This window comes from Pseudomonas sp. BMS12 (assembly GCF_001592875.1).
Taxonomy (GTDB): domain Bacteria; phylum Pseudomonadota; class Gammaproteobacteria; order Pseudomonadales; family Pseudomonadaceae; genus Aquipseudomonas.
This window is the reverse complement of the sequence record NZ_LSOF01000013.1, coordinates 1-82,797: the sequence shown is the minus strand read 5'-3', so window position 1 is coordinate 82,797 and position 82,797 is coordinate 1. Positions and strand designations below refer to the sequence as shown.

The 82,797-nt window shown below is 65.2% G+C and carries 96 protein-coding genes, 1 pseudogene and 2 riboswitches; of the genes and pseudogenes, 37 read left to right on the top strand and 60 right to left on the bottom strand.

From position 1 onward, the window contains the following. Positions 1 to 1,038: putative hydroxymethylpyrimidine transporter CytX (gene cytX, locus AYB31_RS12875; RefSeq protein WP_236715553.1), on the top strand; the 1,038-nt coding region annotated here is incomplete at its 5' end. A gap of 56 nt (positions 1,039 to 1,094) precedes the next feature. On the opposite strand, the gene AYB31_RS12870 is transcribed toward cytX, so the two are convergent. Then, positions 1,095 to 1,844, bottom strand: coding sequence for an RsiV family protein (locus AYB31_RS12870; protein ID WP_068829093.1), 750 nt, complete (start codon positions 1,842 to 1,844; stop codon positions 1,095 to 1,097). Positions 1,845 to 2,208: 364 nt separating this feature from the next. Here AYB31_RS12870 and AYB31_RS12865 point away from each other — a divergent pair, with 364 nt between their 5' ends. The 21 genes from AYB31_RS12865 (at position 2,209) to AYB31_RS12765 (ending at position 25,889) form a co-directional block, all read left to right on the top strand. Continuing rightward, positions 2,209 to 2,808, top strand: coding sequence for an NUDIX domain-containing protein (locus AYB31_RS12865; protein WP_068829092.1), 600 nt, complete (start codon positions 2,209 to 2,211; stop codon positions 2,806 to 2,808). Continuing rightward, entirely contained in the window at positions 2,799 to 3,251 is a 453-nt protein-coding gene (locus tag AYB31_RS12860) for a DUF1249 domain-containing protein (RefSeq protein WP_068829091.1), read from the top strand. The genes AYB31_RS12865 and AYB31_RS12860 overlap by 10 nt, the downstream gene beginning before the upstream one ends. 134 nt (positions 3,252 to 3,385) lie before the next feature. After that, positions 3,386 to 4,201, top strand: a complete 816-nt coding sequence (gene cpdA, locus AYB31_RS12855; protein WP_068829090.1) for a 3',5'-cyclic-AMP phosphodiesterase — start codon at positions 3,386 to 3,388, stop codon at positions 4,199 to 4,201. Positions 4,202 to 4,276: 75 nt separating this feature from the next. Continuing rightward, positions 4,277 to 4,885, top strand: coding sequence for a YqiA/YcfP family alpha/beta fold hydrolase (locus AYB31_RS12850; protein ID WP_068829089.1), 609 nt, complete (start codon positions 4,277 to 4,279; stop codon positions 4,883 to 4,885). 18 nt (positions 4,886 to 4,903) lie between these two features. Continuing rightward, entirely contained in the window at positions 4,904 to 6,802 is a 1,899-nt protein-coding gene (gene parE / locus AYB31_RS12845) for a DNA topoisomerase IV subunit B (RefSeq protein WP_068829088.1), read from the top strand. Continuing rightward, entirely contained in the window at positions 6,799 to 7,782 is a 984-nt protein-coding gene (locus AYB31_RS12840; protein WP_068829087.1) for an esterase-like activity of phytase family protein, read from the top strand. Before parE ends, AYB31_RS12840 begins: the two co-directional genes overlap by 4 nt. Next, a complete protein-coding gene (locus AYB31_RS12835) occupies positions 7,779 to 8,300 on the top strand; it encodes a retropepsin-like aspartic protease family protein (RefSeq protein ID WP_068829086.1) in 522 nt (173 codons plus the stop codon). Before AYB31_RS12840 ends, AYB31_RS12835 begins: the two co-directional genes overlap by 4 nt. Before the next feature lie 10 nt (positions 8,301 to 8,310). After that, positions 8,311 to 10,569 (top strand): DNA topoisomerase IV subunit A, encoded by a 2,259-nt coding sequence (gene parC / locus AYB31_RS12830; protein WP_068829085.1) that lies wholly within the window; start codon positions 8,311 to 8,313, stop codon positions 10,567 to 10,569. Positions 10,570 to 10,585: 16 nt separating this feature from the next. Further along, entirely contained in the window at positions 10,586 to 11,707 is a 1,122-nt protein-coding gene (locus tag AYB31_RS12825) for an MlaE family ABC transporter permease (RefSeq protein WP_068829084.1), read from the top strand. Between the two features lies 1 nt (position 11,708). Beyond that, positions 11,709 to 12,476, top strand: coding sequence for an ABC transporter ATP-binding protein (locus AYB31_RS12820; protein WP_068829083.1), 768 nt, complete (start codon positions 11,709 to 11,711; stop codon positions 12,474 to 12,476). Further along, complete coding sequence (locus AYB31_RS12815; RefSeq protein WP_068829082.1) at positions 12,473 to 13,423, top strand: MlaD family protein; 951 nt, start codon at positions 12,473 to 12,475, stop codon at positions 13,421 to 13,423. The genes AYB31_RS12820 and AYB31_RS12815 overlap by 4 nt, the downstream gene beginning before the upstream one ends. Continuing rightward, positions 13,420 to 14,007: a PqiC family protein gene (locus AYB31_RS12810; RefSeq protein ID WP_068829081.1), complete on the top strand. Its 588-nt coding sequence runs from the start codon at positions 13,420 to 13,422 to the stop codon at positions 14,005 to 14,007. The genes AYB31_RS12815 and AYB31_RS12810 overlap by 4 nt, the downstream gene beginning before the upstream one ends. A 93-nt stretch (positions 14,008 to 14,100) precedes the next feature. Next, positions 14,101 to 14,808, top strand: a complete 708-nt coding sequence (locus AYB31_RS12805; RefSeq protein WP_068829080.1) for a PqiC family protein — start codon at positions 14,101 to 14,103, stop codon at positions 14,806 to 14,808. A 55-nt stretch (positions 14,809 to 14,863) separates the two neighbouring features. Continuing rightward, positions 14,864 to 15,637, top strand: coding sequence for a sulfite exporter TauE/SafE family protein (locus AYB31_RS12800; protein ID WP_068829079.1), 774 nt, complete (start codon positions 14,864 to 14,866; stop codon positions 15,635 to 15,637). Between the two features lie 67 nt (positions 15,638 to 15,704). Next, positions 15,705 to 15,947 carry an exodeoxyribonuclease VII small subunit gene (locus AYB31_RS12795; protein WP_068829078.1) on the top strand — a complete coding sequence of 81 codons (243 nt, stop codon included), beginning with the start codon at positions 15,705 to 15,707 and terminating at the stop codon, positions 15,945 to 15,947. After that, positions 15,944 to 16,831 (top strand): (2E,6E)-farnesyl diphosphate synthase, encoded by an 888-nt coding sequence (ispA, locus tag AYB31_RS12790; RefSeq protein WP_068829077.1) that lies wholly within the window; start codon positions 15,944 to 15,946, stop codon positions 16,829 to 16,831. Before AYB31_RS12795 ends, ispA begins: the two co-directional genes overlap by 4 nt. A gap of 159 nt (positions 16,832 to 16,990) precedes the next feature. Continuing rightward, complete coding sequence (locus AYB31_RS12785) at positions 16,991 to 17,437, top strand: globin domain-containing protein (RefSeq protein ID WP_068829076.1); 447 nt, start codon at positions 16,991 to 16,993, stop codon at positions 17,435 to 17,437. 4 nt (positions 17,438 to 17,441) lie between these two features. Continuing rightward, positions 17,442 to 20,714, top strand: coding sequence for a carboxyl transferase domain-containing protein (locus AYB31_RS12780; protein WP_068829075.1), 3,273 nt, complete (start codon positions 17,442 to 17,444; stop codon positions 20,712 to 20,714). A gap of 10 nt (positions 20,715 to 20,724) precedes the next feature. Further along, on the top strand, positions 20,725 to 21,678 hold the full coding sequence (locus AYB31_RS12775; protein ID WP_068829074.1) for an alpha/beta fold hydrolase: 954 nt from the start codon (positions 20,725 to 20,727) through the stop codon (positions 21,676 to 21,678). Positions 21,679 to 21,760: 82 nt separating this feature from the next. Beyond that, positions 21,761 to 23,668 carry a 1-deoxy-D-xylulose-5-phosphate synthase gene (gene dxs, locus AYB31_RS12770; protein ID WP_068829073.1) on the top strand — a complete coding sequence of 636 codons (1,908 nt, stop codon included), beginning with the start codon at positions 21,761 to 21,763 and terminating at the stop codon, positions 23,666 to 23,668. Positions 23,669 to 23,718: 50 nt separating this feature from the next. Next, positions 23,719 to 23,926, top strand: a riboswitch (cobalamin riboswitch). A gap of 85 nt (positions 23,927 to 24,011) precedes the next feature. Then, positions 24,012 to 25,889, top strand: coding sequence for a TonB-dependent receptor domain-containing protein (locus tag AYB31_RS12765; protein WP_068829072.1), 1,878 nt, complete (start codon positions 24,012 to 24,014; stop codon positions 25,887 to 25,889). Between the two features lie 68 nt (positions 25,890 to 25,957). Here the strand turns inward: AYB31_RS12765 and AYB31_RS12760 are convergent, their stop codons facing one another. The 14 genes from AYB31_RS12760 to nrdR all read right to left on the bottom strand — a co-directional run bounded on the left by AYB31_RS12760 (position 25,958) and on the right by nrdR (position 35,928). Continuing rightward, positions 25,958 to 26,290, bottom strand: a complete 333-nt coding sequence (locus tag AYB31_RS12760) for a hypothetical protein (protein ID WP_068829071.1) — start codon at positions 26,288 to 26,290, stop codon at positions 25,958 to 25,960. A gap of 67 nt (positions 26,291 to 26,357) precedes the next feature. Next, complete coding sequence (locus AYB31_RS12755) at positions 26,358 to 27,161, bottom strand: helical backbone metal receptor (RefSeq protein ID WP_068829070.1); 804 nt, start codon at positions 27,159 to 27,161, stop codon at positions 26,358 to 26,360. Further along, positions 27,161 to 27,580, bottom strand: coding sequence for an MFS transporter (locus tag AYB31_RS12750; protein ID WP_068829069.1), 420 nt, complete (start codon positions 27,578 to 27,580; stop codon positions 27,161 to 27,163). Before AYB31_RS12750 ends, AYB31_RS12755 begins: the two co-directional genes overlap by 1 nt. After that, the gene (gene ribA / locus AYB31_RS12745; protein WP_068829247.1) at positions 27,577 to 28,188 is read right to left on the bottom strand and encodes a GTP cyclohydrolase II; all 612 of its coding nucleotides are present in this window, start codon (positions 28,186 to 28,188) and stop codon (positions 27,577 to 27,579) included. The genes AYB31_RS12750 and ribA overlap by 4 nt, the downstream gene beginning before the upstream one ends. 125 nt (positions 28,189 to 28,313) lie before the next feature. Further along, positions 28,314 to 28,964 (bottom strand): retropepsin-like aspartic protease family protein, encoded by a 651-nt coding sequence (locus tag AYB31_RS12740; protein WP_068829068.1) that lies wholly within the window; start codon positions 28,962 to 28,964, stop codon positions 28,314 to 28,316. Continuing rightward, entirely contained in the window at positions 28,951 to 29,712 is a 762-nt protein-coding gene (locus tag AYB31_RS12735) for a substrate-binding periplasmic protein (RefSeq protein ID WP_068829067.1), read from the bottom strand. Before AYB31_RS12735 ends, AYB31_RS12740 begins: the two co-directional genes overlap by 14 nt. A gap of 7 nt (positions 29,713 to 29,719) precedes the next feature. After that, entirely contained in the window at positions 29,720 to 30,205 is a 486-nt protein-coding gene (locus AYB31_RS12730) for a phosphatidylglycerophosphatase A family protein (protein ID WP_236715552.1), read from the bottom strand. Further along, the gene (gene thiL, locus AYB31_RS12725; RefSeq protein WP_068829066.1) at positions 30,198 to 31,175 is read right to left on the bottom strand and encodes a thiamine-phosphate kinase; all 978 of its coding nucleotides are present in this window, start codon (positions 31,173 to 31,175) and stop codon (positions 30,198 to 30,200) included. Before thiL ends, AYB31_RS12730 begins: the two co-directional genes overlap by 8 nt. Positions 31,176 to 31,189: 14 nt before the next feature. Further along, positions 31,190 to 31,675, bottom strand: a complete 486-nt coding sequence (gene nusB / locus AYB31_RS12720) for a transcription antitermination factor NusB (RefSeq protein ID WP_068829065.1) — start codon at positions 31,673 to 31,675, stop codon at positions 31,190 to 31,192. Continuing rightward, a complete protein-coding gene (gene ribH, locus AYB31_RS12715) occupies positions 31,672 to 32,148 on the bottom strand; it encodes a 6,7-dimethyl-8-ribityllumazine synthase (protein WP_068829064.1) in 477 nt (158 codons plus the stop codon). The genes nusB and ribH overlap by 4 nt, the downstream gene beginning before the upstream one ends. Positions 32,149 to 32,257: 109 nt before the next feature. After that, positions 32,258 to 33,337: a bifunctional 3,4-dihydroxy-2-butanone-4-phosphate synthase/GTP cyclohydrolase II gene (ribBA, locus tag AYB31_RS12710; RefSeq protein WP_068829063.1), complete on the bottom strand. Its 1,080-nt coding sequence runs from the start codon at positions 33,335 to 33,337 to the stop codon at positions 32,258 to 32,260. A gap of 10 nt (positions 33,338 to 33,347) precedes the next feature. Further along, positions 33,348 to 34,010, bottom strand: coding sequence for a riboflavin synthase (locus AYB31_RS12705; protein ID WP_068829062.1), 663 nt, complete (start codon positions 34,008 to 34,010; stop codon positions 33,348 to 33,350). A 120-nt stretch (positions 34,011 to 34,130) separates the two neighbouring features. Next, positions 34,131 to 34,275: riboswitch (FMN riboswitch) on the bottom strand. A gap of 79 nt (positions 34,276 to 34,354) precedes the next feature. Further along, positions 34,355 to 35,467, bottom strand: coding sequence for a bifunctional diaminohydroxyphosphoribosylaminopyrimidine deaminase/5-amino-6-(5-phosphoribosylamino)uracil reductase RibD (gene ribD, locus AYB31_RS12700; RefSeq protein WP_068829061.1), 1,113 nt, complete (start codon positions 35,465 to 35,467; stop codon positions 34,355 to 34,357). Continuing rightward, entirely contained in the window at positions 35,464 to 35,928 is a 465-nt protein-coding gene (gene nrdR, locus AYB31_RS12695; protein WP_068829060.1) for a transcriptional regulator NrdR, read from the bottom strand. Before nrdR ends, ribD begins: the two co-directional genes overlap by 4 nt. 135 nt (positions 35,929 to 36,063) lie before the next feature. Between nrdR and AYB31_RS12690 the strand changes: the two genes are divergently transcribed. The 4 genes from AYB31_RS12690 to AYB31_RS12675 all read left to right on the top strand — a co-directional run bounded on the left by AYB31_RS12690 (position 36,064) and on the right by AYB31_RS12675 (position 38,740). Then, on the top strand, positions 36,064 to 36,519 hold the full coding sequence (locus tag AYB31_RS12690) for a YbaY family lipoprotein (protein ID WP_068829059.1): 456 nt from the start codon (positions 36,064 to 36,066) through the stop codon (positions 36,517 to 36,519). Then, on the top strand, positions 36,516 to 37,172 hold the full coding sequence (locus AYB31_RS12685; RefSeq protein WP_068829058.1) for a class I SAM-dependent methyltransferase: 657 nt from the start codon (positions 36,516 to 36,518) through the stop codon (positions 37,170 to 37,172). Before AYB31_RS12690 ends, AYB31_RS12685 begins: the two co-directional genes overlap by 4 nt. Positions 37,173 to 37,280: 108 nt before the next feature. Beyond that, entirely contained in the window at positions 37,281 to 38,153 is an 873-nt protein-coding gene (gene trxA, locus AYB31_RS12680) for a thioredoxin (RefSeq protein ID WP_068829057.1), read from the top strand. A gap of 149 nt (positions 38,154 to 38,302) precedes the next feature. Then, positions 38,303 to 38,740: an acyl-CoA thioesterase gene (locus tag AYB31_RS12675; RefSeq protein WP_068829056.1), complete on the top strand. Its 438-nt coding sequence runs from the start codon at positions 38,303 to 38,305 to the stop codon at positions 38,738 to 38,740. A gap of 16 nt (positions 38,741 to 38,756) precedes the next feature. Here the strand turns inward: AYB31_RS12675 and AYB31_RS12670 are convergent, their stop codons facing one another. Both AYB31_RS12670 and AYB31_RS12665 read right to left on the bottom strand, forming a co-directional pair. Beyond that, positions 38,757 to 39,506: a COG4705 family protein gene (locus AYB31_RS12670; RefSeq protein WP_068829055.1), complete on the bottom strand. Its 750-nt coding sequence runs from the start codon at positions 39,504 to 39,506 to the stop codon at positions 38,757 to 38,759. Between the two features lie 123 nt (positions 39,507 to 39,629). After that, positions 39,630 to 39,974, bottom strand: a complete 345-nt coding sequence (locus tag AYB31_RS12665; protein ID WP_068829054.1) for a hypothetical protein — start codon at positions 39,972 to 39,974, stop codon at positions 39,630 to 39,632. Positions 39,975 to 40,088: 114 nt separating this feature from the next. On the opposite strand from AYB31_RS12665, the gene AYB31_RS12660 reads away from it, so the two are divergent. The 5 genes from AYB31_RS12660 (at position 40,089) to AYB31_RS12640 (ending at position 44,352) form a co-directional block, all read left to right on the top strand. Continuing rightward, positions 40,089 to 40,697, top strand: a complete 609-nt coding sequence (locus AYB31_RS12660; RefSeq protein ID WP_068829053.1) for a DUF2796 domain-containing protein — start codon at positions 40,089 to 40,091, stop codon at positions 40,695 to 40,697. 80 nt (positions 40,698 to 40,777) lie between these two features. Next, positions 40,778 to 41,485 (top strand): ABC transporter ATP-binding protein, encoded by a 708-nt coding sequence (locus tag AYB31_RS12655; protein ID WP_068829245.1) that lies wholly within the window; start codon positions 40,778 to 40,780, stop codon positions 41,483 to 41,485. A gap of 268 nt (positions 41,486 to 41,753) precedes the next feature. Then, positions 41,754 to 43,016 (top strand): ABC transporter permease, encoded by a 1,263-nt coding sequence (locus AYB31_RS12650; RefSeq protein WP_068829052.1) that lies wholly within the window; start codon positions 41,754 to 41,756, stop codon positions 43,014 to 43,016. 8 nt (positions 43,017 to 43,024) lie between these two features. Continuing rightward, a complete protein-coding gene (locus AYB31_RS12645; protein WP_068829051.1) occupies positions 43,025 to 43,537 on the top strand; it encodes a DUF3299 domain-containing protein in 513 nt (170 codons plus the stop codon). A 128-nt stretch (positions 43,538 to 43,665) separates the two neighbouring features. After that, positions 43,666 to 44,352 (top strand): OmpW family outer membrane protein, encoded by a 687-nt coding sequence (locus AYB31_RS12640; RefSeq protein ID WP_068829050.1) that lies wholly within the window; start codon positions 43,666 to 43,668, stop codon positions 44,350 to 44,352. Positions 44,353 to 44,444: 92 nt separating this feature from the next. Here AYB31_RS12640 and AYB31_RS12635 read toward each other — a convergent pair whose 3' ends face one another. The 4 genes from AYB31_RS12635 to AYB31_RS12620 all read right to left on the bottom strand — a co-directional run bounded on the left by AYB31_RS12635 (position 44,445) and on the right by AYB31_RS12620 (position 49,603). After that, positions 44,445 to 45,374 carry an NAD-dependent epimerase/dehydratase family protein gene (locus tag AYB31_RS12635; protein WP_068829049.1) on the bottom strand — a complete coding sequence of 310 codons (930 nt, stop codon included), beginning with the start codon at positions 45,372 to 45,374 and terminating at the stop codon, positions 44,445 to 44,447. A gap of 7 nt (positions 45,375 to 45,381) precedes the next feature. Continuing rightward, a complete protein-coding gene (locus AYB31_RS12630; protein ID WP_068829048.1) occupies positions 45,382 to 46,266 on the bottom strand; it encodes a sugar nucleotide-binding protein in 885 nt (294 codons plus the stop codon). 146 nt (positions 46,267 to 46,412) lie between these two features. Further along, entirely contained in the window at positions 46,413 to 47,771 is a 1,359-nt protein-coding gene (locus AYB31_RS12625; RefSeq protein WP_068829047.1) for a DUF1329 domain-containing protein, read from the bottom strand. 14 nt (positions 47,772 to 47,785) lie between these two features. Next, complete coding sequence (locus AYB31_RS12620) at positions 47,786 to 49,603, bottom strand: DUF1302 domain-containing protein (RefSeq protein ID WP_068829046.1); 1,818 nt, start codon at positions 49,601 to 49,603, stop codon at positions 47,786 to 47,788. Positions 49,604 to 49,774: 171 nt separating this feature from the next. On the opposite strand from AYB31_RS12620, the gene AYB31_RS12615 reads away from it, so the two are divergent. Next, a complete protein-coding gene (locus AYB31_RS12615; protein ID WP_068829045.1) occupies positions 49,775 to 50,812 on the top strand; it encodes an AraC family transcriptional regulator in 1,038 nt (345 codons plus the stop codon). Between the two features lie 44 nt (positions 50,813 to 50,856). Here AYB31_RS12615 and AYB31_RS12610 read toward each other — a convergent pair whose 3' ends face one another. The 6 genes from AYB31_RS12610 to AYB31_RS12585 form a co-directional block, all read right to left on the bottom strand. Further along, a complete protein-coding gene (locus AYB31_RS12610; protein ID WP_162493007.1) occupies positions 50,857 to 52,071 on the bottom strand; it encodes a DSD1 family PLP-dependent enzyme in 1,215 nt (404 codons plus the stop codon). A 72-nt stretch (positions 52,072 to 52,143) separates the two neighbouring features. Further along, on the bottom strand, positions 52,144 to 53,538 hold the full coding sequence (locus AYB31_RS12605; RefSeq protein ID WP_068829043.1) for a D-arabinono-1,4-lactone oxidase: 1,395 nt from the start codon (positions 53,536 to 53,538) through the stop codon (positions 52,144 to 52,146). Between the two features lies 1 nt (position 53,539). Next, the gene (locus tag AYB31_RS12600) at positions 53,540 to 53,887 is read right to left on the bottom strand and encodes a c-type cytochrome (protein WP_177332298.1); all 348 of its coding nucleotides are present in this window, start codon (positions 53,885 to 53,887) and stop codon (positions 53,540 to 53,542) included. A 196-nt stretch (positions 53,888 to 54,083) separates the two neighbouring features. After that, positions 54,084 to 56,174 carry a TonB-dependent copper receptor gene (locus AYB31_RS12595; RefSeq protein ID WP_068829041.1) on the bottom strand — a complete coding sequence of 697 codons (2,091 nt, stop codon included), beginning with the start codon at positions 56,172 to 56,174 and terminating at the stop codon, positions 54,084 to 54,086. A gap of 60 nt (positions 56,175 to 56,234) precedes the next feature. Then, a complete protein-coding gene (locus AYB31_RS12590; RefSeq protein WP_068829040.1) occupies positions 56,235 to 56,600 on the bottom strand; it encodes a hypothetical protein in 366 nt (121 codons plus the stop codon). A gap of 116 nt (positions 56,601 to 56,716) precedes the next feature. Beyond that, entirely contained in the window at positions 56,717 to 57,196 is a 480-nt protein-coding gene (locus tag AYB31_RS12585) for a YegJ family protein (protein WP_068829039.1), read from the bottom strand. A 193-nt stretch (positions 57,197 to 57,389) separates the two neighbouring features. On the opposite strand from AYB31_RS12585, the gene AYB31_RS12580 reads away from it, so the two are divergent. The 4 genes from AYB31_RS12580 to AYB31_RS12565 all read left to right on the top strand — a co-directional run bounded on the left by AYB31_RS12580 (position 57,390) and on the right by AYB31_RS12565 (position 60,806). After that, positions 57,390 to 57,776: a DUF3302 domain-containing protein gene (locus tag AYB31_RS12580; protein WP_068829038.1), complete on the top strand. Its 387-nt coding sequence runs from the start codon at positions 57,390 to 57,392 to the stop codon at positions 57,774 to 57,776. A gap of 1 nt (position 57,777) precedes the next feature. Continuing rightward, positions 57,778 to 58,737 (top strand): HlyD family secretion protein, encoded by a 960-nt coding sequence (locus AYB31_RS12575; protein ID WP_068829037.1) that lies wholly within the window; start codon positions 57,778 to 57,780, stop codon positions 58,735 to 58,737. Between the two features lie 276 nt (positions 58,738 to 59,013). Then, the gene (locus AYB31_RS12570; RefSeq protein WP_068829036.1) at positions 59,014 to 59,844 is read left to right on the top strand and encodes an SDR family oxidoreductase; all 831 of its coding nucleotides are present in this window, start codon (positions 59,014 to 59,016) and stop codon (positions 59,842 to 59,844) included. Next, entirely contained in the window at positions 59,841 to 60,806 is a 966-nt protein-coding gene (locus tag AYB31_RS12565; RefSeq protein ID WP_082805292.1) for an alpha/beta hydrolase, read from the top strand. Before AYB31_RS12570 ends, AYB31_RS12565 begins: the two co-directional genes overlap by 4 nt. Positions 60,807 to 60,873: 67 nt before the next feature. Here AYB31_RS12565 and AYB31_RS12560 read toward each other — a convergent pair whose 3' ends face one another. The 3 genes from AYB31_RS12560 to AYB31_RS12550 all read right to left on the bottom strand — a co-directional run bounded on the left by AYB31_RS12560 (position 60,874) and on the right by AYB31_RS12550 (position 63,386). Beyond that, positions 60,874 to 61,221 (bottom strand): hypothetical protein, encoded by a 348-nt coding sequence (locus AYB31_RS12560; protein WP_068829035.1) that lies wholly within the window; start codon positions 61,219 to 61,221, stop codon positions 60,874 to 60,876. A 263-nt stretch (positions 61,222 to 61,484) separates the two neighbouring features. Next, positions 61,485 to 61,982, bottom strand: coding sequence for a single-stranded DNA-binding protein (locus tag AYB31_RS12555; RefSeq protein ID WP_068829034.1), 498 nt, complete (start codon positions 61,980 to 61,982; stop codon positions 61,485 to 61,487). Positions 61,983 to 61,997: 15 nt separating this feature from the next. Beyond that, positions 61,998 to 63,386, bottom strand: coding sequence for an MFS transporter (locus AYB31_RS12550; protein ID WP_068829033.1), 1,389 nt, complete (start codon positions 63,384 to 63,386; stop codon positions 61,998 to 62,000). A gap of 133 nt (positions 63,387 to 63,519) precedes the next feature. Between AYB31_RS12550 and uvrA the strand changes: the two genes are divergently transcribed. Continuing rightward, positions 63,520 to 66,354, top strand: a complete 2,835-nt coding sequence (uvrA, locus tag AYB31_RS12545; protein ID WP_068829243.1) for an excinuclease ABC subunit UvrA — start codon at positions 63,520 to 63,522, stop codon at positions 66,352 to 66,354. Between the two features lie 47 nt (positions 66,355 to 66,401). Here uvrA and katG read toward each other — a convergent pair whose 3' ends face one another. The 30 genes and pseudogenes from katG to AYB31_RS21160 all read right to left on the bottom strand — a co-directional run. Beyond that, positions 66,402 to 68,552: a catalase/peroxidase HPI gene (katG, locus tag AYB31_RS12540; RefSeq protein ID WP_068829032.1), complete on the bottom strand. Its 2,151-nt coding sequence runs from the start codon at positions 68,550 to 68,552 to the stop codon at positions 66,402 to 66,404. A 314-nt stretch (positions 68,553 to 68,866) separates the two neighbouring features. Further along, on the bottom strand, positions 68,867 to 69,256 hold the full coding sequence (gene rplQ / locus AYB31_RS12535; protein WP_021702687.1) for a 50S ribosomal protein L17: 390 nt from the start codon (positions 69,254 to 69,256) through the stop codon (positions 68,867 to 68,869). Positions 69,257 to 69,299: 43 nt separating this feature from the next. Beyond that, complete coding sequence (locus AYB31_RS12530; protein WP_043310325.1) at positions 69,300 to 70,301, bottom strand: DNA-directed RNA polymerase subunit alpha; 1,002 nt, start codon at positions 70,299 to 70,301, stop codon at positions 69,300 to 69,302. A gap of 22 nt (positions 70,302 to 70,323) precedes the next feature. After that, on the bottom strand, positions 70,324 to 70,944 hold the full coding sequence (rpsD, locus tag AYB31_RS12525; RefSeq protein WP_068829031.1) for a 30S ribosomal protein S4: 621 nt from the start codon (positions 70,942 to 70,944) through the stop codon (positions 70,324 to 70,326). 16 nt (positions 70,945 to 70,960) lie between these two features. Further along, positions 70,961 to 71,350, bottom strand: coding sequence for a 30S ribosomal protein S11 (rpsK, locus tag AYB31_RS12520; RefSeq protein ID WP_068829030.1), 390 nt, complete (start codon positions 71,348 to 71,350; stop codon positions 70,961 to 70,963). Positions 71,351 to 71,380: 30 nt separating this feature from the next. Beyond that, positions 71,381 to 71,737, bottom strand: a complete 357-nt coding sequence (rpsM, locus tag AYB31_RS12515; protein WP_068829029.1) for a 30S ribosomal protein S13 — start codon at positions 71,735 to 71,737, stop codon at positions 71,381 to 71,383. 133 nt (positions 71,738 to 71,870) lie between these two features. Beyond that, the gene (gene rpmJ / locus AYB31_RS12510; RefSeq protein ID WP_043217073.1) at positions 71,871 to 71,987 is read right to left on the bottom strand and encodes a 50S ribosomal protein L36; all 117 of its coding nucleotides are present in this window, start codon (positions 71,985 to 71,987) and stop codon (positions 71,871 to 71,873) included. A 31-nt stretch (positions 71,988 to 72,018) separates the two neighbouring features. Continuing rightward, complete coding sequence (gene secY / locus AYB31_RS12505; protein WP_068829028.1) at positions 72,019 to 73,347, bottom strand: preprotein translocase subunit SecY; 1,329 nt, start codon at positions 73,345 to 73,347, stop codon at positions 72,019 to 72,021. Continuing rightward, positions 73,348 to 73,782, bottom strand: a complete 435-nt coding sequence (gene rplO, locus AYB31_RS12500; protein ID WP_068829027.1) for a 50S ribosomal protein L15 — start codon at positions 73,780 to 73,782, stop codon at positions 73,348 to 73,350. Positions 73,783 to 73,784: 2 nt separating this feature from the next. Continuing rightward, entirely contained in the window at positions 73,785 to 73,961 is a 177-nt protein-coding gene (gene rpmD, locus AYB31_RS12495) for a 50S ribosomal protein L30 (RefSeq protein WP_068829026.1), read from the bottom strand. A 2-nt stretch (positions 73,962 to 73,963) separates the two neighbouring features. Continuing rightward, positions 73,964 to 74,491 (bottom strand): 30S ribosomal protein S5, encoded by a 528-nt coding sequence (gene rpsE, locus AYB31_RS12490; RefSeq protein ID WP_068829025.1) that lies wholly within the window; start codon positions 74,489 to 74,491, stop codon positions 73,964 to 73,966. Positions 74,492 to 74,494: 3 nt separating this feature from the next. Further along, positions 74,495 to 74,845 (bottom strand): 50S ribosomal protein L18, encoded by a 351-nt coding sequence (gene rplR / locus AYB31_RS12485; protein WP_068829024.1) that lies wholly within the window; start codon positions 74,843 to 74,845, stop codon positions 74,495 to 74,497. Between the two features lie 10 nt (positions 74,846 to 74,855). Further along, positions 74,856 to 75,389: a 50S ribosomal protein L6 gene (gene rplF / locus AYB31_RS12480; protein ID WP_068829023.1), complete on the bottom strand. Its 534-nt coding sequence runs from the start codon at positions 75,387 to 75,389 to the stop codon at positions 74,856 to 74,858. 12 nt (positions 75,390 to 75,401) lie between these two features. Beyond that, positions 75,402 to 75,794, bottom strand: a complete 393-nt coding sequence (gene rpsH / locus AYB31_RS12475) for a 30S ribosomal protein S8 (RefSeq protein WP_068829022.1) — start codon at positions 75,792 to 75,794, stop codon at positions 75,402 to 75,404. A 175-nt stretch (positions 75,795 to 75,969) separates the two neighbouring features. Further along, positions 75,970 to 76,275 carry a 30S ribosomal protein S14 gene (rpsN, locus tag AYB31_RS12470; RefSeq protein WP_068829021.1) on the bottom strand — a complete coding sequence of 102 codons (306 nt, stop codon included), beginning with the start codon at positions 76,273 to 76,275 and terminating at the stop codon, positions 75,970 to 75,972. 14 nt (positions 76,276 to 76,289) lie between these two features. Beyond that, positions 76,290 to 76,829: a 50S ribosomal protein L5 gene (gene rplE / locus AYB31_RS12465; protein ID WP_068829020.1), complete on the bottom strand. Its 540-nt coding sequence runs from the start codon at positions 76,827 to 76,829 to the stop codon at positions 76,290 to 76,292. A gap of 19 nt (positions 76,830 to 76,848) precedes the next feature. After that, complete coding sequence (rplX, locus tag AYB31_RS12460; protein WP_068829019.1) at positions 76,849 to 77,163, bottom strand: 50S ribosomal protein L24; 315 nt, start codon at positions 77,161 to 77,163, stop codon at positions 76,849 to 76,851. A 12-nt stretch (positions 77,164 to 77,175) separates the two neighbouring features. Further along, a complete protein-coding gene (gene rplN, locus AYB31_RS12455) occupies positions 77,176 to 77,544 on the bottom strand; it encodes a 50S ribosomal protein L14 (protein ID WP_003243907.1) in 369 nt (122 codons plus the stop codon). A gap of 22 nt (positions 77,545 to 77,566) precedes the next feature. Next, positions 77,567 to 77,833 (bottom strand): 30S ribosomal protein S17, encoded by a 267-nt coding sequence (rpsQ, locus tag AYB31_RS12450; protein ID WP_068829018.1) that lies wholly within the window; start codon positions 77,831 to 77,833, stop codon positions 77,567 to 77,569. Positions 77,834 to 77,835: 2 nt separating this feature from the next. Continuing rightward, a complete protein-coding gene (rpmC, locus tag AYB31_RS12445) occupies positions 77,836 to 78,027 on the bottom strand; it encodes a 50S ribosomal protein L29 (RefSeq protein WP_016490538.1) in 192 nt (63 codons plus the stop codon). Beyond that, positions 78,027 to 78,440 carry a 50S ribosomal protein L16 gene (gene rplP, locus AYB31_RS12440; protein WP_068829017.1) on the bottom strand — a complete coding sequence of 138 codons (414 nt, stop codon included), beginning with the start codon at positions 78,438 to 78,440 and terminating at the stop codon, positions 78,027 to 78,029. Before rplP ends, rpmC begins: the two co-directional genes overlap by 1 nt. Positions 78,441 to 78,452: 12 nt before the next feature. Then, complete coding sequence (rpsC, locus tag AYB31_RS12435) at positions 78,453 to 79,139, bottom strand: 30S ribosomal protein S3 (RefSeq protein ID WP_068829016.1); 687 nt, start codon at positions 79,137 to 79,139, stop codon at positions 78,453 to 78,455. Positions 79,140 to 79,152: 13 nt separating this feature from the next. Continuing rightward, positions 79,153 to 79,485 (bottom strand): 50S ribosomal protein L22, encoded by a 333-nt coding sequence (rplV, locus tag AYB31_RS12430; protein WP_003210077.1) that lies wholly within the window; start codon positions 79,483 to 79,485, stop codon positions 79,153 to 79,155. Positions 79,486 to 79,498: 13 nt separating this feature from the next. Then, complete coding sequence (rpsS, locus tag AYB31_RS12425) at positions 79,499 to 79,774, bottom strand: 30S ribosomal protein S19 (RefSeq protein ID WP_068829015.1); 276 nt, start codon at positions 79,772 to 79,774, stop codon at positions 79,499 to 79,501. Positions 79,775 to 79,790: 16 nt separating this feature from the next. Continuing rightward, positions 79,791 to 80,612 carry a 50S ribosomal protein L2 gene (gene rplB / locus AYB31_RS12420; protein ID WP_068829014.1) on the bottom strand — a complete coding sequence of 274 codons (822 nt, stop codon included), beginning with the start codon at positions 80,610 to 80,612 and terminating at the stop codon, positions 79,791 to 79,793. 14 nt (positions 80,613 to 80,626) lie between these two features. Next, positions 80,627 to 80,926: a 50S ribosomal protein L23 gene (rplW, locus tag AYB31_RS12415; protein ID WP_068829013.1), complete on the bottom strand. Its 300-nt coding sequence runs from the start codon at positions 80,924 to 80,926 to the stop codon at positions 80,627 to 80,629. Further along, positions 80,923 to 81,525, bottom strand: a complete 603-nt coding sequence (gene rplD / locus AYB31_RS12410; RefSeq protein WP_068829012.1) for a 50S ribosomal protein L4 — start codon at positions 81,523 to 81,525, stop codon at positions 80,923 to 80,925. Before rplD ends, rplW begins: the two co-directional genes overlap by 4 nt. Positions 81,526 to 81,539: 14 nt before the next feature. Continuing rightward, positions 81,540 to 82,175 carry a 50S ribosomal protein L3 gene (rplC, locus tag AYB31_RS12405; protein ID WP_068829011.1) on the bottom strand — a complete coding sequence of 212 codons (636 nt, stop codon included), beginning with the start codon at positions 82,173 to 82,175 and terminating at the stop codon, positions 81,540 to 81,542. Between the two features lie 83 nt (positions 82,176 to 82,258). Next, positions 82,259 to 82,570: a 30S ribosomal protein S10 gene (rpsJ, locus tag AYB31_RS12400; RefSeq protein WP_003186070.1), complete on the bottom strand. Its 312-nt coding sequence runs from the start codon at positions 82,568 to 82,570 to the stop codon at positions 82,259 to 82,261. 154 nt (positions 82,571 to 82,724) lie between these two features. Continuing rightward, positions 82,725 to 82,797 (bottom strand): annotated as a pseudogene (locus tag AYB31_RS21160) (hypothetical protein); the annotation flags it as partial.

Below are 82,797 nucleotides of genomic sequence, written 5' to 3'. Positions count from 1 at the left end.
AGCGACACCGGCCTGGCCTCGATGGCCGCCTTGCGCCTGAGCCTGGGCCAACAAGGCGCGGCACTGCCGGCGCTGCTCAACCTGCTGCAGCTGGTCGGCTGGGGCGCGTTCGAGATCATCGTCATGCGCGATGCCGCCAGCCTGCTGGCCGGCAAGTTCCTCGGTGCGGACAGCGCCTGGGGCAATGCCACCCTGTGGACCCTGCTGTTCGGTGCCCTGGCCACCCTGCTGGCGATCGCCGGCCCACTGGCCTTCGTCCGCCGCGTGCTGCGTCAATGGGGCATCTGGCTGCTGCTCGGCGCTTGCGCCTGGCTGACCTGGAACCTGTTCGCCAAGGCCGACCTGGCCATGCTCTGGGCCCGTCCCGGCGACGGCTCGATGAGCTTCGCCTTGGGCTTCGACCTGGCCATCGCCATGCCGCTGTCCTGGCTGCCGCTGATCGCCGACTACTCGCGTTTCGGCAAGCGCGCCAGTGGCGTGTTCGCCGGTGCGGCACTGGGCTTCTTCGTCGGCTGTCTGTGGCTGATGGGCCTCGGGGTGGCCTACACCCTGGCCTTCGCCGCCCCCGAGGAAGCCAACAGCCTGCTGCTGGCCCTGGCCGGTGCCGGCATGGGCATCCCGTTGCTGCTGATTCTGCTCGACGAGTCGGAGAAGGCCTTCGCCGACATTCACTCGGCGGCGGTATCCAGCGGCACCCTGCTGCCACTCAAGGTCGAGCACCTGGCCCTGGCCATCGGCGTGCTCTGCACTCTGATCGCCTGGCTGGCCCCGCTGGCGCAGTACGAACACTTCCTGCTGCTGATCGGCTCGGTGTTCGCGCCACTGTTCGGCGTGGTGCTGATGGATCACTTCGTCCTGCGCCGCCGCCAGCTGCCGGCCAGTGTGCCGGCGCTACGCTGGGACAGCCTGCTGGCCTGGGCCTGCGGCGTGGCCCTGTTCCACCTGCTGGCGAACCTCTATCCGGAAATCGGCGCCACCTTGCCGGCACTGCTGCTGGCCGCCGCGTTGCAGTGGCTGCTGGGCCGACTGCGCCGCTGAACCCGTGGTTGGCAGGCTGCTGAATAACGTTGCCGAGGCAGTGTTCCAACAGCCTGCTAGCGGGCACCACCCGGGAAGTAGATTGGCTTGAGGATGCCATCCAGCTTGGCATAGGGAATATGCAGGGTCGGATGGCCGCTCTCGTAGGGCGCGATGCGCTCGATCTCGTACTTGAGCATCACCGAGTCGCGCAGCAGGGCCACGTTGGCGGTGCGCACGAAGGGCCAGACGGCCTGGAACCGAGCATCGTCGGCATGGCCGTTCTTCTGCAGCCAGGCCTGATGCGCCTGGCGCGCCTGCTCCCAGAAGGCGCCTTGCTGGTCCGGCAGCAGCAGTTCGCCGAGCTCGACCACCCGCCCCAGCTGGCGATCATAGGTCAGGTAGGCGCGCCCCGGCTCGCCGCGCTTGCCACCGTTGAAGCGGTAACTGGACAGCTCGATCACCAGCAGCCGGTCGTGCTGTTCCAGCACCTTGGCCTGCAGATAGCTCATCCAGCCCGGCTTGCCGCTGGCCAGGAACTCGCGCTCGTGCACCGCCAGCGACGGTGGCGGCGGATCGCCCGGCAGCTCGATGGTCAGCTTGAGCAGCTCGCGCTCAATGCGAGCGTTGAGCTCCGGCATGCCGTCCAACAGCTGCAGGTCGATATTGACCAGCGGACAGTCCTTGTCTTCGCAACCGACCGGACGATGCTCCCAGGCCTGGCGGGTGGTGGGCAAAGGTCGGCTATCGCCGGTCGATAGTAGCGACTGGCAACCCGAGAGCAGGAGCGACAACGACAGCAGGCTGGCAACGGCAATGGAGCGCATGAACATTCCTTGAACGGCGGCGGGCGTTTCGACTGTGCGCGTCGGCATCTGTTCCGTGCGCGGCCGCCATTGTGGCTGGCGCCAATCATCGATCCAAGCCCGTGACGCGATTGCAGCACTGCGACAGCGGGCACTGCTTCGACAATCCGCCACCATGCAGCGCAGCCGATTTGCGAGAATGCGCCTGGGCGAAGCAATCCACGCTCATCCTGTCGCAATTGCCGGCGAAACTGCGTAAACGCCAGCCGGCCAGAGCGGGCCGCCCGCATGCGGGGCACTTGCCAAAGCCGCCACACGGCGCGCACATTCGTCATCACCCGGCCGCGACAATACGGCGGCCGGCCGACACCAGAGGGGAGAATGCATGTCACACAGCGACGTCGAGGTGCTCCAGCGCGAGACCTGTTTCAAGGGTTTCTACCGCCTGGACCGCCTGCACCTGCGTCACCGCCAGTTCGCCGGCGGCATGGGCCCGCAGCTCAGCCGCGAACTGTTCGTGCGCCACGACGCGGTCTGCGTGCTGCCCTATGACCCGCAACGCGACAATGTGGTGCTGATCGAGCAGTTTCGCGTCGGCGCCATGGAAAAGAGCAGCAACCCCTGGCTGATCGAGCTGGTGGCCGGCCTGATCGACAAGGACGAGGAGCCGGAAGAAGTGGCGCGCCGGGAGGCCGTCGAGGAGGCCGACCTGACCCTGACCTCGCTGTGGCCGATCACCACCTACTTTCCCTCTCCCGGCGGTTCGGATGAGCGCGTGTACCTGTATGTCGGGCGCTGCGACAGCGAAGGCGCCGGTGGTGTGCATGGCCTGGCCGAGGAGGGCGAGGACATCCGCGTGCACGTCTGGCCACTGGAGAATGCCCTGCAGGCGGTGAAGGACGGACGCATCAACAACGCCGCCAGCATCATCGCCCTGCAATGGCTGGCGCTGAACCGCGCGGAAGTCCGGGGGCTGTGGTCATGAACCTGCTGCGCGAGCGCTACCGGGTCGACCTGGTCGAGCTGCAGGCCGCTTGCGAAGCCAACTATGCGCGTCTGCTGCGCCTGCTCCCGGACATGCGCGAAGCGCAGGGCGAACGCCGCGTGGCCTTGAGCCAGGGCGACCTGCTTCTCGGCGTGCTGACGCTCAAGGTGACCGAGAACTGCCCCTACACCACCACCCTGGAAGTGCGTCAGGAACACAGCCTGGCCTGGCTGCCGGTACCGCGCCTGGAAGTGCGCGCCTACCATGACGCACGCATGGCCGAGGTCACCGGGGCCGAGAACGCTCGGCGCTTTCGCGGCATCTACCCCTACCCCAATGCCGCCATGCACCAGCCCGACGAGAAGAGCCAGCTCAACCTGTTCCTCGGCGAATGGTTGAGCCACTGTATCGCCTGTGGTCACGAGCTGGCGCCGGTACTCTAGTTTCGACCTAGCCGTGGTAAAACAGGCGCCGAACGCAGGCCCGACCACGCAAATGTGACCTGTTCACGCTTGTCGGGTTTACCGAATCCCGTTTCACCCACCATAATCCTGAGACCTCGCTCAGGAGTAGGCCCTTGTCGCGCCCGTCGTCCCTTGCCCCCGATCGCCCGATACTGCTGGTGCAGCTGTCGGACAGCCACCTCTTTGCCGAGGAAGACGGCAAGCTGTTGGGCATGAACACCCGCGACAGCCTGGAAAAGGTGATCGAGCGGGTGCAGAGCGAACAGCCCCAGATCGATCTGATCCTCGCCAGCGGCGACCTGTCCCAGGACGGCAGCCTGGCCTCCTACCAGCGCTTTCATCGTCTCACCGCCCAACTTGGCGCCGAGACCCGCTGGTTTGCCGGCAACCACGACGAGCTGCCGGCCATGCAGGAAGCCTGTGCCAACAGCGACTTGCTGGAGCCGATCATCGACCTCGGCAACTGGCGCATCACCCTGCTCGACTCCTCCATTCCCGGCGCCGTGCCCGGCTACCTGGCCGACGACCAACTGGAGCTGCTGGAAAAGGCCCTGAGCGACGCCCCCCAGCGCCACCACCTGATCTGCTTCCACCATCACCCGGTGTCCATTGGCTGCGACTGGATGGAGCCGATCGGCCTGCGCAACCCTGAAGCCCTGTTCGCCGTGCTGGCGCGTCATGCACAGGTCAAGGCGCTGCTCTGGGGCCATATCCACCAGGAATTCGATCAGCAGCGCGACGGCATGCGCCTGCTCGCCTCGCCGTCCACTTGCGTGCAGTTCGCCCCGGGCAGCACCGAGTTCCAGGTCGACACCAGCGCACCGGGCTACCGCTGGCTGCGCCTGCACGCCGACGGGCGGCTGGAGACCGGGGTGTCGCGGGTCACCGGCATCGACTTCGAGGTCGACTACAGCGTCAAGGGCTACTAAGAACCCGTTCAAAGTCCGCACCACCGCGTGCCAACGCTTGCGGCTGGCGGCGCCTAGCTTGTAGCCTCCCGCTCCATGAATCCCAGCATCCTTTATATCCACGGTCTCAACAGCTCGCCCGCCTCGACCAAGGCCAGCCAGCTGCTGAAAGTTGCCGAACACTGCGGCATCGCCCGGCAAATGCGCGTGCCCGCCCTGCACCACCACCCGCGCCAGGCCCTGCAGCAGCTGCAGGCCGCCATCGACGAACTGGGCCGGCCGCTACTGGTCGGCAGCTCGCTGGGCGGCTACTACGCCACCCACCTGGCCCAGCAGCACGGTCTGAATGCCCTGCTGATCAACCCCGCGGTGCGCCCGCACCAGTTGTTCGGCGGCCAGGAAATCGAGCAGACCAATCACTACAGCGGCGAGACCTGGCTGCTGACCCACGACCACGTAGCCGCCCTGGCCGAGCTGGAAGTGGCCGAACCGCGCGACGCCGAGCGCTACCGCGTGTGGCTGCAGACCGCGGACGAAACCCTCGACTACCGCCAGGCCGAAGCCTTCTACCAGGGTTGCACGCTGGACATTCAGCCCGGCGGCGATCATAGCTATCAGGGCTTCGCCCAACGCCTTCCGGAAATCCTCGAGCTGGCCGGCTTCGCCCCGGCGCTCTGGGCCGATTTCGACTTTTCCACCCTTTGAAGAAGACCTGAACCGCTTATGGCCCAGCAGAACGCCTACAACGCCGATGCCATCGAAGTACTGTCCGGTCTGGACCCGGTGCGCAAACGCCCGGGCATGTACACCGACACCGCGCGCCCCAACCACCTGGCCCAGGAAGTCATCGACAACAGCGTCGACGAAGCCCTGGCCGGCCACGCCAGCGCGATCCAGGTGATCCTGCACGAGGACAACTCGCTGGAAGTGACCGACGACGGCCGCGGCATGCCGGTGGACATCCACCCGGAAGAAGGCATCCCCGGCGTCGAGCTGATCCTCACCAAGCTGCACGCCGGCGGCAAGTTCTCCAACAAGAACTACCAGTTCTCCGGCGGTCTGCACGGGGTCGGTATCTCGGTGGTCAACGCCCTGTCCAACCAGGTCGAGGTGCGGGTCAAGCGCGATGGCAGCGAATACCGCATGACCTTCGCCGATGGCTTCAAGGCCAGCGACCTGGAAGTGATCGGCACCGTCGGCAAGCGCAACACCGGCACCAGCGTGCGCTTCTGGCCCGACCCGAAGTATTTCGACTCGCCCAAGTTCTCCATCAGCCGCCTCAAGCACGTACTGAAGGCCAAGGCCGTACTCTGCCCCGGCCTGGAAGTCACCTTCAGCGACAAGAGCAACGGCGAAACCACCCGCTGGTACTACGAGGACGGCCTGCGCTCCTACCTGGTCGATGCCGTCAGCGAGTTTGCCCGCCTGCCCGACGAACCTTTCTGCGGCAGCCTGGCCGGCAACAAGGAGGCGGTGGACTGGGCCCTGCTGTGGCTGCCGGAAGGTGGCGAGAGCCTGCAGGAGAGCTACGTCAATCTGATCCCCACCGCCCAGGGCGGTACCCACGTCAACGGTCTGCGCCAGGGCCTGCTGGACGCCATGCGCGAGTTCTGCGAGTTCCGCAATCTGCTGCCGCGCGGGGTCAAGCTGGCCCCGGAGGACGTCTGGGAGCGCATCGCCTTCGTCCTCTCGATGAAGATGCAGGAAGCGCAGTTCTCCGGGCAGACCAAGGAGCGTCTGTCCTCGCGCGAGGCCGCAGCCTTCGTCTCCGGCGTGGTCAAGGACGCCTTCAGCCTGTGGCTCAACGCCCACCCGGAAACCGGCCTGGCCCTGGCCGAGCTGGCCATCAGCAACGCCGGGCGCCGACTCAAGGCGGGCAAGAAGGTCGAGCGCAAGAAGATCACCCAGGGTCCGGCGCTGCCGGGCAAGCTGGCCGACTGCGCCGGCCAGGACCCGATGCGCGCCGAGCTGTTCCTGGTCGAAGGTGACTCCGCCGGCGGCTCGGCCAAGCAGGCTCGCGACAAGGAGTTCCAGGCCATCATGCCGCTGCGCGGCAAGATCCTGAACACCTGGGAAGTGGATGGCAGCGAAGTGCTGGCCAGCCAGGAAGTCCACGACATCGCCGTGGCCATCGGCCTCGACCCCGGCTCCAGCGACCTGTCCCAGCTGCGCTACGGCAAGATCTGCATCCTCGCCGACGCCGACTCCGACGGCCTGCACATCGCCACCCTGCTCTGCGCCCTGTTCGTCCGGCACTTCCGCCCGCTGGTGGATGCCGGCCATGTCTACGTGGCCATGCCGCCGCTGTACCGCATCGACCTGGGCAAGGAAATCTTCTATGCCCTGGACGAAGCCGAGCGCGATGGCATCCTCGACCGTCTGGTGGCCGAGAAGCGCCGCGGCAAGCCGCAGGTCACCCGCTTCAAGGGCCTCGGCGAGATGAACCCGCCGCAACTGCGCGAAACCACCATGGACCCCAACACCCGACGCCTGGTGCAGCTGACCCTGGAAGACTTCGAGGGCACCCGCGAGGTGATGGACATGCTGCTGGCCAAGAAGCGCGCCGGCGACCGCAAGAGCTGGCTGGAGAGCAAGGGCAACCTGGCCGAGGTCCTGGCTTGACTCGTCACTTCGCGCTGCTCGGCCTGCTGTTCTGCACGACGACCCTGGCCGCCGAGGCCCCGGCCGAACTGGAGCTGCTCGGCGAACACCCCATCGAAGGCCTGGTCGGCGGCAACCTGTCCGGCTTGACCCGCTGCGGCGAGGACTGGCTGGCGGTGTCCGACCGCGAGGACGACCGCCTGTATCACCTGCAGCCCGGCGACGCCGCCTGGCAGGCCAAAGCGGAAACCTTCAGCGCCCCGCCGGTACCGCCCAGCGGCCTGCCCTGGGGCCTGCGCATGCGCACCTGGGTTGCCAACCAGGTACGCGGCGGCGATCTCGACTTCGAAGGCATCGGCTGCGACGCCATGGGTAATCGCTACCTGGTCAGCGAGGCCCATGCCGCTGTGCTGCAGGTCGGTCCCAGCGGCCTCGGCGACTGGCTGCAGCTGCCCGGCACCCTGGTACGGCAGGCCCGCGCCAGCGGCATGCTGCTGCACTACAACGCGCTGTTCGAGGGCCTGGCCATCGACCCTGCCGGCGAGCGCCTGTGGCTGGCCGCCGAACGCGACCGTCGCGGCCTGCTGGTGCTGCACCGGGATAACCAGCGCTGGCGCTGCACCGGCGGCTGCGTATTGAGTAGCGATACCGCGACGGCGCGCTCGCCGGCCACGCCGCAGGACGAGAAGCGCTACCCACTGGACTATTCCGACCTGAGCTACCACGCCGACAAGCTGTTCAGCCTGCAACGCCTGGAGCGGCGCATCTGCCGGCGCACGCCCAGTACCGGCGAAGCGGAGAAGTGCTGGTCCTACGCCGCGGCCGCCCTCGCCGCGCCGCAGCGCTTTCCCCAGGTAGCCGGCATCGCCGAAGCGCTCTGGCTCGACCAGGAAGGCGCCTGGGTCGGCCTCGACACCGGAGCCGGTGCCCGCAGCGACGGCGAGAAGCGCCCGCTGCTGTGGCACTTCAAGGCCCCTGCCGGTGGCTGGAGCGCACCATGAGCGAACCCGTCGCCGGCCAGCGCGCCGCCCGCATCATGCTGTTCCTGGCCTGGGTCGCGGCCCTGGCCCTGGCCACGCACTGGTTCGGCAACTGGGAAGACGAGCGCGCCAACCCCAACCGTCAGCCGCAGTCGGTGCATGGCGCCGACTACATCGAAGTGCGCCTGGCGGCGGGCCCTGGCGGCCACTATCTGCTGGACGGGCAGATCGACGGCACGACCCTGACCTTTCTGCTGGACACCGGTGCCACCGCAGTCGCCATCCCGCTGGAGCTCGCCGAACGCCTGGATCTCCCGCACGGCGCCCCCGTACAGATCCGCACCGCCAACGGCACCGTCAGCGGCTGGCGCACGCGCCTGGGCCTGCTGCAGCTGGGCGACATCCGGCTGCACGACGTCGCCGCGCTGGTCACTCCGGGCATGGACGGCGACCAGGTGCTGCTGGGCATGAGCGCCCTGAAACAACTCGAATTCACCCAGAAGGGCGGCACCCTGGTGCTGCGCCAATCAACCCGCTAATGAGGCACGCATGAGCGACACCCTCGACCTGAGCCTGGAAGGCGTCGAACGCCGGTCCCTGGCCGACTTCACCGAGCAGGCGTACCTGAACTACTCCATGTACGTGATCATGGACCGCGCCCTGCCGCATATCGGCGACGGCCTCAAGCCCGTGCAACGGCGCATCGTCTATGCCATGAGCGAACTGGGTCTGGACGCCGATTCCAAGCACAAGAAATCGGCGCGCACCGTCGGTGACGTGCTGGGTAAATACCACCCGCACGGCGACAGCGCCTGCTACGAGGCCATGGTGCTGATGGCGCAGCCATTCAGCTACCGCTACACCCTGGTCGACGGCCAGGGCAACTGGGGTGCGCCGGACGATCCCAAGTCCTTCGCCGCCATGCGTTATACCGAGGCGCGCCTGTCACGCTACTCCGAGGTGCTGCTGTCCGAGCTGGGCCAGGGCACCGTGGACTGGGTGCCGAACTTCGACGGCACCATGGACGAGCCGGCGACCCTGCCGGCGCGCCTGCCCAACCTGTTGCTCAATGGCACCACCGGCATCGCCGTGGGCATGGCCACCGACGTGCCGCCGCACAACCTGCGTGAAGTGGCGACCGCCTGCGTGCGCCTGCTCGACGAGCCGGGCGCCACGGTCGAGCAGCTCACCGAGCACATACCTGGCCCGGACTTCCCCACCGAGGCGGAAATCATCACCCCACGCGCCGACCTGCTGAAGATCTACCAGACCGGCCGCGGCTCGGTGCGCATGCGTGCCGTGTACCGTATCGAAGACGGCGACATCGTGGTCACCGCCCTGCCGCACCAGGTCTCCGGCTCCAAGGTGCTGGAGCAGATCGCCGCGCAGATGCAGGCCAAGAAGCTGCCGATGGTTGCCGACCTGCGCGACGAGTCGGACCACGAGAATCCCTGCCGCATCGTCATCATCCCGCGCTCCAACCGCGTCGATGCCGACGAGCTGATGACCCACCTGTTCGCCACCACCGACCTGGAGTCGAGCTACCGGGTCAACACCAACGTCATCGGCCTCGACGGCAAGCCGTCGGTCAAGGACCTGCGCACCCTGCTCACCGAGTGGCTGCAGTACCGCGTCGGCACCGTGCGCCGCCGCCTGCAGTTCCGCCTGGACAAGGTCGAAAAGCGCCTGCACCTGTTGGAAGGCTTGCTCATCGCCTTCCTCAACATCGACGAAGTGATCCGCATCATCCGCACCGAGGATCAGCCCAAGCCGGTGCTGATGGCCACCTTCGGCCTCACCGAGATCCAGGCCGACTACATCCTCGACACCCGCCTGCGTCAGCTGGCGCGCCTGGAGGAGATGAAGATCCGCGGCGAGCAGGACGAGCTGGCCAAGGAACGCGACAAACTGCAGGCCCTGCTCGGCAGCGAAGCCAAGCTGAAGAAGCTGGTGCGCACGGAAATCCTCGCCGATGCCGAGAAGTACGGCGACGACCGTCGTTCGCCAATCGTCGCGCGCGCCGAGGCCAAGGCCCTGTCGGAAACCGAGCTGATGCCGACCGAACCGGTCACCGTGGTGCTCTCGGAAAAAGGCTGGGTGCGCTGCGCCAAGGGCCACGACATCGACGCTACCGGCCTGTCCTACAAGGCCGGTGACGGCTTCAAGGCCGCCGCACCGGGGCGTTCGAATCAATACGCGGTGTTTATCGACTCGACGGGCAGAAGCTACTCGCTGGCAGCGCACTCGCTACCATCCGCGCGCGGCCAGGGCGAGCCGCTCACCGGCCGCCTGCAACCGCCGCCAGGTGCGACCTTCGAGTGCCTGTTGTTGCCGGACGACAACGCCCTGTACGTGATCGCCTCCGATGCCGGCTATGGTTTCGTGGTCAAGGGCGAAGACCTGCAGGCCAAGAACAAGGCCGGCAAGACCCTGCTGAGCCTGCCCAACGGTTCCCAGGTCGTGCCGCCCAAACCAGTGGCCAGCCTGGAAGACAACTGGCTGGCGGCAGTGACCACCGAAGGCCGCCTGCTGCTGTTCCCGGTACGCGACCTGCCGCAACTGGGCAAAGGCAAGGGCAACAAGATCATCGGCATCCCCGGCGAACGGGTGGCCAGTCGCGAGGAATACCTTACCGACCTGGCCGTACTGCCCAGCGGCGCTGCCCTGGTACTGCAGGCCGGCAAGCGTACCCTGACCCTCAAGGCCGACGACCTGGAGCACTACAAGGGCGAGCGCGGGCGGCGTGGCAACAAGCTGCCACGCGGCTTCCAGCGGGTCGATCAGCTGCTGGTGGAAACACCCGCCTGAGGCGAAGGAGCGGCAGATGAACGAGCTCAAGGCGCAACTGGACTGGCAACAGGACTCCCAGGGCCGCCTTGAGCTGCGTGTTGCCGGTCACTGGACCCTGAATACCCGCAAGCCAGAGCTGCACAGCGTGTTCGACTCGTTGCGCCTGCCCGACAAAGAGTTGCCGGTGCGGGTGACGGTCGCGGCCTGGGACAGCAGCCTGCTGGCCCTGCTGCGCCGCCTGCAACGCCTGGCCGGCGAGCGCGCACTGGAACTGCGCTGGCTGGAGTTGCCGGACGGCGTCGAGCGCCTGCTGCAACTGGGCAGTGCCCATCCGATCCAGCCCGGCGCCAGCAGCGCACCTGGCGGACCACTGACCCGCCTGGGCCTGCTCGCCATCGGCCTGTTCGCCAGCCTGGTCAAGGCTGCCACCTTCCTCGGCGAAACCTGCCTGGCCCTGCTCAACCTGGCGCGCGGCAAGGCGCGCATGCGCGCTGGCGACTTCTGGCTGGCCCTGCAGCAATGCGGCCCCGGCGCCCTGCCCATCGTCGCGCTGATCGCCAGCCTGGTCGGCCTGATCCTCGCCTTCGTTGGCGCTGCCCAACTGGAGGCCTTCGGTGCCCAGCTGTACATCGCCAACATGGTGGCCATCGGCATGACCCGCGAGATGGGCGCACTGATGACCGCCGTGATCATGGCCGGGCGCACCGGCGCAGCCTATGCCGCCGAGCTGGGCAGCATGCAGGCCAACGAGGAGATCGACGCCCTGAAGACCTTCGGCTTCCCGCCACTGGAGTTCCTGGTGTTGCCGCGCCTGCTCGCCCTGCTGGTGGCCATGCCGCTGCTGTGCGCCTTCGCCGACGCCCTAGGCATCCTCGGCGGCTTCGTCATCGGTGCCGGGCTGTTCGACATCTCCGCCACCCAATACCTCAATCAGAGCCTGGAGCTGCTCAACCTCACCGACTTCCTGCTCGGCATCTTCAAGAGCCTGGTGTTCGCCGTGCTGATCGGGCTGATCGGCTGCCACTACGGCCTGGCCAGCGGGCGTAACGCCCAGGCCGTGGGCCAGGCCACCACCCGCGCGGTGGTCAGCATCATCGTCGCTCTGGTGGTCAGCGATGCGCTGATCACGCTGATCTGCACCCAACTCGGGATATGAAATGAATGATGCCGTGCTGATCGCCGATCACCTTTCCGCCGGCTACGGCAAGCGGGTGATCCAGCACGACCTCAACTTCGCCATTCAGCGCGGCGAGGTGTTCGTCATCATGGGCGGCAGCGGCTGCGGCAAGAGCACCCTGCTGCGCCATCTGATCGGCCTGCAGGCGCCGCTGGGCGGGCGCATGCTGTTCAACGGAGAGGACTTCTGGGCCCAGCCCGAGGCGCGCCGCAGCGAACTGCAGCAGGACTTCGGCGTGCTCTACCAGAATGCCGCGCTGTGGGGCGCGATGACCCTGCGCGAGAACATCTGCCTGCCGCTGGAAACCTATCGGCCCAAGCTGTCCCGCGCCGAACTGGACGAGCTGGCCGCGCTCAAACTGAGCCTGGTCGGCCTCGGCGGCTGCGACGAGCTGTACCCGGCCGAGCTGTCCGGCGGCATGCGCAAGCGCGCCGCCCTGGCCCGCGCCCTGGCCCTCGATCCACAGGTGCTGTTCTTCGACGAGCCCTCGGCCGGCCTCGACCCGATCAGCTCCATGGCCCTGGACGAACTGATCCTGCAGCTGCGCGACAGCCTCGGCTCCAGTATCGTGCTGGTGACCCACGAGCTGCCGAGCATCTTCGCCGTGGCCGACACCTGCCTGTTCCTCGACGCCCAGGCCGGCACCCAGCTGGCCCTCGGCCCACCCGCGGAGCTGCTGGCCCACGGCCCGCAGGTGGTGCAGCGTTTCCTGCGCCGCGACACGCACCTGGCCAAGGAGGCCCCATGAGCGAAACCCGCAAGCCCTTGCTGATCGGCAGTTTCCTGCTCGGCGGCCTGTTCCTGCTGGTGGCCGGCGCCCTGCTGCTGTCGCGCGAGAGCTGGTTCAGCCAGCCCAGCGAGTACGTGGTGTACTTCACCGGCGCGCTGGATGGTCTGGACGTCGGTGCCGACGTCACCTATCGCGGCGTGAAAATCGGCAGCGTGCGCGAAATCCGCCTGTCCTACGACCGCAACATCAAGGACGTGGTGATGCCGGTGATCCTGCGCATCCAGCCCAACCGCACCGAGGGCAAGCGCGGCTTCGACCAGGTACTCAAGCAGCTGGTCGAGCGCGGCCTGCGCGCCCAGCTGCAAACCCCCAGCCTGCTCACCGGCAAGGCCATCGTCGCGCTGGACATGTTCCCCGACCAGCGCGGCTATGTGCGCGAACCCAACGAAGTGGAGCTGCCGGCGATTCCCAGCGTGCCGTCGCGCATCGACCAGGCCGCCAATCTGCTCAACGACCTGATCGGCGAGGTGCGCGAGCTGCCCCTGCGCGAACTGATCGACTCGGCCAGCAAGGCCATGCAGGGCATCGAACGCCTGAGCAACTCCAGCGATCTGCAACAGGGTCTGCACAGCCTCGCTACTACCCTGGCCGGCCTCGACCGCCTGACTCAGCGCCTGGAGACCCAGCTGCCGGCCCTGCTCGGCTCGGCTCAGCGCAGCAGCGGCGAGTTCAACGCCACCCTCGGCGAAATCCGCCTGACCACCGCGGCGCTGCGCCAGACCCTGGAGCAGACCAACGCCCTGCTCGGCGACGGCCGGCGCAGCCTGGGCCCGCAGTCCGAGCTGCAGTACGAGCTGAGCAACGCCCTGCAGGAGCTCGGCCGCGCCAGCAAGGCCCTGCAGCGCAGCGCCGAGAGCCTGGAACAGCAACCGCAATCCTTGATATTCGGGAAGCCCCAGCCATGAGCAAGCGCCTGCTGCCCCTCGCCTTCCTGCTGCTGGCCGGCTGCGCCACCAGCACGCCGCAGCACTTCTACCAGCTGCCCATGCCGCAAGCGCAGGCCAGCAGCACCGGCAACGGCCCGGCGCTGCTGCTCGGCCCGCTGCAGCTGGCCGACTACCTGCAGCGCGAAAGCCTGGTGCAACGGCGTAGCGACCAGCGCCTCGACCTCAGCCCGGACCGGCGCTGGGCCGGCAGCCTGCAGGACGATATCGGCAACCTGCTGCTGGCGACCCTGGCCAACCAGCTGCACAGCGGCAACCTGGCGCTCTATCCGGATCGCATCGGTTTTCGCGCCGACGCCCAGCTGATCCTGCATATCGCCCGCCTGGACTCTGGCCCGCAGCAAGCGGCCGTGCTGGAAGCGCGCTGGCGCCTGCTCGACGCCGCCGGCCAGCAGCAGGCCGGCGATCTGCTGCGCCTGGAACAGAGCCACGATGGCAGCCTGGACGGCCAGGTGGCCGCCCAGGGGCAACTGGTGGAGCGTCTCGGCGAACGCCTGGCCGCCGCAGTGAAAAGCCTGCCGGTACACAACTCCACGCGCAACTGAGCGCCTCGGGCTGGAGTCCGGCCGCGCTTTGGCGGATGATACGCGGCCGCCTCGCTCTCGTTTTTAGCCGCCGCCGCGGCCCAGGGTAAACAGATGAAACCGCTGCGCCTCGCCTTCGTACTGCTGCTGACCGGCCTGCTCGGCCTGGCCGGCTGTACGGCGCACAAACCGATCCCCCTCTATCAGCTGGACAACGCCGACGCCGGCGTGCCCACCCAGGAACAGGGTCTGGCCGTGCTCCTCGGCCCGGTTTCCATCGCCGACTACCTGCAGCGCGAAGCCCTGCTGCAGCGCCAGCTCGACGGCAGCCTGCTGGCCGCCGACAACGCCCGCTGGGCCGGCAGCCTGGCGACCGACATAGACCAACTGCTGCTGCGTCAGCTGGCCTGGCGCCTGGACAGCCAGCGCACCGTGCTGGCCCCGGCCAGCGGCGAGTTCAAACCCGAAGTACAGGTACTGTTGAGCATCATCCGCCTGGACTCCGGCCCGGCCCAGCCGGCCATCCTCGAAGCGCAGTGGCGCCTGCTGGACAAGAGCGGGCAACTGCGCGACAGCCGCCTGCTGCGCCTGGAGGAAGCCCACAGTGGCACCCCCGCCGATCAGGTGCAGGCACAGAGCCGCCTGTTGCGCCAGCTGGTGGCCGACCTGGCCGTCGCCATCGAGCCGCTGCGCAACCAGCCGGTGGCCGAGACGACCAAGCCCTCCCCGGCACCACAGCGCCCGGCCAAGCCGCAAACACCGCAGCCGCAATTCCCGATCATCGGACCGACCCGCAGCAACGGTGAAGTGCTGCGTTTCTGAAGCAGACCTTGGTCGTCTGGTCAGCTTCCGTACAGACCGCTAAGCTGCCGACCCCATGAACCTCACCGATATCCTCCTGCTGGCCCTGGCCGGCTTCGCTGCCGGCGGCATGAATGCCCTGGCCGGTGGCGGCACCTTCTTCTCCTTCCCTGCCCTGCTGGCGGCCGGCCTGCCGCCGGTTACCGCCAATGCCACCAATGCCGTGGCCCTGTGGCCGGCCAGCATCGCCGGGGCCTGGGCCGCGCGCGGTTCGCTGCGACCACTGGGCCGCTACCTGCTGCCACTGCTGCTGGCCGGGCTGCTCGGCGGCCTGGGCGGTGGCCTGCTGCTGCTGGCCGGCGGCGACAGCGTGTTCAGCGTACTGATCCCCTGGCTGCTGCTGGCGGCGACCGCGCTGTTCGCCGCCAGCCCCTGGCTCGGCCGCGCCCTGGCCGCACGCAGGAAAGAGGCGGCGCAACCACCGCACACACCGCTGTCGCTGGCCGCGCATACCGGGGTATCGATCTATGGCGGCTACTTCGGCGCCGGCATGGGTATCCTGCAACTGGCGGCCTTCTCCATCGAAGGCCACCCGCTGGCCCGCGCCAATGCCCTGAAGAACCTGATCTCGGCGGTGATCTACAGTGTCGCCAGCCTGACCTTCATCTTCGCCGGCCGCGTCAGCTGGGCCGAGCTGCTGGTCCTGCTGGCCGGCGCCACGCTCGGCGGCTACACCGGCGGAGCGCTGGGCGAACGCCTGCCGCCGCGCCTGCTGCGCAGCCTGGTGATCCTGGTCGGAAGTGGCATGACCCTCTACTACTTCTACGCCACCTACTTCGCCGCCCGCTGATTTGCCCCGGCGGGCGCGGCTCTGCTAGTGTCGCGCCCGTTTCAACCCTCCAGCCGAGACCCTAGCCATGGCCCGCAAGAAAGCCGCCGCCGATTTCGAAACCTCCCTCGCCGAACTGCAAACGCTGGTCGAGCGCCTGGAAAGCGGCGAGCTGTCCCTGGAAGACTCCCTCGGCGCCTTCGAGCAGGGCATCCGCCTGACCCGCGACTGCCAGGGCGCCCTGGCCCAGGCCGAGCAGAAAGTGCAGATCCTCCTGGAACGCGACGGCGAGCTGGAGGAAGCCCCCTTCGACGCGGATCAGCAGGCATGATCGGCGAGTACCAGCAGCGCTGCCAGGCGCGCGTCGATGGCGTGCTCGCCGAACTGTTCGAGCCGCCCCGCCCCGAGCTGGCCCGCCTGTACAAGGCCATGCGCTACAGCGTCGCCGGCGGCGGCAAGCGGGTGCGTCCGCTGCTGGTGTATGCCGCCTGCGAGGCCCTCGACGGCGACCTCGACCAGGCCGATGGTGCCGCCTGCGCCGTAGAGCTGATCCACGCCTATTCGCTGGTCCACGACGACCTGCCGGCCATGGACGACGACGACCTGCGCCGCGGCCAGCCGACCACCCACAAGGCCTTCGACGAAGCCTGCGCCATCCTCGCCGGCGATGCCCTGCAGGCCCTGGCCTTCGAGGCCCTGGCCGACGCCCGGCGCAACCCGCGCGACGCCGATCTGCGTCTGTCCATGACCCTCGGCCTGGCGCGCGCCGCCGGTCCGGCCGGCATGGTCGGCGGCCAGGCCATCGACCTCGAATCGGTGGGTAAGCAGATTGACCAGCAGGCGCTGGAGACCATGCACCGGCACAAGACCGGCGCCCTGATCGAAGCCAGCGTGCACCTGGGTGCCCTGGCCAGCGGCAATGCCGACGAAGCGGCGCTGCGTTCGCTGCAGCACTATGCCCAGGCCATCGGCCTGGCCTTCCAGGTGCAGGACGACATCCTCGACGTGGAAAGCGACACCGCCACCCTGGGCAAGACCCAAGGCAAGGACCAGGCCAACCACAAACCGACGTACCCGGCCCTGCTCGGCCTCGACGCTGCCAAGACCTACGCCCTGGAGCTGCGCGACCAGGCCCTGCACGCCCTGCGTCTGTTCGGCGACAGCGCCGAGCCGCTGCGCGAACTGGCCCGCTATATCGTCGAGCGCCGCCACTGAGCCCGTGCCTGGCTCTCTAGGCATATCCGCAAGCGGCCCCTAACCGATGAATCAGGCCGGGCACGTCCCGGCCATTCATGCCACTGATTCAGCGTCGCCAACCTCTCGCTCCGGGTAACCTGCCCTATCGCAGACCACCCGGGGCAAGGAGCAGCCAGCATGCTCGACGCGCACGCCATCCAGCTGATCCGGCAGACCACCGCCGCGATCAAGCAGCACACGGCCGCTATCAACACGCTGACTTACCAGCATCTCGAGCGTGATCATCCACTGGCCTACGCCATCCTCGCCAGGGCAAAACTGCCGCCGCTGGGCTCGGTTGTGGCCAGCTATGCCGCCAGCATCGACAACCTCGAACCTTTCCTGCGCCACGCGCCGAACATTGCTCGCGTGCACCAGCGCGTACAGCTGCGTCCCGAGCACTTCGACATGCTCGGCGATTCGCTGTTTTCCGCCATGCGCCAGGTGCTCGACCCGCAGCAGCTTTGCGCAGAGGCCCTGGCAGCCTGGCGCGGCGCCTTCGCCCAGCTCGCCGCTACGCTGATCGAACTGCAGGCACAGCTCGAGAGCCCTGCCGCCCTTCCCGCTACCGCCGACCATGAGTGACCCTATGTTCTCCAGCCTGCTGATCGCCAACCGTGGCGAAATCGCCATCCGCATCGCCCGCGCCTGCGCCGACCTGGATATCCGCACGGTCGCCGTGTTTGCCGAAGATGATGCCGCCAGCCTGCACACGCGCAAGGCCGACCTTGCCGTGCCGCTCAAGGGCCGCGGCGTACCGGCCTATCTGGACATGGAGCAGCTGATCGCCCTGGCCCGCGAGCATGGCTGCGAGGCGATTCACCCCGGCTACGGTTTTCTCGCCGAGAACGCCGAGTTCGCCCGCCGCTGTGCGGCGGCGAATATCCGCTTTATTGGCCCGGCACCCGAGGTGTTGGAACTGTTCGGCGACAAGGCCGCCGCCCGCGCCCTGGCCGAGCGCTGCAACGTGCCGCTGGTCGCCGGCATCAACCAGGCCATCAGCCTGGAACAGGCGCAGAGGTTCTTCGCCGAACACGGCGCGGTGATGCTCAAGGCCCTGGCCGGCGGCGGCGGACGTGGCATGCGCGCGGTATTCGCCGCCAGTGAGTTGGCCGAGGCCTTCGCCCGCTGCCAGTCGGAAGCGCTGAGCGCCTTCGGCAACGATGCGCTGTACGTCGAACAACTGGTCGGCCAGGCGCGGCATATCGAAGTGCAGGTACTCGGCGACGGCAGCGGCGCGGTCAGCCACCTGTGGGAGCGCGACTGCAGCCTGCAGCGGCGCAATCAGAAGCTGGTGGAAATCGCCCCCAGCCCCGGCCTGGATGCCGGCGTGCGCGAGGCGATCATCACCTGCGCCCTGCAGCTGGCGGCCGAGGTGAAGTACCAGGGCATCGGCACCTTCGAGTTCCTGCTCGACGAAGAGCAGCCAGGGCGCTTCTACTTCATGGAAGCCAATCCACGGGTGCAGGTCGAACACACCGTGACCGAGCAGGTCACCGGCGTCGACCTGCTGCACACCCAGCTCAGGCTGCTCGCCGGCCAGTCCCTGGCCGAGCTCGGCCTGCTGCAGGCGCCGCCGCTCAATGGCTGCGCCGTGCAGCTGCGCATCAACCTGGAAACCCTTCACGCCGACGGCAGCACGCGCCCGGCGGCCGGCACCCTCAGCGCCTACGAGCCCCCCAGCGGCCCCGGCCTGCGGGTGGACGGTTACGGCTACGCCGGTTACCCGGTCAGCCCGGCCTACGACTCGCTGCTGGCCAAGCTGATCGCCCATGGCAGCGACTACCCGGCCGCCCTGCGCCGGGTCTACCGCGCGCTGTGCGAGTTCCGCCTGGAAGGCGTGGCGAGCAACCTGCACCTGCTGCAGAACCTGCTGCGCCAGCCGCAGGTGGCAGCCAACCAGGTCAGCACACGCTTCGTCGAAAGCCAGCTGGAAACCCTGCTGGGCGCACAGCAGCAGGCCCACCCACATCGCTATTTCACCGGCACGGGCGCGGTGACCGGCAGCCAGCAGGCCGCGGTGGCGGCGCCGCCCGGCAGCATCGCCCTGAATACGCCAAGCACCGGTGTGCTGGTCAGCCTGGAGGTAGCCGAGGGCGATGCCGTGGCCGCCGGGCAGAACATCGCCGTGCTGGAAGCGATGAAGATGGAGTTCGTGGTCAAGGCCAGCCAGAGCGGCATCGTCCGTGCCCTCGCCGCCCGCCCCGGCGACGCCCTGGGCGAAGGCCAGGCGCTGCTGTTCATCGAACCGGCTGAAGTCGATGGCGATGGCCTGCAGGACGAACACAGCCTGGACCTGGCGCATATCCGCGCCGACCTGGCCGAAGTGCTGGAGCGCCACGAGCGCCTGACCGATGCCCGCCGCCCGGCCGCCGTGGCCAAGCGCCGCAAAACCGGCCAACGCACCACCCGGGAAAACCTGGCGGACCTGCTGGATGAGGGCAGCTTCATCGAATACGGCGCCATGGCCCTGGCCGCCCAGCGCCGCCGGCGCACCCCGGAGGAGCTGATGGAGCTGAGCCCGGCCGACGGCCTGATCGCCGGTATCGGCACGGTGGGCGCCGCCACCTTCGGCGAGCAGGGCGCGCGCTGCATGGCCATCGCCTACGACTACACGGTGTTCGCCGGCACCCAGGGGGTGATGAACCACAAGAAGACCGACCGCATGCTCGGCCTCGCCGAACAGCTGCGTCTGCCGCTGGTGCTGTTCGCCGAAGGCGGCGGCGGTCGGCCGGGCGATACCGATTTCGTCGGCGTGGCCGGGCTGGACTGCCACACCTTTGTCGGCATGGCCCGGTTGTCCGGCCTGGTGCCGCTGGTTGGCGTGGTGTCCGGGCGCTGCTTCGCCGGCAACGCCGCGCTGCTCGGCTGCTGCGACGTGATCATCGCCGCCAAGGACGCAACCATCGGCATGGCCGGCCCGGCGATGATCGAAGGCGGCGGCCTTGGCAGCTTCAAGCCCGAGCAGGTCGGCCCGACTGCCGTGCAGGGGCCGAACGGGGTGATCGACGTGCTGGTGGAGAACGAGGCCGAGGCGGTCGCTGCCGCCAAGCAGTACCTGTCCTATTTCCAGGGCCCGCTGAGCGACTGGCAGTGCGCCGACCAGCGCGAGCTGCGCCACCTGATCCCGGAAAACCGCCTGCGCGTGTACGACATCCGTCAGGTCATCGCCACCCTGGCCGACAGCGGCAGCGTGCTGGAACTGCGCCGCCAGTTCGCGCCCGGCATGATCACCGCCTTCATTCGCATCGAGGGCAAGGCGTTCGGCCTGCTGGCCAACAACCCCGGCCACCTGGGCGGCGCCATCGACGCGGCGGCCGGCGACAAGGCCGCGCGCTTCATGCAGCTGTGCGACGCCTTCGATATCCCCATGGTTTCGCTGTGCGACACCCCCGGTTTCATGGTCGGCCCGGAGGCGGAGAAACAGGCCACGGTGCGCCACGTGTCGCGCATGTTCGTCGCCGCCGCCAGCCTGTCCGTGCCGTTCTTCACCGTGGTGCTGCGCAAGGGTTACGGCCTGGGCGCCCAGGCCATGGCTGCCGGCAGCTTCCACTCGGCGCTGTTCACCATCGCCTGGCCCAGCGGTGAGTTCGGCGCCATGGGCCTGGAAGGCGCAGTGCGCCTGGGCTTCGCCAAGGAGCTGGCGGCCCAGGCGGACGATGCCAGCCGCCAGCGCCTGTTCGACAAGCTGGTGGGCAAGGCCTACCGCAACGGCAAGGGCCTGAACATGGCCAGCTACCTGGAGATCGATGCCGTGATCGACCCGCAGGACACCCGCGCCTGGCTGCTGCGCGGTTTGCACAGCGCACCGCAGCCGCCAGCACGCAACGGCAAGAAACGCCCCTTCGTCGATACCTGGTGAGGACAGCCCCATGCACGCCATCGAACAGCAACTGCTGCAAGTCAACGGTATCCAGCTCAGCGTGCACGCCTGCGGCCCGCAGCACGGCCAGCCGGTGTGGCTGCTGCACGGTTTCCCCGAGTGCTGGCACTCCTGGGCGCCACAGCTGCAGGCCCTGGCGGACGCCGGCTATCGAGCCTTCGCCCCGGAGATGCGCGGCTACGGCGCCAGCAGCGCCCCGGAAGAGCCCGAGGCCTACTCTCTGCTGACTCTGTGCGCCGACATCCAGGCCGCCATGGATCACTTCGGCCACCAGCGTGTGTGCATGGTCGGCCACGACTGGGGCGCGCCGGTGGCCTGGCACCTGGCCCTGCTCGAGCCGGAGCGGGTGCAGGCGCTGGTGACCATGTCGGTGCCCTTCGGCGGCCGGCCCAGGCGCCCGGCCATCGAGATCATGCGCGAGGCCTATGCCGGGCGCTTCAACTACATCCTCTACTTCCAGCAGCCGGGTGTGGCCGAGGCCGAGCTGGATGCCGATATCGAGCGCAGCCTGCGCCTGCTGCTGGCCGACCTGGGCGACGCCCTGCTGCAGGACAAACCGGCCGATGCGCGGCTGCTCGACGGCCTCGATCCGCACCCGGCGCTGCCGAGCTGGTGCAGCGCGGAACAGTTCGCGCACTACCGCCAGGCGCTGGCCCGTGGTTTTCGCGGGCCGCTGAACTGGTACCGCAACTTCGAACGCAGCTGGCAGGAGACCGAGCCGCTGGTCGGCCGCCAGGTCGAGCAGCCGACCCTGTTCCTGGTCGGCGAACAGGACCCGGTCGCCCGCCTGGAGGCGCATACCCTCAAGCGCATGGCCGAGCGCGTGCCGCACCTGGAACAGCACCTGCTGACGGACTGCGGCCACTGGTTGCAGAGCCAGCAGCCGGCGCGGGTCAACGCCCTGCTGCTGGACTTCCTCGGCCGCCACTACCGCGGCGATTAGTCGCGCGGTCGCGCCGATTGGGCGGGGATCGAAGCATCAGGTAAACTGCCGCATCTTTTGCATACCTATAACGATTCGCCTGATGCCGACCACCTTCCACGAGATCCCTCGCGAGCGCCCCGCCACGCCGCTGCTCGACCGTGCCGAGACCCCGGACGGCCTGCGCCGTCTGGCCGAGAGCGAGCTGGAAAGCCTTGCCGACGAGCTGCGCCAGACCCTGCTGTACAGCGTCGGCCAGACCGGCGGGCACTTCGGCGCCGGCCTCGGCGTGGTCGAGCTGACCATCGCCCTGCATTACATCTTCGACACCCCGGATGACCGCCTGGTGTGGGATGTCGGCCACCAGGCCTACCCGCACAAGATCCTCACCGGCCGCCGCGAACGCATGGGCACGCTGCGCCAGAAGGACGGCCTGGCCGCCTTCCCGCGCCGCAGCGAGAGTGAGTACGACACCTTCGGTGTCGGCCACTCCAGTACCAGCATCAGCGCCGCCCTCGGCATGGCCATAGCCGCCAAGCTGCAGGGCAGCAAGCGCAAGAGCGTGGCGGTGATCGGCGACGGCGCGCTGACCGCCGGCATGGCTTTCGAGGCGCTCAACCACGCCTCGGACGTCAAGGCCGACATGCTGGTGGTGCTCAACGACAACGACATGTCGATCTCCAAGAACGTCGGCGGCCTGTCCAACTACCTGGCCAAGATCATCTCCAGCCGCACCTATTCGAGCATGCGCGAAGGCAGCAAGAAGATCCTCTCGCGCCTGCCCGGCGCCTGGGAGATCGCGCGCAAGGTCGAAGAGCACGCCAAGGGCATGCTGGTGCCCGGCACCCTGTTCGAGGAGCTGGGCTGGAACTACGTCGGCCCCATCGACGGCCACGACCTGCCGACCCTGATCGCCACCCTGCGCAACATGCGCGACCTGGAAGGCCCGCAGTTCCTGCATGTGGTGACCAAGAAGGGCAAGGGCTTCGCCCCCGCCGAAGCCGACCCGATCGGCTACCACGCGATCACCAAGCTGGACCCGATCAACAAGCCGCAGGGCGAGCCGAAAAAAGCCTCCGGGCCCAAGTACTCCGCCGTGTTCGGCCAGTGGCTGTGCGACATGGCCGCCGCCGACCCGCGCCTGCTCGGTATCACCCCGGCGATGAAGGAAGGCTCCGACCTGGTGGCCTTCAGCGAGCGCTATCCGAACCGCTACTTCGACGTGGCCATCGCCGAGCAGCACGCCGTGACCCTGGCCGCTGGCATGGCCTGCGAAGGCGCCAAGCCGGTGGTGGCGATCTACTCCACCTTCCTGCAGCGTGCCTACGACCAGCTGATCCATGACGTCGCGGTGCAGAACCTCGATGTGCTGTTCGCCATCGACCGCGCCGGCCTGGTCGGCGAAGACGGCCCGACCCACGCCGGCAGCTTCGACCTGTCCTACCTGCGCTGCATCCCCGGCATGCTGGTGATGACGCCCAGCGACGAGAACGAGCTGCGCCTGCTGCTGACCACCGGTCACCAGTTCAACGGCCCGGCCGCAGTGCGCTATCCGCGCGGCAGCGGCCCGAATGCCGCCATCGACCCGGCCCTCAACGCCGTGGAGATCGGCAAGGCCGTGGTACGCCGCCAGGGCCAGGGCACCGCGCTGCTGGTATTCGGTGTGCAACTGGCCGAGGCCCTGCGCGTGGGCGAAACGCTGGACGCCACCGTGGTCGACATGCGCTTCGTCAAACCCCTGGACGAAGCCCTGCTGCGCGAGCTGGCAGGCAGCCACGAACTGCTGGTGACCCTCGAGGAAAACAGCGTGATGGGCGGTGCCGGCAGCGCGGTGAGCGAATTCCTCGCCGCCGAGAACATCGTCATGCCGCTGCTGCACCTGGGCCTGCCCGACTACTACGTCGAACATGCCAAGCCGGCGCAGATGCTGGCCGAATGCGGCCTGGACGAGGCCGGCATCGAGGCTGCCGTCCGTCGCCGACTGCAGCAGCTTGAACAGGCTTCAAGCTGAGGCGCAGTAAACTCGCTTGAGCTTGGACACGCCGTGCACTAAGGTGCGCGGCGTTTTTCTTTCTGACAGGTGCGCCGGCTGCAGCCGGCGATAATCGGGAAGCCGGTGCGCCAACAGGCAATCCCGGCACTGCCCCCGCAACGGTAATCGACCGCGAGCCCAGGCTCGCAGGCCCGCTCAACAGCCACTGGAGGCATCCGGGAAGGCGAGCCGGCCGGCGTCGAGAGTCCGGAGACCGGCCTGACGGATTTCGATTGGTGTTGCGGAGGGCCGCACCGTCAGGTGCGCACTCGCGCCTGTCTCCCGCCCTCCTCGAAGTTTTGCGATCTTTGAGGAACCTTGCATGAAGTTGTCCCGTCTCGCCCTGGCCGTGGCTCTCACTCCCAGCCTGTCCGTTGCCGATGAGCTGTCCCGCGATCAGGCACTGAAACTGTCCGATACCGTGATCACCGCCAACCGCGAAGTACAGCAGCGCGGCGAAAGCAGCACTGCCAGTACGGTGTTCACCCGCAGTGACATCGAACGCCTGCAACCTCGCTCGGTAGTCGAACTGCTCAAACGCGTCCCCGGCGTACAAGTGACCGACAATGGCATCGGCAGCCTGGCCAGCCTGTATATCCGCGGCACCAAGTCGGCCCAAAGCCTGGTCTTGGTGGACGGCATGCGCATCGGTTCGGCCAGCTCGGGCGACAGCAACCTGCAGCACATCAGCATCGACCAGATCGAACGCATCGAAGTGCTGCGTGGCCCGCGCTCGGCGGTGTACGGTGCCGACGCCATCGGCGGCGTGGTGCAGATTTTCACCCGCCGCAGCGCCGCTGACGAACTCACCCCCTTCGTCCGCATGAGCTACGGCAGCAACCACAGCTGGCGGCGCAGCGCCGGCATCTCCGGCGGCGACGAGCAAACCCGCTTCAGCCTGGCCGGCAGCCTGGACGAGACCGACGGCATCGACCGGACAGGCCGCTCCTACGCGTCCGATCAGGATCACGACGCCTACCGCAACAAGGCCTTCAGCCTCAGCTTGAGCCACAGCTTCGGTGACAGCCTCGAAGCCGGCATCAGCGTGCTTGACCAGCGCGGCCGCACCGAATTCGACAACCCCTTCGGCCTGTTCGACATGACGACCTTCGAGTCGGTCGGCCAGGAGCCCTATAGCGACTTCACCCTCAGTAGCGTCTCCAGCTACCTCGATGCGCAGATCAACGACCTCTGGAGCAGCCGTATCGAAGTCGGCCACAGCGAGAACCGTGAGGAAAGCCTGGACAAGCTCAGCGACGAACGTGGCGTGTTCAACACCTACCGCGACTCGGTGAACTGGCTGAATACCTTGAACCTGGGCAGTGGCCACAGCCTGCTGCTGGGTGCCGACTGGTACGAAGACCAGCTCAACAGCAACACGGCCTTTGAGGAGCAGCAACGCTGGAACCAGGCGGCCTTTATCCAGCATCGCTACGAGGGTGAAGGCTTCAGCACCGAACTGGGTCTACGCCATGACAAGAACGAGCAGTTTGGCAGTGAGAACACCTGGAGCGGCGCCCTGACCCTGCCGCTGGACGCCACCAACGACCTGATTCTGTCCTACAGCGAAGGCTTCCGCGCGCCGACCTTCAACGACCTCTATTACCCGGACTACAGCAACCCGAACCTCGCGCCCGAACGCTCGAAAAGCTACGAGCTGCAGTGGCGCAGCCAACTGGCGGAGAGCACCCATCTGGAGGCCTCGCTGTATCGCACCGACATCGAGGACGCCATCGCCAGCGACCAGGACTTCATTCCGCAGAACATCGCCAAGGCACGCATTCACGGCTTCGAAGCCAGCCTGCAGCAAGAGCTGTTTGGCTGGCAGGGGCAGCTCGACGTCGCCTTCGTCGACCCTCGCGACCGTGATAGCGGCCATACCCTCAACCGCCGTGCCCGCCGCACCCTGAGCCTGGACCTGGACCGCGCGTTCGGCGACTTCGCCGTGGGGGCTAGCTGGCAGGCCGCCAGCAACAGCTACGACGACCCGAACAACCAGTATCAGTTGAGCGGCTACGGCCTGTTGGGCCTGCGCGGCAGCTGGCAGGCAACGACCGAACTGAAGCTGGAGGCGAAGATCGATAACCTGCTGGACAAGGACTACCAGCGCGCCCTGTACGAACATGAGGGCGAACGTTACGGCTATCGCCAGGAAGGTCGCAGCGCCATGTTTGGCTTCGTCTGGACGCCTGCGCTGTAATCCATGATGCAAAAAGGCCCCGAAAGGGGCCTTTTTGTAGGCGTCAGGCAACGCTTATGCGGCGATGCTCAGTTCACCTTGGTGAAAACCTTATCCTTACCGTTGCGCAGATGACTTTTCAGTGTGCCGTTCTCGCTGATTTCAAGACCACGGCTGCCATCGCGTTTGCGTACCAAAAGCTTGTCTGACTCGGCGACCAGAACGACTTCGACATCCATATATCCCTTCTCGTCCTTGTCCAAATGGGATATCACCCGATAACCATCAGAGGCTTCGGTCACCGTGATGGTTTCAACCATCCTGGCATCATCACCCTTCCATTCGCCAACGAAGGCCGCGCCCTCGTCTTTGCAACCTACTAGTGCCAGAGCCGCGATGGCCGCCACAAAGAGTCCTTTCATTCCATTGCTCCTAGAGTTCAGTTCTGCTGATGCCCAAGACATCCCGTGCATTGTGCAACAGAAGGAACTAGCGAAGCCGTGCCCCAGCTAACAGCTTGCACAGCCTTTCGGTGGCCGCCAGCATCTGAAAGCTCGGCCGCTCCAGGCCCTTGTCCGGCACCGTCCAGACTTGCCCCAGACGCACCGCCGGCAGCTGCGGCCAGGCCTGCCAGTGCTGCAGTTCGGCGCCGCTGCCGCCGAGGATCACCTGCGGCTCCCGCGCCAGCACCGCTTCGACACTGACCTGTGGCGCCGGCAACGAGAGATCGTCGAACACATTGCGCGCACCGCAGACCGCAAGCGCCTCACCGATCAACTGGCGAGTACCGATGGTGTACAGCGGCTGGTGCCAGATCTGGTAGAACACTGGAACCGGCACCTGCCGCCGATAACGCGCACGCAGCCCATCCACACCGCTCAGAAAGCGCGCACGCAGCTCACGGCCACGCTCGGCCCGACCGACCCGCGCGCCGATCTCGGCGAACTGCTCGGCCAGTTGCTCCAGGCTGCGCGGTTCTCCCAGGTAGTACGGCAGGCCAAGCTCTTGCAGCTGGTGCTGCTGGGCATCCGGCAGACTGCCGGGCGTTAGAAGGATCAGATCCGCGTCGAGGCTGAGCAGGGTTTCCAGCTCGAGCGTGCCAAAGCGCCCCACCGAGGGCACCTGGGCCAGGCCGTTCGGTCGCTCACCACCGTCGAGCATGCCGACCAGGCGATCGGTGGCGCCCAGCTCCAGCATGATTTCCGACATCGAGGGTGCCAGGCTGACCACCCGCTGCGCCGCCACCAGCGGCGCACAGGCGAGCAGCAGGCAGGCGGCCAGGAGCGCGCGCATCAGCCGAGCTGGCGGGGAATACGGTACAGACAGAGCAGCACCACGCTGCTCATGGCCAGCAGGAACAGGGCCACGGCATGCAGCCCGGTGAACAGGGCGATGGCGCCGATCCAGGCTGGCAGACCTGCGCCGAGGAAGGCCTTGCGCCGTACCCGCGCCAGCTCCAGCCAGGCCTCGCGCTCGGCATCGCTGTCCAGCGCCTGTTCGGTGGCGATCAGCGCACGCTTGTAGCCCGAGAACAGCGGCAGGCTGATGAACATCGAGGCCACGCCGGCAATGAACAGCGGCATTTCCAGAACAGAGCCCAGGGCCTGGCTATCGCCGAACAGCAGGTTGAGGAAGAACAGCGGCGCCAGGGCGAAGCCGAGCCAGCGCCACCATTCGAGGGCGAGCCGGCGTCGCACTTCGGCGCGCGTCACTCGGCTTCTTCCTGATGCTGCAGCCCCAGCATGTGGCCGAGTTTGCCGGCCTTGGTGGTGAGGTACTTGCGGTTATGCGAATTGAGCGCGATTTCCAGCGGACGGCGCTCGGCCACGCGCACGCCGAAGCCTTCCAATGCCTTGACCTTGCGCGGGTTGTTTGTCATCAGGTTGATGGTGCGAATACCCAGGTGATCGAGCATCGGCTGGCAGATCGAATAATCGCGCTGGTCGGCGGCAAAGCCCAGGCGCTCGTTGGCCTCTACCGTATCGGCGCCGCCATCCTGCAGCTCATAGGCGCGGATCTTGTTCAGCAGGCCGATGCCACGGCCCTCCTGGCGCAGGTACAGGAGCACGCCACGGCCTTCGAGCGCGATGGCGCGCAGGGCGGCTTCGAGCTGGGCGCCGCAGTCGCAGCGCTGGCTGAACAGGGCATCACCGGTCAGGCATTCGGAATGCAGGCGACCCAGCACCGGCTGGCCATCGGCGACATCGCCCAGGGTCAGGGCGACGTGTTCCTTGCCGCTCTCCTCGTCGAGGAAACCGTGCATGGTGAACACCGCGAAGGGTGTGGGCAGTTGGGAGGCGGCGACGAAGACGACAGACACCGGAAACTCCTGTGGGATGGTCGGCAGAAGGGCCGGCATTGTACCAGTAGCGCCGCTCCCCGGCGCAGCGTGAATTGTCGGGGATAAGGATCGGGTAAACCGATGGGTGCCTGCCGTACTACTGGCTAGAGTTTCGATTCCAGCTGAAGCACATCGTTTTCCTCGCGCCAGCGCACCCGACTGAGGAAGCTCATGCCCAGCAGAACCTCGGTCGGCGAGTCGCCTTCCAGTACCACTCCCGAAACGCCGAGAACCTCCAGAGCACCAACCTTGACGCTGTCGAGCTTGATGCTCCAGGCGCGGATATTGCCCCCGGCGGTGCTAGCCACCATGGGCCGACCGACGACCCTATAGTCGATGCCCAGACGCCGCGCCTGACCCTCGTTCATCGCCACCGAGGTAGCGCCGGTGTCGACCAGGAACTGCACCGGGTGGCCCTCGATGGAGCCGGCGATCCAGTAGTGATTACCGGCGCCGCGGCTAATGCTCAACTGCGTGCGTTGCGGCTCGCTGCTGCCGGCCTGGTTGTACTCGCGTGACAGCGAATAGTTGCGCTGCACACCGCCAACCTCCAGCACCGCCCCCTTGCTGTTGGCACTGATGACCTTGACCCCGCCAGGTCCGGTCTGCCCGGCCCGCACCAGCTTGCGTTGACCGTCCACCAGCAGCACGGCGGCATTGGGGAACAGGCCAACCACCTGCACCTGGGGCTCGGCGTGCAGCAGGGGGCTCAGGCACAGCAGCAGGCTGGCGACGAACAGCTCAAGGCGACGCATCGAGTTTCTCCATGTCCTCATCGAAGGGGTACGGCTGCTGCCAGCGACTGAAGATCGGCCGCAGGCTGCCGCTGCGCACCAGCTCGGCCATGCGCCGGTCATACAGCGCGGCCAGGGTGCGGCCGCGGGCAGTATCGGCAAAGCCCGGGTAGAGCGGCAAGCGGGTCAGGGCATAGCTGCGGAACCGTTCCGGTTCCTGACTGCCGGCCAGCACTTCGTCCACTTCGGTGCTGGCGTCGATATAGAAGTCTGCACGGCCACGCGCCAACATGTCGAGGATGCCATTGCGCCGCTCGATCTCCTGAAAGCGCAGCGGGCCGGGCAGGTACTCTTCGTAGCCATAGCCGCGCACCCAGATCAGGTGGTAACGCTGCAGCGTCTCCAGGGTCGGCCGAGCCTGGGTCGCCAGGCCCAGGGCGAGTATGCGGTCGGCATCATAGGGGTGCTGGGGGTAGAAGACCCGCTCACTCACCTCGTTGGGATAGGAGCCCAGCCAGGCATCGGCCTCGCCGCGCTGTACCAGGCCAATGGAGCGCATATAGGGCTCGTTGCGCAGGTGCACGGTCACCCCGACCGGCTCGAACACCGCCCGCATGATTTCCCAGGCCACGCCACTGCCATCGGGGTTGGTGTGCCCCGGCCAGTATTCGCTGATCAACTGGATATCCGTCGGCAATGCCTCGGCGGCCTGCACACTCGGCCAGGCCAGGCACAACGACAACGCCAGCAACCAGATGCGCATGCTCATCTCCGCCTCAGGCCAGTCCCCACACCAGTACCTGCATGGCCAGCCAGGCGAAGACCCCGGCCAGCACATCGTCCAGCATGATGCCGACGCCGCCGTGCACATGGCGATCGATCCAGCGGATCGGCCAGGGTTTGAGGATGTCGAACACACGGAACACCACAAAGCCTAGCAGCAACCAGTACCAGCCCTCCGGCACCAGCCATAAGGTGATCCACATGCCGACCATCTCGTCCCAGACGATGCCTTCGTGGTCGTGCACGCCCATGTCTTCGGCCACCCGTCCGCAGACCCAGAAGCCGAACAGCATGGTCACGCCAAGCATCAGCCAGTAACCCCAGTCCGGCAGCATCTGCCACAGCGGAATGAAGGGGATGGCCACCAGCGAGCCCCAGGTGCCGGGCGCCTTGGGCAACAGCCCGGAGCCGAAGCCGAAGGCGAGGAAATGCCAGGGATTGCGCCAGACCCGCGGCGCGACTTTTACGACTTCAGTCACCATGCATCCCTAAACCTTGTCCGAAATGTTGATAGCCGGCCCGTGGCGGCTCGACGACGCGTCCCTGGTCGTCCAGCAGTTGCACACCCTGCCCGGCCAGCACGCGGCCGATAGCCACAGCATCTGGCCATTGGGCCTGCAGTGCAGGCAGATGTTCAGGCGGCAAGGTAAAGGCCAGCACATAGTCGTCACCACCAGCCAGTGCGCACTCCAGGGCCCGCTCGCCAGTCATGGAGCACAGCGCCGGCGTCAGCGGCAGACGGTCGCGCTCGATCTGCAAAGCAACACCGGAAGCTGCGGCGATATGTCCGCAATCGGCCAGCAGCCCGTCGGAAATATCCAGCGCCGCCGTGGCCTGGCAGCGCAACCATTGCCCCAGGGCCAGTTGTGGCTGCGGTGCCCAGTAGCGCTGCAGCAGATAGTCGGCAGCAACTCCCTCTGCTCGCACCTCACCCAACACCAGCGGTAGAGCGCCGGCGCCATCGCCCAGGGCCGCGCCGACACAGAGCAGATCCCCCGGCTTCGCGCCGCTACGGGTCAATGCCTGGCCGGCCGGCACCTGGCCGAATACCGTGAGGGTCAGACTCAAGGGGCCGCGTGTGGTATCGCCTCCGACCAGGGCAATGCCACAGGCCTGGGCCATGTGCGCCAAACCACGGGCAAAGCCCTCCAGCCAGGCTGGATCGGCTTGTGGCAGGGTAATGGCGAGGGTGAAACCGAGAGGAGTGGCGCCCATGGCCGCCAGGTCGCTGACGCTGACCGCCAGGGCACGCTGGCCAAGCAGGCTGGCGTCGCAGGGGTCGGGAAAATGCACACCGGCCACCAGGGTGTCGGTGGACACGGCCAGCTGCATGCCGGGGGCCGGCTGCAGCAGGGCGCAGTCGTCGCCGATGCCGAGAGCCACGCCTTCTGCCGCCTGCGCACAGGGCGCGGCGGCGAAGTAGCGACGGATCAGCTCGAACTCACCCACAGCAAGCTGCCGGGTCAACGCTTGTTGGCGTTGACTTCGGCGGCGCGCAGCTTGGGTGCCAGCTTGTCCAGCACGCCGTTGACGAACTTGTGCCCGTCGGTGGCGCCGAACACCTTGGCCAGCTCGATACCCTCGTTGATCACTACGCGATAGGGCACGTCCACCCGGTGGCTCATTTCCCAGGTGGACAGGCGCAGGATGGCCAGTTCGACCGGGTCCAGTTCTTCCAGCGGGATATCCAGGAACGCGCCGAAGGCCTCGTCGATCTCGGTCTTGTTGCGCGCGACGCCGGTGAGAATCTCGTGGAAATAGGCACCGTCGACACCGTCGAAATCGTTATCGACGCGGAACTGCGCTTCGATCTCGTTCAGCGACTGACCGGCCATGTGCCACTGATACAGGGCCTGCATGGCCAGGCTACGGGCCACGCGGCGCTGCGCGATCTTGCCCTTGGCCTTGGGCTGCTGAGCGTCCTGGCTATCGTCGTGATTCAGGCTCACTTGGCCTCCAAGGCCGCCAGCAGGCTGACCATTTCCAGAGCGGACAGGGCGGCTTCGGCGCCCTTGTTGCCGGCCTTGGTGCCGGAGCGTTCGATGGCCTGCTCGATGGAGTCGACGGTCAGCACGCCGAAGGCGACGGGCACACCGTACTCCATGGACACCTGGGCCAGGCCCTTGGTGCACTCACCGGCAACGTATTCGAAGTGCGGGGTGCCACCACGAATCACCGCGCCAAGGGCGATGATGGCGGCGAACTCGCCGCGCTGGGCGACTTTCTGGGCAACCAGGGGAATCTCGAAGGCACCCGGCGCGCGGATGACGGTGATATCGCTTTCCTGCACACCGTGGCGGACCAGGGCGTCGACGGCGCCACTGACCAGGCTTTCGACGACGAAGCTGTTGAAGCGGCCTACCACCAGGGCGAATTTGCCTTGCGGGGCGATGAAAGTACCTTCGATGGTCTTCAGGGTCATGGGCGAGTCTCGGTCTGTATAAAGAGCCGGGGCGCCTTGTGGCGTCCCGTGGGTATCAAATGTAGAACGAAGTAGCGGGCCGGGCGCAGATTCCGCTCGGCCCGGGCCATCATTCAGCGGGCAGGTATTCTACTACCTCGAGGTCAAAGCCGGATATGGCGTTGAACTTCATCGGCGAGCTCATCAGGCGCATCTTGCGCACGCCCAGATCACGCAGGATCTGCGAGCCGGCACCGACGGTGCTGTAGGTCGCCGGGCTCGGTGCAGGCTGTTTGTCCAGGTGCGCCAGCAGCTCGGGACCGGTCAGCGGGTTGCCGAGCAGCAGCACCACGCCGCTGCCGGCCTTGGCCACCTCGGCCATGGCCGCGCGCATGCTCCAGCGGCCCGGCTGCTTGACCAGGAACAGGTCGCGCAGCGGTTCCATGTTGTGCACGCGCACCAGGGTCGGCTCTTCGGCGCACACCTTGCCCAGGGTCAGGGCCATGTGCGCGGTGTTCTCCACGCCATCGCGGTAGGTCACCAGGGTGAACTGACCCAGTTCGGTGTCCAGCGGCTGCTCGCTGACGCGCTCCACCGTGCGCTCATGGATCAGCCGGTAGTGGATCAGGTCGGCGATGGTGCCGATCTTCAGGCCGTGCTCTTCGGCGAACACTTCCAGCTCCGGGCGACGGGCCATGGTGCCGTCGTCGTTCATGATCTCGCAGATCACCCCGCTCGGCTCGAAGCCGCCCATGCGCGCCAGATCGCAGGCGGCCTCGGTGTGGCCGGCACGGGCCAGTACGCCGCCGGGCTGGGCCATCAGCGGGAAGATGTGGCCGGGGCTGACGATATCGGCAGCCACCGCATTGCGCGCCACGGCGGCCTGCACGGTGCGCGCCCGGTCGGCGGCGGAGATGCCGGTGGTGACGCCCTCGGCGGCCTCGATGGAGACGGTGAACTTGGTGCCGAAGCCGGAGCCGTTGCGCGGCGCCATCAGTGGCAGGTTGAGCAGCTCGCAGCGCTCGCGGGTCATCGGCATGCAGATCAGGCCACGGGCGAAACGGGCCATGAAGTTGATGTGTTCGGCGGTGACGCACTCGGAGGCGATGATGATGTCGCCTTCGTTCTCGCGGTCCTCGTCATCCATGAGGATGACCATCTTGCCGGCGCGGATGTCTTCGATCAGTTCTTCTGCGGTATTCAGGGCCATGCTGGCAATCTCACTTGTTCAGGTAGCCGTGTTCGGCCAGAAAGCTTTCACTGATGCCGGAAGCGCTGGGCTCGGCAGCCTTTTCGCCGAGCAGCAGGCGCTCCAGGTAACGCGCCAGTAGGTCCACTTCCAGGTTGACCCGGCGACCCGGCCGGTAGTCGGCCATGATGGTCTCGACCAGGGTGTGCGGCACGATGGTCAGCTCGAACTCGGCGCCGTTGACGGCATTGACCGTCAGACTGGTGCCGTCGACGGTGATCGAGCCCTTGAGGGCGATGTACTTGGCCAGTTCGCGCGGTGCGCGCACGGTGAACTGGATGGCGCGGGCATTGTCCTCGCGCTTGACGATCTCGCCGACGCCGTCGACATGCCCGCTGACCAGGTGGCCGCCGAGGCGGGTGGTCGGGGTCAGGGCCTTTTCCAGGTTGACCCTGCTGCCGGTCTTCAGATCGATGAAGGCGGTACGCGCCAGGGTCTCGCGGCTGACGTCGGCCCAGAAGCCGTCGCCCGGCAGCTCGACTGCGGTCAGGCACACGCCGTTGACCGCGATGCTGTCGCCCAGCTTGACGTCGCCCAGATCGAGCTTGCCGGTTTCGACATAGACGCGCACGTCGCCGCCCTTGGGCGTCATGGCGCGAATGCTGCCGATGGATTCGATTATGCCGGTGAACATGCGTCCTCCCGGAAGGTGATGCGGAACAGCATGGATGATCTCCTGTTTTGGTCAAAAACAGGGCAATGCCGATCGATAGGGATTTTCGCGGGCGCAGCCGGACGGCGCCCCGGAAGGGAATCCCGCTCTCTCTTTATCCGGACTATACCGTCGGCCCCGGAATCACACCGAGTCTGCTGACCCTTTCCCGTGGAAAGGCGCTCGCGGGCTAGGCCAAGAGGCCATTACCGCCGGTGGGGAATCGCACCCCGCCCTGAGAACGTTGCGGCCACCTCGGCGGCCGCGCGTCTTTTTACCACAAAGTCGCGCGCGACGGCCATGTAAGCCGCCGAACGCCTCGACAGCTAACGCCTTGGCACGGCGGTGATACGCCAGTCGTTGCCGACGGCACGCATCTCGCGAATCTCCAGCTCCTGCGCCTCGACCATGCGTGCCAGCGGCCAGTCCAGCAGGGGGCGAGCGCTGGAGCCGAGGAACTTGGGCGCGACGAACAGCTGGTACTCATCGACCAGTCCGGCGCGGGCAAAGGCCCCGGCCAGGCGCGGCCCCGCCTCCACCAGCACCTCGTTGGCACCACGGCTGGCCAGCTCGGCGAGCAGCTTGCGCAGGTCGACATGGCCATTGCTGCCCGGTACCGCCAGCAGCTCGTGGCCATCTTCGAGGAAACGGTCGCGCGCCGCCGCGGCGGCACAGGTGGCGACCAGCGCCGGGCCGGATTGGAAGAACGGCGCGGTCAGCGGCACACGCAGGCGGCCGTCGACCAGCACGCGCAGTGGCGGACGGTCGATGGCCAGGGCGGTCAGCTCGGCATTCAGGCCCAGTTCCTCGGCCCGCACGGTCAGCCGAGCCTGGTCGGTCATCACGGTATCGGCGCCGGTGACGATCACACTGGCGCGGGCGCGTAGGCGCTGCACCGCGGCGCGCGCCTCGGGGCCGGTGATCCACTGGCTCTCGCCATTGGCCATGGCGGTACGCCCGTCCAGGCTCATGGCCAGCTTGACCCGCACGAACGGCAGCCCCTGCTCCATGCGCTTGATGAAACCGGCATTCAGCGCCCTGGCTTCGGCTTCCAGCACGCCGCTGTGCACGGCTATGCCGGCGCCCATCAGGCGCAGCAGGCCCTTGCCGGAGACTTCCGGATTGGGGTCCTGCATGGCCGCCACTACCCGGCTCACGCCGGCCGTTACCAGCGCCTCGGCGCAGGGCGGGGTGCGGCCGTGATGGCTGCAGGGTTCAAGGGTGACATAGGCGGTGGCGCCGCGCGCCAGCTCGCCGGCCTGACGCAGTGCGTGCACCTCGGCATGCGGCTCGCCGGCCTTGGCGTGCCAGCCCTCGCCGACCACCTTGCCGTCACGGACGATGACGCAGCCGACCCGCGGATTGGGGTGGGTGGAATACAGCCCCTTGCGCGCCAGCTCCAGCGCGCGCGCCATGTATTGCTGGTCGGGGGCACTCATGCTTTCGACGGCTCGCGGGCCAGGCGCTCGATTTCCTCGCGGAACTCGTTGAGGTCCTGGAAGCGCCGGTACACCGAGGCGAAACGGATATAGGCGACCTCGTCGAGCTTCTGCAGCTCGGTCATCACCAGCTCGCCGAGCACCAGCGACTTGATCTCGCGCTCGCCGGTGGCGCGCAGCTTCTGCTTGATGTGGGCGATGGCCTCTTCCAGGCGTTCGACGCTGACCGGGCGCTTCTCCAGCGCACGCTGCATGCCGGCGCGCAGCTTGTCCTCGTCGAAGGGCTGGCGGCTGCCGTCCTGCTTGATCAGGCGTGGCATGACCAGTTCGGCAGTCTCGAAGGTGGTGAAGCGCTCGCCACAGGCCACGCATTCGCGGCGCCGGCGCACCTGCTCGCCCTCGGCGACCAGGCGGGAATCGATGACCTTGGTGTCGTGAGTGGAGCAGAACGGACAATGCATGGAGATAGAGGGCCCGGTGAGATGGTGGCTCATGGTAGCGCAAGCACATGGCAGAAAGACAAGCCAAGGGCTTTGCGGTATACAGGCGCGCCATTTTTGCGCTATTGCAGATACACCGCCGCATCGGATGCCGCCATGTACCTTCGCCTCGCTTTCATCAGCCTGTTCCTGCTGCTGGCCGCCTGCGCCAGTGAAGCCCCGCAACCTGCCGCCCCCGCGGCGCCAGCCAAGCCAGCGCCGGTAACGACGCCTGTGGTTGCGGCCGAGCCTGGCCTGCCGGCCCATATGCGCGAGCTGCGCGGCAGCCTGCTGACGCCGCCGGCCGGCAGCGAGGTGGAGCTGGCCCTGCTGGTGGTGGACGAGCGCGACCGTCCACAGCAACTGCTCGGCAGCCTGAGGCTGGAGGGCACCGGCCAGGCGCTGCCGTTTCGCCTGCCGTTCAACCCGCAGTACTTCCCGACCGGCGCCCGCGTCGAACTGCGCGCGCGCATCAGCCAGTCCGGGCGCCTGATCCTGCGCCTGCCGCCGCGTCTGGTCACCCAGGCCGACAGCCGCGACTTCGGTGCCCTGCCCCTGGTGAGCGCGCCATGAACCCGCCCCAGTCGCTACAAACTGCCCTGCAACAGCTGCTCGGCGACGCTCGCCTGAGCGCCGAAACCCTGCCCGGCACCGATATCCGCCTGTGGCTGGTCGACCCGAGTAACATGGACCGCTGCTTCAGCCCGGAAGAAACCCGGCGCATCCTCGAGGAACCGCCCTACTGGAGCTTCTGCTGGGCCAGCGGCCTGGCGCTGGCGCGCTGGCTGGCGGACAAGCCCGAGTGGGTGCGCGGCAAGCGCGTACTGGACTTCGGCGCAGGCTCCGGCGTGGCCGCCATTGCCGCGGCCAAGGCCGGAGCCCTGGAGGTGGTGGCCTGCGACCTCGACCCGGTGGCCATCGAGTCGTGCCGGGCCAACGCCGCGCTGAACGGTGTGGAGCTGAGCTACTCGCCGGACTTCTTCGCCGAGGAGGATCGCTTCGACCTGATCATCGTCGCCGACGTGCTCTACGACCGCGCCAACCTGCCGCTGCTCGACCACTTCCTCAGCCGTGGCCGCGAGGCGCTGGTGGCCGACTCGCGGGTCAAGGATTTCCAGCACCCGCTCTACCAGCGTCTGGGCATACTGGACGCCTGCACCTGGCCGGACCTGGCCGAGCCGGCGGAGTTTCGCCATGTCAGCCTGTATCACGCCCAGCGCGACTGACGTGCCAGGGCAGCCTGCCGACAACTTGTATCCGCCAGGCCGCGCCCGCATTTATAGTCGCATCACTGTTCCTCGGCCCGCGCAGCGGGCCGCCAACCGAGAATTGCCATGAGCGATACCCCTTACATCTTCGACGTCTCCGGCGCCGCCAGCTTCGAGCAACTGGTGATCGAGAATTCCTTCCACAAGCCGGTGCTGGTGGACTTCTGGGCCGAATGGTGCGCGCCGTGCAAGGCGCTGATGCCGATGCTGGCGAAGATCGCCGAGGAATACCGCGGCGAGCTGCTGCTGGCCAAGGTCGACTGCGACGCCGAGCACGAGATCGTGCAGCGTTTCGGCATCCGCAGCCTGCCCACCGTGGTGCTGTTCAAGGATGGCCAGCCGGTGGACGGCTTCGCCGGTGCCCAGCCGGAGTCGGCCGTGCGCGAAATGCTCAAGCCGCATGTCGCCGAACCGGCCCCGCAAGCGGCCGACCCCATGGAGGCGGCACAAGCGCTGTTCGCCGAGGGCCGTATCGGTGACGCCGAGAACCTGCTCAAGCAGATCCTCGGCGAAAACAACGAGAACGGCGCGGCGCTGATTCTCTACGCCCGCTGCCTGGCCGAGCGTGGCGAGCTGGGCGAGGCCGAAGTCGTGCTCGGCGCGGTCAAGGGCGACGAGCACAAGCAGGCCCTAGCGGGCGCCAAGGCGCAGCTGACCTTCCTGCGCCAGGCCGCCGACCTGCCGGACGGCGCCGAGCTGAAGACCCGCCTGGCGCAGAACCCGGAAGACGACGAGGCGGCCTACCAGCTGGCCATCCAGCAACTGGCACGCCAGCAGTACGAGGCGGCGCTGGACGGCCTGCTGCGCCTGTTCGTGCGCAACCGCAGCTACGCCGAAGGCCTGCCGCACAAGACCCTGCTGCAGGTGTTCGATCTGCTCGGCGGCGACCATCCGCTGGTCACCACCTACCGCCGTAAGCTGTACCAGGCGATCTACTGAGCAACGATCTCCTGACTGTCGGCCATACTGCGTTGAAAACGGCCCGGGACACGGCGTCTCGGGCTGCTCATTCACAGCCCGTAAACTCCGCGCCCTCGGCCGTTTTCGCCTTGTCTGGCTCTAATTCAGAAAATCGCAAAGGCCTTGATATGACCCAACCGTTCCGCCTGCTGCTGCGGGTGCGCTACGGCGAGTGCGACGCCCAGCAGGTGGTGTTCAACGCGCGCTATGGCGACTACGTGGATGTGGCCGCCACCGAGTTCTACCGCGCCGTGTGCGGCAGCTACCAGGCCTTGCTGGAGCAGGGCCTGGACAGTCAGGTGGTACGCATGGTCACGGACTGGAGCGCGCCGGCGCGCTTCGATGATGTGTTGCAACTGGAGGTGCGCACGCTGCGCCTGGGCAACAGCTCGTTCGCCCTGGAAGTGGACATCCGCCGCCAGGCCGACCAGGCCCCGATCGCCCGCGCCGAAGTCACCTATGTGATGGTCGACGCGCAGGCCTTCACCAAATGCAGCATCCCCGACGCCATCCGCGCCCAGCTGGAGCGCGGCGCTCCGGGGGTGACGATCAACCAGGCCGGCTGAGCGCCCCGCTACAGGCCTAGCCGGCTTCGCCGACCAGCAACTCGCGCCGCTGATTGCGTGCGGCCTGCGCGACCAGGACGATCAGCAGCGCGCCGAGCACGGCAGACGCACCGATGGTGCCCAGCTCCAGGCCGCCCTGGGCGTGCGACTTGGTCAGCAGGTCGCCAACGGTGGCGCCAAACGGTCGGGTCAGCACAAAAGCCAGCCAGAACAGCGCGACGTGCGAAACACGGGTGAAGCGATAGGCCAGAGCCACCGCGGCGATCAGCCCGCCGATCAGCAAGGCGCCTCCGGCAAACCCCAGTCCCGAGTCATCCGCCAGGTAATCGCCCAGCGCAGTTCCCAGCGTGTTGGAAACCAGGATGGCGCCCCAATAGAACAGCTCGACACGCCGGCTGTTGATATGGTCCGCCGCCAGCGACTTCTCGCTCATGCGCCACGCCGCCAGCACCAGCAGCAACAACGAGACCAGCAGTGCGGAGCCGCTGGCATAACCCAGCCCGAGGCTGCGATCCATGAAGTCGGACATGGTCGTACCGGCGGTGCTGGTGGTCAGGATCACCGTCCAGTACAGCGCGGGGTGGTAGCGCTCGCTCCGCAGCTGGCCTACCAGCGACGCGAAGAACAGGCCGATCAGAATCAGCGAACTCAGCGCATAGCCGACGTTCAGCGTCATCGACAGCAGATCACCGGCGGTCTCGCCCAGCGTCGTGGCGCAGATCTTCATCACCCAGAAGGCCAGGGTGATTTGAGGCAGTTTGTTCATGCAGGCAACCCCATGAGATGGAAGTCGCCAGGGCGATACACCCTGGCGCTCAGCACCTTAGGGGTGAGCGGGTGAAAAACCGGTCAAGCCAGCCTGAAAAAAACGTGAAGGTCGCCGGGCAGACTAGACGCCGATCCAGCGATACAGCGGCGCTTCGGTACCGCTTTCCACCTGAACCTGGGGGCAATGGCGCAGACGCACCAGCAGGCGCTTGCCCGCCACGTCGCCGCCGGCCAGGGCCGAAAGTTCGCCAAGCAACTGCGGTCCATCCATGCTGCCGGCGCGTTGCAGCAGCTCCAGCGCCAACGGCCACAGGCCGTCCGCCGGATTGCCCGCCGAAGCAGCCTGAGCCGGTGCCGAGGGCGCCGCAGGTGGCAGATGCGCCGCCAGCTGTGCCCAGTCTTCGGCGTCCATTTCCACCGTCAGGTCCACCGGCCAGTCGCCGACTCGGCCCTTGATTCTCAACATTGCAGCACTCCCGAATATCTGCCCGTCATGCTGCCACGCATGGCGAGGCTGGCCAATCGCGCCGATTAAGCGTTACAACATAACCTAACAATTCATCATCGGAGCCCTCTCACCATGCGCCGCACCCTGCTTGCCCTACCCTTTGCCCTGCTTCCCCTCGCTGCCGCCCATGCCACCGAGCACGATCACGCGCATGACCATGAGGAGCACGGCAGCCTCGGCAAGCACGAGCACGGTGTCGCCAGCCTGAACGTGGCGCTGGACGGTCAGACCCTGGAAATCCAGCTGGAAAGCCCGGCGATGAACCTGGTCGGCTTCGAGCACGCGGCCACCAGCGAGGCCGACAAGGCCAAGGTTGCCGCCGCGCACCAGCAACTGGAGCAAGCCCAGGCACTGTTCGCCCTACCGATCGAGGCCAAGTGCGTCCTGCAGGAAAGCGATCTGGACAGCCCGCTGTTCGGCGGCGCTGCGCACGAGCACGAGCACGAGCACGAGCACGAGCACGAGCACGAGCACGAAGAGCATGAGGCCGGGCATGTGCACAGCGATATCGATGCCAGCTACCGCTTCACCTGCAGCAACCCGCAGGCCCTGAAGACTCTGGAGCTGGGCACCTTCTTCGGCACCTTCCCGGGCACCACGAAACTCCAGGTGCAACTGATCGGGCCAAATGGCCAGCAGGGTGCGGAACTGGTGCCGGGCAACTCACGTCTGAGCTTCTGATTCAGCCCCTCTTCGGCGAGTACATCATGCCCGCCAAACTCCATTAAGCTGTTGGACCCTCCATGACTCGCGCCTCGCCCATGCCCCAAGCGCTGATCGAACTTTCCGACCTCGGCTTCGCCTGGCCCGGCCAGGCCGAGCTGCTGGATATCCCGACCTTCACGCTGCAACGCGGCGAGAGCCTGTTCCTGAAAGGCCCCAGCGGCAGCGGCAAGACTACCCTGCTCGGCCTGCTCGGCGGCGTGCAGAAGCCCGGCCGCGGCAGCCTCAAGCTGCTCGGCCAGGAACTTTCGCAGATGTCGTCCGGCGCCCGTGATCGCTTTCGTGTCGACCACACCGGCTACATCTTCCAGCAGTTCAACCTGCTGCCGTTCCTCTCGGTACGCGAGAACGTCGAACTGCCCTGCCGTTTCTCCAAGAGCAGGGCCCACCGCGCCAGCGAGCGCCACGGCAGCGTCGACGGCGCTGCCGTGCACCTGTTGCAACACCTGGGCCTGAAGGCCGAGCTCCTTGAGCGCCGCGCCGACAGCCTGTCCATCGGCCAGCAGCAGCGGGTGGCCGCCGCCCGCGCGTTGATCGGCCAGCCGGAACTGGTGATCGCCGACGAGCCAACCTCGGCGCTCGACTACGACGCCCGCGAGGCCTTCCTGCAGCTGCTGTTCGCCGAATGCCGCGCGGCCGGTTCCAGCCTGCTGTTCGTCAGCCATGACCAGAGCCTGGCTCCGCTGTTCGACCGCAGCGTGTCGCTGGCCGAACTGAATCGCGCCAGCAAGCCGGTGGAGGCATAGGGTCTGTTCCCGGTTTTTTGTAGGCCGCGCCGGAGCCAGTTTTTGCGCGGAGCAAGGCATGAGGAGAGAGGTTTGGTTATTCCAAATGAACGACGAATAACGCAGCACCGCGCAAAAACTGGCCCGGCCCTTCGGGTTGCGCGGCAAATGGCGCCATGCGTTGTTGCGGGACTTGCCAAGGGGGCGACCATTGCCTGCGTCCCACGCCTAGCCTGGCGCCATTTGACGCGGCAACGCGGCCCACAAAAAACCGGGAACAGACCCTAACATGCACCTGATCCGTATCGCCTTGGCCAGCCTGGCCAACCGCCGCTTTACCGCCCTGCTCACGGTGTTCGCCATCGCCCTCTCGGTGTGCCTGCTACTGGCCGTCGAGCGCGTGCGCACCGAGGCGCGAGCCAGTTTCGCCAGTACCATCAGCGGCACCGACCTGATCGTCGGTGCCCGTTCCGGCAGCGTGAACCTGCTGCTGTACTCGGTGTTCCGCATCGGCAACGCCACCAACAACATCCGCTGGGACAGCTTCGAAACCCTGGCCCACAGCCCCCAGCTCAAATGGGCCATCCCGCTGTCGCTGGGTGACTCGCATCGCGGTTACCGGGTGCTGGGTACCGATAGCGGCTACTTCGAGCACTACCGCTACGGTCGCGCGCAAACGCTGCAGCTGGCCCAGGGCAAGCCGTTCGCCGACCTGTTCGAGGTGGTGCTCGGCGCCGAGGTGGCCGAGGCCCTGCACTACAAGCTCGGTGACAAGATCGTCCTGGCCCATGGCGTCAGCACCATCAGCCTGACCCAGCACGACGACAAGCCGTTCACCGTGGTCGGCATCCTCGCGCGCACCGGTACGCCGGTGGACCGTACCCTGCACATCTCGCTGGAAGGCATGGAGGCACTGCACGTGGACTGGCAGAACGGCGCTCCGGCCCGTGGCGCCGGCAAGGTCAGTGCCGAGCAGGCGCGCGCCATGCACCTGCAACCCAAGGCCATCACGGCAGTTCTGCTGGGCCTGAAGAGCAAGATCGCCACCTTCACCGTACAGCGTCAGGTCAACGAATACCGTGGCGAGCCGCTGCTGGCGATTCTCCCCGGCGTGGCCCTGCAGGAGCTGTGGAGCCTGATGGGTACGGCGGAGAAGGCACTGTTCGTGGTCTCGCTGTTCGTCGTGCTGACCGGTCTGATCGGCATGCTCACGGCCATCCTCACCAGCCTCAACGAACGCCGCCGCGAGATGGCCATCCTGCGCTCGGTGGGCGCACGGCCCTGGCATATCGCCGGCCTGCTGGTGCTGGAGGCGCTGGTGCTGGCCCTGGCCGGCGCGGCGCTGGGCCTGGCGCTGCTGTACCTCGGCATCGGCGCCAGCCAGGGCTGGGTGCAGGCGCAGTACGGTCTGTATCTGCCGCTGGCGCTGCCGAGCGCCTATGAGTGGAGCCTGCTCGCGGGTATTCTGGGCGCCGCCCTGCTGATGGGCACCGTGCCTGCCTGGCGCGCCTATCGGCAATCGCTGGCCGACGGCCTGTCCATTCGTTTGTGAGGTTGCCCATGCGTCACCTGCTGTTCGCCCTTCTGCTGAGCTGCGTCACGCCACTCTGGGCCGCCGAGCCTCGCGAGCTGACCTGGAGCGAGCTGATCCCCGCCGATGCGCCGCCGCAGGAAGCCCAGCAGGCGCCCATGCACGACCTCTCGCAACTGGCCGATGCGCTGGCCGCCGAAAGCGCCCCGGCCGCCCAGCAGCAGTCACCGGCCGCGCCGGTGGTGCAGAGCCTGGACCAGGCCCAGGTCAAACTGCCCGGTTACATAGTGCCGCTGGACGTGACCGAGGAAGGCCGGGTGACCGAGTTCCTCTTCGTGCCCTACTTCGGCGCCTGCATCCATGTACCGCCGCCGCCGTCGAACCAGATCGTGCATGTCACCAGCGAGCTGGGCGTGCTGCTCGATGCGCTGTACCAGCCGTTCTGGATCGAAGGCCCGATCCGGGTCGAGGCGAGCAGCAGCGAGCTGGCCGAGGCCGGCTACAGCATGGCCGCCGAGAAGATCTACCCCTACGAGATGTAAAACAGGGGTGCGCCGGATTGCCGCACCTGCACCCACCCGCATATTGAGCTGGATCAACAGGCGTCCAGCCGTGCTCCCTAAGATCGCAGTCAGCCAATACAAACTGCTGACTCTCCTCGGAGCACATCATGAAGACATCCCTGTTCGCCACTTCCCTGCTGGCCCTCGCCCTGGTCGCTCCGCTGGCCCAGGCCCACAAGGCCGGCGACATCATCGTCCGCGCTGGCGCCATCACCGTCGACCCGCACGAGAGCAGCAGCGACATCTGGGTCGGCGCACTCGGCACCGACGTGGCGGGCACCAAGGCGACCCTGGATAGCGACACCCAGCTGGGCCTGAACTTCGCCTACATGGTCACCGACCACGTCGGCGTCGAACTGCTGGCCGCCACCCCGTTCAGCCATGATGTCGGAGTTGCCGGCATGCCCGGCGCCTTCGCCGGCCTCAACGGCAAGCTCGGCGAGCTCAAGCACCTGCCGCCGACCCTGAGCGTCGTCTACTACCCGATGGACGCCAGCTCGGCCTTCCAGCCCTACCTCGGCGCCGGCATCAACTACACCTGGTTCTTCGACACCGAGCTCTCCAGCGAGGCCGAAGACAAGGGCTTCAGCGGGCTGGACATGGACGACTCCTGGGGCCTGGCCGCACAGATCGGCATGGACTACATGCTGACCGACAACATCATGCTCAACGCCCAGGTACGCTACATCGACATCGACACCACCGGCACCACCAGCTTCGGCGGCCGTGAGGTGAAAGTGGACGTGGATGTCGACCCCTACGTCTACATGGTCGGTCTGGGTTACAAGTTCTAGGACACCCACCTCTGCTGCGCTTGCCCAGGCGCAGCACCCATGCCAACCAACAAAAAGCCCCGCATTCGCGGGGCTTTTTCATTTCCTTCGGCTCAGCGCCCGAGCAGGCGCGCCAGGCCTTCCTGCAGCGGGGTGGCGGGGGGTACCTGGTAGCGCTGGCACAGCCGGCTGTTGTCCGCTTTCGAATGGCGGATATCGCCGGGGCGGGCCTCGCCGTAGGTCACCGCGGGCAGATCACCGAGCACCTGGCGAATGGCCGCCAGCAGCTGATTGAGGCTGATCGACTGGTTGTGCCCGACGTTCACCGCCTCCGGCGCCACCTCATCGGCCGTCAGCCCCTGCACCAGCAGCGGTACCAGGTCGGCGATATAGAAAAAGTCGCGGGTCTGCTCGCCATCGCCGAAGACCTTGATCGGCGCACCGGCCAGGGCTCGTTCGGTGAAGATGCTGATCACCCCGGAATAGGGCGAGGACGGATCCTGGCGCGGACCGTAGATGTTGAAGAAGCGGAAGATCGCCGGCGTGAAGCCATGCTCGCGACGATAGAAGTCCAGGTATTGCTCGCTGGCCAGCTTGTCCGCCGCATAGGGTGTCAGTGGCGCCTTGGGCGTGTCTTCGGTCACCGCCACGCCTTCGCCGTTGTTACCGTAGATGGCGGCGCTGGAGGCGAACAGCACGCGGCGCACGCCGGCTTCGCGCATCGCCTCGCAGATATTCAGGGTGCCGATGAAGTTGCTCTGGTGGGTGCTCACCGGATCGTCCACCGAGGCCTGCACCGAGGCCACCGCGGCCAGATGCGCCACGGCCTGGCAGCCGGCCACGGCGCGGCGTACCAGGGCGGCATCGGCCACATCGCCTTCGATCAGTTCGACGCGCGGATCGTGCAGCGGCAGGTTGCCGCGCTGGCCGGTCGACAGGTTGTCCAGCACCCGTACGCGGTAGCCGGCGGCCAGCAGGGCATCGCACAGGTGCGAGCCGATGAAGCCGGCGCCGCCGGTGACCAGAATCGGGGAGTCGCTCATGGGTTTCTCAGGCATGTCGGTAGTAGCGGTCCAGCAGTGCCGGCAGGCCAGCGCGCCAGGCCCGGGGCTTGATGCCGAAGGTGTGCATGATCTTCTTGCAGGCCAGCACCGCATGCTGCGGCTCATCCGCGGCGTCGGCACGGGCGGCGTGGGCCTGGGCGCCGACTTCCTGCACCTTGAGCGGATGCAGGCCGCGCGCCTCGCCAAGGATCGCCTGGCCCAGGGCCAGCGGCGTGGTGGCCTCATGGCCGCCGTAATGGTAGATGCCCCACAGCGGGCTGGCGCAGTCCAGCTGCTTGAGCACCGCGAGGATCACCCGCGCGGCATCGTCGACCGGGGTCGGGTTGCCACGCCGGTCATCGGCCATCAGCAATTCCTGCTCCCGCTCGGCACGCTGCAGGAAGCGCCCGAGCACGCCCTCGGCGCTGTCATCCAGCAGCCAGCCGAAACGCAGCAGCACATGTCGCGGGCAGCTGGCCCGCACGCATTGTTCGATACGCAGCAGGGCCTGGCCGCGCAGGCCGAGCGGCACCGGCTCGTCCTTCTCGCTGTAGGCGGTGGCGCGCGAGCCGTCGAATACGCGGTAGCTGGAGGGTTGCAGCAGCAGGATGTCATGGTGCTGGCAGAGCTCGGCGAGGCGCTCCACCGCGCGTTCCTGCTGGGCGAAGCGCGGCTCGTCGAAGCCCTCGGCCTGGAACCAGTCCTGGTAGTAGGCCAGGTTGATCAGCGCATCGGGGCGGGTCTCGTCGAGCAACTGGGTGAGACTGGCAGCGTCCCAGCCGCTTTCCGGCGGGCGCGGGGCGAGGAAGCCGATGTCCTCTTCGGCGCCCTGACGCACCAGCGCCTGACCCAGGGCATTACCCCCACCCAGCAACAACAACCGCATTCGCATAGTTCAGAACGAGACCCGAAAGACCGACGAAGGCCCGGCAGCCGTGGTGCCGGGCGAAAGTGGCCATTCTGCGGGTTTCGCGCCGGCTCGTCACTACCGGAGGCCCGCGCGGCCGAGGATGCGCGGCGCAGGCCCCGGCGCTGACGCTACTGAGTACCCTTGCGGCGCAGGCTCGCCGGGGTGAAGTAGTTTTCCGGCGGCGCGGCCAGCAGGAACTGACGCGGCGCCTTCTCGTTGTTGCGCAGGCCGATGGCGGTGTAGCTGCGCGCGATCAGGTCGTGGAATACCAGGTTGACCGGCGCAATGGTGGGCACCTCGTAGGCGTTCTTGCTGAAGGCCAGGTTGACGTGCCACAGCTCGCCTCGGGCATCGTAGTTTTCCACCATCAGGGCGTACCAGCTGTCCTCGTCCAGGTAGAAGCGGCGCTTGGCGTGCACATGGCGCTGGCCCGGCCGCAAGGTGGCCTCGACCACCCATACGCGGTGCATCTCCCAGCGGGTCAGCTCGGGGTTGAGATGGCCCGGCTTGACCAACTCGTCCAGCGCCCGCCCCGGCTGTTCCATGGCGTAGTTGTGGTAAGGCACCAGCAACGCCTGCTTGCCGAGCAGCTTCCAGTCGTAGCGGTCGGTGGCACCGTTGTACATGTCGGTATCGTCGGCGTAGATGCCGTCGATCGGCGTGTCGTAGGCCAGCGTCGGGGCGCGCCGCACGCGGCGCTGGCCGGGGTTGTAGATCCAGGCGGCGCGCGGCTCGGCGACCTGGTCGATGGGCTCGTGCACCAGCAGGGCGCGACCGACATCGCGCGAGGGCGGCAACAGTTCGCTGGCGAAGTAGTAGAGCTGATTGTCCAGGCTGCCGGCGTCCTTCTGCGGGTGGTAGTAGTTGGACAGCAGCTGGATGCGCTCACGCAGAATCGAATAACTGCCGCTGGCCGTGACCTGGGCGGTGATGGCGACCTCGTCGATATAGCGCCCCTGCCAGCGGGCGATGTGATTCCAGATCGCCTCGCGGCCATCGGCCGGGATCGGGAAAGGGATACCGGCATAGGCGCCCACCAGGCCATTGCCACCGTCGGCCAGGGTCGCCTGTTCGGCGTTGCGCCGGGTATTGGCGTAGATTTCCGGCGGCGCGGCGAAGCTGCGGTGGCTGGGGTAGACCGGCAGCTTGAACGTCTGTGGGTAGGTCTTGAGCAGGGCCTTCACGCCGGGGCTGAGGCTGGCCTCGTCGGCCCCCATGTTCTGCGCGTCGATCACCCGCAACGGCTGCTCGCCGGCGAAGGGGTCGACATGGAAGCTGCCCGGGCCGGCATAACCGGCCGGCACCTGGCTCAGGCCGCCAGTCCACTCGGCAATGCCCTTGGCCGCATCGCCCTGGCGCTCGGCGCCGAATGGCGTGAGGGTGGTGCCCAGCTGCGCCGCCTGTTCGGCGCTCACCTTGGCCTGTGCCGTCAGGGGCAACGCGAGGGCAAGCAGGACTGCGGAAGTACACAAAACTGTACGGGTCATGGTGATCCCTGCCATCAGAAGGAGTAGGAGAGGTTGAGGGCGACGTGGTCGCGATCAATCAGCGCGTTGTCCTTGCGCGCGCCCCAGAACGAGGTGTAACTGAGCTTGCCGGCCAGCTTCTGGCCGTACTTGGCGCCCAGCTCGAGGGTGGCGGACTTGCGCCCCTGGATGAAGTTCTCGTTGAGCGCCGGCGAGGTGCCCGACACGTCCTGGCGGAAAGTGATGGCCGGCAGCAGATCGAAGTTCGGCGTCACGTCCTGGATCAGGCCGGAAACGTTGAGCGTATAGCCCCAGGCGAAGGAGTCCAGGTAGGCATAGTTGGGCGTATCCAGCAGGCTACCCGGCACATGGTTGAAGGCCGCTTCGCCGAGTAGCATCAGGTCGTCCAGCCCACTCACCGGGCCGAAGCTGTGGATCGCCGACACCGAGCCGGTGTAGAGCTCGTGGCGCTTGTACAGGTCGATGGAACGGCGCGGGTCGTTGGCCGAGCCGTCGCCGAACTCGCCCAGGTCGATGCTGCCACCGCTGGCCCCGCCGGCCCCCAGGGCACCCTCGGCCATCTGCTCCAGTTCATAGGTCATCGCCGGCTCCAGCGGCGCGTTGGGCCGATAGGTCAGCTCGCCGGCAACACTGGTGTCACCGAGCGTGCCGGATACGCTGAGGCCGAACAGACGGATGTCCTCGGGGTAGATGAAGTCGTAGTAGGTGCTGTCGAGCAGAGCCAGGCCGTCCGCCAGTGCCACCAGCGCCGGATCACCGAGCATGCCGGCCAGGCCGCAGAGGCCGGCGAAGCCGCCACCGCTGCCCGCGCTGCAGGCGAAGGATTGGCCCTTCTGGATACGCAGGAAGGGCGTCTTGCTGTGGTAGTTGAGGTAGTAGAGGCTGAACTCGGTGTTGTTCCAGTCCTCGGCCAGATAACGCATGGCCACACCGAACTGGCCGTCGTCGCGGGCATCGTGCTCGCGGCCATAGCGGGCGCCGGCCACAAGGCCATTCTCGCCATTGAGTCCGGGCACCAGCTCGGCCGGTAAGCCCAGCATGCCCAGTTGATCGCGCAGATCGACCAGCACCCCGTTGCTGCCCTTGCCGAAGTAGTCCTGGTTGTTGAGGAAGGCGCCGGTGGGAATCAGCTCGTGGCCTTTCCACTCCAGGCCGTAGAAGGCCTCGATATTGAAGGCGTCGGTCAGGCCAAGCTGCCCGGAGATCATGTTGGTCGGCAGCAGAGCGTCCTTGAAGCTGGCGTTGGGCAGCACCACCCGGCCGATATCCACCGGGTTCACCACGTTGAGACCATCGGCGTAGAAGATGCCCTCACCCCAGTTGATCACCTGGCGGCCCAGCCGCAGGCTGTAAGGCATCTCGCCGACATAGCGGTTGGTGTAGAGATAGGCGTCGAGCAGGCGCGCGCGGTGGCCGGCGCGGTTTTCCAGATCCGAGGAATAGCGCTCGTCGCTGTCGGTGTTGTGGGTGGCGAACGCATCCCCCGAGGGGTCGTTGTCCATGAGCTGGGTGTCGTACCAAGCGGTGCCGCGCACGAACAGTCCGTCCTGCTCGGTACGCACGTGCAGCTCGGAGGTCAGCTTGAACTCGTTGGAAACGAACCCGGTGTCGTAGTACTCGCTGCCGTCGTTGTTGTTGGTGAAGACGTTCTGCCCACCGCGCTCGATGCGCTCGGGTGAACTGGTGCGGTACACCGAGGTGAACTCGGCGACGCTTTCCAGCGACGTGGTGAAATTGGGCCCGGTATCTATCTCGAAGGCCTGCACCTGCGCCCCGCTGATCCCCAGTCCCAAACCTATTGCCAATGTCATCTTGCTTTTGTTGTGTGACATACGCCCCTCCTGAGTCCGCTTGAAATTAACGGCAACAAAAAAGCCGGCATGGGGCCAAAACGGACAAAAAAGACGGCCCAAGAGGCCTGTCACATTTGCAAACACATTCATCGCGCGAGGTTTGCGGCACACTGCGGGCAGCAATGACGCCAGCAGCAGGTAGAAGTAGGCATGAAACCCATAGTCGACCCGCGCTATTCGGAAGCCTCGGCACCGCCGCAGATTTCCCGCTTCCTGCTGCAATACGCGCTCGCCCGTGGCCATGATCCGGCCCTGCTGTGTCGTGGCCTGGGCTTTTCCCCGGAAGACCTGAAGCGGCCGGATTACCGCCTGTCCTTCCGCCAGAGCTATCAACTGCTGCGCCGCGCCCGGCAACTGCTGGGCGACAGCGATCTGGGGCTGACCGTCGGCAGCCGGCAGACACCGGTGTCCTGGGGGCTGGTGGGGCTGGCCATGCTGGCCTGCCCGGACCTGGGCACGGCGCTGCAACTGGCGCTGCGTTACCAGTGGCATATCGGCAGCCTGCTCGACTACCGCATGGAGGTCATCGCGGACCAGGCGCGGGTCTATGCCACACCGCGCTTCTTCGACCCGGACGTGATGGTGTTCTACCTGGAGGAAGCCTTCTCCAGCAGCCTGGCCATCGTGCGCTTCCTCACCGGCCAGGACCTGGTCGCCACGCGTATCGAAGTGCACTACCCCAGCCCAGCGCATGCGCAGCGCTACGACGAGCTGTTCCGTTGCCCCGTGCGCTTCGACGGCGAGCACAATCTGATGCAGTTCCCGGCCAGCTGGCTGGAACTGCCGCTGCCCACCCGCGACGACTATGTCGTCGCCGAGGCCTGCCAGTTGCTGGACGAAACCCGACGTGACGAGCAGGGGCTGAGCGACCTGATCGAAACCATCGAGCGCGAGGTGCGCAAGAACCTCGGCACACCGCCGTCGCTGAGCGAGCTGGCCAACCAGTTGAACCTCAGCGAACGTACCCTGCGCCGGCGCATCGGCGACGCGGGCCTGAGCTACCACGGCATCATCGACGAGCTGCGCCGCGCACGCGCCCTGCAGCTGCTCGGCCAGCGCGACAACCGCCTGATCGACGTGGCCTGCGCCACCGGCTTCAGCGATGTGCGCAACTTCCGCCGCGCCTTCAAACGCTGGACCGGGGAAACGCCGCGCACCGCCAAGCAACGCATCGCTGAGGAGTACTAGCAGGTCGGCCGGTTCACCAGCAGGACTCGCCAGGGTAAGGGCGTTCAGGACTCCTGATAGACCGGCCAGCGCTCGACGATCCGCCCGCCACGCACGGCCAGCAGGTCGCCGAACTGCAGTAGCACCGCCTCGCTCTGGGTTGGCCGCAGGAATATCTGGTCGTCCACGCCCAGGCCCACCGCCGGCGAGGCGTTGACCAGCTCCTGGTTGGAGCTGCGCCCGAACAGGCCGCTCAGCTGCAGCCCGGCAGGCGAGGCGAAATCGGCCAGCCAGTTGCCGCCATAGACGAAGAAGGTCTCGCGCTGGTTGACGTCCCACCAGGACAGCAGGCGGGACTTGTCGTCCAGCCCGGGAAGGCGCAACGCGCCGGTACGCTTGAGCACCGGCGTGGCGATATACACCGCCGGCACATGCCCGGCCAGCGACGGCAGGTCGTAGTGGCTGGGCTTGAGCAGGCCGGTGCCGATCGACACCTCGCTGCTCAGCGACTCCCGTTCGTGGGCGCTGTAGCTGGGGCTGCCGGCGGTATTCAGGGTCAAGCCCTCGTGCCAGAGCGCGGGGAAATGCTGGCGGGTGAAGTCGACACAGCGCTGATAGTGCGCCATGACCTTGGCCAGCAGCTCCTCCGGCGTACCGAGCAGCTCCGGCAGGTTCATGCCGACGAACGGGTCGTACCCCATGAAGCCGGCAAACTCCAGGTGCTGCGGGTTATCGGCGATCAACTGCAGCAACGGCGCCAGTGCCTGCGCCTCAGCGATGCCGCCGCGATGCAGGCCGACATCCAGTTCGATGTTGATGCGCAGCCGCGTGCCCACCCCCTGGGCCAGCGCCAGGTACTGAGCCAGGCGTTCGGACGTGTCGATCAGCCACTGCAGCTGCCGGCTCGGGTCGAACGGGCCGCGATGCTGTTGATAGAACAGCTGTGCCGAACGCACCGGCAGCGGTTTGCCGAGCAGGATGTCCGACTCGGGAAAGGCCTGGGCATCGTGATTGAGAAACGGCTGGTGGAAGGACATCAGCCGCCGCGTACCGATGCGCTCGCCGATATAGCGCAGCAGGTCGGGCGCCGGCAGGGACTTTTCCACCAGGCGCAGGTGCTTTCCGCTGCGCTCAAGGAACTGCCGCACCACCTCGATATTCTGGTCGAGGCGGTCGAGGTCGATCAGCAGCGCCGGGCGCATCGGCCCGTTGGCCTTGAGCTCGCGGTTCAGGGCCTGGAAGTACGCATCGTGCGGCTGGCCATGATCGCCAGGACGCAGCCCGACCGCGGCCAGCAGCCCGCCGGTGCCGAGCCCGGCCAGTACGAAAGAACGTCGTTTCATCGTCACTCCTCAGGCCAGGCCGAACAGGCCGGCCAGGTGCGCGTTGACGAAGCGCCCCTGCGGGTCCAGCGCCTGGCGCACCTCGGTGAATTCCTTCCAGCGCGGATACAGCGCCTGCAGCTGGCGCGCGCCCAGGCTGTGCAACTTGCCCCAGTGCGGCCGCCCCTGGTACTTCCAGAAGATCGGCTCGATGGCGGCGAAGAAGTTGTGATGATCCATCGCATAGTGCTGGTGCACCGAGATCGCACAGCTGTCGCGCCCCTCGAACATGCTCAGGGGAATGTCGTCGGCCTGCACGTAGCGGTACTCGATGGGAAACCAGGTGCGCAGGTTGCCGTCGTCGATGCGCTTGATGATCTCGCGCAGGCAGGCCGGGCCATGCTCGGCCGGCACCGAGTACTCCATCTCGTTGAAGCGCACGTTGCGCACATTGGCGAAGACCTCGTAGGAGTCGTCTACCCGCTCCTCGAAACTGGCCAGGTGGCGCATGTTGTTCAGCAGGCTGCGGCGCAGGTCTGGATAGTCGCTCAGGTGCTTGTCCAGCCCCTCGATCAGATCGATGAAACCGTTGCCGCCCTCCTCTTCCGGCGACAGCGGCGGCGTGGCCGGGTCCTCGGTCTCGTTCAGGGCCACGGCCAGGGCATAGTCGGAGTGGGTGACGACCAGCATTTCCCAGTGCTGGTTGTCGCGCTTGAGGTTGTCGACATCCTCCAGCAGCTCTTCGGTCCTGGCGATCCACTGGCGCTCGCGCAGCCGGTAGGCGCCACGGTTCTGCAGGCGCACGCGGGTCACTAGCCCCAGTGCGCCAAGCGACACCCGCGCCGCGTCGAACAGTGCGGAATTGTGCTCGCGGCTGCAGTCGAGTACCTCGCCACTGGCGCTGACCAGTTGCAAGCCACAGACCTGGGAGGAATAGGAGCCGAAGCCGATGCCGGTGCCATGGGTCGACGTGGCGATCGCGCCGGCCAGGGTCTGGTAGTCGATATCGGCCATGTTGATCAGAGCCTGGCCGACCGCCTTGAGCGGTTCGCCCATCTGCGCCATCGGCGTGCCACCGCCAAACTCGGCCTGCAGCGTTCGGGCATCGTGCTCCAGCAGCCCGGAAAAATGGCTGAGCGAAAGCAGCGTGCCATCGGTGGGCACCAGCGCACTGAAGGAGTGTCCAGAGCCGACCGGACGGATCTTGCCCGGTGCCTGGCGGATGGCCTGGATCAGCTCGTCCAGATTGGTCGGCGCCAGCCGTTCCAGCGGCAGGCAGCTCTGCGCACCGGACCAGTTGCGCCAGGGTATGGGTCGCGTCGCGGGCGCCGTTTCCGCCCATAGCGAACGGCCGGGCAGGGCCAGGCAGGCGCCCAGCAGGCTGGCGCGCTGCAACAACTGGCGACGGGTGAATGGCTGGCCCATATCAGTCCTCCTCCGCGGGCTTCGCCGGAGACGCCATGAAGGCGATCAAGCCACGGAACTCCGCTTCGGAGCACTGCATGCACAGGCCCATCGGCGGCATGCCCTGGAAACCGTTGATGCTGTGCTCCAGCAGCGTATCCAGGCCCTTGTCCAGTCGCGGCGACCAGGCAACACTATCGCCGACCAGCGGCGCGCCGGCAGCCGGATCGGCATGGCACTGCTGGCAACTATGGATATACAACTGCGCCAGCGCCGCATCCGCTGGCAGCGCCTGCAGATCCACGGCCTGCAGTGGCGCCCCCTCCTCCTCGCCACATCCCGCCAGCACTGCGCACAGCCCCAGCACCATGGCCCGGCCACGCCAGCCGCTGCCCTGCCCTGCCTGCATAATCGCCTCCCCGATGTCGACTCGTCTCGATGGCGACACACTAGAGCAGCCCCGTGCGGCGCATGAGGTCCCAAACGGCCAGCGAAGCACCCGACAACGGTCAAGGCTCGGCTGGAGCTGAAAGACAGAGCCCGCCGGGTGGCGGGCTCTGTACGACTCAGAAGGCGATGTCGACCTTGCTCCACAAGGTCCGCCCCGGCTCGTCGATGGCCACCGGATCGGCCGGATAGCCGAAGCCGGCGTCGCCGGCCAGATTGAGGTGCTCGGCGTAGTCCTTGTCGAACAGGTTGTCGACGCCGGCGCTGAGCTTGAGGTGCTCGTTGACCCGGTACGCGCCGTTGAGGGAGAACACGGCGAAGCCCGCGCTGTTGCCCAGATCCTGGCCGACCACGTTGCCCTTGCCCTCGGCCACACGGCCCTGCTCGGCCACCACGCGCCACAGGGCACCGGCGCTCCAGGCATCGCGCGCATAGCTCAGGCCCAGGCGCGTTTCCAGCGGCGGCATCTGCGGCAATGCTTCGCCATCGCTGCTGTTCTTGCCCCAGGCGTAGGCCAGGGTGGCGTCGGTCTTCCAGTTGTCGGTGAGGTCGTAGGCCACGCCCAGCTCGCCGCCCATGATGCGTGCGTCGATGTTGTCGGCCTGGGAGCTGCGCATGCCCATCATGTCGGTGCTGTAGCTGAACAGGATGTAGTCGCGTACCTGGCCGACGTAGCCGGAGGCCCAGGCCTGCAGGTCGGCGCCCTGGTATTGCACGCCGAAGTCGAGCTGGGTGGTCTTCTCCGGCTTGATCCCGTCGAAGGCGTTGACGCTGTCGGCAGGGCCGGCCTCTGCGGAGAACAGCTCCCAGTAATCGGGGAAGCGCTGCACATGACCGATACCGGCGTAGAGCGTGGCCGGCGAGTCGGCCAGGTCGTGCTCGTAGCGGACGAAGCCGCTGGGCAGGGTGTCGGCACGGGTCTCGCCCTCGGTAGGGTTGGCCACCTGCATCATGCCGCTCCAGGCGCTGGTGCGGTAATCCTTGGTGGTGGCGCGGTCCAGGCGCGCACCGCCGATCAGGCGATTGCGTTCGGCCAGATACCAGGTGGCTTCGGCGAAGGCGCCGTAGTTGTGGCTGACCGCGTCCTTGTCCCAGGCGAACTGGTCGGTGTCGCGGTAGGTATCGGTCATCATGTCGTAGTCGGAATTGCGCCAGCGGTGCTCGCTGCGCAGCGCGTCGACGCCGGCGACCAGTTCCACCTCGGTCCACTTGAAGGTGGCGGCGAAGCGCCCGCCGAGGGTCCGTCGGTCGACCTGCGAGGCCATCGGCATGGGCATCATGCTGCTCGGGTCGGGCTCGCGCAGGCTGAAGTTGTCCATGATGTGGTCGGCGTAGTTGTAGTAGACCTGTGCCTCGACCTTATCCAGCACGCCGCCCAAGTTGCTCTTCTCGAACCGCAGGCCGAGGCTCTCGCGCTCGAACTGCGCACCGTCCATGCCACGCCCGGCGTAGCGCGCTTCGCCATCGCCCTTGCCGGCGGTGAACTCGAGCAGGGTGTCGGCATCCGGCGTCCAGCCGATGGCGAGATCACCGTTCCACTTCTTCCAGCGCGACGGCACCGTATCGCCGTCGCCATCCTCATAGTCGTCGGACTGCGCCTGGTTGCCGACGAAACGCAGGTAGCCCTGCTCGCCGCCGACGGCGCCATCCAGCACCTTGTCGAAACGGCCGTTGGAGCCGGCCAGCAGGCTGGCATTCAGGCGGCTGCCGAGCTCACCGAAACGCTCCGGTTCACGCTCGAACAACACGGTACCGGCCGAGGCACCCGGCCCCCAGAGCACAGTCTGCGGGCCCTTGATCACGGTCAGCTTGTCGTAGGTTTCCGGCGAGATGTAGGAGCTAGGCGCATCCATGCGGTAGGGGCAGGCGCCGAGCATCATGCCGCCATTGGCGCGCAGGTTGATGCGCGAGCCGAACATGCCGCGCAGCACCGTGTCGCCATTGGTGCCGCCGCTGCGAATGGCGGAGAAGCCGGGAATGGTCTTCAGATAGTCGCTGGCATCGCTGGCCGGCACCGGCTGGCGCGCGTCCTTGGGATCGGCGATCACGGTCAGCGGCGAACTCTGCTGCACGGCGGTGATCACCGTAGGCGCCAGCTCGGCATCGGCGAGCTCTGCGGCGCAGAGTGGAGCGCTGATGGCCAGGCTCAGGGCGGAGAGAATGAAAGGCAGGCGGCCGGCACGCGCCGACGCGAAAACGGATGCAGTCATGATGTTTCCTGAAATATGAGACAGCGCTATGCCCTCGCGCAGAGGGCGAGTGATGCGGATTCAGGAAAGCTGCGGAGGCGCCCTGCCAGGCGGCGCGACCAGGAACGGTGGGTGAAGACTGAGTACTTCGGCGAAACGCGGCCGCTGCGACGGTGCCACCGGCGGGGCGGGCGGGGTGAAGGGAAAGCTCTGCAGGCTGGCCACATGGGCGCCGCACTGGGCGCAGGGCAGTTGCTGCGAGGCAACCTGACCATCCTCGCCGAGCTGCCACTGCACGCCCTGCGAGCCACACATGAGCATGAAGCCGCCCTCGCCCATCTGCGGCAGCGCCCACAGCGGCATGCTCACGCGCAGGAGCATGCCCACCAGGGCAAAGGCGTAGAGCCAATCGCGGAAGTTACGGCTGAGTGGGTTCAGGGCGGGCATCCTTCGGTTGCCGCGCAGTCTAGCCAGAGCTCATGGCGCGCGCAGCTGACAGGGCGTCGCACCCTCGCTTGCCACTGCGGGCCGGCGCAGGCACGCACGCTCACGTCCGCCCCGTCTCAGCAGTCGAAGCCGTGCTGGGTGCGGTAGAACTCCACCTGCTCGGCGGGCATGTTCTTGAACAGGGCGCAGATGGTGAAGTTGCCGACCTGGCGTCCGTTGCGCAGATACCCCCAGTCGGTGATCTGCTCACGCGTGAAGCGCAGTTGCTGGCCCCAGACCACGCTCCTGACGATGCGCGGCTCGTTGGCCACCACGCCCACGAAGCCATCCCCGAGCGTATGGAAAGGCGTCACCCAGAAGGTCTCGATGCCCTGGTCATCGATCACCATGACCTGAACCTTGAAACCGCTGGTTCCGGCAGGTGGCGCGGCGGCCAGTTCGAGGAAGCCGGCCAGGCCGGCCTGGGCCTGGTCGACTGCCGCCGATACCGCCGGGTCCTGGCGGGCGGCACTGACAACCTCGTTCGGGTCGCGTTCGGCAGCCTGCAGCGGCGCCAGAAAGAGCAGTAGCAAAGACATGAAACCGTACGAGCGCATAGTGATTCCTTTCGCGTGATCCATGAACGGTTAGCGCCTCCGACCTTACAACACCTGGCCGGTCTGCGCCTGGCAGACGACCGTTCGTGGCCCCGCCTGCCGCAGCGCCCTGGCCCAGGCTTTTCGTACGCAGGCCAACCGCGCGCTGCTAGTCTTAGCTGCGACATCGACAAGCAACGGATGCGGAGGTTACATGCTCGACTACGTCGCCCTGGCCATTCTGGTCATCGTGGCACTGGTGCTGTTCTACGGCATCATCGCGATTCATGACATTCCCTATGAAATCGCCAAGCACCGTAACCATCCGCAACAGGACGCCATTCATGTGGCGGGCTGGATCAGCCTGTTTACCCTGCACGTGCTGTGGCCCTTCCTGTGGATCTGGGCAACCCTGTATCGCGAGGATCGTGGTTGGGGCTTCGGCGCCCACAAGGCCGAACTGGACGAAGGCCGTCTCGCGGCCCTGGAGCGTGAAGTCGCCGAACTGAAAGCGGCCCTGCACGCCAGCCGCACGCCAGAGGCCGTATCGGCGCCGCCGCCCGAACTGCCAACTCCGACCGACTCGAAACAGGAGCACTGATATGGATCTCTTGCTGCTTCTGACCTACGCCGCCGTCTGTGTAGTCGTATTCAAGGTCTTCAAGATTCCGCTGAACAAATGGTCGGTGCCCACGGCTGCACTGGGTGGCGTGGTGCTGGTCGGCACGCTCGTGTTCCTGATGAACTACAACCACCCCTACTCGGAGGTGACCCGCAGCTACTTCATCACCACGCCGATCGTGCCCTCGGTCAGCGGCCAGGTGATCGAGGTGCCGATTCGGGCCAATCAGCAGGTCAAACAGGGCGAGGTGCTGTTCCGCATCGACCCGACCCCCTTCGAAAACAAGGTCAAATCGATCAAGGCCCAACTGATCTCGGCCAAGGCCGACCAGTACAGGGCCGCCACCCTGGCCCAGCGTAACCTGGGCAACCGTCGCGATCTCGACCAGGCCAACGCCCGCGTCGACGATCTGCAGGCACAACTGAACATCGCCCAGTTCGACCTGGACAGTACCGTGGTCAAGGCCCCCTCGGACGGCATGGTGATCCAGGTGTTCCTGCGCCCCGGTGTGCGTGCGGTGAAGTTGCCACTGCGGCCGGCCATGGTCTTCGTACCGCAGGAAAACTATTTCATCGTCGCCTGGATGCGCCAGAACAGTCAGTTGCGCCTGCTGGTCGGCGAAGAGGCCGAAGTCGCCTTCGACAGCCTGCCCGGGCAGGTATTCGCGGCCAAGGTGCGCCAGGTATTGCCGGTGATCGGCGAAGGTGAGCTGCAACCGAATGGCAACCTGGTCAGCTTCACCGGCTCGCCACCGGCCGGGCGCGTGCCAGTGGTGCTGGACATCACCGACCCGGACTTCGACGCCTATCGCGAGCAGCTTCCCGGCGGCGCCTATGCCCAATCCGCCATCTACACCAAGCACTTCCACCACGTCGCCATCATGCGCAAGATCCTTCTGCGCATGGCCTCCTGGATGAACTACTTCTTTCCGTTCCACTAAGGCCAAGCGGCGGCGCACTGCTCGGTGCGCCGCCTGGCTGCATCTCTTTCTCCCGCCGGTGTCATCGACACAGGTCCGAGCACGCAGGCGGTGGCCGAAGAACTCGCCGCGCATTCGAGCGCAACGCCTGCACTGCATCATCAGTCAGACTGTCATGCGCCATTCACGACACGGCAATCGGCCGGGCGTGATTGACGGGGCTCGGCTCATTCGAAATATTGCGGCTCACTCGAACAATGAAATCTCGCCATAACCACGCATAGGGGTTGAGCGGACATGCGCAGCAAGAATGTGGTGATCACCGGTGCCGGCAGTGGTATCGGTCGCGAGCTGGCCCTACAACTGGCGGCACGCGGCAACGCCCTGGCCCTGGCCGATCTCGACCCGCAAAGCCTCGACGAAACCCTGATCCAGGCCCGCCTGATCGGCGCCGGCCCCTTGCTGGGGCAGGCGCTGGATGTCAGTGACGAAGCGCAGGTGCGGGATTTCGCCACGCAGGTAACGGCCAGCTTCGGCACGGTCGACGTGCTGATCAACAATGCCGGCATCACCCGCTTCGGTGACTTCGCCTCGACCTCAGCGGAAGCCTTCCGCAAGGTGCTCGACGTCAACTTCTGGGGCGTGGTGCATGGCAGCCGGGCCTTTCTCCCGGCCCTGCGCGCCAGCCGCGGCAGCCTGGTGAATCTCTCCAGCCTGTTCGGCCTGATCGGCGTCGCCGGCCAGGCCCACTACTGTGCCAGCAAGTTCGCCGTGCGCGGCTTCAGCGAGGCACTGCGCCAGGAGCTCAAGGCCGACGGCGTGCATGTCGCCTGCGTGCACCCGGGCGGTGTCCGCACCCGCATCGCCCGCAGCGCCAGCTTCGACCAGGCTGTCGATGACCAGGAGGCGCTGATCAGCCGCCTGGAGAAGAACACCCTCAAGCTGCCTGCCGATGAAGCCGCACGCATCATCATCGAAGGTATTCGGCTGCGCCGCGAACGCATTCTGGTAGGCCGCGACGCCAAGTTCGTCGACCTGCTGCAACGCCTGCTGCCCTGTGCCCACACCGGGCTGATCCACCGCCTGCTGGGCAGAGCCTCGGGGCGCAACAAGAGCGCGAACCCATGATCGAGCAACGCCTGATCCACTCCCGTTCGCTACGCTCGCGCCTGCTTGGCGTCGTGCTGCGCTGGCGCCTGAAACCCAAGCTGACCAGCGAAACCTTCGACCCCGTGCGCTTTCGCGCCTGGCTGGAACGCAACAGTGCCGCACGCAAGACCTGCCCGGGCGTGGATATTCGCCAGACCACGGAAGGCCAGCCCCAGGGCGAATGGCATCTGCCGGCTACCGCCGCGCCCGGCCAGTGCCTGCTCTATCTGCACGGTGGCGGTTACCTGTTCGGCTCGCCGCGCACCTACCGCGCCATCACCACCCACCTGGCGCAACTGAGCGGCAGCGCGCTGTTCTCCCTGGACTATCGACTGGCCCCGGAGGCGCCCTTCCCGGCAGCGCTGGAAGACGCCGTGGCCGCCTACACCTGGCTGCTGCAAACCTACCCGGCCCAAGGCATAGTGCTGGCCGGCGACTCCGCCGGCGGAGGCCTGGCCCTGGCACTGCTGCACGCCCTCAAGAGTGCCGGCCTGCCTTTACCCAGCGGCGCCACCCTGCTCTCGCCCTATGCCGACCTGCTCGCCAGCGGCGCCTCGCTGGACAGCAACGCAGCCAGCTGCGCGATGTTCGACGGCAACAGCATCCGCCGCGCCGCCGCCGCGTACCTGGCCGGGCAGGACGGCGCCTCGCCGCTGGCCTCGCCACTGTATGGCGACTTCACCGGTTTTCCGCCCGTGCATATCCAGGTCAGCGACAACGAGGTGTTGCGCGACGACTCGCTGCGTCTGGCCGAGCGCCTCGACCAGGCCGGCGCCGCGGTGCGCCTGGATATCTGGCGCGGCCAGGCACATGTCTGGCCGACCTTCTATCCGCTGCTGCCCGAAGCCGGTCGCAGCCTGCGCGACATGGCCGCGTTCGCCAAGGAACGCTGGCAACGCCAGCCGCTGCCGCAGACACGCCTGCAGGAAGTGTCGGCGTAAGGGTAGCCATCCGAAACCCAGCCCTGAATGTTCTGCCCAATCGCTCAGGCCAAGGCAGCGACCGGCACTAGAGCGAGCGGGAGCGCGCCGGCGCCGGCTTGCGCCGGTACACCAGCCGGTGCGCGGCGGTGACATGAATCGGTTCGCCGGAGAACGTCGGCAGATCGCGCCGCCACTGCGCGCGCCCATCCGCCATCAGTGCCTGGCCGTTGGCCCGCTTGAGGCTCAACGACACATCGAGGATCAGCTCCTGCACGCTCGCCTGACTGAGCAGCATGACGCTGTCGATGGCCTTGCTCAGCGGCACCTCACCGCGCCTGCGCAGGGTCAGCAGCAGGGTGCCGTCTGGGCGCGGCGTGATGGAAATGTCGTGCGCGGGAAACGCGTCGAAGAACGCCTTGATGGCAGCGTGCATGGCTCGGTTCGCTCTCGATAAATGTCGGAGCCTGTGTCGTTGCAGTGCCTGTGCCAATCCGTCGGTACGAAAAACGCCATACGGGTCAGGCACATAGCCAGACCAACCGGCCTACCGCCCCATGCAGAATGCACGACTGGCCGCAACCAGCGTGCAATTTGCATGACGCAGCGCTCGACGCCGGACGCCAATGGGGATAATTCCGTCCCGCACAAACGCAAGAGCCCGCCAAAAGGCGGGCTCTGTGTACCGACGGTTCCGACTTAGAACGGGATATCGTCGTCGAAGCTGTCGTAGTCCGGGGCCGGCTGCTGGGCCGCCGGTTGCGGCGCCGGGCGCTGCGGCGCGGACTGCTGCGGTGCCGGGCGCGACTGCTGCTGGCGCGGGGCGTACTCGCCACCTTCGCTATTGCTGTTACCACGGCCGCCGAGCAGCTGCAGGGTGCCGTTCATGTCGACCACGATCTCGGTGGTGTAGCGCTTGACGCCATCCTTCTCCCACTCGCGGGTCTGCAGACGACCTTCGACGTAGCACTGGCCACCCTTGCGCAGGTATTCACCGGCGATCTCGGCGAGCTTGCCGAAGAACACCACGCGATGCCATTCGGTGCGCTCCTGCTGCTGGCCGGTCTGTTTGTCCTTCCAGCTGTCGGTGGTGGCCAGGGTGATGTTGGTCACCGCGTTGCCGTTGGGCAGGTAGCGGGTTTCCGGGTCGCCGCCGACGTTGCCGATCAGAATGACTTTGTTAACCCCACGGGCCATTTCGTTCTCCTAAGCTCAATGCGTCTCCGCGGCCTCTTCGAGCACCTGCTCGAGCAACACGCGGTCCAGTTGTTGGGTATCCACTTTGATGTACAACGCGGCCTCCTCGGCCACCACCACGGCATCGCTGACGCCGGGTACTGCGAGGAGTCGGCCCACCAGTCCGCTGTCCGCCAGCGCCGTCTCGGCAAGCGGGCGGCGCAAACTGGTCACATAAGGCGGCTCGCGCATGGTAGCAGCTGCCGCGAGCCAGAAAAGCCCCAGCGCCGCACAGCCGACGAAAACCATATCCAGGCCGCCATGCTGGTACAGCCAGCCACCGAGAATGCCACCCAGCGCGGCGCCGAGAAACTGGCTGGTGGAGTACACGCCCATGGCCGTGCCCTTGCCGCCGGCCGGGGCCACCTTGCTGACCAGCGACGGCAGCGAGGCCTCCAGCAGGTTGAAGGCGGTGAAGAACAGCACGAAGCCCAGCACCAGCGCCTTGAGCCCGTGGCCGAAACCCCAGAAGAACAGCTCGCAGAGCACCAGCACCAGCACCGCGCCGCACAGCACACGTTTCATCTGGCGCTTTTTCTCGGCGTAGATGATGAACGGCACCATGCCGAAGAAACCGATCAGCAACGCGCTGAGGTAGACCCACCAGTGCTCTTCCTTGGCCAGCCCGCCTTGCTCTACCAGCGCCAGCGGCAGCACCACGAAACTGGCCATGAGGATGGCATGCAGCACACCGATGCCCAGGTTCAGACGCAGCAACTCGCGGTTGCGCAGCGTTGGCAGCAACGCCTGGCGCGCCACGCCGGACTCACGGTGCTGCAGCGTCTGTGCGGCGCGCGGCACGATCAGGGCAATGATCAGCATGCCGATCAGGGCCATGCCGGCGGTGACCCAGAACAGCCCCGCCAGGCCGAAGGCGCGGGTCAGCAGCGGGCCGATCACCATGGCCACGGCGAACGACAGGCCGATGCTCATGCCGATCATGGCCATAGCCTTGGTCCGGTGCTGCTCGCGGGTCAGGTCCGAGAGCAGCGCCATCACTGCCGCCGAGATGGCCCCGGCGCCCTGCAGCACACGCCCGGCGATCACCCCCCAGATGGTGTCGGCGTTGGCCGCCAGGGCCGCGCCGGCGGCGAAGATCAGCAACCCGGCGAAGATCACCGGCAGGCGGCCGATACGGTCGGAGAGAATGCCGAAGGGAATCTGCAGTACCGCCTGGGTCAGGCCGTAGGCGCCAATGGCCAGGCCGATCAGCGCCGGCGTGGCGCCGTCCAGATCCATGCCATAGGTGGCCAGCACCGGCAGAACCATGAACATGCCGAGCATGCGAAAGGCGAAGACCAGCGCCAGGCCACCGGCGGCGCGGGTCTCGCGGGCGCTCATGCGTTCGCTGTGCAAATCGTGCATCGAAGAACCCTGTGCAAATGAGCCGGCGATTCTAGCAGCAGCGGCACCACCATCACAGGCGCGGCGCTTTGCCGCGTGGTAGCCCGCGGCCGTATACTTCGCGGTTTCCGCCCGCCATGCGAGGCCGTTGTTCGTGGATAAGATTCTGATTCGTGGGGCACGTACCCATAACCTGAAAAACATCGACCTGACCCTGCCGCGCGACAAGCTGATCGTGATCACCGGCCTGTCCGGTTCCGGCAAGTCGTCGCTGGCCTTCGACACACTCTACGCCGAGGGCCAACGCCGCTACGTCGAGTCCCTGTCGGCCTACGCCCGGCAGTTCCTGTCGATGATGGAGAAGCCCGACGTCGACACCATCGAAGGCCTCTCCCCGGCCATCTCCATCGAGCAGAAGTCCACTTCGCACAACCCGCGCTCCACCGTCGGCACCATCACCGAAATCTACGACTACCTGCGCCTGCTCTACGCCCGCGTCGGTACGCCGCGCTGCCCGGACCACGACGTACCACTGGAAGCGCAGACCGTCAGCCAGATGGTCGACCAGGTGCTCGCGCTGCCGGAAGGCCGCAAGCTGATGCTGCTGGCGCCGGTGATCCGCGAGCGCAAGGGCGAGCACCTGTCGGTGTTCGAGGAGCTGCGCGCCCAGGGCTTCGTCCGCGCCCGGGTCAACGGCAAGCTGCATGAGCTGGACGAGCTGCCCAAGCTGGACAAGCAGAAGAAGCACAGCATCGATGTGGTGGTGGACCGCTTCAAGGTGCGTGAGGACCTGCAGCAACGCCTGGCCGAGTCCTTCGAAACCGCACTGAAGCTGGCCGACGGCATCGCCCTGATCGCTCCCATGGATGACGAGCCCGGCGAGGAAACCATCTTCTCCGCGCGTTTCGCCTGCCCGCACTGCGGCCACTCGATCAGCGAGCTGGAACCCAAGCTGTTCTCCTTCAACAACCCGGCCGGCGCCTGCCCGACCTGCGACGGCCTGGGCGTGAAGCAGTTCTTCGACACCCGCCGCCTGGTCAATGGCGAACTGACCCTGGCCGAGGGCGCCATTCGCGGCTGGGACCGGCGCAACGTCTACTACTTCCAGATGCTCGGCTCGCTGGCCGCGCACTATGGATTCAGCCTGGAAGAACCGTTCGAGGAGCTGTCCGCCGACGAGCAGAAAGTCATCCTCTACGGTAGCGGGCGCGACGACGTCGAGTTTCGCTACCTCAATGATCGTGGCGATATCGTCAAACGCTCGCATCCCTTCGAGGGCATCGTGCCCAACCTGGAACGGCGCTACCGAGAAACCGAATCGACCACGGTGCGCGAGGAGCTGGCCAAGTTCCTCAGCACCCAGCCCTGCCCGGACTGCCGCGGTACCCGCCTGCGCCGCGAGGCCCGCCATGTGTGGGTTGGCGAGCGCACCCTGCCGGCCGTCACCGGCCTGCCGATCGGCGATGCCGCCGACTACTTTGGCGGCCTGAGTCTGACCGGCCGGCGTGGCGAGATCGCCGACAAGATCCTCAAGGAAATCCGCGAGCGCCTGCAGTTCCTGGTCAACGTCGGTCTCGACTACCTGACCCTGGACCGCAGCGCCGACACTCTGTCCGGCGGAGAGGCCCAACGCATCCGCCTGGCCAGCCAGATCGGCGCCGGCCTGGTCGGCGTGATGTACATCCTCGATGAGCCTAGCATCGGCCTGCACCAGCGCGACAACGAGCGCCTGCTCGGCACCCTCAAGCACCTGCGCGACATCGGCAACACGGTAATCGTGGTCGAGCACGACGAGGACGCCATTCGCCTGGCCGACTATGTGGTGGACATCGGCCCGGGTGCCGGCGTGCATGGCGGGCGCATCGTCGCCGAGGGCACCGCCGCCGAAGTCATGGCCCACCCGGACTCGCTGACCGGCAAGTACCTGTCCGGGCGCGAGAAGATCCGCTACCCAGCCCAGCGCACCGTGCGTGACAAGAAGCTCTCGCTGAAGATCAAGGGCGCGCGCGGCAACAACCTGCGCAACGTAGATTTGGAGATTCCGATCGGCCTGCTCACCTGCGTCACCGGCGTGTCCGGCTCTGGCAAGTCGACCCTGATCAACAACACCCTGTTCCCGCTCAGCGCCACCGCGCTGAACGGCGCCACTACCCTGGAAGCCGCCGCCCACGACAGCATCGACGGCCTGCAGCACCTGGACAAGGTGGTCGACATCGACCAGAGCCCGATCGGCCGCACACCACGCTCCAACCCGGCGACCTACACCGGCCTGTTCACCCCGATCCGCGAGCTGTTCGCCGGCGTGCCGGAGTCGCGCTCGCGCGGCTACGGGCCAGGGCGCTTCAGCTTCAACGTCAAGGGCGGACGCTGCGAGGCCTGCCAGGGCGACGGCCTGATCAAGGTGGAGATGCACTTCCTGCCGGACATCTACGTGCCCTGCGACGTGTGCAAGAGCAAGCGCTACAACCGCGAAACCCTGGAAGTGAAGTACAAGGGCAAGAACATCACCGAAGTGCTCGACATGACCATCGAGGAGGCCCGCGAGTTCTTCGACGCGGTGCCGGCCCTGGCGCGCAAGCTACAGACGCTGATGGACGTCGGCCTGTCCTACATCAAGCTGGGCCAGTCGGCGACCACCCTGTCCGGCGGTGAAGCGCAACGGGTCAAGCTCTCCCGCGAGCTGTCCAAGCGCGATACCGGCAAGACCCTGTACATCCTCGACGAGCCGACCACCGGCCTACACTTCGCCGATATCCAGCAGTTGCTCGACGTGCTGCACCGCCTGCGCGACCACGGCAACACCGTGGTGGTGATCGAGCACAACCTGGACGTGATCAAGACTGCCGACTGGCTAGTCGACCTCGGCCCCGAGGGCGGCTCCAAGGGCGGCATGATCATCGCCACCGGCACGCCGGAGGAAGTGGCGGCCAACCCGGCCTCGCATACCGGGCACTTCCTCAAGCCGCTGCTGGAACGCGATCGCAGCTGAAAATAAAAAGCCCCGCACTAGCGGGGCTTTTTATTACGGCAGGCGAATCAGGCCAGATCGAAGCGATCCAGCGTCATCACCTTGCTCCAGGCGGCCACGAAGTCCTTGATCAGCTTCGCCTGACCATCGGCGCTGGCGTACACCTCGGCATAGGCACGCAGGATCGAGTTGGAACCGAACACCAGGTCGCTGCGGGTACCGGTGAACTTCACCTTGCCGCTAGCACGGTCCTTGCCCTCGAACACTTCCGCATCGGCACCCACCGCCTTCCACTCGGTGCCCATGTCCAGCAGGTTGACGAAGAAGTCGTTGGACAAGACGCCAACCTTGTCGGTGAACACGCCATGCTGACTGCCATCGTGGTTGGCTCCGAGCACTCGCAGGCCGCCGACCAGTGCGGTCAGCTCCGGCGCAGTCAGGGTCAGCAACTGCGCCTTGTCGATCAGCATGGCCTCGCTCGGCACGCCCAGGTTGCCCTTGCTGTAGTTGCGGAAACCATCGGCAACGGGTTCGAGCACTTCGAACATCTCGACGTCGGTCTGCGCCTGCGTGGCGTCGACACGGCCGGGAGCAAAGGGCACGTCCACGCTCACCCCGGCAGCCTTGGCGGCCATCTCCACGCCCACGTTGCCGGCCAGCACGATGACGTCGGCCAGCGACGCCTTGCCGGAAGCCTTCTGGATCTCCACCAGCTTCGGCAGCGCCTTGATGGCTCGTTTGTTCACCGCCCAGTCCTTCTGCGGCGCCAGAGCCAGGCGCGCGCCGTTGGCACCACCACGCTTGTCGCCGCCACGGAAGGTCGAAGCCGAGGCCCAGGCCACCGATACCAGGTCGCCGACCGACAGCCCGGAAGCCGCGATCTTGGCCTTGAGGTCGGCAATGTCGGCCGCGCTGGGGTTATGCGTGGCAGCTGGCAGCGGGTCCTGCCAGATCAGGTCTTCCTTCGGCACTTCCGGACCAAGGTAGCGAGCCTTCGGCCCCATGTCGCGGTGAGTCAGTTTGAACCAGGCGCGAGCGAACGCTTCGGCGAAGGCCTGAGGGTCATCCAGGAAGCGCTTGGAGATCTTGCCGAACTCGGGGTCGAAACGCAGGGTCAGGTCGGTGGTGAGCATGGTCGGTTTATGGAACTTGCCCGGCACATGAGCGTCCGGAATGATTTCCGGCGCGTCCTTGGCTACCCACTGCTTGGCACCGGCGGGCGACTTGGTCAGCTCCCACTCGTACTTGAACAGGTTCTCGAAGAAGTTGTTGCTCCACAGCGACGGCGTCTTGGTCCAGGTGACCTCCAGGCCACTGGAGACAGTGTCCTTGCCATGGCCACTGCCGAAGTCGCTCATCCAACCCAGGCCCTGTGCCTCAAGCGGGGCGGCTTCGGGTTCCGGCCCCTTGTGCGATTCCGGCGCGGCGCCGTGAGTCTTGCCGAAGGTGTGGCCGCCGGCGATCAGGGCGACGGTTTCCTCGTCATCCATGGCCATGCGGCCAAAGGTAGTACGGATATCCTTGGCGGCTTCCAGGTAGTCGCCACTGGCGTTGGGCCCCTCGGGGTTCACATAGATCAGGCCCATATGGGTGGCGCCAAACGGCGCAGTCAGCTCGCGGTCACCCGTCACACGCTCCGGGTCCACGCCCAGCCAGGCGATCTCCGCCCCCCAGTTCACATCCATGTCCGGTTCCCACACGTCCTCACGTCCAGCCGCGAAACCGAAGGTACGGAAGCCCATGGACTCCAGCGCCACATTGCCGGCGAGAATGAGCAGGTCGGCCCAGGAAATCTGCTGACCGTACTTCTGCTTGATTGGCCACAGCAGGCGGCGAGTCTTGTCGATGTTGACGTTGTCCGGCCAGGAGTTGAGCGGAGCGAAACGCTGTTGACCACGACCACCGCCGCCGCGACCGTCGGTGGTGCGATAGGTACCCGCGGCGTGCCAGGCCATGCGGATCATCTGCGGGCCATAATGGCCAAAGTCGGCCGGCCACCAATCCTGCGAATTGGTCATCAGCTTGACCAGATCGGCCTTCAGGGCCTTGTAGTCGAGCTTCTTGAATTCTTCGGCATAGTTGAATTTTTCGCCGAGCGGGTTGGACTTTTCAGAGTGCTGGTTGAGCAGGTCTACACGTAGCTGGTTGGGCCACCAGTCCTTGTTCGTTGTGCCACCGCCGGCGACATGATTGAACGGACATTTGCCTTGGTTTGACATGGTCGTTTTACCTTTTGTGGTTGTCTTCCATATACCCGGCCCGCAGGACCTGGCACCGATCAGCGAAGCTAGGGCCGACGCCCTGCCATAAGCAGCGCGAGACGGGAATCGGGAGCAAACTAGCGATCAAACCAACCAATCGGATAGAAGGGATGTGCTGCCGATACGGGTCTTGCCTTCAGCGCTGAATCAAGAGTAGAAGACGAACGACAAGTGAACCAATATATTAGATCGACAACCTCGATAGATAATTACTTTCATGACGGCAATAAAAAACCGGGCCAAGGCCCGGTTTTTTGTACATCTGAAGCGACTTATTCAGCAGCTTCTACAGCTTCACCAGCAACCTGACGGTCAACCAGCTCGACGTACGCCATAGGCGCGTTGTCACCAGCACGGAAGCCGCACTTGAGGATACGCAGGTAGCCGCCCTGACGGGTGGCATAACGCTTGCCCAGGTCGTTGAACAGCTTGCCGACGATGGCTTTCGAACGAGTGCGGTCGAAGGCCAGGCGACGGTTGGCGACGCTGTCTACCTTGGCCAGGGTGATCAGCGGCTCGGCAACGCGGCGCAGTTCCTTGGCTTTCGGCAGGGTGGTTTTGATCAGTTCGTGTTCGAACAGCGACACCGCCATGTTCTGGAACATGGCCTTGCGGTGGGCGCTGGTGCGGCTCAGGTGACGGCCACTTTTACGATGACGCATGATTAATTCCTTACCAAACTTTCGGTTCGGTGATTACGGACGATCAGGCAGTAGCCTTATCGTCCTTCTTCAGACTTGCCGGCGGCCAGTTGTCGAGGCGCATGCCGAGGGACAGACCACGGGAGGCCAGAACGTCCTTGATCTCGGTCAGGGACTTCTTGCCCAGGTTCGGAGTCTTGAGCAGCTCTACTTCGGTGCGCTGAATCAGATCGCCGATGTAGTAGATGTTCTCCGCCTTCAGGCAGTTGGCCGAACGCACGGTCAGTTCGAGGTCGTCTACCGGACGCAGCAGGATCGGATCGATCTCGTCTTCCTGCTCGACCACAACCGGCTCACTGTCGCCCTTCAGATCAACGAAGGCCGCCAGTTGGTGCTGGAGGATGGTCGCGGCACGACGGATGGCCTCTTCAGGATCCAGGGTGCCGTTGGTTTCCAGGTCGATGACCAGCTTGTCCAGGTTGGTACGCTGCTCGACGCGAGCGTTCTCCACCACGTAAGCCACACGGCGAACCGGGCTGAACGAAGAGTCCAGCTGCAGACGGCCAATGCTACGGCTCTCGTCTTCATCGCTCTGACGGGCATCAGCCGGCTCGTAGCCACGGCCACGGCGCACGGTGAGCTTCATGTTCAGAGCGCCGTTGTCCGCCAGGTTGGCGATCACGTGGTCACCATTGACGATCTCGACATCGTGATCCAGCTGAATATCGGCAGCGGTGACCACACCCGAGCCCTTCTTGGCCAGAGTCAGGGTGACTTCGTCACGACCGTGCAGCTTGATAGCCAGACCTTTCAGGTTCAGCAGGATTTCAATTACGTCTTCCTGCACACCTTCGATGGCGGAGTACTCGTGGAGTACACCGTCAATCTCGGCCTCGACTACTGCACAGCCAGGCATGGAGGACAACAGGATGCGACGCAGCGCGTTGCCCAGGGTATGGCCAAAACCACGCTCGAGAGGCTCGAGGGTGATCTTGGCGCGGGTCGAACTGACCGCCTGCACATCAATATGGCGGGGGGTCAGGAACTCATTTACCGAAATCTGCATGGATGCACCTATTTTCTAGCCCTTACTTGGAGTAGAGCTCGACAATCAGGCTTTCGTTGATGTCGGAAGACAGATCGCCACGAGCCGGAACGCTTTTGAACACGCCCGATTTCTTCTCAGCATCCACGTCTACCCACTCAACGCGACCACGCTGGGCGCACAGGTCGAGAGCCTGGACGATACGCAGCTGGTTCTTGGCCTTTTCGCGAACAGCCACGACGTCACCAGCTTTAACCTGGTAAGACGGGACGTTCACGGTCGAACCGTTCACGGTGATGGCTTTGTGCGATACCAGCTGACGGGATTCGGCGCGGGTAGCACCAAAGCCCATGCGGTAAACCACGTTGTCCAGACGGCATTCCAGCAGTTGCAGCAAGTTCTCGCCGGTAGCGCCCTTGCGACGGGCAGCTTCCTTGTAGTAACCGCTGAACTGACGCTCCAGCACGCCGTAGATACGACGGACTTTCTGCTTTTCACGCAGCTGGGTGCCGTAGTCGGACTGACGACCACGACGAGCGCCGTGCTGGCCAGGAGCCGATTCGATGTTGCACTTGGATTCGAGCGCGCGCGCACCACTCTTCAGGAAGAGATCGGTGCCTTCACGGCGAGACAGTTTGCACTTGGGACCAATGTAACGAGCCATTCTTCACTGTCTCCTATTACACGCGACGCTTCTTCGGCGGACGGCACCCGTTATGCGGGATTGGCGTCACGTCGGTGATGCTGGCGATTTTGTAGCCGCAACCGTTCAGAGCACGGACAGCGGATTCGCGACCCGGACCTGGGCCCTTGACGTTCACGTCGAGGTTCTTCAGGCCGTATTCCAGAGCAGCCTGACCGGCACGCTCGGCAGCCACCTGGGCAGCGAACGGAGTGCTCTTACGGGAACCGCGGAAACCGGAACCACCAGAAGTAGCCCAGGACAGGGCGTTACCCTGACGGTCAGTGATGGTCACGATGGTGTTGTTGAAAGAAGCGTGGATATGGGCGATGCCATCCACAACTGTCTTTTTGACTTTCTTACGAGTACGAGCAGCAGGCTTAGCCATGACTTAATTCCTGTCGATTCGCGGGCGCAATTACTTGCGGATCGGCTTACGCGGGCCCTTACGGGTGCGCGCGTTGGTCTTGGTGCGCTGACCGCGGACCGGAAGGCCACGGCGATGACGCAGACCGCGGTAGCAGCCCAGGTCCATCAGACGCTTGATTTTCATGTTGATTTCGCGGCGCAGGTCACCTTCGGTGGTGAACTTGGCGACTTCGCCACGCAGCTGCTCGATCTGCTCGTCAGAGAGATCTTTGATCTTTACCGCCGGGTTGACACCGGTGACTGCACAGATTTTCTGAGCAGTAGTCCGACCAACACCGTAGATGTAGGTCAGCGAGATAACAGTGTGCTTGTTATCCGGAATGTTGACGCCTGCAATACGGGCCATTCAGTGGAACTCCAATTGACAGCTACCCACGCCCTGGAAGCCAAGAAATAGGGCGCGCGATATTAGCGCTGTAATAACAAAGAATCAACCCGGCAGCGCACTAGCTGCCGGGCTCATTACGCGTAAATCACACTCAGCCTTGGCGCTGTTTGTGACGCGGCTCCGCGCTGCAGATCACGCGCACGACGCCGTCGCGACGGATGACCTTGCAGTTGCGGCACAGCTTCTTGACCGATGCACGAACTTTCATCAGTAACTCCTAGAACCTTACGGAAACCACTTCAGCGGAGCATGCCGCTGCCGTAGCCCTTCAGGTTGGCTTTCTTCATCAGGGATTCGTACTGGTGCGAAACGAGGTGCGATTGTACTTGCGACATAAAGTCCATCACAACCACGACCACGATCAGCAACGAGGTCCCGCCAAGGTAGAACGGTACGTTGGCTGCCACCTGCAGGAACTGCGGGAGCAGGCAAACGGCCGTCATGTACAGAGCACCGAACATGGTCAAGCGAGTCAGCACGCCATCGATGTAGCGCGCGGATTGCTCACCCGGACGGATGCCCGGAATAAAGGCACCAGACTTCTTCAGGTTTTCCGCTACGTCCTTCGGATTGAACATCAGAGCCGTATAGAAGAAGCAGAAGAAGATGATCCCTGCACTAAACAGCAGAATGTTCAACGGCTGGCCGGGAGCGATGGCCTGCGAGATATCCTGCAGCCAGCCCAAACCCTCGGACTGACCAAACCAGGTCCCCAGCGAAGCCGGGAACAGCAGGATACTGCTGGCGAAGATAGCCGGAATGACGCCGGCCATGTTCACCTTCAGCGGCAGGTGGCTGGTCTGCGCAGCGAAGACCTTGCGGCCCTGCTGACGCTTGGCATAGTGCACCGCGATGCGACGCTGACCACGCTCAATGAACACCACAAAACCGATGATCGCGACTGCCAGAAGTGCGACAGCAATCAGGGCAAAGATATTGATATCACCCTGACGCGCCGACTCGAAGGATTGACCGATGGCCCTTGGCAGACCGGCCACGATGCCTGCAAAAATCAGCATCGAGATACCGTTACCAACGCCGCGCTCGGTGATCTGCTCGCCCAGCCACATCATGAACATGGCGCCGGCCACGAAGGTCGTCACCGCCACGAAGTAGAAGCCGAAATCAGTCGTAAACGAGACGCCCTGCCCCGCCAGGCCGACGGACATGCCGACAGCCTGAACGATGGCAAGCACCAGCGTGCCGTAGCGGGTGTACTGGCTGATCTTGCGACGGCCAGCTTCCCCTTCCTTCTTCAACTGCTCCAGTTGCGGGCTGACAGCGGTCATGAGCTGCATGATGATCGACGCCGAGATATACGGCATGATCCCCAGTGCAAAGATGCTCATGCGCTCCAGCGCGCCACCGGAAAACATGTTGAACAGGCTAAGAATGGTCCCCTCGTTCTGCCGAAACAGGTCGGCCAGCCGGTCAGGATTGATTCCGGGCACCGGAATGTGCGCACCGATCCGATAGACGATGATCGCCAGGAACAGAAAACGCAGTCGAGCCCAGAGCTCGGACAACCCGCCATTGCTGAGCGCGGAGAGAGCACCTTGCTTAGCCATTTAGTCCTCGAACTTACCGCCAGCTGCTTCGATAGCCGCACGCGCACCCTTGGTGGCGGCGATACCTTTCAGGGTGACCGCGCGACCAACTTCGCCGGACAGCATGACTTTCACACGCTGTACGTTTTGGTTGATTACGTTGGCATCCTTCAGCGACTGCAGGGAGACGACATCGCCATCCACCTTGGCCAGCTCGGAAGTGCGCACTTCAGCGCGATCCATGGCCTTCAGGGAAACGAAGCCGAACTTCGGCAGACGACGGTGCAGCGGCTGCTGACCACCCTCGAAACCGGGAGCAATTTTGCCACCGGTACGAGAGGTCTGACCTTTGTGACCACGGCCAGCAGTCTTACCCAGACCGCTACCGATACCACGGCCTACGCGAAGCTTCTCGCGACGGGCACCCGGCGCGGAGCGCAGATCGTTCAGTTGCATGATTAACCCTCCACCTTCAGCAGGTAGTAAGCCTTGTTGATCATGCCGCGGTTTTCAGGAGTGTCCTGAACTTCGACGGCGTGACCGATACGACGCAGGCCAAGACCCTTGACGCAGGCTTTGTGGTTGGCCAGACGGCCGTTGGTGCTTTTGACCAGAGTGACTTTTACGGTAGCCATGATCAGAGAATCTCCTCGACGCTCTTACCACGCTTGGCAGCCACGGAATCCGGCGACTGCATGGCCTTCAGACCCTTGAAGGTGGCATACACCACGTTCACCGGGTTGGTAGAGCCGTAGCACTTGGCCAGAACGTTCTGCACACCAGCCACTTCCAGCACGGCACGCATGGCGCCGCCGGCGATGATGCCGGTACCTTCGGAAGCCGGCTGCATGAAGACGCGGGAAGCGCCATGCACAGACTTCATCGGGTATTGCAGGGTGGTGCCGTTCAGGTCGACCTGAATCATGTTGCGGCGCGCAGCTTCCATCGCTTTCTGGATAGCGGCTGGCACTTCGCGGGATTTGCCGCGACCGAAACCAACGCGGCCCTTGCCATCACCTACCACGGTCAACGCGGTGAAGGTGAAGATACGGCCACCCTTTACGGTCTTGGCAACGCGGTTAACCTGGACCAGCTTCTCGATGTAGCCTTCGCCCTGGGCATCGTCGCGGTTGTCGCGATCGCGCTTTTGCTCGTGATTTGCCATAACTTAGAACTCCAGCCCGCCTTCACGAGCAGCATCAGCCAGCGCTTTCACACGGCCGTGGTACTTGAAGCCAGAACGGTCGAACGCTACCTGGGTAACGCCAGCGGCTTTCGCACGCTCAGCAACCAGCAGGCCGACTTTCTTGGCCGCGTCGACGTTGCCGGTGGCGCCGTCACGCAGTTCTTTGTCCAGGGTCGAGGCGCTGGCCAGAACCTTGGCGCCGTCGGCCGAAATGACCTGGGCGTAGATGTGCTGGGAAGAGCGGTACACGCTGAGGCGTACGGTTTCCAGCTCGCGCATTTTCAGGCGTGCCTTGCGAGCGCGACGCAGACGAGTTTCTTTCTTTTCGCTCATTTGCTATGCCCTACTTCTTCTTAGCTTCTTTGCGACGTACGACTTCGTCGGCGTAACGCACACCTTTGCCTTTGTAAGGCTCAGGACGACGGAAGTCGCGGATCTCCGCAGCCACCTGACCAACCAGCTGCTTGTCGATGCCCTTGATCAGGATATCGGTTTGGCTGGGGGTTTCGGCGGTAACGCCCTGCGGCAGTTCGTAGTCGATCGGATGGGAGAAGCCCAGCGCGAGGTTCAGCACCTGGCCCTTGGCTTGAGCTTTGTAGCCCACACCGACCAACTGCAGCTTGCGCTCGAAGCCTTGGCTCACGCCAATGACCATGTTGTTGACCAGTGCACGAGTGGTACCGGCCATGGCGCGGTTCTGCTGATCGCCATTACGGGCAGCGAAACGCAGCTCACCAGCTTCCTGGATCACTTCCACAGACGAGTGCACATTCAGTTCCAGAGCGCCCTTGGCACCCTTCACCGAGAGCTGCTGACCAGCGAGTTTAACCTCGACACCTGCCGGCAGCTTGACGGGGTTCTTAGCAACGCGAGACATGCTTATCCCCCCTTAGAACACGGTGCAAAGCACTTCACCGCCGACACCGGCAGCGCGTGCAGCGCGATCAGTCATCACACCTTTGTTGGTGGAGACGATAGAAACGCCCAGACCGCCGCGAACTTTCGGCAGCTGATCAGCAGGCTTGTACTGGCGCAGACCAGGACGGCTGACACGTTTCACTTCCTCGATGACCGGACGGCCTTCGAAGTACTTCAGCTCGATGGACAGCTGCGGCTTGACGTCGCTGCTGACCTGGTATCCCGCGATGTAACCTTCATTCTTGAGAACGTTGGCTACTGCCACCTTCAGCTTGGAAGACGGCATGCTTACTACCGACTTTTCAGCCATCTGGGCATTACGGATACGAGTTAGCATGTCCGCTAACGGGTCCTGCATACTCATGGGCTAGATGCTCCTGATACAAATAAAAACAGCCTTACGGCTGAAACCATCCTCGACTCGGCAAATGCCAGACTCGGGAGAGCCGGACATTCTAGAGATCGATCAAAAATGAATCAAGCCCCAAAGGGGCCTGATCAGTAAAAACAAAGCCGGCTCTAGGCCGGCTTCGCTTTTTTTACCAGCTGGCTTTCACCAGACCCGGTACATCACCGCGCATCGCAGCTTCGCGCAGCTTGTTACGGCCGAGGCCGAACTTGCGGTACACGCCGTGCGGACGGCCGGTGATGCGGCAACGGTTACGCAGGCGGCTGGCGCTGGCGTCACGCGGTTGCTTTTGCAGGGCAATCTGGGCTTCCCAACGCTGCTCCGGAGTGGAGTTCGGGTTGGCAATCGCAGCTTTCAGCTCGGCACGCTTTTTGGCGTACTTGGCTACCGTTTGCTGACGCTTCAGCTCACGGTTTTTCATGCTCATTTTGGCCATGTTCCAAACTCCAATCAGTTGCGGAACGGGAAGTTGAAGGCGCGCAGCAGAGCACGACCTTCATCATCCGTACGAGCGGTGGTAGTCAGAGTGATGTCCAGACCACGCAGCGCATCGATCTTGTCGTAATCGATTTCCGGGAAGATGATCTGCTCTTTGACGCCCATGCTGTAGTTGCCACGACCGTCGAAGGACTTGGCATTCAGGCCGCGGAAGTCACGCACGCGCGGCAGGGAGATCGCGAGCAGGCGATCCAGGAATTCGTACATACGATCGCGACGCAGGGTCACTTTGACGCCGATCGGCCAGCCCTCGCGAACCTTGAAGCCTGCAATCGACTTGCGAGCGAAGGTCACGACCGGCTTTTGACCGGTGATCTTTTCCAGGTCGGCAACAGCGTTCTCGATGATTTTCTTGTCACCGATCGCTTCGCCAAGACCCATGTTCAGGGTGATTTTGGTAACGCGCGGAACTTCCATCACGTTGGCCAGCTTCAGTTCTTCCTTCAGCTTGGGCGCGATTTCCTTCCGGTAAATCTCTTTCAGTCGTGCCATGGTGTTTTACCTATGCTTCTCAAGCGCCAACCGGCTTTTGGGTGGACTTGAAGACACGAATTTTCTTGCCGTCTTCGACTTTGAAGCCAACGCGGTCAGCCTTGTTGGTTTCGCTGTTGAAAATGGCAACGTTAGAGACGTGCAGAGGCGCCTCTTTCTCGACGATACCGCCTTGAGCACCCAGCATCGGGTTCGGCTTGGTGTGGCGCTTCACCAGGTTGATCCCACCAACGACCAGACGGTCGTCAGCGAGAACCTTGAGCACCTTGCCACGCTTACCTTTGTCTTTGCCGGCGATCACGATGATCTCGTCGTCACGACGAATCTTTTGCATGACGGCTTCTCCTTACAGCACTTCGGGGGCGAGCGAGACGATCTTCATGAACTTCTCAGAGCGAAGTTCACGAGTTACCGGCCCGAAGATACGGGTGCCGATCGGCTCTTGCTTGTTGTTCAGCAGAACAGCAGCGTTGCCATCGAAGCGGATGATCGAGCCATCGGCACGGCGAACACCGTGACGGGTACGGACCACAACAGCGGTCATTACCTGGCCTTTCTTCACCTTGCCGCGCGGAATCGCTTCCTTCACGGTGACCTTGATGATGTCGCCAATACCGGCGTAACGACGGTGCGAACCACCCAGGACCTTGATGCACATAACGCGACGAGCACCGCTGTTGTCAGCGACGTCGAGCATGGATTGAGTCTGAATCATATCTTTCTCCGACCCTTAGTCCTTAGACTTCCACAGCACGTTCGACGACTTCCACCAGGGACCAGTTCTTGGTCTTGGCCAGCGGACGGGTTTCACGAATAGTGACCTTGTCGCCGATCTTGCACTGGTTGGTTTCGTCGTGAGCGTGCAGCTTGGTCGAGCGCTTCACGTACTTACCGTAGATCGGGTGCTTAACGCGACGCTCGATCAGAACGGTGATGGTCTTGTCCATTTTGTCGCTGACGACGCGGCCAGTCAGCGTGCGGACGGTTTTCTCAGCTTCAGCCATGATCACTTACCTGCCTGCTGGTTGAGCACAGTTTTCACGCGAGCAATGTCGCGCTTCACTTGCGAGAGCAGGTGAGACTGCCCCAACTGACCAGTGGCTTTCTGCATACGCAGATTGAACTGGTCACGCAGCAGACCGAGCAGTTGCTCGTTCAGCTGCTGAACCGATTTTTCACGGAGTTCATTCGCTTTCATCACATCACCGTCCGCTTAACAAAAGAGGTGGCGAGTGGCAGCTTTGCAGCAGCCAGGGCGAAAGCCTCACGCGCCAGCGCTTCCGGAACACCTTCGATCTCGTACAGCACCTTGCCCGGCTGGATCTGGGCTACCCAGTACTCCACGCCACCCTTACCTTTACCCATACGAACTTCGAGGGGCTTTTTGGTAACCGGCTTGTCCGGGAACACGCGGATCCAGATCTTACCGCCACGCTTAACGTGACGAGTCAGGGCGCGACGGGCTGCCTCGATCTGACGAGCAGTCAGGCGACCACGAGAAACAGCTTTCAGGGCGAATTCGCCGAAGCTGACCTTGCTACCGCGATGGGCCAGACCACGGTTGTGGCCGGTCATCTGCTTGCGGAATTTTGTACGCTTGGGTTGCAGCATTTTGCGTACTCCTTACTTGGCAGCTTTTTTACGAGGAGCGGGCGCTTGCGGCTTCAGCTCTTCAGTGCGGCCACCAATGACCTCACCCTTGAAGATCCAAACCTTCACACCAATCACACCGTAGGTGGTGTGCGCTTCGTAGGTTGCATAGTCGATGTCGGCGCGCAGGGTGTGCAGAGGCACACGACCTTCGCGGTACCACTCGGTACGGGCGATTTCCGCACCACCGAGGCGACCACTTACCTGGATCTTGATGCCCTTGGCACCAATGCGCATGGCGTTCTGCACGGCGCGCTTCATAGCGCGACGGAACATGACGCGACGCTCCAGCTGCTGAGCAACGCTTTGTGCTACCAGCATACCGTCGAGCTCCGGCTTGCGGATCTCTTCGATGTTGATGTGCACCGGCACACCCATTTGCTTGGTCAGGTCCTGACGCAGCTTCTCAACATCTTCACCTTTCTTGCCGATCACGATGCCGGGACGAGCGGTGTGGATGGTGATGCGTGCGGTTTGAGCCGGGCGAGCAATGTCGATACGGCTAACGGACGCGCTTTTTAGTTTGTCTTGGAGGTACTCACGAACCTTAAGGTCGGCAAACAGATAATCAGCGTATTGACGCTTGTCTGCGTACCAAACGGAGGTGTGCTCCTTGACGATTCCCAGGCGAATGCCAGTGGGATGTACTTTCTGACCCATCTGATCGACTCCGTTACTTGTCCGCAACCTTGACAGTGATATGGCAAGACCGCTTGACGATGCGATCAGCGCGGCCTTTGGCACGCGGCATGATGCGCTTCAGCGAACGCCCCTCGTTGACGAAAACGGTGCTGACCTTCAGGTCGTCAACGTCTGCGCCTTCGTTGTGCTCGGCGTTGGCAACGGCCGACTCCAGCACTTTCTTGATGATCTCGGCGGCTTTCTTCGAGCTGAAAGCCAGCAGGTTGAGCGCTTCGCCCACCTTCTTCCCGCGGATCTGGTCGGCGACCAAGCGGGCTTTCTGGGCGGAGATTCGAGCGCCCGACAGCTTAGCGGCTACTTCCATCGTTCCTTACCCCTTAACGCTTGGCTTTCTTGTCCGCCACGTGCCCACGATAAGTGCGGGTACCAGCGAACTCGCCGAGTTTGTGGCCGACCATGTCTTCGTTCACGAGGACCGGGACATGTTGACGACCGTTATGCACAGCAATGGTCAGACCGACCATTTGCGGCAGAATGATGGAGCGACGCGACCAGGTTTTCACCGGCTTGCGATCGTTCTTTTCCACCGCCACTTCGATCTTCTTCAGTAGGTGAAGATCGATAAAAGGACCTTTTTTCAGAGAACGCGGCACTGTCGTATCCCTCTAATTACTTGCGGCGACGAACGATCATGTTGTCGGTGCGCTTGTTGGAGCGAGTCTTCGCACCCTTGGTCGGGAAGCCCCACGGCGAAACCGGGTGACGACCACCAGAAGTACGACCCTCACCACCACCATGCGGGTGATCGACCGGGTTCATGGCAACACCACGAACGGTCGGGCGAACGCCGCGCCAGCGTTTGGCACCAGCTTTACCCAGGGAACGCAGGCTGTGCTCGGAGTTGGAGACTTCGCCCAGGGTCGCACGGCACTCGGCCAGGACCTTGCGCATCTCGCCGGAGCGCAGACGCAGAGTGACGTAGGCACCTTCACGAGCTACCAGCTGGGCGGAAGCACCAGCGGAGCGAACCAGCTGAGCACCTTTACCCGGCTTCAGTTCGATACCATGAATGGTCGAACCAACGGGGATGTTGCGCAGCGGCAGGGTATTGCCAACCTTGATCGGTGCAGCGGAACCGGACACCAGCTGATCGCCAGCGCTCACACCCTTCGGCGCGATGATGTAGCGACGCTCACCGTCGGCATATTTCAGCAGAGCGATGTGCGCGGTGCGGTTCGGGTCATATTCCACGCGCTCAACAACGGCAGGGATGCCATCCTTGTTGCGACGGAAATCGACCAGACGGTAATGCTGCTTGTGGCCACCGCCGATGTGGCGAGTGGTGATACGACCGTTGTTGTTACGGCCGCCAGTCTTCGACTTCTTCTCGAGCAGCGGAGCATAAGGAGCGCCTTTGTGCAGCTCCTGATTGACCACCTTGACCACGAAACGGCGGCCAGCGGAAGTCGGTTTGCATTTAACGATTGCCATGATGCGCCCCTACCTTACTCAGCACTGCTGGTGAAATCGAGATCCTGGCCCGGCTGAAGGGAGACATAAGCCTTCTTCCAGTCGTTACGCTTGCCCAGGCCGCGAGCGGTACGCTTGGTCTTGCCCTGTACGTTGACAGTGCGGACGGTAGCGACTTGCACGCTGAACAGGCCTTCTACGGCCTTCTTGATTTCCAGCTTGGTTGCATCGGTGGCAACCTTGAAAACGAATTGGCTCTTACCATCTGCCAGCACGGAGGCTTTCTCGGAGATGTGCGGGCCAACCAGCACTTTGAATACGCGTTCCTGGTTCATGCCAGCAGCTCCTCGAATTTCTTCACGGCCGACACGGTAACCAGCACTTTGTCGAACGCGATCAGGCTGACCGGGTCGGAGCCATGAACATCGCGAACATCAACATGCGGCAGGTTGCGCGCAGCCAGGTACAGGTTCTGGTCAACGGCTTCGGTAACGATCAGCACGTCAGTCAGACCCATGCCGTCCAGCTTGCCCAGCAGGCCTTTGGTTTTCGGGGCGTCGACTGCGAAGTCTTCGACCACGACCAGGCGATCCTGACGAACCAGCTCGGAGAGGATGGAGCGCAGAGCTGCGCGGTACATCTTCTTGTTCAGCTTCTGGCTGTGATCTTGCGGCTTGGCTGCGAAGCTCACGCCACCGCCACGCCAGATCGGACCAACACTGGAACCAGCACGAGCACGACCAGTGCCCTTCTGACGCCACGGCTTCTTGCCGCCACCAACTACTTCAGCACGAGTCTTCTGACCACGAGTACCCTGACGACCGCCAGCCATGTAGGCGACGACAGCCTGGTGCACCAGAGTCTCATTGAACTCACTGCCGAAAGCGCGCTCGCTGACTTCGATAGCCTGAGCGCCATTTACATTCAGTTGCATCTCAGCTTCCCCTCTTAACCGCGAGCTTTGACAGCCGGACGCACAACCACATCACCGCCGGTAGCGCCAGGAACGGCACCTTTTACCAGCAGCAGATTGCGTTCGGCGTCGACACGGACCACTTCAAGGGACTGCACAGTCACGCGCTCAGCGCCCAGGTGACCGGACATTTTCTTGCCCTTGAATACACGACCAGGAGTCTGGCACTGGCCGATGGAGCCCGGAGCACGGTGGGAAACGGAGTTACCGTGGGTGTTGTCCTGACCGCGGAAGTTCCAGCGCTTGATGGTACCGGCATAGCCTTTACCCTTGGACTGACCGGTGACATCCACCAGCTGACCAGCCTGGAACAGTTCGGCAGTAACCTGATCGCCAGCCTGGTAGTCGCCTTCTTCAAGACGGAATTCCCAGACGCCACGACCAGCAGCGACATTAGCCTTGGCGAAGTGACCAGCCTGCGCTTTGGTTACGCGGGAAGCGCGACGCTCGCCCACGGTCACCTGAATAGCGCGGTAGCCATCGCTTTCTTCGGATTTGAACTGGGTGACGCGATTCGGCTCGATCTCAATGACCGTGACCGGAATGGAGACACCTTCTTCGGTGAAAATGCGGGTCATGCCGCACTTACGACCGACTACACCAATAGTCATGTTGTAAACCTCATGAGTGTACGGGGCTTTCACCCGCTATGGCCGCCCATTTCAGAGCGTTACACGACTAAAACCCCAAGGTTTTAGCCGAGGCTGATCTGCACTTCCACGCCTGCAGCAAGGTCGAGCTTCATCAGCGCGTCGACGGTTTTATCCGTCGGCTGGACGATGTCCAGAACACGCTTATGAGTGCGAATCTCGTACTGGTCGCGCGCGTCTTTGTTGACGTGCGGAGAAACCAGAACGGTGAAACGCTCCTTGCGAGTAGGCAGAGGAATAGGACCACGCACCTGAGCACCAGTACGTTTCGCGGTTTCCACGATTTCCTGGGTAGATTGATCGATCAGGCGATGGTCAAAAGCCTTCAACCGAATACGGATTTGTTGGTTTTGCATTTTGACCTCAGACTCTATCTCTGCTATCCCCAACGGACGGACTACGCCCGTTAAAAGGAGGCGTGATTGTACGGATGCACCCTAGGGGTGTCAACTTTTGATCAGAAAAACAGAAAAGGCCCCGAAGGGCCTTTTCTTTTACCGCATCAATCGATTACTCGACGATTTTGGCAACCACGCCAGCACCAACGGTACGGCCGCCTTCGCGAATCGCGAAGCGCAGACCA

What these genes read in the sequence shown, in the direction of transcription:
- AYB31_RS12870 (WP_068829093.1), bottom strand. Translation starts at nt 1,844, where the DNA reads ATGCGCTCCATTGCCGTTGCCAGCCTGCTGTCGTTGTCGCTCCTGCTC.
- AYB31_RS12865 (WP_068829092.1), top strand. Translation starts at nt 2,209, where the DNA reads ATGTCACACAGCGACGTCGAGGTGCTCCAGCGCGAGACCTGTTTCAAG.
- AYB31_RS12850 (WP_068829089.1), top strand. Translation starts at nt 4,277, where the DNA reads ATGAATCCCAGCATCCTTTATATCCACGGTCTCAACAGCTCGCCCGCC.
- parE (WP_068829088.1), top strand. Translation starts at nt 4,904, where the DNA reads ATGGCCCAGCAGAACGCCTACAACGCCGATGCCATCGAAGTACTGTCC.
- AYB31_RS12835 (WP_068829086.1), top strand. Translation starts at nt 7,779, where the DNA reads ATGAGCGAACCCGTCGCCGGCCAGCGCGCCGCCCGCATCATGCTGTTC.
- parC (WP_068829085.1), top strand. Translation starts at nt 8,311, where the DNA reads ATGAGCGACACCCTCGACCTGAGCCTGGAAGGCGTCGAACGCCGGTCC.
- AYB31_RS12825 (WP_068829084.1), top strand. Translation starts at nt 10,586, where the DNA reads ATGAACGAGCTCAAGGCGCAACTGGACTGGCAACAGGACTCCCAGGGC.
- AYB31_RS12820 (WP_068829083.1), top strand. Translation starts at nt 11,709, where the DNA reads ATGAATGATGCCGTGCTGATCGCCGATCACCTTTCCGCCGGCTACGGC.
- AYB31_RS12815 (WP_068829082.1), top strand. Translation starts at nt 12,473, where the DNA reads ATGAGCGAAACCCGCAAGCCCTTGCTGATCGGCAGTTTCCTGCTCGGC.
- AYB31_RS12810 (WP_068829081.1), top strand. Translation starts at nt 13,420, where the DNA reads ATGAGCAAGCGCCTGCTGCCCCTCGCCTTCCTGCTGCTGGCCGGCTGC.
- AYB31_RS12805 (WP_068829080.1), top strand. Translation starts at nt 14,101, where the DNA reads ATGAAACCGCTGCGCCTCGCCTTCGTACTGCTGCTGACCGGCCTGCTC.
- AYB31_RS12800 (WP_068829079.1), top strand. Translation starts at nt 14,864, where the DNA reads ATGAACCTCACCGATATCCTCCTGCTGGCCCTGGCCGGCTTCGCTGCC.
- AYB31_RS12795 (WP_068829078.1), top strand. Translation starts at nt 15,705, where the DNA reads ATGGCCCGCAAGAAAGCCGCCGCCGATTTCGAAACCTCCCTCGCCGAA.
- ispA (WP_068829077.1), top strand. Translation starts at nt 15,944, where the DNA reads ATGATCGGCGAGTACCAGCAGCGCTGCCAGGCGCGCGTCGATGGCGTG.
- AYB31_RS12785 (WP_068829076.1), top strand. Translation starts at nt 16,991, where the DNA reads ATGCTCGACGCGCACGCCATCCAGCTGATCCGGCAGACCACCGCCGCG.
- AYB31_RS12780 (WP_068829075.1), top strand. Translation starts at nt 17,442, where the DNA reads ATGTTCTCCAGCCTGCTGATCGCCAACCGTGGCGAAATCGCCATCCGC.
- AYB31_RS12775 (WP_068829074.1), top strand. Translation starts at nt 20,725, where the DNA reads ATGCACGCCATCGAACAGCAACTGCTGCAAGTCAACGGTATCCAGCTC.
- dxs (WP_068829073.1), top strand. Translation starts at nt 21,761, where the DNA reads ATGCCGACCACCTTCCACGAGATCCCTCGCGAGCGCCCCGCCACGCCG.
- AYB31_RS12765 (WP_068829072.1), top strand. Translation starts at nt 24,012, where the DNA reads ATGAAGTTGTCCCGTCTCGCCCTGGCCGTGGCTCTCACTCCCAGCCTG.
- AYB31_RS12760 (WP_068829071.1), bottom strand. Translation starts at nt 26,290, where the DNA reads ATGAAAGGACTCTTTGTGGCGGCCATCGCGGCTCTGGCACTAGTAGGT.
- AYB31_RS12755 (WP_068829070.1), bottom strand. Translation starts at nt 27,161, where the DNA reads ATGCGCGCGCTCCTGGCCGCCTGCCTGCTGCTCGCCTGTGCGCCGCTG.
- AYB31_RS12740 (WP_068829068.1), bottom strand. Translation starts at nt 28,964, where the DNA reads ATGCGTCGCCTTGAGCTGTTCGTCGCCAGCCTGCTGCTGTGCCTGAGC.
- AYB31_RS12735 (WP_068829067.1), bottom strand. Translation starts at nt 29,712, where the DNA reads ATGAGCATGCGCATCTGGTTGCTGGCGTTGTCGTTGTGCCTGGCCTGG.
- ribH (WP_068829064.1), bottom strand. Translation starts at nt 32,148, where the DNA reads ATGACCCTGAAGACCATCGAAGGTACTTTCATCGCCCCGCAAGGCAAA.
- ribBA (WP_068829063.1), bottom strand. Translation starts at nt 33,337, where the DNA reads ATGGCCCTGAATACCGCAGAAGAACTGATCGAAGACATCCGCGCCGGC.
- AYB31_RS12705 (WP_068829062.1), bottom strand. Translation starts at nt 34,010, where the DNA reads ATGTTCACCGGCATAATCGAATCCATCGGCAGCATTCGCGCCATGACG.
- ribD (WP_068829061.1), bottom strand. Translation starts at nt 35,467, where the DNA reads ATGAGTGCCCCCGACCAGCAATACATGGCGCGCGCGCTGGAGCTGGCG.
- nrdR (WP_068829060.1), bottom strand. Translation starts at nt 35,928, where the DNA reads ATGCATTGTCCGTTCTGCTCCACTCACGACACCAAGGTCATCGATTCC.
- AYB31_RS12690 (WP_068829059.1), top strand. Translation starts at nt 36,064, where the DNA reads ATGTACCTTCGCCTCGCTTTCATCAGCCTGTTCCTGCTGCTGGCCGCC.
- AYB31_RS12685 (WP_068829058.1), top strand. Translation starts at nt 36,516, where the DNA reads ATGAACCCGCCCCAGTCGCTACAAACTGCCCTGCAACAGCTGCTCGGC.
- trxA (WP_068829057.1), top strand. Translation starts at nt 37,281, where the DNA reads ATGAGCGATACCCCTTACATCTTCGACGTCTCCGGCGCCGCCAGCTTC.
- AYB31_RS12675 (WP_068829056.1), top strand. Translation starts at nt 38,303, where the DNA reads ATGACCCAACCGTTCCGCCTGCTGCTGCGGGTGCGCTACGGCGAGTGC.
- AYB31_RS12670 (WP_068829055.1), bottom strand. Translation starts at nt 39,506, where the DNA reads ATGAACAAACTGCCTCAAATCACCCTGGCCTTCTGGGTGATGAAGATC.
- AYB31_RS12665 (WP_068829054.1), bottom strand. Translation starts at nt 39,974, where the DNA reads ATGTTGAGAATCAAGGGCCGAGTCGGCGACTGGCCGGTGGACCTGACG.
- AYB31_RS12660 (WP_068829053.1), top strand. Translation starts at nt 40,089, where the DNA reads ATGCGCCGCACCCTGCTTGCCCTACCCTTTGCCCTGCTTCCCCTCGCT.
- AYB31_RS12655 (WP_068829245.1), top strand. Translation starts at nt 40,778, where the DNA reads ATGCCCCAAGCGCTGATCGAACTTTCCGACCTCGGCTTCGCCTGGCCC.
- AYB31_RS12650 (WP_068829052.1), top strand. Translation starts at nt 41,754, where the DNA reads ATGCACCTGATCCGTATCGCCTTGGCCAGCCTGGCCAACCGCCGCTTT.
- AYB31_RS12645 (WP_068829051.1), top strand. Translation starts at nt 43,025, where the DNA reads ATGCGTCACCTGCTGTTCGCCCTTCTGCTGAGCTGCGTCACGCCACTC.
- AYB31_RS12640 (WP_068829050.1), top strand. Translation starts at nt 43,666, where the DNA reads ATGAAGACATCCCTGTTCGCCACTTCCCTGCTGGCCCTCGCCCTGGTC.
- AYB31_RS12635 (WP_068829049.1), bottom strand. Translation starts at nt 45,374, where the DNA reads ATGAGCGACTCCCCGATTCTGGTCACCGGCGGCGCCGGCTTCATCGGC.
- AYB31_RS12630 (WP_068829048.1), bottom strand. Translation starts at nt 46,266, where the DNA reads ATGCGAATGCGGTTGTTGTTGCTGGGTGGGGGTAATGCCCTGGGTCAG.
- AYB31_RS12625 (WP_068829047.1), bottom strand. Translation starts at nt 47,771, where the DNA reads ATGACCCGTACAGTTTTGTGTACTTCCGCAGTCCTGCTTGCCCTCGCG.
- AYB31_RS12620 (WP_068829046.1), bottom strand. Translation starts at nt 49,603, where the DNA reads ATGTCACACAACAAAAGCAAGATGACATTGGCAATAGGTTTGGGACTG.
- AYB31_RS12615 (WP_068829045.1), top strand. Translation starts at nt 49,775, where the DNA reads ATGAAACCCATAGTCGACCCGCGCTATTCGGAAGCCTCGGCACCGCCG.
- AYB31_RS12605 (WP_068829043.1), bottom strand. Translation starts at nt 53,538, where the DNA reads ATGGGCCAGCCATTCACCCGTCGCCAGTTGTTGCAGCGCGCCAGCCTG.
- AYB31_RS12600 (WP_177332298.1), bottom strand. Translation starts at nt 53,887, where the DNA reads ATGGTGCTGGGGCTGTGCGCAGTGCTGGCGGGATGTGGCGAGGAGGAG.
- AYB31_RS12595 (WP_068829041.1), bottom strand. Translation starts at nt 56,174, where the DNA reads ATGACTGCATCCGTTTTCGCGTCGGCGCGTGCCGGCCGCCTGCCTTTC.
- AYB31_RS12590 (WP_068829040.1), bottom strand. Translation starts at nt 56,600, where the DNA reads ATGCCCGCCCTGAACCCACTCAGCCGTAACTTCCGCGATTGGCTCTAC.
- AYB31_RS12585 (WP_068829039.1), bottom strand. Translation starts at nt 57,196, where the DNA reads ATGCGCTCGTACGGTTTCATGTCTTTGCTACTGCTCTTTCTGGCGCCG.
- AYB31_RS12580 (WP_068829038.1), top strand. Translation starts at nt 57,390, where the DNA reads ATGCTCGACTACGTCGCCCTGGCCATTCTGGTCATCGTGGCACTGGTG.
- AYB31_RS12575 (WP_068829037.1), top strand. Translation starts at nt 57,778, where the DNA reads ATGGATCTCTTGCTGCTTCTGACCTACGCCGCCGTCTGTGTAGTCGTA.
- AYB31_RS12570 (WP_068829036.1), top strand. Translation starts at nt 59,014, where the DNA reads ATGCGCAGCAAGAATGTGGTGATCACCGGTGCCGGCAGTGGTATCGGT.
- AYB31_RS12565 (WP_082805292.1), top strand. Translation starts at nt 59,841, where the DNA reads ATGATCGAGCAACGCCTGATCCACTCCCGTTCGCTACGCTCGCGCCTG.
- AYB31_RS12560 (WP_068829035.1), bottom strand. Translation starts at nt 61,221, where the DNA reads ATGCACGCTGCCATCAAGGCGTTCTTCGACGCGTTTCCCGCGCACGAC.
- AYB31_RS12555 (WP_068829034.1), bottom strand. Translation starts at nt 61,982, where the DNA reads ATGGCCCGTGGGGTTAACAAAGTCATTCTGATCGGCAACGTCGGCGGC.
- AYB31_RS12550 (WP_068829033.1), bottom strand. Translation starts at nt 63,386, where the DNA reads ATGCACGATTTGCACAGCGAACGCATGAGCGCCCGCGAGACCCGCGCC.
- katG (WP_068829032.1), bottom strand. Translation starts at nt 68,552, where the DNA reads ATGTCAAACCAAGGCAAATGTCCGTTCAATCATGTCGCCGGCGGTGGC.
- rplQ (WP_021702687.1), bottom strand. Translation starts at nt 69,256, where the DNA reads ATGCGTCATCGTAAAAGTGGCCGTCACCTGAGCCGCACCAGCGCCCAC.
- AYB31_RS12530 (WP_043310325.1), bottom strand. Translation starts at nt 70,301, where the DNA reads ATGCAGATTTCGGTAAATGAGTTCCTGACCCCCCGCCATATTGATGTG.
- rpsD (WP_068829031.1), bottom strand. Translation starts at nt 70,944, where the DNA reads ATGGCTCGTTACATTGGTCCCAAGTGCAAACTGTCTCGCCGTGAAGGC.
- rpsK (WP_068829030.1), bottom strand. Translation starts at nt 71,350, where the DNA reads ATGGCTAAGCCTGCTGCTCGTACTCGTAAGAAAGTCAAAAAGACAGTT.
- rpsM (WP_068829029.1), bottom strand. Translation starts at nt 71,737, where the DNA reads ATGGCCCGTATTGCAGGCGTCAACATTCCGGATAACAAGCACACTGTT.
- rpmJ (WP_043217073.1), bottom strand. Translation starts at nt 71,987, where the DNA reads ATGAAAGTTCGTGCATCGGTCAAGAAGCTGTGCCGCAACTGCAAGGTC.
- secY (WP_068829028.1), bottom strand. Translation starts at nt 73,347, where the DNA reads ATGGCTAAGCAAGGTGCTCTCTCCGCGCTCAGCAATGGCGGGTTGTCC.
- rplO (WP_068829027.1), bottom strand. Translation starts at nt 73,782, where the DNA reads ATGCAACTGAACGATCTGCGCTCCGCGCCGGGTGCCCGTCGCGAGAAG.
- rpmD (WP_068829026.1), bottom strand. Translation starts at nt 73,961, where the DNA reads ATGGCTACCGTAAAAGTCACTCTGGTCAAAAGCACCAACGGCCGTCTG.
- rpsE (WP_068829025.1), bottom strand. Translation starts at nt 74,491, where the DNA reads ATGGCAAATCACGAGCAAAAGCGCGATCGCGACAACCGCGACGATGCC.
- rplR (WP_068829024.1), bottom strand. Translation starts at nt 74,845, where the DNA reads ATGAGCGAAAAGAAAGAAACTCGTCTGCGTCGCGCTCGCAAGGCACGC.
- rplF (WP_068829023.1), bottom strand. Translation starts at nt 75,389, where the DNA reads ATGTCTCGCGTTGCTAAGAACCCCGTCAAGCTGCCGGCAGGTGTCGAG.
- rpsH (WP_068829022.1), bottom strand. Translation starts at nt 75,794, where the DNA reads ATGAGTATGCAGGACCCGTTAGCGGACATGCTAACTCGTATCCGTAAT.
- rpsN (WP_068829021.1), bottom strand. Translation starts at nt 76,275, where the DNA reads ATGGCCAAAATGAGCATGAAAAACCGTGAGCTGAAGCGTCAGCAAACG.
- rplE (WP_068829020.1), bottom strand. Translation starts at nt 76,829, where the DNA reads ATGGCACGACTGAAAGAGATTTACCGGAAGGAAATCGCGCCCAAGCTG.
- rplX (WP_068829019.1), bottom strand. Translation starts at nt 77,163, where the DNA reads ATGCAAAAGATTCGTCGTGACGACGAGATCATCGTGATCGCCGGCAAA.
- rplN (WP_003243907.1), bottom strand. Translation starts at nt 77,544, where the DNA reads ATGATTCAGACTCAATCCATGCTCGACGTCGCTGACAACAGCGGTGCT.
- rpsQ (WP_068829018.1), bottom strand. Translation starts at nt 77,833, where the DNA reads ATGGCTGAAGCTGAGAAAACCGTCCGCACGCTGACTGGCCGCGTCGTC.
- rpmC (WP_016490538.1), bottom strand. Translation starts at nt 78,027, where the DNA reads ATGAAAGCGAATGAACTCCGTGAAAAATCGGTTCAGCAGCTGAACGAG.
- rplP (WP_068829017.1), bottom strand. Translation starts at nt 78,440, where the DNA reads ATGCTGCAACCCAAGCGTACAAAATTCCGCAAGCAGATGACCGGCCAC.
- rpsC (WP_068829016.1), bottom strand. Translation starts at nt 79,139, where the DNA reads ATGGGTCAGAAAGTACATCCCACTGGCATTCGCCTGGGAATCGTCAAG.
- rplV (WP_003210077.1), bottom strand. Translation starts at nt 79,485, where the DNA reads ATGGAAGTAGCCGCTAAGCTGTCGGGCGCTCGAATCTCCGCCCAGAAA.
- rplB (WP_068829014.1), bottom strand. Translation starts at nt 80,612, where the DNA reads ATGGCAATCGTTAAATGCAAACCGACTTCCGCTGGCCGCCGTTTCGTG.
- rplW (WP_068829013.1), bottom strand. Translation starts at nt 80,926, where the DNA reads ATGAACCAGGAACGCGTATTCAAAGTGCTGGTTGGCCCGCACATCTCC.
- rplD (WP_068829012.1), bottom strand. Translation starts at nt 81,525, where the DNA reads ATGCAACTGAATGTAAATGGCGCTCAGGCTATCGAAGTCAGCGAGCGC.
- rplC (WP_068829011.1), bottom strand. Translation starts at nt 82,175, where the DNA reads ATGACTATTGGTGTAGTCGGTCGTAAGTGCGGCATGACCCGCATTTTC.
- rpsJ (WP_003186070.1), bottom strand. Translation starts at nt 82,570, where the DNA reads ATGCAAAACCAACAAATCCGTATTCGGTTGAAGGCTTTTGACCATCGC.